Raw genomic sequence first — 114,389 nt, 5'->3', positions numbered from 1 at the left:
CAATTCTCACACCCGGCTTGCTCATATCAAGTGCTGCCAATTCGGCTTTCAAGACGGTGTTGTAAATATCCTTTTGTTGTTCAGACGCTTCTTGATAGATGAAGGTTCTTGTAATATCTGAACAATAGCCATCCACAATCACGCCAAGGTCAAATAAAACAAAATCACCTTTTTTCAAGGCTGCCTGTCCCGGATTTCCATGAGGTTCTCCTGATTTTTCTCCAAATAGTACCATGGTTGAAAAGGACATGCCCTGAATGCCTTTTTTCTTCAGTTCATATTCGATGACAGCAAGAACTTCGGTTTCCGTCACCCCTTCTTTTAGGGCATGAACCCCAATTTTAACGCCTTCGTCTGCCAATTGAGCAGCTTTTTTCAATGTTTCAATTTCAGCTTCGTCTTTAATTAGTCTTAGCTGATTGAGCACATCTTCTGCCCGGACGAATGTTTCTGCCCCAGTGACAGCTTGAAGCTGCTCTGCTCTTTGCAAAGGAATGGATTCTTTTTCAATCGCTAGGCGAGTCGCTTTTACTCCTCGTTTTTCTAGTGCCTTTTGTATGAAATCAAAGGGGTTTTCATGGTCTTCATATCCAATGAGATCTCCAGCCCATCCCGCATTTTTTGCTTGCTCAACTTCCATCTTAGGCAAAATGAAAAATGGATCTGCTTCCTGAAAAACAAACAGCCCCATCACTCTTTCATGCGGCTCTGTGAAGTATCCAGATAGATAGAATACATTCTCCTTTGTATGTATAAATGCACCTTGAATGTCTTTTTTCTTAAGCCAAGAAGACAAGTTTTTCATTCGATTCATCGTGATCCTCCTCACACGTTTGACTACTGATCTATTGTATCAGTTTTCACTATATTTCGCACAAAAGCGCACTGACCTAAAGCCAGTGCGCTTTTGTGATTTGCTTAAGAAGCACGAAGCAAACGAAGTCCGTTTAAAATAACCAAAATCGTACTGCCTTCATGCCCAATGACACCAAAAGGTAAATCAAGAACTTGTAAGAAATTCGCACAGATTAACAAACAAATAACAGTTAATGAAAAGATGATGTTTTGTTTAATGATTCGGTTCATCTTTCTTGAAAGACGGATCATCTTTGTCAGATTGTTTAAGTTATTTTTCATTAAAATGAGGTCTGCTGTTTCTAAAGCAACATCTGTACCTCCGCCCATTGCGACGCCAACATCTGCTGTGGCGAGTGCAGGTGCATCATTGATTCCATCTCCGACCATAATGATCGAATCACCTTGTTTTTTCAGTTGATTGACTTCATGTACCTTTTCATCTGGAAGACATTCAGCGACAACGGTTTGGATGCCTGCTTCCTCTGCAATCGCTTCAGCTGTTTTTTGCTGATCCCCTGTGAGCATGACGGTTTGGATGCCTAAATCATTCAGCTCCTGAATCATTTTTTTGGCTTCAGGTCTGATTTGATCTTTCAAACCGAGACAGCCGACAACTTCTTGATTTTTTTGAACATAGACAACTGTATATCCTTTGGATGAAAGAACATCACCATTCTCTTCAATGTCACGATCCATTGAAGCTTTTCCGGCAAAATCTTTCTTCCCAATCCGCCATGTGTCCTCATTTAATTGTGCTTCCACACCAAAACCTGATGTTTCTTCAATGGTTACGTGGTCTGCCCGCTCTGTATGATGCTCTTTTGCCATGTCAGAAATGGCTTTAGCTAATGGATGGTTTGACTGACTTTCAATTTGATAGAGCGCTTGATAAAAGGTCGATTCATCTTGCCCTTTTGCCAAAACCACTTTTTCAACAGCTGGTTTTCCACTTGTAATCGTACCCGTTTTATCAAATGCAATCATCGTACTTGTGCCCAGTTTTTCTAAAAAGACACTTCCTTTTACAAGCATACCGTTTCTTGCACCGTTTGAGATGAGTGAAAGAGCTGCTGGCATAATTGAGGCAACAAGTGCACAAGGCGAGGCAACCACCATAAACACCATCGCGCGGTAAAACGTTTCACTCATGCTCCAGCCAAGTACAAAATGAGGCAGGAACATTAAAATCGCTACAGTGATGAGCACACCTTTTACATATGCACCTTCAAATTTTTCAATAAACGCTTGGCTTGGCGATACACTTTCTTGTGCAGATTCCACCAGCTTAATGATTTTATGAAAAAGTGTTTCTTCATTATGTTTTGTTACTTCTACTGTTAACGAACCATTTAAATTCACTGTTCCTGCAAACACATCTTCCCCTTGCCCTTTTTCCTGAGGCACCGATTCACCCGTTAAGGCAGATTCGTCTACACTTGTTCTTCCGCTCATGATCACACCATCTGCTGCAATTCGTTCGCCCGCTTTGATTAAAATACGGTCGCCTGGCGTAAGTGAAGAAGCAGCGATTTGGATGGTGGTGCCATCTTCTTCAATTAAAGTGGCTTCATCTGGAGCGATACTCATTAAGGCCGTTAAGTCTTTTTTACTTTTATTTGACGTATACGTTTCTAGCGCACCGCTCAAAGAAAAAATAAAAATTAAAATGGCGCCCTCTGCCCAGTAGCCAATGATCGCTGAGCCTATCGCAGCAAATATCATTAAAAGTTCTACATTTAATGTCTTGGATGAAATGGTTTCTTCAATTCCTTCCTTTGCCTTTGCAAAACCACCAATAACAAAAGCAAGAATGAAAAGTGGAATACTCCACATCGTTTCGTCCTTTAGAAACCATCCAATCAAGATGAGAATCCCCGAAATGCCTGCTGCGATTAATTCTCCGTGCTGTGCCCATTTATGAAAGAGCGAGTTTGATCCCTTTTGATCTGTCGTTTGATAAAGTGCTGTATTCTCATTCATGATTACTTTCTCCTCTCTAATTGATAATGATTTTCACATTATCAATCGTTGCCCGTTCCGTTTATCATCTATATTTTCTGCTATTTCAAGCTTTTTATAGGTCTGTAACTCATTATAACAGGTTCTGACCAATTTTCAATTAATAATTATTATAATTTCTTCTTGATAATAATTATCATTATTAGCATCCGACATTTCTTCCTCTTTCTGAGCACATTTTATTCATCTGAAAGGTAATTGAACACAAAAAAGAACCAATGGATCGACCATTGGTTCTTTACAGAAAGCTTGTGTTCTACGAATTTGTCCACTCTTTGATTTGTTTTTTCGTCAGCGGACCTACATGGTTTTTGACCACTTCACCCTTTTCATTGATGAAAAAGGTCGTCGGGATCGTCATGATTTGGTATTTTTTCATCATTTCGCCGTGCTCATCGAGAACGATCGGAAATGTGAACTTTCTGTCTTTCACAAATTGGGAAACTGCATGCTTGCTTTGCTCAGCACCAAGTAAATTCACAGTCAGTATGTCTACATCACTTTGATTTTCTTTTACGATCTGTTCAAAAGCTGGTAGCTCCATTTTGCAGGACGGACACCACGTTGTCCAAAAATGCAGAATGGTCCGCTTCCCTTTCACCGGGATCACCTGCGTTTCACCTGTTAATGTAGGAGCTTCTATCCTCGGCGCCATGACAGGCTCTTTTGCTTCAGCCTCTATGTTCATCAGAAATAAAAGAAGGGTCATCATGAGAAGACTGGCGGTTAGATATTTACGATTCATCAGCATCTTCCTTCCTGATTTTCCTATAGCTTGCCCGCTAGCTGCACATGACATTCAAGCTTTTTTCAATGTAAGAAACATGGAGACGCCGAGTTCCTTGCAAATCGTCGCGTAATGCAAAGCAGTTAATAACAGCATCCCCGTGTTCATTCCTAAGATAACGCCCATCATATTTAAGGATTCGATGGATCCTAGAAAATACACCATAGAGAACGACACCACGTGCACCCATATATTATGTAGGAACACATCTTTAATAAGCCCCATACCAATTAAGCACGCTTGAAACGGCATCACGAACAAGTGGCATAAGAAGTATGGCCATAGCAGCTGCAAGTAGACGGCTGCTTGAGGTGAGTCAAAAAAGAGCTGCGTGAGCGGATAAGCGAAATAATACATGATCATCACAGCTGGCACCCCATAGCCAAACGTAATGAGAATCGCTTGTCTGACACGTTTTTTCACGAGATCATACTGCCCCAAGGCATAGGCTTCTGATACATTCGGAATCATCACAATCATAATGGAATGAGCAATAAACGCCGGAAAAAAACCGATCGACATCGCTACGCCAGCAAGCATTCCGTAATGATCAACAGCAAGCGTACCAGAAATGCCCGCTGCAACGAGGGCTCCTTTGATTAAAAACGGTTCAATCGCATTGGCAATGGCATGAAAGATACGCATACCTGTTGTCGGGATGGAGACTGCTAACAAACGTTTTCTGACGTCAATTCCTCTTAACTCAACCGATCTGACATTCACAGCATTTTTTGCCATGACGTATTGGGAATATAAATAGATAAAGACGACGAGATCACTTGCAACAATCACACCAATCGCGATAAGCACTGCTGTTTCAATATCAAACGAATACCAATGAAAAAACAAAAACAAACAGATAAGCTGGATCGTTTTTTTCAGCATATTGGCTAGAGCAATTCTGCCCATTTGTTGCTTGCCCATAAAATAGCCACGTGCAATGGAAGTAAATGCGATGATTGGAATGAGTGACAGAACCAAGCCCTTCATCAGCGGATGATACGATTGAAATACAGGAATGAAAGGCAGTACAATGGCTGCTATTGCCGTTGTTGTGCATGTCACCACAAGCGTCATTTTAAATGCATGGCGAAGCATACTTTTATGAAGCCGCTCATGCGATTCTGCAATGAATTTTGAAATGGAGACTGGCAGCTCTAAGCTGGCGATCACAAGCACAAGCATGATGATGGGAAGGATGCTCATATATAAACCCATTCCATGTTCTCCAAGCTCTCTCGCTAAAATCATATTGACTAAAAACTCGATACACTCAGCAATGAAAGCTGCGACAGATAGCAGAATGACCCCTTTTACAAATCGATTCATGTAGCCTCCCCTTGTCTAAAAGCAAATTCTTTTCACATTCTATGAGACAAGTCCTGAAAATATTTTAATAATTGAAGACAAAAAAACAGCGACTGATTGATCGCTGTTTTTCTTTACACTGCAAACACATGACGACCAATGCGTTCTACAATTTTACGAGAACGAATCCAGTTATCTGTCGCCGTTTTTGGATTATAAAAATAAATCGCCTTTGTTGTTCTGTCATCTTCTTTGACAACCTGCTTCACAGCTTTTACGGAATCCTGGTCTGCCTTATCATTGATACTTCCATTTGATACGGGCTGGAAGGCATTTCGCTGATAAATCACGCCTCTGACACTGTCAGGAAAAGAGCGGTGTTCTACGCGGTTTAAGACGACGCTTGCTACCGCTTTTTTCCCGGCGTAAGATTCACCTTTTGCTTCGGCATGTACCAACCGAGAAAGCAAGTCCATTTCTTCATTAGAATAGTGTGATTGATTTCTTGAGCTTGCTGGCTTTGCCGTTTCCTTTTGCTTCGGCTTCGGCTTCGGTTTTGATGCCTTTTCCTCTGTTGACGTGCTTAGCATTTTCACTTTAGGCTGATGTTTCTCCTCTGAAAACGCTGGGATCACGGTATGCTTTTCATCTTGATCTATATATGAAAGCTGATGCTTTACAGGTGCTTGTCCAAGTTTCTGACTTAATGTGCCTTCTTGCTCTTGTATATTGTCCATCTTGATCGCTGAGATGAGCATAAGGATGGCAAAAAGAGCTGTATGAATTTTGATCATTCGCCTCATTCCTCCTTTAATCAATGTAGGCCGTAAGATACTTGTCCACTCTAACAAGAGCTTCTTCTATTTTCACGCACAAAGATTTGCATGCCTGTCCAAATTCCGTCATTAAATGGCATGTCCTAGTTGAAATACGCATGAACTGGTAATGTAAGCGTTTAATATAGTCTCTTTTTAGCCTATAATCATCCTTATGCTCCTGATTATGGGTTATTACATTTTCTTTTCATATGTATCAAGCTGGTTTGAAGTGTGACAAAAGAACCAAAATAAAAAGCTTTTTCTCATGAATGAGAAAAAGCTTTAGCTTCTTGCTTCTTTAAGATATTCAAAAATAACATCTCCACCATGCTTGGCGATTCCGCGAAAATGTTTAAAATCATCTTGATTGACCAATACAGAACGAAATGTTAAAAAATCATCCTTTTGAATGGTCACTTGTTTTTCAGTTCCATTCCGTAATGATTCTAGTATTGTGTTGATGTGTTCTTCAGTCAAAAAAACCGCTCCTTTTCAGCCTTGATCAAATATTAAATATACCATTCGTTTTCAAAGCGTACAACGAAAACGAAAGAAAAACGTCTTTATCCTTTACATTGGTATGAAAATATTGCAAAATACTTTTTAATAGGGAATGAAATCTGTTTTTAAAGGAGAGGGATCGGTTGAAGATTGCAAAAATTGGGAATGTGATCGAATTTAGAAATGGTTTAACAGGTGTAGTTGAAAAAGTGAATGAAAACTCTGTTATTGTGGATGTCACCATTATGGACAACTATAGAGATTTAGAACTGGATTCACTAACAGTCGTTAATCATAAAAACTATAAAATCATCAAAGACTCCGTACATTAATTTGCAATCCTCAATTCAGACTACCGTTACATAAAGATATACACAGCAAAGCTGACTCGTGTGACAGCTCTGTTCTCTTTTGACAATCACATATGAAAAAGGCTGACAACCATATAAAGTGGCGTCAGTCTTTTTGCGCGTGAAAGGTTTGCATTTCCGCTTTTGTTTTGTACATGTCAACTTCTTCAGGTGTTATCACGCCTTTATCAATTAAAAGGGCGATCACTCCAAGTAATGTGGAGGCACTCCATTTATATCGTTCTTTGTTTTGATGTTCAAGCATCTGAAGCTCTTCCCTCAATTCCATCAGCAGCTTCTCTGTTTTGTCTTCTTTGTTTGCCAACACAAACGCCTCCATTTCCATTCGCTCGTTTCAATTTTATCTTAAAGTAAATATATCAAGAATAAAAGCATGATACACCTTTACAAACATACGTTCTGTCGTGTATACTATACATACGAGCTGGTAGCCCCCAGCCGTCCTAGCAAGTTCTATTCCTATTGGTATGAGAAGAGTGACATGACTCTTCTCTTTTTTTATGCGCCATCATGATCTATTCCATAAAAAAAGACATGTCATCCGCATGTCTTTTCTTATTTATTAGCGATTATCAATCGTTTCTGGATACATATCGTGATTCATCATACGATACGATGCCATCTCTTCATACTTTGTTCCAGGTTTTCCGTAGTTCGTATACGGATCAATTGAAATACCGCCTCTTGGTGTAAATTTGCCCCATACTTCGATATATCTTGGGTCCATTAATTCAATGAGGTCGTTCATGATAATATTCATACAATCCTCATGGAAGTCACCGTGGTTACGGAAGCTAAACAAATATAATTTTAATGATTTACTTTCGACCATGATTTCATTTGGGATGTAGCTGATATAAACGGTCGCAAAATCGGGCTGCCCTGTTTGCGGGCAAAGTGATGTGAATTCTGGGCAGTTGAACTTCACAAAATAATCTCTATTCGTATGTTTATTCGGGAACGTTTCAAGCACTTGTGGTGCATAGTCAAACAAGTAATTGGTCCCCTGATTTCCTAGTAAAGTGACACCTTCTAATTCTTCTGGTTTTCTTGTCGTCATTTTGTCTCTTCCTTTCTATACGCCTCGTTTATTTCCCCACAATAGCGTGTGCAGTTGTGGTAAGACTCTCACACGATTCAAATCAGGATCTTGCGCTACTTGATCTACAAGCGTTTCGTATTTTTTTAATAAGTGCGTTAATAGGTACGCATCATCAGCTGTCGTCGTATCATCATTTCCAACTTGCAAATAAAAAGGAAGTTCTGGGTATTTCGCATGGACATCCTTTGCATAGGCTAGATCAAGATCATCAAAGATGACGACCTTCAGGCTTGCATGATGCAATCTGTTTCCATTTTTCAATTCATCTATGATACGCGTAAGTTTCGTAAAATCTGTTTTCATATTTGAACTTGGTGGTTTTGGAGAAATAGTTAAATCATCTATCTTCAAAAACCAATCTTGATACATCGTTCCCTGCGTTTCAAGCGCCGTATCAATTCCTTCTTCATGCAATAAATCAATAAGTGATTCCATTTGTTTCAAAAGCGCAGGATTCCCACCTGAAATGGTGACATGAGAAAATGCCTTTCCACCTATTCTCTTCAGCTCTTTTACAATGTCCTCTGCCTGAAGCCACTGAATATCATGCTTAGCTGATCCATCCCATGTAAAAGATGAATCACACCAGCTGCAAGAGTAGTCACAGCCAGCCGTTCTGACAAACATGGTTTTTTGGCCAATAACCATTCCTTCTCCTTGAATGGTTGGACCAAAGATTTCTAAGACAGGAATCGCTTTAGTCATTGAGCTCAACTCGTTTCGGACGGTAAATGCAGTAGCTTGTTGATGTCTCTCTGACAAAAACTTGAACACATACTGGATTGTTCGCTAAAATCGTTAAATATGCGGCCACTTTATCATACACAGTCTTTGCGACAACCTCAGTGGTTGGCATCGCATATGGATCATTCGATGAGAATTCTTCATGGTCATTGAGCAGTGTATGGTCGTACTGTCCATGAATGAGTTTTTTTAGCGTGCTAAAATTCACAAGGAAACCTGAATCATCTAGATGATCTCCTGCAATTGTAATGTTAATTGTATACGTATGACCATGTACGCGGCTACAAGCGCCAGCATCTTCTCTCGGGATAAAATGGGCTGCCGATACATGCATATCTTTATTTAATTCAAACGAAAATGGATGATTCGTCTGTGGATAGATTTGAGAAAGCATTTAGTTCGCCTCCTTCATGTCCATATAAGTGTCATAGCCATTTTTCCGAAGCTTACATGCAGGACATTCCCCGCAGCCATCAGAAATGATGCCATTATAGCAAGTGAGCGTTTCATTTTTCACAAAATCTAGCGCATTCAGTTCATCAGCCAGCTTCCACGTTTCAGCTTTATTCAGCCACATGAGCGGCGTATGGATGACAAATGGTTTTTCCATTGCCAAATTCACCGTGACGTTACAAGATTTCACAAACTCATCTCGGCAATCTGGGTAGCCGCTAAAGTCTGTCTCGCACACACCCGTGATAATATGACGTGCTCCAATTTGATACGCAAGAATGGATGCAAAGGATAAGAAAACTAAGTTTCTCCCCGGAACAAATGTGGAAGGCAGTTCTCCTTCTTTTTCTTCAATATCAATGTCATCTCTTGTTAAGGCATTGGGTGCAAGCTGATTTAAAAGAGACATATCTAATAGATGATTTTTCACACCTAGCTTGTCAGCAATTCTTTTGGCGACATCAATTTCTTCTTGATGACGCTGATTATAATGAAAGGTTACCGTTTCAACCTCTTTAAATTGTTGAAGTGCCCATAGTAAACATGTCGTACTGTCCTGTCCCCCGCTAAAGACAACGACCGCTTTTTCATTTTTCATTTTTCCTTTTCCTCCTTTTGCAGACCCGTACCACCGCACAAAGCTGCATCTGAAAGGTTCATGAAAACCCCTATTTTCTCAAAAGAAAAGACACCTTTACATGTGTATGAGGTGTCCCAGCCATAAAAAATAAAAAATGCCACATCCAAGGATACGGCAAGTCCTTAGTTTTTTATAGAGGGTTTTGCTAGAACCTCTCCCGTTTTCACGGATTTTTGTTCAATTTTCACAGAGGATAGTGTACCACATAATTGGTGTACAAGCTATCCCTTCTTTACTTATCACCTGATGCAGGCACTTTTTTCAGAAAAAGGAAGAGGATAAAAAAGATACTGACATAGCCAAAAACAGGGTAAACCGTTGAAATGAGTGTGCCGTATCCAATTTTACTGATCACATAACAGCAAAGAAGAATAAAGGATATCGTATACGTACTGTTCAATCGGATATACGCCCTCACTTGCCTTTCGAGACCGTATAAATTCCCTATAACAGATGTAAAAACTTCACCGAAGATCACGAATAAATAGATGAGATGAATGGAGTTTGCGACTTGATACACCACTTGGGCCATCGGGATATCATAAGACTCCAGCATATCTAATGAAGAAAGGGATAAAAAGCAGGCGAGCAGAATGAGTGTCAGCATCAGTCCCCCAAGCACCGCTCCTTTTTTGATAACGGCTTCGGATGTCATTTCGTTTGCGACCGGCACTAATACGGCTTGAGACAGCGCTAAATTAAATGCACCATATGAAATCGCAGACAACATCCATTCGCCCTCTCCCATTTGCAGCCCCAGAACGTGGCTTTCACCGCTACTAAACACAAATGAGTCTAGAAACACAATCAGCGAAAAGAAAATCAGCATTGGAACGACAAGTACATTGACACCAAATAACCCTTTTGAACCCTTAAAAAGGACAATGACACTTAAAATAATCGTTAAAAAAATACCATATTCTTTTGAGATGCCAAGTTGTTCTTCAAAAATAGCGCCTGCTCCAGAAATCATCACTGACGTAACACCTAGTAGTATAAAAAACATGACGATGTTAATATATCGACTCGCAGCAGCTCCAAATAAAAACCGATTCATATCTTGATAAGATTCCGCTTCAATTCGTTTGGAAATCAGCATCATTTTTGCGCCAAGGCCGGTAAAAATAACACCGCTAATCAAAATCCCGATCAATCCAATCCAGCCAAAACGAACAAAAAATTCTACGATTTCTTTCCCTGTCGCAAACCCAGCTCCAACCACTGTTCCTACATATACAAAGGCAAGCTGAAAAGCGGATTCATTTGAACGTTTCATATGACCCCTCCGCACCCATCACTTTCGATTGTCTCTTTTTTATCCTATGAGACAAGTTCCTTGAAAAGAAGGACAAACCATGTTTAAATGCAAAAAAGGATTTTTCATTCAGCTATGAGCAAAACAGTTGAAAGTCAAAATAGGTCAGAGTATACTATAGTCAAAGATGGTCAAACAACAGACCATTTTATTTAACATTCATTGGTCAAATAAAGTCAAACTTTATTTTAAGGAGGTCATGGCTTATGCGTTGTCAACATTGTCAAGTAAATGAAGCAACGATTCGCCTGAATATGCAAGTAAATTCGTCCCGTAGCCAAATGGTTTTATGTGAAGACTGCTATACCTCTTTGATGGAACAGTCAAAAATGAAAATGGGTCCTAACCTTTTCGGAGGCGGTTCATTCTTCTCTGAGCAAGCAGGACATGCGACGAGCCAAGAGCGGCCTAAACAAAAAGGCTTACTCGATGAGCTTGGCCGGAACTTAACGGATGGCGCACATGCTGGTTTAATCGATCCTGTCATTGGCCGTGATGAAGAAGTCACAAGAGTCATTGAGATTTTAAATAGAAGAAATAAAAACAATCCTGTCCTCATTGGTGAACCTGGTGTTGGTAAAACGGCCATAGCCGAAGGACTAGCACTAAAAATTGCAAATGGAGATGTACCAAATAAATTAAAGAACAAACAAGTTTATTTATTAGATGTCTCTTCACTTGTGGCAAACACAGGTGTACGTGGTCAATTTGAGGAACGGATGAAGCAATTAATCAAAGAATTGCAAAGCCGTAAAAATATCATCTTATTCGTTGATGAAATTCATCTTCTTGTAGGCGCAGGCTCTGCCGAAGGGTCAATGGATGCCGGAAACATTTTGAAACCAGCTCTAGCTCGAGGGGAACTGCAGCTAGTAGGTGCGACAACATTAAAAGAGTATCGTCAAATTGAAAAAGATGCTGCCCTTGAACGCAGGTTCCAGCCCGTCATGGTTGATGAGCCAACACAGGATGAAGCATTCGAGATATTAAAAGGCATTCAAGATAAGTATGAAGCCTATCATGGCGTCACCTATTCTGACGAAGCCATTAAAGCGTGTGTTCAATTATCTTCGCGGTATATTCAAGACCGCCACTTGCCGGATAAAGCCATTGATTTAATGGATGAAGCAGGTTCAAAAGCGAATCTCTCCATTGATGCAGCAAGTGAAGATGAATTAACAAACCGTCTTGCGCAAATTGCCGCTGAAAAACAAGCTGCTTTAAATGAAGAACGATATGAAAAAGCAGCGAAGCTTCGAGACGAAGAAGAAGCGATTGAAGCGAGATTGCAAAACAAAACAAATGACAAAGAACATGTCGTCACAGCTGAGGACATTCAGTCGATTGTAGAACAAAAAACAGGTATCCCTGTCGGCAAACTGCAAGCAGACGAACAAACAAAAATGAAAGAAATTGATGTGCGCTTAAAAGCCCGCGTCATTGGTCAGGAACATGCCGTTGAAAAAGTGGCGAAAGCCGTAAAAAGAAGCAGAGCCGGCTTAAAATCAAAACACAGACCAACTGGCTCCTTCCTTTTCGTTGGACCAACAGGCGTCGGGAAAACCGAATTGTCTAAAACATTAGCGGAAGAATTATTTGGCTCAAAAGAAGCGATCATTCGTTTAGATATGAGTGAGTACATGGAGAAACACTCCGTGTCCAAAATCATCGGTTCTCCTCCTGGTTACGTTGGACATGATGAAGCCGGACAGCTCACGGAAAAGGTTCGCAGAAAACCATACAGCATCATTTTGCTTGATGAAATCGAAAAAGCGCACCCTGATGTCCAGCATATGTTCCTTCAAATCATGGAAGATGGCCGTCTAACAGACAGCCAAGGCAGAACCGTCAGCTTTAAAGACACAGTCATCATTATGACAAGTAACGCTGGCAGCACAGATAAAAAAGCGGTCAAAGTCGGGTTCCAGTCTGAACAAGAAGAAGCCATCGAAGAACAATCATTGATTGATTCACTGAGCGCTTATTTCAAACCGGAATTCTTGAACCGTTTTGACAGCATCATTCAGTTTGATTCATTAGATAAAGACGATTTAGTCAAAATTGTGGATCTTCTGCTCAAAGATTTGTCAGAGCAGTTAAAAGAACAAAATCTAACTGTTCACATCACAAACGAAGCGAAAGAAAAAATCGCCGAACTTGGTTATCATCCAGCATTTGGGGCTCGTCCGTTACGAAGAACGATTCAAGAGCATGTTGAAGATCAAATGACGGACATCTTGCTTGAAGAAGAAAAACTTACTGGATTTACAGTCGATGTTGAACATGACGAAATTGTTGTGAAAAAGAGCTAAGTACATCCTAAGGAGGATCTTCAGCTCCATCATGTGGCAGTGTCTAAATTCCATCTGAGCGCCGACGCTCCCCCGCCTCTTTTCCTTTACGATAAAAGAAAAAGAGGTGGATTACATGGATCACATGATCAATTGGAACTACGATTTGATCAAAATCATACATGAAGAAAAATTAAAAGAATTGCTCTTAGATGAAACAGCTCAAAAAAGATGAAGTTTCCAGATTGTTGACAAAGAGCTAAAATGAACTTTATTTTAGCCCTTTGTCTTCTTTTCAGCGTGATAGAAAACCTTTGCAGCCCTAGGAAGGACGAGTACTGGCGCGGAGCGAATGTCACATTCGTGAGCACCAACACGCAGGACTGACAAAGAATGCGAGGGTTTGTCTACACGCTGAAAACTCCCTTTTATATGAGGGAGTTTTCTTTTTTTACGGCTTCTAGAAAGCGCTTTCGTCAAAATTTCTTCACATAAAATGTCTTAATTTTATATTCTGACTAAAACCCTTCTAGAAGACACCGATATTAACTATAGAAAAAGATAGTTAAAGGATTTGGTGAGATAATGGACAAAACATCGTTAATTGGTATTATTTTAGCATTTATTGCACTGAGTGTCGGTATGGTTTTGAAAGGTGTGAGTCTAACCGCTCTTATCAACCCGGCGGCTATATTGATCATTGTGGTTGGGACAATTTCAGCTGTTGTCATTGCCTTCCCATCTAGTGAAATTAAGAAAACACCAAAATTATTCGGCAAAATTTTCAAAGATAGCAAGCTTCCAACGATACAAGAAATGATTCCTCTATTTTCAAACTGGGCACAAATTGCTCGTCGTGAAGGTCTTTTGGCATTAGAGGCAAATCTTGAGGAAGTCGATGACGATTTTCTAAAGAACGGCTTAAGCATGGCAGTTGACGGTCAAAGTGCTGAATTTATTCGCGACGTCTTAACAGAAGAAGTCGATGCCATGTCGGAGAGACATCAGTCAGGCGCATTAATCTTTACACAAGCTGGTACATACGCTCCGACTCTAGGGGTACTTGGTGCCGTTGTCGGACTTATTGCCGCACTTGCAAACATGGGAGACATTGAAGCACTTGGACATGCGATTAGTGCTGCCTTCGTCGCCACACTGCTAGGGATTTTTACAGGGTATGTGTTGTGGCATCCATTTGCCAACAAGCTGAAGCGTAAATCAAAGGAAGAAGTAAAGCTTCGTCTCATTATGATTGAAGGGATTCTTTCTGTCCTTGAAGGCCAGTCTCCAAAGGTCATTGAGCAAAAACTTCTGATGTACTTACCAGCAAAAGAACGTGCAAATCTTGTCATTGAAGAAGGAGAAAAACAGAATGGCTAGGAAACGTAAAAACCATGATCATGAAGACCATGTAGATGAGTCTTGGCTGATCCCTTACGCCGATCTTCTTACGCTTCTTCTCGCCCTCTTCATTGTGCTGTTTGCATCTAGCTCCATTGATGCGGCAAAATATGAACAGATGGCTAAATCGTTTAATGTTGTCTTTACTGGCGGCACTGGCGTAATGGACCAATCAAGCATGCAGAGCACCGAAGAAACAGAAAACAGTAATCAAACCAAAAAATCCGCAGAAGATGAAGAAGAAGCAAAAGCGAAAGCTCGTGACCAAGCGGTTTTAACAAAGGTTAAAAAGCAAGTAGATTCATTCATTGCGGATAAAAAACTTGGTTCGAAGCTTGAAACAAAGCTGACGGATGAAGGTCTGCTTATTACAATTGAAGACAGCATCTTCTTTGATTCTGGGCGAGCGGTGATCCGCTCGCAGGATGTTCCGTTAGCCAAAGAAATATCAAAGCTGCTCGTCATTAACCCCGCTCGTGATATCGTCATTAGCGGGCATACAGATAACGTTCCGATTCGGAATTCTGAATTTGAATCCAACTGGTATTTAAGCGCCATTCGTGCGGTCAACTTTTTAAATATTCTCCTTGAAAACAGCAACCTAGACCAAGAGAACTTTAGCACAAAAGGTTACGGTGAATTTAAACCGATTGCCTCTAACGATACCGCAGAAGGCAGAAGTAAAAACAGACGCGTCGAAGTTCTTATTTTGCCAATTGAGAAAAAAGCAAAATAAATAGGAAGCCAGCAGCTTCCTTTCAGATCATGACAAAGGGCTAAAATGATGTTTATTTTAGCCCTTTGTCTTTCTTATGAGCGCGATTGAAAGCGCTTGTCGTTTATCGGTGCGCAGGACTGACACCATATACGAGGATTAGTCTACATACTAAAAAGGAAGCCAGCGGCTTCCTTTTTTATGTGTTTATTCTTTATGATCATATAAATGCTTGGCACGCAGTCCTACATGTTTGAGCATATCGATGCAGGCATCCTTTTCCTCTTCACTAAGCACACTGATCATCTCGTGAATCTCTTTTGCATGATCTGGGAAGATGTCATCAAGCAAAGCTCTTCCCTGCTCCGTAATATGTGCAAATGTCACCCTGCGGTCTTCTGCACAAGCTTTCCGGCTAAGGAGTTCTTTTTTCTCCAATTTATCAACCACATACGTGATACTTCCGCTTGCGAGTAAGATCTTATCACCTATTTGCTGAAGCGGCTGATCACCTTTATGATACAGCAATTCTAATACAGCAAATTCAGTTGGATTCAGACCGTGCTTCACAATATGTTTGTTCATGTGGTGATTAATGGAGCGATAGGCACGTGATAGTACAATAAATAATTTCAAAGATTTCTCAACATTATGATTTTCCATTTTTTATCATCCTTTATGAAATGCAACCCACTAATGTGACATTAATAAACAATAAGTAAAATGTCAACATGTTGAACCATTTTTAGCATGAAAAAGAGACCAGAACGAATCACCTAATTTTTTAAAAATCTCACAAGTCATCGTAATAAAGATAGGTTCAATGCTATAATAAGTCTATTAGGTAATACGTTGGAGCGATGAATCATGAGTATACTGAAAGGGTTTTGGAAGAAGATCAAGCTTTACCTTATTTTGGTCGTGATTCCAACCCTCATCATTAGTTATTTTATCTACGAAAAAGAAACTGAGAAAATTGATGTAAAAAACAAACAAACCGCTACACTTATGTTAAATATTCACAAAAACCAGATGAATTATTTAATCAGTGAAACAGAAGCAAGATTAACTTCCCTTGCCATGGGATTTGACCAGCCGCTTGAAACGAAAAGAGTACAAAACATCCTAGAGAAAATCTATAAACAAGAACCTCGTTTTTCAGGCCTGTATCTCCTAGACCAAAAAGGAAATGTCACAGCCAGCACCACACCATTAAAGGAAAAAATCAACCTGTCATTTAGAGATTACTTTAAACGTATTCAAGTCACAAAACAGACCGTCATCACAGATAACTATGTGAGCCGCATTACTAAGCAGCGGATTCTCTCCATTTGTGTCCCTGTTTTGAATGAAAACGACGAAGTCACGGATGTGCTAGTCGCTGCGATTCAAATTGATTATTTAAGAAATATTATGAATGTATTAAACCCAGAGCTTCATTTTAAGATGCTGAATCAAAATGGAGACGTTGTGTTTACAAGTGGTCCACAGCCAGCATCTGAAAGTGATAGCACCGTGTCTACATATTTAGATGAAAACAGCTGGAAGCTGGAGGTTTTTCCGCAGCGTGCGACAACAAGTGAAGTCCTGTCTGTGATGCTGTTTCCTTTATCCAGTGCATTTATTCTCTTAAATATCTTATTCACACTCGTCCAATATATCATTTTAAGACGACAAACCCAGCAGGAACGCCACCAAAATGAAGCACAAAAACTTGAACTCATTGGAACACTTGCGGCAAGTACAGCTCATGAAATTCGCAATCCATTAACAGGCATTAGCGGATTTATTCAACTTTTGCAAAAGAAGTATCGTTCAGAAGAGGATCAGCTTTATTTTTCTGTCATCGAAGAAGAAATTAAACGGATTAACCAAATCGTCAGTGAGTTTCTTGTGCTAGGAAAACCAACGGCTGAAAAGTGGCAAAATAATTCTGTGAAAGAAATTGTCAGTGAGATCATGCCAATTGTATTTTCTGAGGCGAACCTTTATAATGTCGAGGTTGATTTGCAAATCAATACCATTCAAGATGTTGGCGTGTATTGCACGAAGGATCACATTAAACAAGTGGTATTGAATGTAGCGAAAAACTCGTTAGAAGCGATGCCAAATGGCGGTCATTTGAAGATTGTCATTGAGGCTGAAAAAGAACAGGTTATCATAAAAGTGAAAGATACAGGTGAAGGTATACCAGAAGAGATGCTGAAACATATCTTCCTCCCTTTTATTACGTCGAAGGAAAAAGGAACAGGTCTTGGGCTTGTTGTGTGTAAACGAATCATTTCGATGTATGGGGGGACAATCGATATCGAGAGCGAAGTGAATAAAGGAACAACCGTGATCATCATGCTCCCTTCTGCACACTAATAGCTGAAACATTCAGCCGGTTTTGCTAATGGCAAGACCGGTTTTTTGATGTCAATAAGAAGGCCGATTAACAGAAAGGAGACTCATTTGTGATACAAGATCATGAAAGGAAGCAACTGATTGTTGTTCATGAAAAAGAAGATACTGATACTCGTTCATCAGGTTGTCCAGTTCTTGACTATATTTAATTGTCGTCTCACCTGTATAGCCTTCTACTTGAGCAGCTTCTACCATTTGTCTTCTCTTTTCATCAATTGACATTAATAGCTGTTCTTTCCGTACATAAATATTCATGATCTCAGCTCCCGCTATGAATTCGTCTGTCTACGCTCTAAATGGATCCGACACCAAAATTATACTTTATTTGTAAATTAAATTAAATATGCTTATTTTATTTAATTTTTTACAGCCTAAAGACCTTTTACCCAATGAATTCTGGGGGTAAACTTCAAAATTGGACAGGACTGACACATTGATTAAACAGAATTTTATCCTATGCAGAAGACCAAAATCAACTATTTTCTCTCTCATTTTATGTCTATTTTCCTAAAAAAAAGCTGATCTTCCGCCTCATGCGAAATGATCAGCTCCCACTATTAAACCGTTTCTTCTTCGTAAATTGGCACCCAGCCCTCAGTTGTGACAAATATGCGAACGGCAACGACTTGACGATCTTCTTGAAGTGTAAAGTAGTGACGAATATTCGGAGGCACAGAAATTAAATCACCTGGATTCAGTCTCACATCAAAAAAGACACCATCTTTGCCTTGAATGGCAAAGATGCCATGACCGCTCACGATAAATCTGACTTCATCATCCGTATGATGATGCTCACGTTTAAAGTTTTGAAGCAGTTCATCCAGGTTAGGAGTCGCATCTGATAATGAAATCACATCCTGCGCTTTGTATCCTCTTCGCTCGGAAATACTCTTTATTTCCTCTTGAAACACAGTTAAAATTTCTTCCTTTTCATCATCTGTTAAATCGTACTTTTCTGATAACTGTTTTGGTAGTTTTTCAATATCCCAATGTTCATAAATGACCCCTTGCTGTTCTAAATACGCCCGGACCTCTTGTTCGTTCTCAAGTAACGTGTTCTCTTCATTATGAATATAAATGGTCGCCATGTGTGTTTCCTCCTTTTTATTTAACAAGCTGCTTTTGGTAAAGCGCTACTTTCAAATGATAGGTAAATAAAAATTCATAAGCCTCTAAGACTCGTTTGGCTTCAAATGCGGTTTTCCCCCAAACGGTGATGCCATGATTACGAATGAGTACAGCACCAGCATCGTCCGTCAGGTGCACTGCAAATTGCTCTGCAAGGTGCGGAATATGAGCTGGGTTTTCAATAATAGGAACAGCAACTTCTGCATCCTCTTCCCAATAACCAAGCGCTTTAATGATTTCGTTGCCTTTAAAACGAACTTCTCCTTTATCGCCATACAGCTCAGAAATGACATTGTTATCGATCGTGTGGACGTGAAGACAACATCCTGCTTTCGTCCGCTCATAAATGTATGTGTGAAGCAGTGTTTCAGCTGATGGCCTGAGCGGCTCATTCGGATGAACCGGCTGACCTGCTGCATCAACAAGAACAAAATCTTCATCGGTTTCTTTTCGTTTATCTTTGCCACTTGCCGTCACCAAAAACGTGATGGGATCATCCGACACTTTTATCGATAAATTGCCGCTCGTTCCGTAAAACCAGTCTCTTTGTGCCAATTCACGTTTGACGTCTGCTAGTTCCTTCCAGCGTTTACTCTTCTCGTCTGCCATTCCTTCACTTCCTTTATTTGATCAAATTGCGCTTTTAGATCAACAAATGTTTCATACTCTTTATGTACGAGCCCCAGCTCTTTACATTCGTTCAGTAAATAATCACGCGCAAACGTGAGATCCGCATGTTTCGCTGCCTCAATATCAGTCACTGAATCACCAATCATGATAATAAAATCATCTTCCTGCGTCAGCTCTCGAATAATGGAAGGCTTGCAGCAGCCACAGCCATTTTGGCATTCTGAATCACAAGCATGCGGCCATTCAATTTGAATATGGTCTTCTTTAAATGATGCATGGTTACAATAAATATTCTCTTGTTCGACAATCCCTTCAAGGATAGGGTAGACAAAAAAGTCCATACCGCCGCTGAGTACATAGAAAGGAATGTCTGCTTTTTTGACATCATCGACAAACTGTTCAAATCCTTCACGAATCTCTGTATCCTCTAAAATAAATGACCGAATGGCTTCTTTCTGATCACTCGTCAGTAACTGAAACATTTGCCCGACGCCTTCTTGGATCGTGATCTCTTTTGCTAGAACACCATCCTTCCATTTCGTCCATTCTTTTGGAGCAAACTGCTTCATGATGCGAATGATATTATCATTTTTCGTAATCGTGCCATCAAAATCACAACATACAATTGGTTTTTTCATTTATTCTGCTACCCTTCCCCAAAGATCAAGTGCTGCTTGTAAGTCTTGACAAGTTGATGCTTTTTCTTCGATAGACTCTTTTTTGACCACCGCATCAATGATCGAACGAAAGGCTTTCCCTCCTCCGATTGCTCCCCGCGGATGTCCGTGAATTCCCCCGCCTGCATTAATGACATGATCAAGTCCAAAATCTTTGATTAAGATCGGCACCATTCCCGGGTGAATGCCTGCTGAAGGGACAGGAAATGTTTGTTGAACTGTATCCTCTTTCACACATGCTTCGAAAATGCCAATGGCATCTTTTTTCGGAAGGGCGACTGATCCATAAGGAGAGGGAAAAAGACTTAAATCAGCGCCAGCATATCGATTTAATTTGCCTAAAAGAAGAGAATGCGAGAATCCATAGTCTGGAGAGGATGTCATTGCACCGCTCACTGCCGGATGTGCCATGATCGGCAATGGGATCTCTGGATCTTCAGCCAAGCTTTGCATGACATCAAGTCCATAGGCAAAAACGTTGAATAATAGCGCATCAGCCCCGAGTTCGGCTGCCTTTCTTGCTCGATCTTTCAAATCAAAAGTTCTACCAGTTAAATTAACAGCATAAAGCGTGCGATGTCCTGTCTCTTCATATGTTTCTTTTAATATCTTTTTTCCTTCCTTGATTCGATCTTCAAAAGGGGCTAATGGGCTTTCAAATAAAATCTCATCATCTTTGATGAAGTCTACTCCACCTAAAGCCTGTAAGCGGAGCTGTTCTTTTAAATCCTCCATATCACGGCCGATCACGCCTTTAAATATACTCATCAATAGCGGCCGATCAAACACGCCTACTTTCTTTCGTATCCCCTCAATGCCAAATACCGGTCCTGGCAGACAGCGTTTAAACCTTTCCGAAAATTCGATATCGACGAGCTTTACTTTCCCATCCAGTGAAAGCTTTCCAAAAATCGTCGTCAACACCGCTGGTATATCAGCTGAAAAGTTCGCCTCAGGATAAGCAATGGTCACCTCTGATTGATACAGACCACCATTTGCGGGAGACTGATCTTTTACGCTCACCACACGGCCTTTATGTTTTTTCAGCTGCTCCTTTTTGAGCTGAGGCAAGTCCGTCCATGACCCGACCGTTAACCCAAGTGCGATCTGCTCTGCTTTTCGGTCTATTTGTTCATCCTCTCGATGTGTTAGTACGTATGTTGCCAGTAGTTCACTCACTAGGAATCCCCTTTCGATTGCGTCCTGTATGTGGTCAATAAAAAAACCTCTTTAAGTGCTTGATCAGCGCGTTAAAGAGGTTTCGTCTCATTCATCCGAATCTTATCTCTCAGCGCTTGCTGCAAGAATTAGCACCGTGCTTCATGGAAGTCGGTTGCCGGGCTTCATTGGGCTAGTCCCTCTGCCTACTCTTGATAAGAATATTCAATTTTCTTAAATATTGCCTGAATTATCGCACCATTTTTTTACGTTGTCAATGGCTTTTTTTCAAATAACTGCAAGGCAGCGATACGATCAGCGGCTTCCTTTAGCCGCTCCTCGCTTGTTAAAAGACCGACTCTGACGTAGCCTTCACCGTGAGCACCAAAGCCATTCCCCGGTGCAACAACAACATGTGCTTTTTCTAATAATACATCAGAAAAAGTTTCAGATGTATACCCTTCAGGCACCTTTAACCAAGCAAAAAACGAGCCCTTTGGCGCACTGACGTCCCAGCCAATCTCTTTGCATGCAGCAATCCAAGTGTTTCGTCTTTTTTCGTACCGATCATTTTGTACTTGGACGCACGTTTGATCGCTTAAAAGTGCTTCTGCTGCTGCATCTTGAGTTGCTTTAAACAGTGACACAAACAGGTGATCCTGATAAAGCTCAATGGCTTCGATAACAGAGGCATTCCCTGCTGCAAAACCGACTCTCCATCCAGCCATATTATACGTTTTGGACAATGTATATATTTCAATACCTGTCTCTTTTGCTCCGTCTATTTGCAGGAAACTGAGGGGATTTTCGCCGTCAAATCCTATGCCACCATATGCAAAATCATGGACTACACACATATTATTTTCACTCGCAAACGCAACAGTATCTTCAAAAAATGTCCGGGTTGCAGTCGCACCAGTCGGATTATTTGGGTAATTTAAGTACATCAATTTTGCTTGATTCTTATCCTCTTCTGACAGTTGGTGGTAGTCAGGCAAAAAATCATTTTGTTCAAGAAGAGGCATTGTGACCATATGAGCTCCGGCAAGCACAGCGCCTGACCAGTAATCAGGATATCCTGGGTCTGGAACAAGCAGCGTATCACCTGGATTCAGTAAACATTGCGGCAATTCGACTAGTCCCGCTTTTCCTCCAAATAAGATGGCAATCTCTGTCTTTGGGTCAAGCGTGACGCCATATTCTCTTTCATAAAAAGCAGCTGCGGCCTTTTTTAGTTTCGCTGTCCCGCGGAATGAGGAGTATTGATGATTTTCAGGTTTTGCTACCGCTTCCTGCATCGCTTTCACAATATGTGGAGGAGTGGGCTGATCAGGATTTCCTTGACCTAAATTAATCACATCTGCCCCTTCCTGCATTTTTTTCTGCACTTTTTGAACAAGCGACGCAAAAAATTGTTTCGGTAAATGTTTCAATACATCTGATTGCTGGAATTCCATTTTTTCACCTTCTATTCAAGTTACGTGACAATACAATCACTGTAATGGATTGTTTTATGAATTGTAAAGCAATTTTGAAAAAAGATTGACATGTGAACTGCAGCTCTGATAATATCTAGAATTAAGAAATGCAAGCAGACATGAAACAATTACATATTGATTTCTCTTATCGAGAGTTGGGCGAGGGATTTGGCCTTTTGACCCCAACAGCAACCGACCGTTAATACCACTGTGAAGTGGGGCGCAGCAAGAACAGCGCCAAGACAATTTATTGTCTTATAGGGCACGGTGCTAATTCCATCAGACGTATGTGCTGAGAGATAAGAGAGGCTTCGAGCATACACGCCATCAAGCCTCTTTCTCTCAGGAGAAAGAGGCTTTTTTATATGATTTGGAGGGGAAGCAATTGGTTACACTTACGGCATCATATGAAGAATTAACAGAGAGTTCGGCAGTTGCACTTGCCATTAGACTTGGCTTGATTCGAGAGAGCAGTCATTTGACATGTACTGAAATTGGCGACGGAAATTTAAATTACGTCTTTCATATTTATGATCACAAACAAGCAAAAGGACTGATTATCAAGCAGGCCCTTCCTTACGCAAAAGTCGTTGGAGAAAGCTGGCCGCTGACATTAGACCGCGCAAGAATTGAAAGTGCAGCACTCATCAAGCAATCAGAGTATGCACCACATCTCGTACCAGCCGTCTATTATTCGGATACAGCTCTTGCAGTGACGGCAATGGAGGATCTATCACACCTTGAAATCGTCAGAAAAGGGCTAATTGCCGGAAAACAATACCCGTATTTATCAGATCATGTCGGAGAATTTTTAGGCAAAACACTATTTTACACGTCTGACTTTGCCACAAATCCTAAAATCAAAAAACAATTCGTGAAACAGTTTACGAATCCTGATCTTTGTGACATTACAGAAAAACTCGTCTTCACAGATCCTTTCTTTGACAGCGAAACGAATGACTTCGAAGAGGAATTAAGAGAAGAGGCACAAGCACTATGGGCTGATCTTGAACTGCAAGCAAAAGCAGCAGAATTGAAACGGATCTTCTTAACCTCTGCTGAAACACTGGTACATGGAGATCTTCATACAGGCAGTATTTTTGCAAACGAAGCGGAAACGAAAATCATTGATCCAGAGTTCGCTTTTTACGGTCCTTTCGGATTCGATATCGGTCACTTTATTGCCAATTTGTTCATCAATGCTTTATCTCATGAGAATGAGCAGGATCAGCAGCACCTTTTTGATCATGTCGTCAATGTGTGGGCAACATTCAAAGAAGTGTTCACAAAAGCATGGAAAGAAGACAGTATTGAAGCGTTTAGTGTATCGGACAGCTTTTTAGAAACAACCTTTGACCGTATTTTAAAAGAGGCCACCGGCTTTGCTGGCTGTGAGCTTGTTCGCCGAACCATCGGTCTTGCGCATGCGGCTGATCTCGATGCGATTCCATCACATTCTAGAAGGCTTCAGCAGAAAAAAGCAGCACTTACACTAGGAAAAACATTCATCAAACAATATCAAGCAGTGGAAACAGCGTCTGACCTCGTCGCATTATTCCAGCAAACTGTAAAGGAGTGACGAGTTTTGTCTAAAGAATTTGAAGTTCCCCGTTCCGTCGAATGGGAAGAAAACCGTATCAACATTTTGAATCAGCAAAAATTACCCGCTGAAACCGTGTTTGAGCATTTATATACAAAAGAAGATGTGTATGATGCCATTGTGACGCTAAAAGTGCGCGGAGCACCTGCTATTGGCATTACAGCGGCTTTTGGGCTTGCACTCAGTGCACAAGAGATTGATACAGAAGACATTGATATCTTTAAGCGAGAAGTCGCTCGCCTGAAAGAATATTTAAACAGTGCTCGTCCAACCGCTGTGAATCTTGCCTGGGCATTAGACCGGCTTTATCAGCGCATTGAGCGTGCTGCTTCGGTGAATGCAGCCAAAACTGATCTTGTCCATGAAGCCATTCAAATTCAAATCGAAGATGAAGAAACATGCCGGCAAATCGGTCAAAATGCTCTTCAGCTCTTTAAATCTGGTGATCGAATTATGACCATTTGCAACGCAGGCTCCATTGCCACAAGCCGGTACGGAACAGCGCTTGCACCCTTTTATTTAGCGAAAAAGAAAAACCTCGATCTTCACATTTACGCATGTGAAACACGTCCTGTCCTTCAAGGCGCTCGTCTGACGACATGGGAATTGATGCAGGGCGGCGTAGATGTGACGCTTATCACGGATAATATGGCAGCCCATACGATGAAAGAAAAACAAATTTCTGCCGTTATTGTTGGTGCAGATCGAATCGCTAGAAACGGTGATACAGCAAATAAAATTGGAACGTTAAGTCTGGCTATTTTAGCTAAACACTTTCAAATTCCATTTTTTGTGGCAGCGCCTCTTTCGACCTTTGATGTGTCAACTCAGGATGGGTCAGATATTCCGATTGAAGAACGCGACCCGCAGGAAGTAAAGGAATTAAACGGCATCCAAATTGCGCCTCCTGACGTGCAGGTATTTAACCCTGCCTTTGATGTCACTCCTCATCACCTCATTTCCGGAATCATTACAGAAAAAGGCATTATCACTTCCAACTATACAGAAGAGATTGATGCACTATTCACCGAAAGCGTGTCACTTTAATCAAACAAAAGCGCGGGGTTCTTATCATTTAAGAGCACCGCGCTTTTTTGTTTCGTTCGTTTTTGCTAATATTTCTTTTTTCTGTTCTTCTGTCAACACGTTCATTTTGACAAATAGTGATGTGACGGCGTACATTTTATCTTTTTTGCCCCATAACATGTTAGCAGCCTCCTTTTTCCCTAGACCAACTTTTTTAGCTTAATAAAAGGATATGTCGCTCGCTAAACATTTGGAACAGGTCAATTCATTTATTTTTGAACAAATGGGATGCCTTCTAATTCTAAAAGGATCGCTTTCATCCCTGTCTTCGTCCCTGCATAACCAGTCAGAGTCCTGTCTTTTCCAATGACCCGGTGACACGGGATAAAAATAGGCAATGCATTGCGTCTATTAGCTTGTCCAATGGCTCTGACAGCCTTTGGATTGCCGATCGCTTCTGCAATATCAGCATAGCTTTTTGATTCACCATACGGAATAGTAGAAAGTGCCTCCCACACTTGCTCCTGAAACGGAGAGCCTGCTTGCTTGAGCGGGAGATCGAACACTTTCCGATCGCCCTTAAAATACTCATCCAGCTGTTTTTTCGCTTCTTTTAATACAGGCGTGTCTTCTTGTTTAAAATGGTCTCTCTGTTCTTTGACCAAAAACGATTCATCATCAAACTTCACTTCAATGATGGCACCATCTTTCTCTAGTATGTATAATGCCCCGATTGGTGCGGTATAGACTGTATAATACACATTAAAGCTCCCCTTCTTGTTTCTGTTGCCGGAGTGGAAGCGTGAGATGGAACACTGTTCCGACCCCTTCTTCACTCTCTACTTCAATGGTTCCTTGATGCTCTTCAATAATTTTATAACTAACCATTAACCCAAGTCCAGTGCCTCTTTCTTTTGTTGTATAAAATGGTTCTCCGAGACGCTTTAGTTTATCCTCTGTCATTCCGCAGCCTTCATCACGAAGAGAAATCACAATGTGCTCCTCGCCCTTCCTTTGAATGCTCACATATACATTTCCTTTCTGAGGCATTACTTCAATCGCATTTTTTAAAATGTTAATAAAGACTTGCTTCAATTGATTTTGTTCACAGTAGATGAGCGGAATATCATCGAGCACATCTAAATGCATTTGTACATTGCCAAGATTGGCCTGTGCGTGAAGAAGGTCCATCGTGTCTTTGACAATTTGCACGACATTTTTTTCTTCATAGATGATGGCCTGCGGTTTCGCTAAAATCAAAAATTCTGTAATGATGGATTCGATTCTTTTTAGCTCTGATGTAATGACATTAAAATAGAGCGAATACTCCCCTTCAATGTTTCCTTTGAGCAACTGAATGAAGCCTTTTAAAGCCGTCATTGGATTTCTAATTTCATGAGCAATTCCAGCGGCAAGCTCTCCGACAACATGAAGCGTATCCGATTTTCTTACCCGCTCCTCTAATTCCTTGCGTTCAGTCACATCTCTAAAGATGGCCAAATTCATGTTATGAATAATATTTCGTTTAAAAGAAAACTCCAAAATACGTTGATCTGGATGGTTCAGCACAAATGGAACTTCATTGTCCATCTCATCTAATGACATCGCCTGAGCTGGCTGCGCCAAATTTTCAATTTGATATGGCGCAAGGATATGAAAAAGATTCATTTCCGTTAAGTGATCATCTTTGAGGCCAAGCAGTTCACTTGCGGAAGGATTCACATCAATAATCCGGTATTGATTATCGAAAAGAACAATGCCATCCATAGAGCCATTAAATACTTTACGGAATTTGAGCTCACTTTCTCGAAGCTCCTCTTCCATTCGCTTTCTGTCACTGACATTCCGTAAAATGGTTAAGTGCTGTCCTTCTAATACCGCATGCTTAGAGGTGAACTCAAGCTCTTTGAATTGGCCATTCGCCATTCTAAAGAGGAGTTCTTCTCTGATTTCAAGATTCCTGATATACCGTCTTCTTGTCGGCCGGTATCTGCGATCAGATTTGACTAGAAAATCCATGAGTTTCTTGCCAATCAGCTGCTGCATCGGTAATTCGAAAATTCGGCAGGCGGATTCATTTGCCCTGACAATCTCTCCATCATCCGCCCAAATGATGATGGCATCCATCGCATTTTCGAATATTTCTCTAAAACGTTCTTCACTTTTTAGCAGCTTTTCTTCCATTAATCTTTTTTCTGTAATATCACGCATGATGGACATGTAAAAACCACTCATCACATTGGATGTGATGGTCAGTTCGAATAATTTGTTCTGCCCAGATTGAAGGGTAACAGGAAGTTCTCCCTTTGCTTTCCCTGTTTCTTTCAATGAAGTTAAGAGCTGCTGGAGCGCTGGAAGGTTTTCTTCTTCAACAAATTCATTTAAGTAGCGGTCTGTTAAATCTGTTTTTTGAAGTTCAAAGCTCTGGCAAAAAGAGTGATTGGCGTCAATCATACAACCATCCTGATCAAAAATGACCATACCGTCAATCGCTCGATCAAATAAATCTTTAAACAGCTGCTCATTCATCGAACGTTCTCGCTCTAATATTTTCTTTGAAGAAATATCACGCATGACGACAATATATTGTTGATTCACCACGTCGTGCTCCGCCACAAATTCAATATATTTTGTCTCTCCATTTTCAAGTTGAATGGAGATCTCTCTTTTTAACGTTCCTTTTCGAAAAAAAATCTCAAGCGAGCAGTCAATTTTGTTTTTCGGGATGCCGTATAGGAAATCTAGAACGGATTTATTGAGGAGGTCTTCTTTCGGTGTTTGCACAAGCCTGCATGTCGCTTCATTGGCTTGGATAATGTTGAGGTGCTGATCAAATATAAAAATCGCATCTAACGTCTTATTTAACAGCATTTTGTGCTGTATCAATTCATTTCGCAAATATTCGTTCTCTTTTTCTAATTTTCTGATATTTTTCGCACCATCGAGCGTTTCAGTCATTCTCTTACACTCCTTTTCCAGCCTCATTCCTCTACAATATTTCTACAAGATTTTCATTGTTCCTTCATTCGACTCATAAAAAAAGAGAACTTTTTACACGAGGCTTGCTTCATTTGTTTCATTTGGATGACACGATTGTATAACGATTCTCTTTTCTTACGCTTCTTTTACAACCGTTCTACAATTTCACATCAAATAGCGAAATGAGCCAATTTGTATTTTAAAATGGGGCAAATGAGGGAACAGTGCACTTAGAACGTTTATGTTCGAAAAGAAGCAGGAAAGGTGATGTTATGACGTCAACGAGAGACAGTTATTTTGATAATGCAAAATTTCTTCTGATTTTTCTAGTTGTTTTTGGTCATTTGTTACGGTCATTCATACATGATAATGACTGGATACTCTACTTATATAAATTTATTTATACATTCCATATGCCCGCTTTTATATTGGTGTCTGGCTTCTTTGCCAAAGGTTTTAGAAAACCAGGTTTTATGAAAAAAGTCGCAGTTAAGCTGATCATCCCATATTTGATTTTTCAGGTCATCTATTCTGTGTATTATTATTTCTTACAGGATCAAAGCATCTCTAACTTAAATCCGATTGATCCGCAATGGTCTTTATGGTTTTTAATCAGTTTATTCTTTTGGAACTTACTACTCATTCCTTTTTCAAAACTGCCATTCCACTGGGCAATGATCGTCAGTTTATCGATGGCGTTACTTGTCGGTTACGTGGACAGCATTAGCGATACACTCAGCCTATCTCGTACGTTTGTCTTTTTGCCGATGTTTTTAGCTGGCTTTTATTTAAAAAAGCAGCACTTTGAATTTATCCGAACAAGCAAAGGGAAACTGACTGCACTTCTTGTACTGATGGCCGTGTTCATGTTTTGCTATTTTTATGAATTCGATTATTCCTTTTTATTTGGGTCACAATCGTACGCTTCTCTTGGAGATGAAGGACTCATTGCAGCGATGAAACGAATGGCATGGTATTTACTTGCATTTGCTGCTACCTTTAGTTTCTTTGCATTAGTCCCTACACGCCGGTTCTTCTTTACCAAATGGGGCACAAGAACATTATATGTCTATTTACTTCATGGCTTTGTGATTAAGCTTTTAAGAACGACTTGGTTTGATGATTGGGCTCTAAATACGGCAAGTGTATTGATTCTATTGCTGCTTACGGTCCTCTTAACCTTTACCCTATCTAGTACATTTGTTAAAACTGTTGCACAACCAGTCATCGAGCTCAAAATGACCAGCCTGATGCGAACCATTACTGGCAGACAAAACAGTTATATTAAATAGAAAAAACGATCTCTCAGGATCGTTTTTTTCTATTTATTTTTTGTTTTTCTGTTCAGTATGACATTCATCGTTTTTTTTAGGCTTCATTAAGGTATCAATCCATTTACTGCTGTTTATATCTCCCAGCTCGCTGCCAAATTCCTCTTGCAAGATATCGGGGTTCATCGGTTTTTTATGGTCTTTCATATCTTTACTTTTCACATGTTTTTTAGTCACGAGATGCTCCCCCTTGTTTACCTTGATGAGAATTTCGGTTCGCCTGGCGGTCTTCTGATTGCTCGTCAAATTGTGTTTGTCCTTGATCGTGTGCCATGCTTTCTGTAGGCGTCATATTATTCGTGAGTGCTTCATTTTTTGCTGTTTTTCTTTTCATTTGTCATCATTCCTTTTTAACATGTTTAGTTCTTCGCTCAATTGATCAAACAGCTCTTTCATTTGTTTGACTGTCACTGGTTTTTCCTCAGGCTTTAACTCATATCCAATTTGCCCATTCGCTTCTAGCGTTGCTTTTTTGAGACTGCTGATGTCTGTGATGCCCTGCTGCTTTAAGCGCATTTTGAATTGGTCCCTTGTCAGCCGCGTTTTTTTTAGCTTGTGATCAAGCATTTCTCCATCCTCTAAAATCACCACAGACTTCCCTGAAACCAATTTTTCAAAAAAATCAAATTGGATCGACAGCTTTTCCATAATCACAAGCGCCACAATAAAAATGGCGGCCGCATAAATGGTTTCAAGTAAATTATGCTCAATAAAGGGTTGGATAATAATCGATCCAATTGAAATCATGATGACTGTCTGTTGAACCGTTAATTGACTAATGGATTTAGGCCCTGCTATTCTCAGCAGCAAAGTACCAACGAGCAGCATTACAATTGCTTTCCATAACACATCCAGCACGTCTCTTTCACCTCTTACCTATAGATTGCGAACATCCTTTGTGATTTAGCCAGTTATATAATGGAAATAAAAAAACCAGCATTCAGTAGGAATGCTGGTCTGATTGTCGACAAAGAGTTAAAATGATCGTTATTTTAACTCTTTGTCTTCTTTTCAGCGTGATAGAAAACCTTTGCAGTCTAGGAAAGTCGAGCACCGGAGCAGAGCGAATTTGACATTCGTGAGCACCGGAGCACAGATTTGACAACGAATGCGAGGGTTTGTCTACACGCTGAAACCAGCATTCAGTAGGAATGCTGGTTAGCCGATGATCACACGCTCTTTCGGATAATGATAATTCGCTTCACTTTCCCGGCGGCCAATTAAATACAAGAAGCTTGGAATTCCAATCCGTCCTATAAACATGACGACCATAATAATACACTTACCAAATACGGACAAGTCAGACGTAATTCCGAGCGACAGTCCTGTTGTTCCGAATGCAGAACAAACTTCAAATAAAGTTTCAAGAAGTGTATGATGGTCTGATAAAGTTAACAGAAACGTAGCACCAAACACTAAAATAAAGGCCATCATCGTCACCATGAGGGATTTATTAATGTCCGCTTGATGAAGCTCTCTTTTAAAGATTTTAATGGACTTATTTCCTCTCGCAAAATGAAACAAAGCAAGTAAATTAAGGGCAAACGTGGTTGTCCGAATTCCGCCCCCTACCGAGCTTGGAGATGCCCCGATAAACATCAGCAAACATAAAAATAACAGTGTCGGCTCTGTCAATTGCGTAATATCTAATGTCGAAAGCCCGCCACTTCTAGTAGCTGTTGATTGAAACAAAGAATAAAACAAGATTTCATGCCAGCTCTTCCCTAGAAAAGTGAAGCGGGCTTCAAGTGCATAAATCCCAATTGCCCCAACGACAACAAGAAGGCCAAACGTGATCGTGGTAATTTTCGTAAACAATGAAAACGATGCATGTTTTCGGTCTTGATTGAATAAATAATCCTTTACTTCGACAAGTACCGGAAAGCCAATAGCGCCAAAAATGATGAGCAGCATCGTAATAAATTGGACGAAATAGTCATCTTTATAAGGAATTAACGAATTCCCAGTAATATCAAAGCCTCCATTGGTTGTGGCACTGATACTAGAGAAAAATCCGTGTAAAAAAGCGCCTTGCACATCGTAATACTTAAGAAAATACATACTTAAAATCAGACCGCCTACAAACTCAATCAGTAAGATTAAATATAAGACCTGCTTCATGAGTTTTACAATTCCTGATAAGTTGCTCTGGTTTTGGTCTGCCATAATTAATTTTCTTTCTTTAATGCCGATCCTTTTTCGCATAACCAGCCAGACGAATGTACCAAGTGTCATAATGCCGATACCACCGATTTGCAAAACAAATGCAAGGATCCACATCCCGGTCACACTAAATGTTTGTGACGTATCGACAACAGTCAAACCCGTGACACTGACAGCACTCACAGCTGTAAACAGCGCATCAATAAATGTCCATTTGACTCCTTCTTGGTGAGCCACTGGCAGACTGAGTAGTATGAACGACACGGTCACAGCAAGAAAATAATAAAGGGCAATCAGCTGAAAAGCCGACAGCCGGTCGATTAGTTTTTTCATTGGATTCATGGTTATTCCTTCTTTTATCTTTCTTTTCGAATACTATATCATTTTAATGAAAAGAGAGAAGATTTTAAAGGTATTTTGTGCTTTATTTACTTTTTCATCAAAAAGAAAAAGACATCCTTACGCAGAATGTCTTTTGATCTTTCTTATTTTGCTTCGAGTCTTCTAATTCTTTCGTTTAAATCAGGGTGTGTTGAGAAAAGAGAAGCTTTTCTTTTACCACTGATTTTCAGTGTAGCAACAGCTGTTTGATCATCATCTTTAATTCTTGATGTATACGCCTCTAGTGAACGGAGCGCATGAATCATTTTATCTTTTCCTGCAAGGTCCGCACCGCCGCGGTCTGCATGGAATTCGCGATGTCTAGAGTAAGCAAATACGACAAGGCTTCCTAAGATAGAGAAAATAATTTGGAAGACGATCACAGCGATAAAGTGAACAATCGGCACAAGCTCTTCACGTGGAACGAAACGGCTTGCGATCCATGCCGCAATTCTTGAAAGGAAGACAACAAACGTGTTGACGATTCCTTGAAGTAACGTCATTGTAACCATGTCACCGTTCGCTACGTGAGCGACTTCGTGAGCGATAACCCCTTCAACTGCTGCATCATCCATTTCATGAAGCAATCCAGTTGATACGGCAACAAGCGATCTTCTTTTAGAAGGACCTGTCGCAAATGCATTTACTTCAGATGATTGGTAAATACCGACCTCAGGCATTTTAGAAAGGCCTGCTGCTCTTGATAGTCTGTGAACGCGGTCAACAAGCTGCTGCTCATCATATGTTAATGAATCCTTTTCTGGATTTAACACACGCACACCCATCATCATTTTTGCCATCCAGCGAGACATCGCTAGTGACATAAACGAGCCTACAAAACCAACAACTGCACTGAATACAAGAAGATAAAGGATATTAAGTCTTCCGTCTGCTCCTATATAAGAACCAACACCAGTTGCTGCACTAATAACCGATAGGACAATACCAATCGTAGTGATAACAAGAATGTTCGTTAATATAAACAGAAATATTCTTTTACCCATACATAACCTCCGCTGTCATATTAAGTTCATTTGAACTTATTAATAAAATTATAAAAATAAACGTCTCAAATTGCAAGGAAAAAGGAATCGTTTTCTATGTTTATCATACTGGCTAAAACCTCGTCATTTCAATGATTACGCTACTTGCATCCGCAAACAAGTGAACAAATTGTGACGCACCGGTCCTATTTTAGTTTATTTTGCATTTTCATTAAAAAGAGATTATGATGTTGAATTAGATCAATAATCACGTTTTTGACGTACAAAATGAGGTGGAACATGGTGACTTTTAAATTAACGAGAATTGACATGACGAGACTTCTGTATTCTCTAAAAGGCGAGGGAGATCTGACTCCGCTTCAGCTTTTGAATTTATCTGTAAAAAGCGATAAGGAACATGAATATGATGAATTAAGAATCCCTTCGTTTTTTGAAAAACTCGAACGGCGGAAGCAAAAATCAGAGCACGGGCTTTCAACGAACGAAATCGTTGAGCTTGGCAACTTGTGTGAACTGACTTCTCTTAAATCGACAGCCATTCAAAACTGGATCAAGCGCGATATTAAAGATATGATCGGCCATCCAGAGCTTGGCAAGAAGTACTCCATTGATCAAGTCGTTATTTTATTAATTGTCCGGGATTTAAAATCAGTATTTGATTTTGATTCTATTCGTACGATCTTATCTGCCTTATTTAATACGATCACAGATCGAACGGATGATATTATCAGCCCCATCCGTTTTTATGAAGCATATGCGCACGTCCTTGATTTTATTTATCACCATACACATTTTCCATTAAAGGAAACAAATTTACGAGAAATGACAGAAGAGCAGACGGACAAACTCCACGAAGAGTTCACAGAATTGACGAAGCCGCAATGGCATTTGATTAAAGGCATTATCAGTTCTACCGTGTTCTCCGTTTTCACTTCTCACTTGCAAAGCACAGCGCAAGAAATGATGTTGAATACGCTTCAGCTGAAAAAGACTTAAAACTGAGCCCGAGGTGACCTTCATCACCTCGGCTTTTTTGTGCAGCAATTGCCAGCATAATTGCAGGCTGTTTTTTTCAAAATAAGAAGGCGCAACAAACATGAGGTGAAAGGAGGAATATGTGATGGCAAATCGAAATCAACTTCTTGTTCCTGGAGTAGAACAAGCTTTAGATCAATTTAAATACGAGATCGCTCAAGAATTTGGCGTGAATCTCGGTTCAGATACAGTCGCACGTTCAAACGGTTCTGTTGGCGGCGAGATGACAAAAAGACTCGTACAGCAGGCGCAATCTCAAATGGGCCATTCAACTAAATAAAGACATGGTGAAATACGCCGGATCTATTCTGGCGTTTTTTTACTGTTCATATGTAGGTTCATCCCGGTTTTCACGGTATGAGGGCGGTGTGTTTTTTCCTTTTTGTTTGACGTCATTTCTGTTACGTTCGCCGTACGGACGATTCTGAGCACTGTCGTTTTTTTTTACATGCTTTTCAGTATCACCACGTGATGTGCCGTTTGGATGTTTTTTTTCATTTGGATCAGTCGAGTGATTTTTTTTTTGCTCTTTGTCTTTTTCAAAAGAGCGATCCTTTTCTTCTTTTCCCTTTTTCTCTTTGTTGTCAAGATTAGGGCTTGTTTGGTGAGGCTTTTGAACAGCTCCTTGCTCTTCCCTCTCAACTTCCTTCTGCTCTTTGTCTTCGCCTTCAGGAGCTTCTTTATCAGGCTGCATCTCATCGCTATCGTCTGTCTTGATGTCTTCTTTTTTGTCTTCGTCTTTTTGATCTTCATCAGCATTTTTCGGCTCTTCTTCTTTGACAGCCTCGTCATCTGCTGGATCTTCATCTTCTTTTTTAACGTCCTCTTGTTCGTTGTCTTGCATTTCTTGATTTCTAATATAAGTTCCTGTTGAAATGCCTGCTTTTTGTGCCTTTTCTCTTGTTTCCAGGTCACCTTCCACAGTTTCCAGCTTATAATTGCGCTTTTGATATTCCCCCGAGATGGTGCTGATTTTACTTTTTACGTTTGTTTTGTATGTATGATCCTGCTTGTTTTCATAAACAGTTGAAATATAAATGCTTTTAGAGTGGTTCACGTATCCCTTTTTATCACAATCATCGATGATTTCCTGCACGACTTTGGTCATGTCGTTTTTTTCTAAATCTTTCATACTGGCCAGTACTTGCTTCGCATCTTTATTCAGCGGAGTGACACCGATCACTTGATAATTGTGATCGAGTTTCAGCTCAAAACTTGGGTTAATGTCAATCGTCATATATGCATATGCTTTTTGACTTGAGAAAGATGGCATCATAGTGAAGATCACGACAATAATTGCTGCAATTGATAGAATTCCTGCATTTAACGGACGTAAACGAAGCAGGTCAAAAAAACCGGCTCTTTTTCTTTCGAGACGTGATTCATTCGGAAACGTCACTTCTTGACCGATTTCATAGTCTTGCTGTTCATACTTTGTCCGCAGAAATTGTCCATCAGGGGTCAGCAGTGTGACATATTTTTTGTTTTTCTCTACTATAATGCCTCTTCTCATGAATTAAGCACCCCTTTAAGGTAATCTTTCAAATACACATAATCACCTGTCATAATGATCGCCATCGCAATAATATATTTTCTATTTCTCTCAATCGTTTTGCGGCTGACTTCCACTAGCTTTTCCAGCTGTTTGACTGGCAATTGTTTTTTCTGAAATAAAATGGTTCTCAGTTCATCGTGCTTCACGAGTGTATGGGCCACTTTAATGGCATTTTGTCTCGCATCCGCATGCTTTGGTGAATGCTCAAGCAGTTCTTGAAACGTAAGACCATATACTTTCAATCGTTCTTTAAAATGTTCAATCTCTTCTCTTCTATGTTCTTGTTCAATTAAACGCCTATATTCATTTGCAGAAAGCTCTGCTTCAATCATGCTTTGCGAGTACTCGCCATTCTCACTTTCTTGAAGGTCCATTTGAACCGTTGGCGCGTTTCTTGCTTCTTTTCGAATATAGTCGATTACTTTTCTTTTAATAATTAACTCCGCAAATGCAAGGAGTGAGTTGCCTTTTTCGGCAGAGTATTTTTCTATCGCTTCATTAAAGGCAATTAAGCCTACGCTAAATTCATCATCTTTTTCATCTATATATCGTTTACAAACGGATGAAACCGTCTTAGCGACAAATGGTTTGTATTGCTCTATTAATGCATTTTGCAGCTCGGTATCACCCTGTTGGATGTTGATTGCCGACTGCTCTAATGTTTGCTTTTTCTTTCCCTTTTTAAACAAAAGGCTAAGCAATGGTTTCACCTCAGTTCTCCCTATATTACTCATTTATGATAGCTAATTTATGAGGGAAGCGCAAAGGAAGAAATGAGGAATTCATTTCCTGTTACTCAATTGTGACATGTATTTCTCTATCTACTTTACAACGTTTCGTTTAAAAGCAAAGAAATAAGGGGGTATCCCCCCCTTTTTTGTAATATACGTGTTATGAAAATGAAATGATATTTCTTTCAAAAAACCTACTCTTCCAGCCGCATCTCTTGTTTTTCCTCGTTTTGCTGGCCGCCTTTTCTTGATGGACTTGATAAAAACCAACCAAATGCTGCAATTGCGAGAAGAACCGTCCAGAAAATGACTTTCCATAATGTTGAATGAATGAAATGAGAGGACACGATCCCAATGGCTGGATGAGAAAGTGTATAGAGCGTCAGCTTCACGCCAACCCATCCGACAATGACAAATGCTGCTGTTTCTAGGCTTGGTCTCGTTTTAAGCAGTTTCACAAATACAGTCGCCGCAAACCTCATGATCACTAGACCAATGATACCGCCCAATAGAATGACAATAAATTGACCGCCATCAAGCCCGCCAATTTGTGGAAGGTTTGTTGCTGGCAGAGTCACAGCTAATGCAACAGCTGCTAAAATAGAATCTACTGCAAATGCAATGTCAGCAAGCTCAACTTTCACGACGGTTGCCCAAAAGCCGCTTTGTTTCATGTTTGTGTCTGCTTCCTTTTTCTTAAATACGTGCGATTTTAAAATATGGTGAATCGAAATATATAGAAGATAAATTGCGCCAATGGCTTGAACTTGCCACACATCTACTAAAAACGAAATAAGAAAAAGAGAACCAAATCGCATGACAAATGCTCCCGCAAGTCCGTAAAACAATGCCTTTTTTCTTTGTTTTTCAGGAAGGTGTTTGACCATCACAGCCATAACCAGCGCATTATCAGCTGCTAAAATCCCTTCTAATCCAATCAATACGAGAAGAACCCACCCGTACTCTAAAATAATTGCTGCATCCATCATCATTCCTCCTTATTTTTTATCTATTGTCCCACAACAGACAAAGGCTTATGAATGCAAAAAAGACCTTTGCCTGTAATGGCAAAGGTCTTGCTAGACATGTGATATGTAAATAATCATGCCAACAAAGCCGATGGAATGAGGTTCCATGTAATGACGACTTTGTTTCCGGTAAAAACCGGACGCTACTCCCCTTTGGTGGGATTAAGAATATTTAGATTACTTATATCATAATCAACAGACCCCGGATTGTCAACAGGTGACTTTTTATCTCCACCCATTGATTAAGCCGTTGGTGTTTCTGTTTTTCTTTTTCTTCGTTTCAGCCACACGTAGAGAACAAACAATAAGAGCATACCAATTCCAATCGGCAATACATATGGTTCTAAAATGGTTCCAACCTCTTGCCAGTTCTCCCCAAGGACAAATCCTAGATACACATATACAAATGTAATTGGCGTAATCGCCAAAAACGTATACAGGCAAAAAACCCACACATTCATCTTCGCAATCCCACACGGAATGGAAATAAGGGTTCTGACCCCTGGAATAAACCGGCCGCTAAACGCAACAAATCCGCCATGCTTTTCAAAAAAGGCATCCGATTTATCAAGTGACTCAGGTTTCACAAAGAAATACTTCCCATATTTATTTAAAAAGGGTCTGCCTCCGTAACGCCCTAACCAGTACAAGGTCAAGGGGCCTGCCACACCGCCAATAGAACCGGCAGCCACAACACCGATGAAGGCCATGTCCCCTTTTGAAACCCAGTAACCTGCAAGAGGCAACACCACTTCAGCAGGAACAAATTCAATGCATAATGCAAGAAAGATGCCGAAGTACGACAAATTCTTAAAGGCATCAGCTAATGAAATAATAAAATCTTCGATGTTTATCAATCCCTTTCACACATAATCAGTTTGACAGGCTATGCTTGCAAATCGTACCGTGCCACCTATTAAACGAATAAAAAACCAAAAATGATTCACTTTTCTTCGTTTTTTTACATTAAATTTGATTTTACTATAAAAAATGTTCAAAAAAAATGCTGAATGCCCTTTTTAAGTAAAGGAAAAGTGAACACAGGCGCCACTTGATCCGATATATTAAGTATATGTCTGTTTTTAGATACAGGAGGTTTTCTTACATGACACATTTAACAGGAAGCTACAACGGATGGCTTGTCTTTCTGTCAGTCGCTGTCGCCGCTGTCGCCTCCTACTCAGCTCTTCAATTAGCCAGCCGGGTGATCCAGTCGAGCGGCGCAAAGAAAAGAGTATGGTTGATCATTGGTGCGATGATCATGGGGATGGGAATATGGTCAATGCATTTTATTGGCATGATGGCGTTTCATCTACGCTCTGGTATCACATATGAAACACCCTTACTCATTTTATCGATTTTGACCTCTTTTATCGGTTCTTTCATTGCTTTTTCAATATGTATTCAGCAGCAACTTTCCACAAGACGACTTTTGATTAGTTCGATCACGATGGGCTCAGCTATTTGCAGCATGCACTATCTCGGATTGGAATCAATGGCGAATGTCACCATCAGCTATGACCCTGTTCTCTTTTTTCTTTCGTTTTTTATTGGTGCGCTCGCTTCATTCTTTTCATTACACCTTTTTTTCCGGCTCCATCGCTCTGAGAAAAGGCGGGAGGATCAGCTGTTAAAAATAGCGGGTGCACTGATGATGGGCGGTGCTATTGCGGGCATGCATTACACTGGCATGGCGTCTTCGACGATGTTTTTTCATTCAGATGGTCAGGTCGCTGCGGGTGGTTCTCTTGAAATGTCACCATTCAGCCTGTCGATTTTCATCGGCCTGATGACACTTATCGTCCAATCACTCATGATTTTCGGCGCCTATATTGATCACCGGATTATGTCACAATCAGATCAGCTAAAAGAAAATGAACAGCGGTTCCAATCACTGATCAAACATAATATAGATGGTATTATCGTGTTATCTGTTGATCGAAAAGTGATATCTGCGAATGACCCAGGCAAACACATTTTGAAAATGTGCAATTCCTGGATTGGTGATGATGTGAGTCAATACGTCATGCCGACTGAGATGTGGGAAGACTTTATTTATCAATCAAAAAAAGCAATTACGCGTGAAGCAGAACTGAAAGCAGCAGATCGTTTTTATTATTATCATGTTACATACATACCCGTACACGTCAACCATACACTTGACAGCATTTATCTCGTTTTAAAGGATTTAACCCAGCAGAAGATTGCTGAAAAAGAAATTCATGTGATGGCACATTATGATGCACTAACTGAACTTCCGAACCGTCGTCACGGAATTAATCATTTAAATGATGTTTTATCCGCTCAAGAAGAGACAAAAACGTCAACGGCAGTTCTTTTTCTTGATTTAAATCGGTTTAAAATTATTAATGATGCCCTTGGTCATAACATAGGCGATCTGCTGTTGAAAGCCGCCGCAAACAGACTAACCAAATGTTTGCCTGACAATGGCTTTATTGCAAGAATTGGCGGGGATGAATTTTTAATGATCTTTCCTCACATGGAGCATAACACACATAAAATTGAACAGCTTTTGAAAAACATCATTCGCCAATTTGAACGTCCTTTTTTCATTCAAAACCATCAGCTCATTACATCCATTAGTATTGGAATCGCCATCTCTCCGCAAAACGGAAAGAATGGTATGGAATTGATGAGAAAAGCAGATATGGCCATGTATTTATCAAAGAAACATAAACAAAGCCGCTATGAATTCTTTACTGAATCTATGGAGAGATTGAGTGAGGACAGACTCAATCGCGAACTGGAGCTACGAGATGCCATTCAAAGAAAGCAGTTTGTGCTTCATTATCAGCCGCAAATCAGCGCCAAAACAAGACAGATGACAGGTGTTGAAGCCCTTTTAAGAATGAAAGCACCAGACGGTTCTCTAAAATCACCCGAGGCTTTCATTGAACTTGCTGAAGAATCCGGCCTGATCATCGATATTGGAAGGTGGGTCATTGACACGGCATGTCAGCAGGCAAAATTGTGGTATGACAAGCAATTGAAAATTCCTGTAGCGGTCAATTTATCTGCTAAGCAGTTTAACTCTGAAGACTTAATTGATTTGATTAAACTAACGCTAAAAAAATACGACCTTCAACCATCACTTCTTGAGCTTGAAGTGACAGAAAGCATGACAATGGACAACATCAAGCAGTCAAAACAGGTACTGACATCTCTAAAACAACTTGGCGTCCGTATTAGTATTGATGATTTTGGTACAGGCCACAGCTCTTTAAGCTATTTGAAGGATTTGCCGATTCACCGCCTGAAAATTGATAAATCATTTATCGAGGATATTTTGAGCGATTCAAAGTCTGAGCAAATCACAGGGGCTATTATTGCAATGGGGCACCAGCTATCTCTAGAAGTCATTGCTGAAGGTGTTGAAACTTTTGCACAAGCGCAACTTTTATCTGCGCAGGGCTGTGACGATCTACAAGGCTTTTATTATGCCAAGCCACTTCCAGCTAGTGATATTGAAAAATTTATCGCCTATCCTGCTCATCAGCTGGATACATAAAAAAGGTGCCAACCATGGCACCTTTCAGCGTGTAGACAAACCCTCGCATTCTTTGTCAGTCCTGCGTGCTGGTGCTCACGAATGACAAATTCGCTCCGCGCCAGTACTCGTCCTTCCTCGGACTGCAAAGGTTTTCTATCACGCTGGGCTGAAAAGAAGACAAAGGGCTAAAATCAAGTTCATTTTAGCCCTTTGTCAACAATCTAAAAGGTGCCAACCATGGCACCTTTTCGTTTTATCTAAATAACAAATGCTGACTGTGAATACCTGCTTTTTTCAGCAGACTAATTAATTGCTCCTGTTCTTCACGCGAAAGACCAGAAAACGCCCGCGCAATTCGAAGAGAATGGATTGGATAAATTTTATCCAGATAACTGCGCCCTTTATCCGTTAAATGGGCATAAACTGACCGTTTATCCTTTGGGTCCTGTTCTCTTTCAATGAAACCATTTCGTTCTAACTTGTCAATTACGTACGTCACATTCCCGCTGACAAGCAGGAGTCTTGAGCCAATTTGCTGAAGTTTTTGAGCACCTCTCGTATACAGTAATTCGAGAACGGCAAATTCAGTTGGATTGAATCCATGCTCCTTGCTGTCTCTAATACTGTGTTCGGAAACGCTTTTAAATGCCCTTGCAAAAACTTTGTAAAGCGTCATTGAACGTTCTACTTCTTCTTCATTAAACGATAGTCTCATCACATATCTACCTCTTATAATATTTTTTTAACTTCAAGGCTTTCTTGCGGTGCAGTTGGAGCCTTTCGTAAAAAATAGAAGTACGTTTTTGAAAACCCTTTCAACCACATAAGTGACTCCATTCGTGTTATGTATAAGATTTCGATATAAACTTTTAAAATCCTTCTTATTTTTCACAATCATCTCGAAAAAAAGCTTTTCCAGCAAACCATCAAGTTACGACAAATTTTAACATAATCTGTAAAGGCTCTATATTTCCTTACATTTGATTCGTCAAATTTCTACAAAATTCAATATTGCTATAATATTAAACACGCAAAAAAAGAACCCTTCATGTGACAGTGCACATGATAAGGGATGTTAAAGATAGCGATCGGTTTTGTTGAAAAAGAAATGATACTCTTTTTTTAAGTCACTAATTGTCATGTTCTTGGTCATATCAGGGCTATACACCCCAAGTGAGCAAAGCTGCTTCGTATAATAATGTCTTTCTTTCGCTAAAGCTTCTTTTAATATACGCCGCACGACATCTCCCCTCCTATCAATGGATATGGATCGGGTGCTTATGAGGACTTTTTATACAAATCATTTTGTACGGCTCTAAGAAGAGCATGTGCATTCTGACCCGCAGCCTGCATAAACTGCTCCAGCAGTTCATCCCTCTTCACATCTAATGCGATGATTTCTTTTGCCATACGGATGATCTGTGTTTTCTCCATCAAGTGCGCCTCCTCCTCATTTTTTCTTTTTATTATCATATGTTCACGTGACATGATTTGCACGTTATATGTTAATTTTCCTTCCATTGTTTTTCACTTTTTTCATTTTTGTGTTATATTATCTAACAAACGTTAGGTTTTTTTACTGACTTTTCGATATAATATGAAGAAAAGACTTGCAGGGGTGAGGATATGACGCAGGAAGATGTATCTTATAAAGATAAAAAAGTCATTTCAATCGGGATTGTCAGTGAATTAACAGGGCTTTCCGTCAGGCAAATCCGATATTATGAGGAACGGAAACTCATCTACCCCCAGCGCTCAACAAGAGGCACACGGAAATACTCTTTTTCTGATGTAGAACGTTTAATGGATATCGCCAATAAACGGGAAGATGGTGTGCAGACAGCGGAAATTTTAAAAGACATGAAGAAAAAAGAACAGGCATTAAAAAGCGGACAATATAAGAAAAAAATGCTGGAAGGTCAAATTAATGCACACTTCCGGTACAAAAATCGATGAACTAAATAAAAATCGCTTACTTGGCAAAATAGACTTAGCATCTGATCGACCTGAATATGAAACGATGAAAGCACGAACTTACCCAAAGACCGATTCTTGCAGAAGAGTCTATTTCAGACAACGAAAACCAATGAATCATTGAAACAGCAAAACGAGGCAGCAATTGCAGCCTCGTTATTAGCTAAAACAACCATTCAACTATTTATCACCTAAGATACTTGATCTTTAACGATTTAGTTTTTCAAATTTGTTCAGTAATCGAAACAGTTCGTTCATTGAGCACATTCCCCGTGTTTAGCGTCGTTTTGGGTTCAATTAAGAGCAAGTGAACTTCTTCTTCAGCAATTGGCTGATGTTCAACTCCTTTTGGAATCACAAGAAATTCTCCTTCATGAAGCGTTATTTCCCTATCCCTAAAACGGATGACTAGATTGCCTTTCCACACAAAGAACATTTCATCCTCATCATCATGGTGATGCCAAATGAATTCACCCTTAATTTTCACCATTTTCATGTATGAGTCGTTCAACTCTCCACTTATTCTAGGATTCCAATAATCATTTATTTGCGAAAATTTTTCTTCGATATTTACCTTTGAAATCAATCGATTCCCCTCCTTATTAAATGGAAACGTCTGTTTTAATTGCCACAGCTAAAAAATTCTCATTTTCTCCTCTCGATCAAATAAAAGGGACGCAATGAGCATCAACCTCTTCCATCATTCAGTTTACATACTTCATTGGATCACGTAAAATCAAAAAATAGCATATAGATCATCACAATTTGTGATGCAAAAAAGGAGAGTTAGTTTGGATATTAAATCTTTGGAAGTATTTAAAGCCGTTGCCATTGAACAAAGCATCACAAAAGCTGCTCAAAAATTAAATTATGTGCAGTCCAATGTCACCGCAAGAATCCAACGTCTTGAACAAGAGTTAGGTGTACCTCTTCTCTATCGATATCATAAGAAAATATCTTTAACGCCTGCAGGACGTGAACTGCTGCCCTATGTAAATAAATTACTATACGATTACGAAGAAGCGATAGAAGCAGTAAAGCTTTCCTCTACTCCGCGGGGATCTTTACACATTGGATCTATAGAGTCCACCGCATCTACAAGATTGCCCAGCATTTTCACAGAATATCACAAAAAATTTCCACAAGTAGAATTGAGCTTGTATATGGCACCTACAGTCGATCAAGTTAGCGCTATCCTCAACTACAAAGTAGACGGCGCCTTGGTAGATGGGCCAATTCTTCATCCAGAAATCATCGAGTATCCTGTATTGGAAGAATCCCTCGTTCTCATTACAAGCTACTCCACGGAGCAATTCCAGGTAGAATCTATTTTACATGAGCCGTTGCTCTCGTCATTCGCCCATTGTATTTATTTAGGACGATGGCAAAAGTGGCTAGAGAACAACGGCTATCCTCCTATGAAGGTCATGGAATATGGTACGTTAGAGGGCGTCCTTAAATGTGTTGAAAGCGGACTGGGAGTGACCGTATTACCAAAATCTATGGTTGAATCTCGGGGACAAGGCAAATTTACTTGTCATCCATTACCAGAACCACATCGAATCGTGCCCACTGTGTTGATCAGGCGACGTGATTCGTACATGACCAGTGCCCTGTCACAATTTATGGAGTTAATGGGCATCACGAATAAGTGATCTGAGACAGATCATTGTTTCATAAATAAGATCATGTGTGATAAAAAAAGAGGATAGATAGAGCGACATTCTTTCAGCTCTTCTATCCTTCTTATGCCTGACTGATCATAAAGCATATGAACGATTCTTTTTATTTAGATGAAGCGTCAGTTCCTTCAACAACCCCTACAAAGTCAATTCGTACGCCGCCTTTTTCAGGATCTTCTTTCACCCGAAAGGCAAGCGCCTTTTTTTCTCCAGTGTTTGCATCTTTATAATTTGCATGAAAGACGTGGATGCTGGCTTCTTCCATTTGAAAATCTTCATAAGAAAGCGTCTCAATTCCCCATTCCTTTTTCGATTTAAGAATGTCATTTGGGCTTGGGACTGCGCCTTCGACATAGACATTGTCCATTTTTCGTTTATTTCCTTCAGTTATCGCTTCAAGCATATGCTCTGATGCCACCAGTCTTCTGTCTTTCCCCTCGTCTTCTCTTGAACATGCACTTAGCAAAACAATGCACATGAAAATGAATAAAAACTTCTTCATTTTTCTCTCCCACCTTCTCCTTAAAATGTAAAGGATGGAAGCGCTATATGCAATCTTTATTCAAAAAAGACTGTAAAACGTTACATTTTACAGTCTTTTGACTACATCAGTGTATGAAGAAATGCTGTTGCAATTCCAAAATAGATGAGTAAGGATAAAATATCATTCAATGTTGTGATCAGTGGTCCAGATGCAATGGCTGGGTCCACATTTAATCTGTGTAAAATAATCGGCACGACCGTACCTGCCATTGTCCCAATAATCAGTGTTGCAAGAAGCGAGGAACCAACAACAAAACCTAAAATCATATTGCCCTGCCATACCATGGCAACGACCGTAATAATGATTGAACAAACAATCCCAATATAAATACTTGTTCTCAGCTCTCTGAAAATCAAGCGCATAATGGTTTTTTTCGTTAATTCTTCTTTTGACAATCCTCTAATGACAACCGCTAGAGACTGTGTCCCTGTATTCCCTGTCATACCTGCAATCATCGGCATGAAGAACGCTAAAGCAACGACTTGTTGCAAAGTATCTTCAAAATAATTCAAGATACTGCCTGAAATCAGCCCAATGAATAAGAGCAAAATAAGCCACGGAAGACGTCGGTATGCCGCCACAAATGCCGGTGTGTCGAACGTGATATCTTTACCAGAGGCAGCAAACTTTTCATAGTCTTCTCCTGCCTCTTGAATCACAACATCAATGATATCATCGACTGTCACAATTCCGACTAGGACATTGTTCTCTTCTACAACAGGGATGGCAAGGAAATCATATCGTTCAATGAGCTTTGCGATTTCTTCCTGGTCTTGAAAGGCACCAACGGCAATGACTCTTGTAAACATAAGATCCTGCACTTTTTCATCTGGCTCACCTAAAATAAGATCCCTGTATGAGAGTACCCCTACAAGCTGTTTTTGATCATTTATGACATATAAGTAGTTGATCGATTCGGCAATTTCAGCAAAGCTTTTCAGCTTCACCACGGCATCCTGAACCGTATAATGCTGCGGAATCCAAACGTACCGATTGGTCATGATCCGACCTGCTGTCTCAGCAGGATAATTCATGAGAAGCTGGACGGCCTTGGATTCCTCTGCTTCCATGTTAGATAAAAGCTGATCCTTCAGCTCATCCTCCATCTCATCAAACAAGTTGGCTAGATCATCGTTATCCATTTTGTTTGTGACGAAGGTGGCTTTGTCTTTCCCTACTTTTTCAAGAACAATCTCTTGATATTCCCGCTCCAGTTCACCCATCATTTCCGTCACGTCATCGACTGTTAAAAAGCTGAGAAAGCGGCCGCGGTGTTTTTCTGGAAGCTCCTTGAATAAGTAGGCCATATCATAAGGCTGAAGTTCTTCCATAATGTTTTTAAATTCTTTACGTTTTCCATCTCTTAGTAAAATAATGATGCGTAAAATGAGTTCATCGTACGTAATGTTCTGTATCATCGCTGTTACCTCCCCAAAATCAGGAGATACCCGAATCCCTTAGATTGTGCGGGGGTCAGGATCTCCTCTATCTGATGCGTCAATCTGATCTTTTGACATACTCTCTATGTGTCTCGAATCGGGATGATCCATCCCCACACCTCCTTTTCTCATAAAAAAGCACCTTCAACCGAATGAAGGCGCTTTGTAAGCATGACAAATAAACACTTGCTCCTTCAATCGTAGAGCTTTAGCACTGTATGGCATAGGATTAATCCAGCTGCATTAAAAATCACCTTATGTCGATGATTCCTGTTGACCCATTGGCGTCTTTGGACATTTTTGGGCAGCAGCGTATCTCCATACAGGAGCCTCACCTAACGAAGTCTCATATTGTTGACACACTGAGATTACAGAAAAAGCGCAATGATGTCAATAAGCAAGATGCCAAGTTTCCTGATGTATTCGCTTTCTTTTCAAAAAAAGAGCGATCGACAAGTTGACCATCGCCCTTTCATGTCTTTTATTCTTCTTCCGGCTGATTCATATCCTCTTGGGAGAGGAGATGAAAGGAATCATGCAAAAACAAAGCATATCCTTCTCCATCAGGATGGGGAACATATTCCGCACGATCCATCGTCTGTTCTTCTTCTTTTTTCTTCATCATATTCTCTCGCCTCCTTTCAAGTAGTTTGTCCCAATGAAAAAACCTTACACATAAAAGTGTAAGGTTCAGCATGTGCGTGCTGGTGCTCACGAATGTCAAATTCGCTCCGCGCCAGTACTCGTCCTTCCTAGGGCTGCAAAGGTTTTCTATCACGCTCAAAGGTTCATTTATGGCTTAATCGTCCCATTCTTGCTTGAGGATTTTGCCTGTTTTAGCGGAAATCTCAAAATCAACTTCTTCGCCGCTTGGTGTCGTAATTTCAATTTCATACAAGTACACACCATTTTCTTTATCTAATTCTGAATCTGTGACTGTTCCTTTTACTTTTGCAAGGGCAATTTGTTCAGCCTGTTTTTTGGTGATTTTTACATTTTGTTTCTTTTCTTTGACTGGATCATTGAGCGCTTTGCCTGTTTTGGCATCGACATATACTTTATATTCAAAGCCGCCTTTTTTAATCTCGACCTCATATACCCATTTTCCTTTTTTACGCTCAAGATCTACATCATCTACATAGCCTTTCACAACTTTTAATGCTGCTTTTTCAGCCTGTTTCTTTGAGACAAATGAAGATTTCTTTTGTACCACTTGTTCGGCATTTGCCGTTTGATTTGTATTTTGCGCTTGAAGGGTGAAACCACCTGCGACAAGTGCTCCTGTGAATGCTGTAGCTACTAGTACTTTTTTTATCATGTTTCATTCCTCCTCTGTTTGATTTCTCCTTTATCTTAAAAAAACAAGATGATAAAGGAAGGAAAGGAACATGAGAAAATCATGAGAAAATGATTAGTTTTCGTACGTAATGCCTTCAATATCTCCTGTATAAGCATTCACTAACACCTCTGCCTCTCTTCCATCCGGCAAATCGAGCTCTACCTCAAACACGAGCATTCCACTAAAAGTTTCAAGATCTGCATCATCCACTGTGCCGCCTACTTCTTTTACGGCAATCTGAATGGCTTCTTCTACCGTTATTTTTGTCAGCTTCTTTTCTTTAGAGGTTGGCTTTTTCTTTTCTGCTTCAATCACCTTGAACGTGTCTTTCTCAACATCCACTTGATACAGTTCTTTTTTTGATTGAATCGTAAAGATAAAGCGATCCGATTTTTCTTTCTTTTGAATCACGGTACCCTTCACTTTTTTCACTGCCACTTCTTCTGCTTGGAGTTCGGCATTTTTCTCAATTGGTTTTTGATAGCTCTTTAACTGTTTCATCTCTTTCATTTGACCGCTTGAGGAAGATGCAATGATTTGATAGATGCCATTTGAATTTTCAAGCGTCAATGTATAGTCCTGTTTATGGTTGATCAAATCAATATTTGTGATGTTTCCATTGTAGTCTTTTGCGATGATTTTTTTAATGTCTGCTTCGCTTAATATTTTTTTGTCAATGGTTTGAATCATGAGCATTGCAAAAGCCACAAGAATGAAAAGACATCCTGCGAGCGTAAGCAGCATTTTCAGTTTTCTAGACATGCAGCGCCTCCTTCCTATTTCCTATTTTATAAGGAGGAAATGAGAAATTGATGAGAAAAGACCTACTTATTTCTGAAAAAGAATGGTCATCACGGTTCCTTCACCGATACGGCTGTCTACCTTTAGCTCAGCCCCATGCTCTTCAGCAATTTGCTTCGCAATTGACAGGCCAAGTCCAGTACCACCCGTCTCACTGTTTCTCGCTTCATCCACACGGAAAAAGCGGTCAAAGATTTTCGGCAGATCCTCTTCTTTTATGCCAATTCCTTTGTCAACAACCGAAATAAACGGTTTCTCTCCTGCTCGTCCGCAGTTCACATCAACTGGCTCTGCACTATATTTAACCGCATTATCAATCAAGATGGTCAAAAGCTGTTTGATCTTCTCTTCGTCCCCTTCAGCAATAACAGGCTGATCTGTTTGTACATGAGTAAGGATGGTTCGATTGGTTGCCACTTCAAGTGTATGGCCAACTTGGCTGCACAAATGACCAAGATCAACCGGCTTCATGTCCAAGTAAAGCGGCTGGCCATTTTTCGCCAGTGTGAGTAGTTGATCTGTCAGCCTTTTCATTTTTTTTGCCTCATCATGAATGGCTTGAGAGGATTCTTCTACGACCTCTGGCCGACTTTGCCCCCAGCGTTTTAGTAAATTGCTGTAGCTCATGATGACGGTAATGGGTGTTTTCAATTCATGAGAAGCATCGTGCAAAAATTGCTGCTCTTTCTCATAATGTTTCTCAAGAATTTCGGCCATTTCATTAAAGGTTTGACCCATTTGATACAGTTCATCCTTTGAATCGCCTGTTAATTCAATTCGTTTAAATGCCTTTTCTCTCATACTTGCTTTCATCGTATTGGTCATTCGACTAATTGGGCGGACAATTTGTTTCGTTAAAATGTGGCCTGCAAAATAAGAAAGCACAATAAACAAAACGCCAGCAGCAATTAAAATCATTTTTAATAACGCCAAGTTCTCTTCTGTATTTTCAATTTCTTCATAAACTTGCAGCGACACAATGTCCCCATTTGTCCAAATGACAGGGATAGCCGCGAACGCAATCATATGCTTATTGTATTCTTGAATTTCTGCTGTCTGACCAGATTCGTATGTAAAAGGAAGTGAGCTAAACGTAGATTCCTTCGTGACGGTCAGCTTTGATTCACCTTTCTCTGTGACGACACGGATCATACCATTTTGAGGCAGATACGCTTTCAGAAGCTCTGAAGATGGAAGGCCCTCTTCTTCTGACTTCTTTAGTGCAATCGCAATATTTTCAGCTACTTCCGACAGTCTGGACATATCTTTTTGCGTCAAGGTCATCGAAAAAATAAAATAAATCGCTGTATGAAACAGCAGCACCATTAAAAACAAGGACAACGATGTATAAAGCTGGATCTTATTTTTTAATCTCATGCTTTATCCTTTCATCACATAACCCACACCTCTCACTGTGTGAATCAATTGTTTTTCAAACGGGTAATCGATTTTTTTCCTTAAATAGCGAATATAGACATCAACCACGTTCGTGTCACCAAAATAGTCAAAACCCCAAACAGCTGTTAAAAGCTGATCTCTTGTGAGCACTTGCTGTTGATGTTTCAATAAATGAACAAGCAGGTCATATTCTCTCGGTGTCAGCTCAAGCGTCTGACCGCCTCTTTGAATTTCTCTTGTTTTCTCATTCACCGTTAAATCTGCAATACTTAGCTCAATTTCCTTTTCCTCTTGCGCATTGTGATTGAACCTCAGCTGTGCACGAATTCGCGCTAATAATTCTTCTATGTCAAAGGGTTTTGTAATATAATCGTTTGCCCCAAGATCAAGACCGCTGACCTTATCGGGAACACTTCCTCTTGCGGTAATCAAAATGATCGGTGTTGCCGTATTTGTCTTTCGAACCCTTCTAAGCACTTCAAGTCCGCTTAATTCTGGAAGCATGACATCTAGAAGCACTAAATCAAAACTCTCCTCCTCGAGCGCCTGGAGCCCTTTCATCCCTGTATCTTGGACTGTGACCTCATATCCTTCATATTCAAGTTCTAATGACAGCACTCTTGCAATTTTCTTTTCATCTTCGACCACGAGTATCTTCCCTTTGTTCATCTCTATCTCTCCTATCTAAAAGGCAAGCTTGTCTTTCCATTATTATATGTTGCCTTTCTCCATTGGAACAGTCACAATCTTCATATCTTATTTTTCATGAATGAGGAATTGTTATGTAATATGGTTGATTTTTATTTTCAGCTGATCCTTTCACATTACACAAATCAACAAAAAAAGCCTCTTTTCTGAGGCTGGTTAGGCTGGTCCCTTACTTCTTTTTAGGTTGACTGACAAAAAGCTCATCTACAGTCGTATTCAAAACAGAGGCGATGTCAAAGGCTAATTGTAAAGTAGGGTCGTACTTATCGTTTTCAATGGCATTGATGGTTTGTCTCGAGACCTTACACCGTTTAGCAAGTTCTTCTTGGGATAATTTAATGGATTTCCTTAGTTCTCTTATATGATTTTGCAATTTAATCACCATATTTTTTTCTGTATATGAGTAATGTAACTAAATATATGACCGAAATCACAGTTAGGAACATGATGGGAGAAATCCCAAACCCCTTATCAGAATTGTTCCCCTGGGTCGTTAAAAATATAGACTTTGCGACTTCTAATAAAAGCATACCGATGACCACCATAAATGCATACGATTGAGCTTTTGAGTAGATAAATCTCTTTCTTTCATCACCCTTTTGAATCATAGGCGCGATAAAGATAAACAATCCGACCACTAATAAGATGACTGAATACACGACTTTTACAACATCCAACGGTTAGTCCCCTCCCAATCAAAATGTCAAATACTTTTTACATTTCAATCATATCATCCACTTAAAAAATGTCAAATACTTTTTACATTCTAAATTCTTTCGATCATTATAATGGAAAAACAATCATCCGCACATGGCATGTACCTTTTTCTTTTCTGTCATCATCTATCTTTTTATATGATTGCTTTTTCGCTCTGCCTTTTTTAGTTCTTTTCACCCATTTTCATCTATACAGGTGCAAGCTCACTATGCAGCATTTCCTTCTTTTTCATATGATACTAAGAGTTTTCCTCAAAAGGTGACTTCTTTCGGCAAGATATGAGGAGAACTGCACAATGAATAATTATTTGATTATTTGAAAAATTATTACAATTGACCCTTTCCGATCAAACATTTGTTTTATACAATAACATTACGCAACCTGAATCTACTTTGAAAACAAAATAAGGAGGGCTTTCTTATGAAAGGTGAAATTCGCTTAATTCCGTATGAAGTAAAAGCCAATGTGATGGAAGCGAAAGAGACGCCGGAAAGTATTCAGGAGATTAAAGCACCCGAACTTTGGTCAAGTGGCTTCAAAGGAAAAGGCATAACCATTGCTGTCCTTGATACAGGTTGCGACACGGAGCATCCCGATTTAAAAGATCAGATTATCGGAGGAAAAAACTTTACCGATGATGACAATGGAGATGCTGAGAATGTAAAAGACTACAACGGGCATGGTACCCATGTATCAGGAACGATTGCAGCAACGGATCAAAATGGCGGCATTTTAGGTGTTGCACCTGAAGCCAAGCTGTTGATCGTAAAAGTTCTTGGAGGGAAAAATGGCAGCGGGAAATACGAATGGATTATCAATGGCATTAACTATGCGGTTGAGCAGAAGGTTGATATCATTTCCATGTCTCTCGGTGGGCCAAGCAATGAACCAGCACTGCAAAAGGCCATCCAACATGCGGTAAGCAGCGGTGTGCTTGTTGTCTGCGCAGCAGGAAATGAAGGTGACGGAGACGAGCGTACTGAAGAGTTCTCCTACCCAGCTGCATACAATGAGGTCATTGCCGTCGGCTCTGTCTCTCTTGCAAGAGAATCCTCTGAATTCTCCAATGCGAATAAAGAAATCGACCTCGTCGCTCCAGGTGAAGACATTTTATCCACTCTCCCTAACCATAAATACGGAAGACTAACAGGCACTTCCATGGCTGCCCCTCATGTGAGCGGTGCACTCGCCATTATTAAAAATGCCGAAGAAGAAGCGTTCCAGCGTAAGCTGACAGAACCTGAGGTATATGCTCAGCTCGTACGGAGAACCCTTCCGCTAAAACAATCGAAAACCCTTGTAGGAAACGGGTTTTTATATTTAACTGCACCAGATGTGCTTCTTGAGAAAACATTGGAAGCAGAACTTTTGTCTCTATAGGTACATGTTAGGTCCTGAGAAAAGATAGAATTTTCTCAGGATTTTTTTAATTAAAATTATTCAAAATTTACTTTGACGAAATGAAGTGAACGTTATATAATCGAACACAATAAATTCATAGTTTGAGAGTCGGTAATTCGATCACACGTCGAATTTTAATTGGGAAGACCGGTGAAAATCCGGCGCGGTCCCGCCACTGTAAGTGAGGAGAGCTTTTCGTTAATAATCCACTGTCATGAGGATGGGAAGGATGAAAAGCTTGCAGATTCGCGAGCCAGGATACCAGCCGCTCTATCACATCAAACCCCCTACGGTTGATAGGAGATGTCGGAAAAGCGTTCGTCATTGATACTTACGCCTTCTTTCGCACACACATTTTGTCTTTTTAAACCAGACATTTGCCCTCATCAATCTTGATCATGAGTGTGAGTGTCTTTTTATATTTAGAGGAGGAATTGGAATTGACAATTGTTAAAACAAGTAATCTAGGTTTCCCGCGAATTGGTTTAAACAGAGAATGGAAAAAAGCACTTGAGTCTTATTGGAAAGGTCAAACTGACCGAGAAACCCTCTTAAGCACACTCGATGAACAATTTTTAGCCGCTATTAAAACTCAAATTGATCAACAAATTGACGTTGTTCCTTCTGGAGACTTTACCTTCTATGATCACGTGCTGGATACTGCCGTTATGTTCAATTGGATTCCAGAGCGCTTCCGCAGCTTGAAAGACCCGCTAGATACATACTTTGCGATAGCAAGAGGAACAAAAGATGCTGTCTCAAGTGAAATGACAAAATGGTTTAATACAAACTATCACTACATCGTTCCAGAATACGAAAAAAGCACAGAATTCAAACTCACACATAACAAACCGCTTGAAGCATACGAAAAGGTGAAAAAAGCGTTTGGTGTTGAAACAAAACCTGTCGTCCTTGGTCTTTATACATTTGTTTCTCTTTCTAAAGGCTATGAAGCCAATGAAGTGAAAGAGATTCAGCAGCGCCTAGTGCCGCTTTATACTCAGTTGTTAAAAGAGCTTGAAGAAGCCGGTGTAAAATGGGTTCAAATTGATGAGCCTGCTTTAGTCACAGCTTCAAGTGAAGACGTGAAAGCAGTAAAAGCCATCTATCAAACGATTAAAGAAGCTGTACCTGCCTTAAACGTTCTCCTTCAAACATACTTTGACTCAGTAGATGCCTATGAAGAGCTTGTCACGTATCCTGTTGAAGCCATCGGTCTTGATTTTGTCCATGATCAAGGACGAAACCTTGAACAAGTGAAAAAACACGGCTTCCCAAAAGATAAAATTTTAGCAGCCGGTATCATCGACGGCAGAAATATTTGGAGATCAGATCTAGGAGAAAGATTATCGTTTATTTCTGAAGTAATTGCTGACGTGCAGCCGAAAGAATTATGGCTACAGCCTTCAAGCAGCCTGCTACATGTACCAGTTGCAAAACATCCGAGCGAACAGCTTGAAGAAAAACTATTAAACGGACTTTCTTATGCCACTGAAAAGCTGGCTGAATTAACGCTATTAAAAGAAGGCTTATCAAAAGGAGCGGCTGCCATTGATGCAGACATCCATGCAGCAAATGAAGCACTTCTGACGTTAAAAGAATTCGCGAAAGGAACGAATGCGGACCTGACAGCAGAGCGCAACAGTCTTTCATCAAAAGATTTTAAACGTCCAGTTGCTTTTGAAGAACGACTACGCATTCAAAATGAATCTCTTGAACTGCCGCTTCTTCCAACCACAACAATCGGAAGCTTCCCTCAGTCAGCTGAGGTGCGCAGTGCTCGTCAAAAATGGCGCAAAAATGAGTGGACAGATGCAGAGTATGATGAATTTATTAAAAAAGAAACAAAAAGATGGATTGATATTCAAGAAGAGATTGGCCTAGATGTACTCGTTCATGGAGAATTTGAACGTACAGACATGGTTGAATACTTCGGTGAAAAACTCGCTGGATTTGCCTTTACAAAATTCGCTTGGGTTCAATCTTATGGATCACGCTGCGTGAAGCCGCCGATCATTTATGGAGATGTAGAATTTACAGAGCCAATGACAGTGAAAGAGACGGTTTACGCTCAAAGCTTAACAGAGAAAAAAGTCAAAGGAATGCTGACAGGGCCTGTCACGATCTTAAACTGGTCTTTCCCAAGAACAGATATCTCTCGTAAAGACATTGCCTTCCAAATCGCTTTTGCTTTACGTAAAGAGGTAGAAGCGTTAGAAGCAGCGGGTATTCAAGTGATTCAAGTGGATGAACCTGCGCTAAGAGAAGGTCTTCCTTTAAAAGAGAGTGATTGGGCAGCATACTTAAACTGGGCAGCAGAGTCATTCCGTCTATCGACATCGTCTGTTCAAAATGAAACGCAAATTCATACACATATGTGCTACAGCAATTTCGAGGATATTGTTGATACGATTGAAGACCTTGATGCAGACGTGATTACGATTGAACATTCACGCAGTCATGGCGGGTTCCTCGATTATTTAGAAAAACACCCGTATTTGAAAGGCCTTGGACTTGGGGTATATGACATCCACAGCCCGCGCGTTCCAGCTGTTGAAGAAATGAGTAAAATCATTGATGATGCACTGAACGTCTGTCCGACAGATCGCTTCTGGGTCAACCCTGACTGTGGACTGAAAACAAGACAAGAACCTGAAACCATTGCTGCTTTGAAAAACATGGTGACAGCTGCTGAAGTCGCTCGTAAAAAGCTAGCGCAGCACGCATAATGGACTTACTCTTCCCCTGCTGAACATTTGGCAGGGGTTTTTATGCGTAAATTGTCCTGTTCGATCTCCTCCTACAATGATTCCTTTTCTATCATGATTCGTTTATACTAGAGAAGTCAGTCGAACAAAGGGAGGAAGACAATGAATCACGAAGCTTTTTTACAACGCGCAATTGATCTTGCAGTAGAAGGAGTAAATAGTGGCACAGGCGGCCCTTTTGGAGCGGTCATTGTCAAAGACGGTCAGATTATTGCAGAGGGAAGCAACAATGTCACAACGAGTAATGATCCAACCGCACATGCAGAAGTGACAGCCATTCGAAAGGCGTGCCAAACACTACATACATACCAATTAGAAGACTGTATTTTGTATACAAGCTGTGAGCCTTGTCCAATGTGTCTTGGTGCTATCTATTGGGCTAGACCAAAGGCCGTATATTTTGCCGCTGGACACAAGGATGCAGCGACTTCTGGTTTTGATGACTCCTTTATTTATGAAGAAATCAACAAAGAATACGAATCAAGAAACATTCCATTTTACCAGCTGCCCCTTCAAAAAGCCCTTGCTCCATTTGAAGCATGGGACACATACGACAAAAAGAAAGAATATTAAAAAAAGACACCTGCTCCACAGCAGGTGTCAGTAGATTGTTGACAAAGGGCTAAATTTTAGCCCTTTTTTCTTTTCATTATTCCGCCACTTCAAGCTCTACTTCGATGTTTCCTCTTGTTGCTTTTGAATATGGACAGAATTCATGTGCAGCCTCAACAAGCTCTTTCGCTTTGTCATGGTCAAGCCCTTTAGCGGAAACAATCAGCTTCACGCCAAGTTTAAAACCGCCATCACTTTCATCTTTTAATAGACTGACATGTCCTTCTACTTCTGATTCAATTTCGACACCTTGCTTCTTGGCGACTTGTTCAAGCGCCCCTCCGAAGCAGGCCGCATAACCCGCTGCAAATAATTGCTCAGGATTCGTACCAGTTTCTCCATCTTTCTTTGCGTTTGGCATCACAATGTTGTGGTCAAGCACACCATCATCAGAACGAACATGTCCTGCTCTTCCGTGCTGTGCTTTTACTTTTGCAGTAAATAATGGTTTCATCTTGATCTCCTCCTTCTTCTACTTATACCTTTCACGTTCTATTCGTTGCTCAAACATTTATGGCACATTGAAGAATTTTTCATTTTTAGTCTGTATTTATTTTAAAAAGGAAGAAAATCTTATACAATGATAAGTATGACAAAAAATAGTTGGTGACAGATATGACAAATGAATTTGAACATATGAAGCTGGAAAATCAGCTTTGTTTCTTGTTATATGCAAGTTCAAGAGAAATGACGAAGCAGTATAAACCATTATTAGAAGAGTTAAATATCACATACCCGCAATATTTGGCACTGCTTTTGTTATGGGAGCATGGGACATTAAATGTGAAAACAATGGGAGAGCTTTTATATTTAGACTCCGGTACACTCACACCTATGCTAAAACGAATGGAACAAAATGGACTCATCATCCGCGAACGTTCGAAAGAGGATGAGCGTTCGGTCCAAATTCGTTTAACAGAATACGGAGAAGCTTTACAAGAGAAGGCCACTTCGATTCCATTTCAAATGCTGTCTGGAACAGGCAGATCAGAAGAAGAGCTGAAAACACTTCGCGCTTCTTTACATGAGCTTTTGCAAAAATTAACACAATCAAAAGGCTGAGGGAATATTCCCTCAGCCTTTTTTTGATGTTTATTATTGAGCGACAGCTACTAATTCTACTTCAATGTTTCCTTGCGTTGCTTTTGAGTATGGGCAAACGCCGTGTGCTTTATGAACAAGTTCATCAAGTGCAGATTGCTCAATGCCAGTTCCTTTTACTTCTAATTTGACACCTAGTTTGAAACCGCCGTCTGAACTGTCTTTGACTAAGCTTACATGTGCCGTTACTTCACTTTCAAAACGGATACGCTCTTGTCTTGCTACCATTTGAAGGGCTGAATCAAAACATGCAGAATAGCCCGCTGCGAATAATTGCTCTGGATTCGTTGCTTTCTCAAGCTTTTTCGCTCTTGGCGTTCCTGGCATTGCTACATCATGCTCTAGTACACCATCTGTTGAAACAACCTTACCTTCTCTTCCTCCTACAGCTGATACCGTTGCAGTAAATAAAACTTCTGACATGAATATAACCCTCTTTCGCTCTATTAATATTTTCTACAATTGAATTGTACACAATCTAAATTCAAGAGTCAATGAAAAACACTCACTTTCATCTTTCCTCCATTTTTTATTTTTATGAATGTACATCGCACGATGATGGAACCAATCAAGGCAATAAAAAAAAGCCCTTTAAAAAGGGCTTTTTAGATCGTGATATGCTGCGGATTCGGTTTTTCTAGCGTATGGTTTCTGTTATCGGGGTCGGCATTAGGTGATGTGATCCATAATGCCAAGATCGTGATGCTTGTACAGACGACTGCCCATTTTTTAAAATTCATATAAACAATCCCCTCTCTGAATATAGATACGAGCATGTTCCGCTTCCCCATAGAACATGGAAGATTTTTCATAATCCTCCATTTCATTATAATACTTTGCGGTGTCTAAAGCCAGCTCTTCTATATCTGGATATGCATAGGAAGATTCTAAAAAATGGAAAATTCGTTTAATATGCTCTGCATCTTGTCGTAAGTACAACGCTTCTAAAAAAATGGTCTTCTGAATATGAATGTCATCCTGCAGAGCTTCTGCTCGTTTCATACATTCTTCTCTGTAATATAATGCTTCATTGTTTTTACCTTGTTTGTATAAGATCTGAGCGGCTGTATAAAGAGGGTCTATCGATCGACGAAGATGATCAGATTGGTTTTGATCAAATAATGAGATGGATTCTTTCATTAAGTCGAGTGCGCGGTTCAAGTCTCCCATTCTGTAATAGCTGTTGCCCATATTAAACAAAGAAGAAGCAATAAAACGCACATTCTGAAAGTCTCTTGACCTTGCAAGTGCTCTTTCGAGATGTGGCAATGCCTTTTCATGCCTTCTCATATCATCATAATTACCGGCTACAATAAATTCACACTGAATGGTACGAAGCGCATATAGTTCGTGCTGAATATAGACATCCAGCGCTAGTTTGGCATGGTGCATCGAAATGTGTGTTTGTTTCATGTGATAATATATTTCTGACATTTTAAAATGAAATTCTGCACGTTCAATATCGTCGGATACAAAAGAAAGCTTGTGCTCTGCCTTTTGATAGGACGATATGGCAGCAATGTACTCTCTCCGGCCGAACTCATACATGCCTCTGAAGAAATGATAGTAATATTCAAGCATGCCTGTGACATGCGTTTGATGCTCATCTATTTCTTTCGAAAGCTCGGAAAAGTTGGCGCGAAGCTTTCCTTCCTTTAATGGCTTTAAATAATCGAGCATGACCTCATGCCTGAATTCCATTAAAGAAAAATAGAGAAGCAAATTCTGATCTTCTTCCATTGAATCAAGAGAGGTGCGAATTTCCTGCTTTAACTGTTCTGCTTGTTCTGAATCAAATCTGCGGATTAATTCATACCACTTGTTGATTTTCACTCCAATATCCGAAGAGGGAATGATTTTCGCCATACGTTGCCTTCTCCAATCTTCTCAAAATATAAAACATTACCATATTTTATCATACTTGACCGGAGAAATACAAAAATGAAAGGAAAAAGAGAGCCTTGTGCGATAAGACTCTCTTTTTGGAGTGGTTATTCTCTTATTTGTCCTTGACCACGAATGACAAATTTTTCAGAGGTTAAGGCTGGCAGACCCATTGGTCCTCTAGCATGCAATTTTTGTGTGCTAATGCCGATTTCCGCTCCGTAGCCAAATTCAAAGCCATCTGTAAACCGGGTAGATGCATTATGATACACAGCGGCTGCGTCAACGGCTGTTAAGAAAAGTGCCGCATGCTGCTCGTTTTCCGTAATGATCGCTTCAGAATGCTTAGAGCTATACATTTGAATATGCTGTATCGCCTCTTCCATGGTCTTGACGGTTTTAATACTGACAATCGGCGCTAAAAATTCCGTTTCAAAATCAGTGGCCTTAGCTAATGTGGCACTCGGTGCAAGTGCACATACTGCTTCATCGCCCCGTATCTCTACACCATGTGTCTGAAGTGCTTCAAAGAGCGAAGCGCCATGTTCTTTTGCCCATGTTTCATGAATGACAATGCTCTCAATGGCATTACAAACAGATGGTCTTTGTGTTTTCGCATTCAGAACAATTTGTTCAGCCATTTCTTTTTGGGCTGTTTCATCAATGTAAATATGACAATTCCCTGCACCCGTCTCAAGTACTGGAACAGTAGACTCTCTCACAACAAGATCAATTAAATGTTTCCCACCGCGTGGAATAAGGACATCTAGATAGTCATTTAAAGTGAACAGGGTTTTAGCTGTCTCACGGCCTGTATCTTCAATCAATTGTACACTGTCTACGGGAATATCCGTTGGTTGCAGCGCTTCGTGAATGACTTTCACAATCGCTTTATTACTATGAATGGCCGATGAACTTCCTCGAAGAATCACAGCATTTCCAGTTTTCAAGCAAAGAGTGGCCGCATCGACTGTCACGTTTGGTCTTGCTTCGTAAATCATCCCAACCGTTCCAAGAGGCACACGTACTTTTTCAATGAAAAGCCCGTTTTCTTTTTGAATGGTCTCTAATGTTTCACCAATTGGGTCTTTGAGCTGAATGAGTTGATGCGTAGCGTCTGCAATCGCTTCAATTCTCTCTTCTGTTAATGTAATTCTGTCGATCACAGATGGCGTGAACTCTTTGTCTATAGCCGCCTGAACATCTTTTTGGTTCTCGGCAATTAAATACGCTGAAGATGCTTTTAATGCTTTTGCAATAGCGTCTAATGCAGCATTCTTTTGTTCAGTTGTTTTTAATAGCAGCTGATCTTTGGCTGCGCTTGCCTTTTTTGCTTTTTCTAGAACTTCATTCATCGTTTTCCCTCCTCAGTTTTGTACGTGCTGAACCCAGTGATCTCGGTGAATGACTTCAGGTTTTTCATAAGAAAGCTCCTGACTTCGCATCCCTTTAATGCCAAGAAGCTCATCAGAATCATACAATGTTTGCCCTTTACCGACTAACCCGTTTGGACCAACAACTTCGACGACCTCTCCTTTAGAAAATTCACCAGCTACATCAATGACACCAGCTGGAAGAAGACTCCTTCCATTATGCAAAATCGCCGCCTCTGCCCCCGCATCAATCATGATCTTCCCAGAGACTGGTGAGTGGAATTGAATCCATTGGCGACGGTTATTGACTGATGATAAGTCTTGTTCACCAATATATGTGCCGTCCCCTTGACCAGCGAGAATGTGAAGAAGCTTGTCTTCCCCTGTACCTGTGCCAATGAAGACTTTAACGCCAAGGGAGAGAGCTGTTTGTGCAGCTGAAAGCTTAGATTTCATTCCGCCTGTTCCAACCTTTGAACCCGTACTCTTCGCATATGAGAACAATTCATCTGAAATGTGAGTCAGCACATCAAACCGCTTCGCATCAGGATTCTCACTTGGATTGGCATCATAAATTCCGTTGATATCTGTTAAAATGATCAATTGGTCTGCATGAATTAAGCCACTGACCAGTGCTGATAACATGTCATTATCACCAAAGGTAAGCTCCTCGATGGACACAGAATCATTTTCATTAATGATCGGTAAAATTTTTCTTTCGAGCAGTTCCATCATCGTTGCGTAAGCATTTCGATATCTTGTACGATCTGAAAAGTCATTACGTGTTAAAAGCATTTGTGCAGGCGTCATCTGAAACTGTGAAAATAGTTCTGTATATTTCTGCATTAACAAGCCTTGACCAACAGCAGCAGCAGCCTGCTTCCCTTTTAAGGTCACAGGTCTTGACGGATATCCTAAACTGCCAAATCCCGCCGCAACGGCACCTGACGAAATGAGAATGATTTCATGCCCTGCCTCTTTTAGCTTTGCGATGGCTTTGACATGATCCTGCATTTTTTGTTCATCAATGGCTCCCTTTTGCTCTGTTAATGAACTGCTACCAATTTTTATGACGATCCTTTGCTTTTTCATCATTGATTCCCTCCGCTATACCTTTCACCACATAAAAAATCCCTTTTTCTCCTTATGTAAAGGACGAAAAAGGGATTTTCCGTGGTACCACCTTCATTGAATAAGCACACGTCTGCTTATTCCACTCAACTCCTGTAACGCCAGGCATGCGCTTAGATTTTTCCTCTAAGGCTCAAAGGGTAGGTTCAGCAGCTGTCTGCGGCAAATGTTTCAGCATGTCATTTGCTCTCTTTTACACAGCAGGTCCTGCTTACTATTCCTTCTCAACGCTCGTTAATTTTTTTATATTATCACCAATTGCTTCAGAAAAGTCAAGCGGTCAATTAAACACAATCGTTTTATTCTCATGGACAATGATTCGATCTTCCAGATGCCATTTGACAGCTCGGGCAAGCACGCTGCGCTCAATCGTGCGGCCAATATTTTTTAATGCCTCTGTATCATCTCTATGATCTACCCGCTCAATATCCTGTTCAATGATTGGCCCTTCGTCTAAATCATTTGTCACGTAATGAGAAGTCGCACCAATCAGTTTAACCCCTCGCTCATATGCACGCTTGTAAGGGTTAGCCCCTATAAAAGCCGGCAGGAAGGAATGATGAATATTAATGATTTTGTTCGGGTGCTGTTCGATAAAGGCTGGCGTCAAAATTTGCATGTATCTAGCAAGCACAACCGCATCAATATCATATTCTTCTAATAAGGCAAGCTGTTGTTTTTCTGCATCTTGGCGAATGTCTTTATTTGCTTTCACGAAGTGGAATGGAATGCCGAGTGCTTCGACTGTATCCTTTGCCGTTTCATGATTGCTGATGACAACCGCTATTTCAGCCATTAAATTACCGCTTTGCCATTCCCATAAAAGTTCATGTAAACAATGAAGCTCTTTGGACACAAAGATTGCCAGCTTTTTTAGATCACTTGCACGCGACATGCTCCATGTCATGTGAAATGATTGCGCAATTGGCTCAAAACTGCTTTTCAATTGATCTAAGTTGGCAGAAATGTCTTTCCAATCAAATTCAATTCTTAAAAAGAACCGGCCGCTCTCATGATCTGTTGTGTATTGACTAGATTCAATGATGTTTGCTCCATGTTCAAATAAAAAAGTAGAAACAGCTGACACAATACCAGGCTGATCCGGGCAGCTGACTAAAAGCCTTCCTTTTTGCTCATGCTTTTGTCTGTGTAATTCAAGTTTCTCTGTAATCAATGTTCTCATGTCTTATGACCTCATTTACGTTTTTCATTCTAATGAAATATTATACTGGACTGGAAACAGAAAAAGCAATTAAGTGGCGTATTTTTTATTGAATATTCATTCAATTCTGCACCTGGCGTGATATAATATGAATAGACCTTTTATCACAAAAGGAGTGATGGAGATGAAAAGCATGACTTTGTTTGGTAAAGTGAGCTTTTGGCTCGGCATCGTATGTCTAATCACGGGCATTTATCTATTTATGACCGGAGAAAGACTCATTCCTTTACTTACATTTGGTGTATGTTTTCTGCTTGTGAGTCAACTTTACCGCAAAAATGAAAACGATTCCAATCATCATTCGATGTAGCAAAAAGGCTGGCACATGTTTGCCAGCCTTTTCTTATTCAATGATTTTCAACCCGACCGCTGCCGATAAAATCAGTGCGATAAAGAAAATACGTTTTGCGTCTTTCGACTCACCATAAAACAACATCCCAACAATCGCTCCTCCAGCTGCTCCGATTCCTGTCCAAATCGCATACGCCGTTCCCATCGGAATTGTATTCATCGCAAGAGACAGCATCAGAAAGGAAAGCGAAAATCCAGCTGCTATGAAGAAAATCCATTTGACATGGCGATCTTTCTGGAATTGATTCATCATGGTGACACAAAGCATTTCTAAGATGCCTGCCCCAATGAGTAAAAGCCAGCTCACGATTCAGCCTCCCCTTTCTTTTCACCTGTGGTCAATTTGAGTCCTAATACACCGCTTAAAAGCACCATGATCAAAAGTAATTTTACTAGCTGTACCGGCTCACCCATGACCATCCCTACTATGACCGTACCGGCTGTTCCAAGTCCGGTGAAAACGGCGTAAAGTGTGCCAACTGGAAGTACCGTCGTGGCTTTTAGGAGTAAATAAAAGCTGACGACAATACAAACGATGGTTGCGCTCCATTCCAATATAGAGCCAGCATATTTCAACCCCATTACCCAGCCGACTTCAAATACGGCTGCAATCAAAACATTTCCCCATTTCATTCGATCTCTTCCTTTCTTACCGATTCCAAGCAATAAAAAAAGCCCGGAAATCGATCGTTTGATCAAATCTCCCGGGCTTTTATCCCTCCGTGTCCATACGGTCTATTGTCTAGACCCTATGTGTTTTCTCTCGGTCCAGACTGCGCTGCCCGCACGGAACCCTAGAAAACCAATTCATGATAATCAGATCTAGCATACAGCCGATTCTGTATGAAAAAGTGTATCACACCCTGATATGCCGGTCTACCACTTTGCTTTTTCCCTTCAAATATACTTGTTCATTTTTCGAAAGAAAGTGGATGAAAGCGAAGTATACTAAATGTTAGAAAGAGGAACGACCACATCACTGATATAATAAAACAAGAGGTGGATCAAATGATGATGACCGACGAACAAAAACACGAATTTTATCAAGCACTTGTTGATAAAAATCCGCAATATGACGGCACGTTTTTTGCTGGTATTAAAACAACCGGCATCTTCTGCCATGCCACGTGCACTGCTAGAAAACCAAAATATGAGAACTGCGAGTTTTTCTTTACAGCAGAGGAGGCACTGCTTGCAGGGTATCGGCCGTGTAAGCGATGCACGCCTTTAACATATCCTAACAGCATTCCAGAAGAAGTCAAAACACTTGTATCAGCAGTTGAAGAGAGTCCTGAGAAACGGTGGAAAGAAGAAGATTTTCGCCAATTAGGGATTCACTCTGCAACAGCTCGGAGAAAATTCAAAGAAATCTATGGAATGACCTTTGTTCAATATGCTAGATCACGCCGAATGGGGCTAGCGTTTAAAGAGATTCTGAACGGAAAAAAAGTCATTGATCAGCAAGTCACCTTCGGTTATGAGTCTTCCAGTGCCTTCAATGATGCCTTTACGAAAATCATGGGAAATCCTCCCAAAAAGGCGCAAGTCAATATTTTGCATGCGAATTTTATTTCCACTCCGATTGGGCGGATGATGAGCATTTCAGATGCAACCCATGTGTATTTGCTTGAATTTATGGACAGACGAGGATTAGAAAGAGAAATTGAGAACATCAGAAAAAAACATCATGCCCGTATTTTAGTTGGAGAAACAAACGTCCATCAGCAATTAGCAAAGGAATTGGCCTTATATTTTGAAAAGAAACTCACGCAGTTTACTGTGCCACTTGCAATACATGGCACCCCTTTTCAGAAAAAGGTATGGGATCTTCTCTTACAGATTCCGTCAGGCGAAACGAGATCGTATCGAGATCTTGCCATCATGCTTGGCGATCCCCATTTGGTTCGGGCAGTTGGAAATGCAAATGGTGCCAATCAGTTGGCCATCATCATTCCTTGTCACCGAGTCATTCAAACAAACGGTGAACTTGGCGGATATGGCGGGGGAATCGAACGAAAGAAATATTTACTTCAGTTAGAACAAAAGAAAAAGCGGCTCTCCTTATGATTCAAGCGAGCCGCTTTTTCCGTCACGAGTAACACTGTAAACATCAATCATTTGATCCCATTTTGAAATGGTTTTTTCTTTTTTCATCCCCATTTTCATTGCGACCTTGACTGACGCTTCATTGTCAGGGCGAATTAAGCTGACCATTCGCCTCACCTTCATATCGTCAAAACCATACGCAAGACAGCCTTTTGCAGCCTCAACAGCATATCCTTTTCCCCATGCCGATCTCTTTAGCATATAGCCAATTTCAAGCTCTGTTTGTCCTTCGACATTTTGGAGAACAATTCCGCTTTGTCCAAGTGGTTCTTTCGTTTCTTTTTCTTCAATGATCCACAGGGATGTATGGTACGTGCGGTCATTCTTTTGATTCCAAGCAATCCACTCTTTTGTCTGCTTTTCATCCTTTAGTGAAGGATAATACTTCATGACCTCTTCATCTTGGAATAGCTTTTCATATAAAAAAGATGCATCGTGTTCATCCATTGTTCTCAGTCTGAGACGCTCTGTTTCGAGCACGATCCGTGTTTGATGTGTCATTTGTTATCCTCCTTGCTTACTTGCTAAAAATATCTCCGAACAACCCATTTGAATCTGGGGCAAAGTAATGGAACCCCGCACCCGTTAAACTAGCAGCTAATGCGGTCCACATGATTAAACTGACCGTCATCCACACAGTGACTTGTTTTCTTTTCGTACCGAAGCTCATACACATAAAAGCCGCTAAATGACTGCCAATGATAAAAGGACCGATAAGTGCCAAACCAGGGAGACCATACCGTTCCCAAACCTTTCTGGCTTTCAGCTGTTTTTTCTCTCCTTTTTCATCATGTTTCTCCTCTTTCCTCTTCAGCCACCACGCTTTAAATCGGTCCACGAAGACGATGAGTAGCAAGACGGTAAGAAAGTTGCCGACGAATCCAATAACTGCCGTTGTCACAGGATGCAGACCACTTAAAATCCCCAGCGGAACGACACCAACCACTTCAAAGAAAGGTAAAGCAGCCAATATAAAAACGAGTACATACCCCCATACAATATCCAATTACAGAACCCCTTTTCATTTTTGTCCTCTTCTCATTGTAAAGAAAAATGTGATCCCATATCTACATTTTTTTAGAAAAAGAAAAGCACATCGCAAGTGATGTGCTCCAGATTGTTGACAAAGGGCTAAAATGAACTTGATTTTAGCCCTTTGTCTTCTTTTCACCCTGATAGAAAACCTTTGCAGTCTAGGAAGGACGAGCACCGAAGCGCAGGACTGACAAAGAATGCGAGGGTTTGTCTACACGCTGAAGCACATCGCAAGTGATGTGCTCTATCTACATTAAATGTTCATTTTTCTTGTTTGTTTTCTGTAAAAAAGCGATTGTGAGCAAGACTAAAATCACAATGGATACCAGACTTGTGAAAAGAAGCATGAGAGGTGATGTCCATCCAAGCCATTCGAATAGGAGTTGCGGTCCAAAGAAGATCAACGGAATGAGCGACATCATATTCGCCTTTAATATAGCATTCAATAAGACAATACACAGCAGCAACAGAACAATGACGCCCCATCTTTGGCTCGAGGTCAGCACAAGTAAAGGAGTACCAAGTTTTTGGTCCAATAATTTCACTGTGATCAAGGCTGTCATCTGAAAAACACCTAATATCCAAAAGTAAAAGAATGCCCTCTTGCTTGTTTGAAAGGCAGAAGCTCTAAACATCACAATGGTCATGACCACATTGGCCACTATGATGAGCGGATAACCAATGAGTGCATACCAAGAATACGATAAACTTTGACTGATGGCATCTGCTAACATCATGTAAAAAAGAGATCCAATTAAAAAAGCACTGACAAACGGAACCCAGTCTTTATGATTTCTAGAGAGCTCTTTCGCTAGCTCGTCAGCAAAGCCCCGTGGATCTCCGCCAAATACATCTTCCCCTGTTTTCCCATCTTTCTCAGCTTCGACAGCGTGTGTCGTTAATTCATCCATCACTTCGTCGATCTCGTCCTGATTTTTCCCTTTTGATATGAGATAGAGTTGCAGCTCTAATAAGATGTGTCTCGTTTCTTTTGTTACCATCTTCTCACTTCCCTTTATGTAATAATCGCTCTACATTCCCTGACAGCTCATTCCATCGCATGGTAAAATCCGTCAGCGCTTCTTCACCTCTTTGTGTGAGCGTATAGTATTTCCTTTTCGGCCCACTCGCCGATGCTTTTGTGGACGTACTGACCAGCTGTTCTTTTTGCATGCGCAGCAAGATCGGATAAATACTGCCTTCACTAATTTGATCAAACCCATAGTGAGCAAGCTTCTTTGTCATTTCATAGCCATAAATTTCACCTTCAGAAATAATCGACAGCAGGCATCCCTCTAAAATTCCTTTTAGCATTTGTGTTGATTGTGTCATCATCGATCCTCCGCTTTCAGTACCTTGCATGACAAGATAGTTTGATCTTACCACACACTATCTTGCCATGCAAGATACCGACTCAAAAAAAAATCACCGCTTAAAGGGTGATTTTTACGCCCAAGGCTTATCCGTCCCAAGTGCGTCAGCCAAAGCTTTACTATGCTTCCGGCGGCTTTTTCTTTCCTCTGCCCGCTGCTTCGCTGTTTGATGAAGCATGATTTCTTCATCTGTTTCCGGCATGACTTGTGGAACTCGTTTTGGCTTCCCGTTTTCATCCAGCGAGACAAAGGTAAGAAATGAAGTTGCTGCGAGTCTGCGTTCTCCAGACATCAAGTTTTCCTTAATGACTTTGACGAATACTTCCATAGAAGATGTGCCGACCCATGTCACATAAGATTCTAAGCAGACGGACTCTTTCTGTCCAATCGGCTCTAAAAAATCAACTGAATCCATTGATGCGGTGACTGTTTCACTACGGCTGTGTCTTGCTGCCGAGATGGAAGCAATGTCATCTATATAACTCATTAATTTCCCGCCAAATAACGTTTGGTGGTTATTCGTATCGAGGGGGAATACCCTGCTGGTTTTCACAACTTTTGATTCCTTGCAGTATTTGAAATTTTCTTCACTCATCGTCATAGCTCCTTCTTGCTGTTTTCGTTGATGCGGAACGACTTTTATTAAACACTATTCTATTAGGTTTGTCTAAACTTTTTGCTTTAGTCTCTCATGAGAGATTTTCTTTCGGAAATGTTTCAACATTTACTAGAAGGAGGAATAATATAACTATCGATAAACAAGGAGGCCCTTTGATGGATTCTATGAAATCAGAGAAAGTGTATAAAACGCCGCAATGTATGAGTGAATATGATGATTTACAAGAAGTCCTCTTATGCAGTCCAATTTATATGGAAATTAAACAGATCATCAATGAAACCCAAAAGCATTTTGCAAGAGAAAATATTTCTCAAATCAAAGCCCTCACGCAGCATAAGCAATTCATCCAAACGCTGAAAAACCATCATGTCCGGCCTGTCCTTCTTCCTGCAAATGAACGATTCCCTGAACAAGTCTTCACTCGGGATATTGGATTTACAATTGGACAGACTTTATTTGTTTCAAACATGGCAGCCCCTGTCAGACAAGGAGAAGAACATTCCTTAAAAGAATGGGCACAGACAAAAGGATGGACAACCATCACGCTGGATGATGGAACGATTGAAGGCGGCGATGTGCTTGTAGACCAAACACGGGTATTTGTGGGGATCAGCAAAAGAACAAATCTAGCCGCCATCCAGCAACTCAAAAAAGAATTGCCGAATCACGACATCATTCCTATTCATCTTCCTTCTCACATTTTGCATCTTGATTGTGTGATGAATATTCTTACTCATCATGAGATCTTAATTTACCCTGAAGCTTTTACGGAAAAGGATCTTCATATGCTCAAAAAGCATTATGATCTCATTGAAATAAGTGAGCAAGAGCAGTTCACACTTGGACCAAATGTGTTGTCCATTGGTCAGAAAAAAGTCATCAGCTTACCAATCAACCAAGAAACAAATGCTGCATTAACAGCACGCGGCTACACCGTCATTGAAGTGGATTTTTCAGAAATCATTAAATCAGGCGGCTCTTTTAGATGCTGTACATTACCTATTAGGCGTTCATAAAAACCAAAAAGCCAGCTTGTTTTACTCGCTGGCTTTTTAAACGCTTGTCTTCTTCCCTCTATCTATTTCCTATCATATAAATGACAGGCCACTTCATGTCCTTCTTCGACTGCTTGTAATACTGGCTTTTTGTCCGCACATACATCCATTGCAGCAGGACATCTTGTCCGAAATACGCAGCCGCTTGGCGGATTCACTGGACTTGGAATTTCTCCCTTTAAAATAAACCGCTTGCGTTTATCTTCCACATCAGGATCTGGAATCGGGATAGCAGACAGCAATGCTTGTGTATATGGATGAAGCGGTGTTTTATATAAAGCATCACTGCTCGTCATCTCCACGAGATGTCCTAAGTACATGACACCAATTCGATCGCTGATATATTTGACCATCGATAAATCATGGGCAATAAATAAAAACGTCAATCCTTCTTCTTTTTGCAGTTTTTTCAGCAAATTCACGACCTGAGCTTGAACGGATACATCTAGTGCAGAAATCGGCTCATCTGCCACAATAAACTTTGGCGATAAGGCGAGTGCTCTAGCAATCCCTATTCTTTGCCTCTGTCCTCCGCTGAATTCGTGAGGATAGCGTGTAGCAAAATCATGACTTAGCCCCACCGCTTCAAGCAGTTCCTTCACACGCTCGAGCCTTTTTTTTTGACTGCCATACAATTGGTGGATCTCCATCGGTTCTAGCATAATATCTTTTACAGAGAGCCTAGGATTTAAAGAAGAATACGGATCTTGAAACACCATTTGAATTTGCCTATTGAAATCAAATGATTCTCGGTTCGATAAGTGATGGAGACTTTTCCCTTCATACAAAGCTTCACCTTCTGTCGGGTCATAAAGCCGCATGAGTACTTTTCCAAGTGTAGATTTACCGCAGCCTGACTCACCAACAAGACCAAAGGTTTCGCCTTGTTTCAGCTGAAAGGTGACACCATCTAATGCTTTTAACGTTCTTCCTTTCGATAGATGAAAATGCTTTTTTAAGTTGTTGACTTGCAGAAGTGGTTCACTTCCCATCACATCTCCCCCTCTCAGCTTTCAAATACCGCCTTGTTCCTGCCCATTCCTGTTCATATGAAGTACCAGCAAGAGTAAGAAGTTCAATCTGTCTGCCCGTTTTAGGCGAATGAAGCATCATGCCATCTCCAGCATACATCCCTACATGGCGAACAGCTCCTTTCCCATTGTCATTGGCAAAAAACATGAGATCACCTGGCGCCAAATGGTTTGATGCGACTGGGGTTCCTTGAACTGCTTGATCACTTGCGTCTCTCGGTAATAAACATCCACACGCTTTGTACATACTGTAAACAAAACCCGAACAGTCGTAGCCATAGCTGCTCATGCCGCCCCACAAATATGACAGTCCAATAAATTGTTTTCCTATGGCTAAGGCATCCTTACCGCTCATAGAAGAAGGTGATGAAGCACGGCGCACATCTTCTTTTTTGATTTCTCTTCTTCCTACTGGAGTCAGAACATCAAAGGAATCGCTCATTTCTTCAACAGGTGCTAGTTCTGTTAAAAAACTAACCTCCATATCCGGTGTTCCGTTTTGATATAAAACCGCTTTTTTCTGACAAACAATCAAGGGACTAGCAGGTGGTTCACTCTCTGATACTTCATTTAATTGCTCTACTGGTATATAACCTGGATAGCCTTGCGGGTGTTTCCGGCTTGCCTGCTGCGGGATGACAACTTTCATCCAGCCATCTGTCTCCTCCACCCCAATGACTCGTTCGCCAAGCAGTACTTGGGTTTGAATAAGGTTTTCTTCACATAAGGCCAATTTCTGTTCATATGTTTGCTGATCAATCCATTCTTTGATCTGGACGGAGCTTTGAAGAACGTGTCGATCCATTTCTCTCGGCGACTGCGGTGCTGTCCATATATTTGCGACTGGAACCTTTGATTCATATAACATCATAAGACCCCTTTCACTCTTTGAATGCCTAACCCATGATGCGGCGGAAAGAGAATATCTTTTCCTTGATAGATAATTCCTCCGTCTATTAAGTCCTCTTTGAGCATAAGCGGCGCATCAAAATCATAACGGGTAATATTCGGCTGGCTTGCAGCAAGATGAGCGGCTGCGGTAATCCCTAGTTTTGATTCGATCATACTGCCAACCATGCACTTGACGCCGTATGCTTCTGCTAAACTATTGATTTTCAGCGCTTTTTTGATACCGCCTGTTTTCATTAATTTTAAGTTGATGAGATCACAGCTTCTCGTTTCTAACACCTTGATGGCATCATGGAGGCTAAAAATACTTTCATCTGCCATAATCAATGTGTCTGTTGCTTCCGTCACCCGGCGCAGACCATCGATGTCTTCTTTAGGCACTGGCTGCTCGACTAGTTCAATATCGAATGCCTCCATTTTTCGAATGGCCACAACCGCTTCCTTCCATGTCCAGCCTTGGTTGGCGTCAAGCCTGATTTGAATATCCGGCCCGACTTTTTCTCGAATCCGTTTGATCCGCTGAATATCCGTCTCTATATCATCTTTTCCCACTTTGATCTTTAAGGTACGAAAGCCTTCAGCTGCATATTGCTTCGCATCCTCTGCCATTTCTAGCGGACGGTTGACACTGACCGTATAATCCGTTTCCAGCTGATCACGATAACCACCAAGATATTGATAAAGCGGCAGGCCAGCCTGCTTCGCTAAACCATCGTAAATCGCCATATCTATTGCAGCCTTTGCACTCGTGTTTCCTACAAGTACACGGTCGATCGCTGAAAAGATTTGTTCATATTGTGACAATGAGGCCCCAATCAAGATCGGCCTCATCACAGCGCAAATAGCATAGTCGATGCTTTCCAGTGTTTCACCTGTAATGACCGATGTCGGCACTGCCTCTCCATAGCTGACATCACCTTGATCATAGGTGATGATCACAATAAGAGATGCGGCGTCATACACCGTTCTTAATGCTGTTTTGAAAGGCTTCTTTAGCGGTACATTCTTTCTGCATGTGCGAACATCTACGATTTTCATTTGATCGCCTCTTTCGCTGCAACACCTGGGGAAATATGAAGTTTTTTCCCTGTAGCATCTAATGTTGCGTGCACGCCGATTGGAATGGCGAAGTTTGGAGATGAATGACCGATCCGAAAACCACCAAGTGCAGGTTTCTGTTGCGGAACAATATACGTCTCCCATAACTGATCGAGCGTTAACGACTGCTCTTTCTTTTTCGGCTCACATTGATGAAAATCACCAATGATAAATCCAGCCGCATCACGTAATTTTCCTGCAGAGGCTAGGTGCTGCATCATTCGATCGATTTTATATGGTTCTTCGTCAATATCTTCTATCAATAAAAGCTTCCCCTTTGTATCAATTTCAAAAGGTGTACCAAGTGTCGTGACAATAAGGGCAAGATTTCCTCCGGTGATTTCGCCTGAAGCCGTGCCATGATAAAAAGTGTGAAGAGGTGACAGGTGGTTCGTATACGAAATGGCTTTCGGAGTGAATAGCTGTAAAAAGGTATCCTTTGTATACGGATGAACCTCCTCAAGTCCCACATCAGAGGAGAGCATTGGACCATGAAAGGTCACAAGACCCGTCTGCTGCTGAATCGCTGTATGTAAAAACGTAATATCACTGTATCCCCAAAAAATTTTGGGGTTCCGGCGAATGAGGTCATAATCAATGGCTTCTGCAATTCTTCCTGTTCCGTATCCTCCGCAAGCACAAATCACTGCCTTCACGTCTGGATCTTGAAACATGTGATGAATATCTTCCACTCGTTCATGATCATGACCTGCTAAATAACCATACCGGGAGTCGATATACTTCCCCTTTTTCACCTTTAGCCCTAAGCTTTCTAAAAAAGAAATACCTCTTGCTAATTTCAGCTCATCAGGCGGGCTTGCTGGTGCAATGATTCCCACTGTATCTCCTGTTTGAAGTGCCACTGGCAGATGGTTCATGCCAATCCCCTCTTTCTCTTCGTTTCTTTCAATCTATGGGCATCTTCTTCATAACATGAACGAATAAAGGAACAGACGCTTTTTTCAAAGCGTCCCAGATTGTTGACAAAGGGTTAAAATGAACTTTATTTTAACCCTTTGTCTTCTTTTCAGCGTGATAGAAAACCTTTGCAGCCCTAGGAAGGACGAGCATCGGCGCGGAGCGAATTTGACATTCGTGAGCACCGAAGCGCAGGACTGACACCGAATGCGAGGGTTTGTCTACACGCTGAGACGCTTTTTTCAAAGCGTCCCGTTCTCTCATTTTTTCATTTACTCTCCATCTACCTGTGCCCATTTCAAATCAATGTAACCAACAGGATGACGGACAATGCCCTTTACGCCTTCTTTTTGTAAATAGACTTGGTTATAAAAATGAATGGGAATGATCGGTGCTTCTTCCATCAGAAGTGCCTCGGCATCATGCAACATACGATTTCTCTTTTGTTCACCTGCTTCTTGACTCGCCTTTTTGATCAGCTGATCATACGTATCGTTTGACCAACCTGTCCGGTTCATCGCATTTCCTGTTTGGAAGCTCTCTAAGAAATTGATTGGGTCTGCATAGTCAGCTAGAAATGAACTTTGCGAGAATTGGAATTTGAGTGCCTTTTGATCTTCTGCAAACACATTTGCTTCCATGTTCGCAAGCTTCACATCTACCCCTAGCGCTTCTTTTAATTGCTGCTGAATGGCTTCTGCTTTTTTCTTATTTTCAGGCTTTGTACTATATGTTAATGTGACGGGCGGCAGCTTTGAATAGTTTTCTTCTTTCAACCCTTTTTCTAATAGTTTTACAGCTTCACTCGTATCATGTTTGACAAGATCGCCGCCAGCTTCTCTGAAATCTTCACCCTTTGAATCTAAAATTCCTGGTGAAACGAAGGCACGTGCTGGCTTCTCTTCATTTTTCGTCACGTACTCTACAATATCCTGAGGATTGATCGCCATTTGAAAGGCTTTGCGAATGTTCTTATTTTGAAAAGGCTCCATGTTGACATTTAGGCGATAAAAAAACAGCCCTGCTTGATCTTCAATTTGCACATCTTTGCTTTTTAACAGGTCTTCACTTTGTTCTGCCGGAACGAAGGCCGTATCTAAATCTCCTGATTGATACATTTGGTAATCTGTGTTTCGGTCACTAATCATGAGCCATTTCACTTGATCTAGCTTGACCGTTTGTTTGTCCCAATACGTGTCACTTTTTTCCATTGTAAAGCTTTCATCATGCTTCCACTCTGTCAGCTTAAACGGTCCATTACCGACAAAGGTTTTCGCATCCTTGGCCCAGTTCGGGTCCTTCTCCGCTACCTTCTCATTCACCGGGAAAAAGGCAGGGTTTGCGGTCATATTTAAGAAAGATTTCTGCGGGTATGCTAGCTTGACCTCTAGCGTTTGATCATTAACAGCCTTGACTTTTACATCTTCTTTCTTCCCTTTTCCGCTGTTAAACGCTTCGCCCCCTTCAATCATATAAGCTAAGAATGCCGCAGAAGAGCCCGTCTTTGGATCTAGCAGCCGCTTCCACGCATATTCAAAGTCACTTGCTTTGACTGGATCACCATTTGACCACTTAATCCCATCCCTTAAATGGAACGTGTACGTTTTTCCGTCCTTTGAGATGTCCCATTTTTCCGCCATGGCAGCAGATGGTTCGTGCTTTTCATTCAGTCTCGTTAATCCTTCCATTAAGTTATTGAGCCCTTGCCAGGACACATTATTAAAACCAATGGGCGGATCAAATGATGTCGGTTCGTTTTCATTATTTAATGTTAAAACTTTCTCTTCGCCCTTGCTTGAAGATCCTTTGCCTGCTTGCTCATTGGCTGTACATCCTGCAAGCAGCATCACTGCGATAAAGCACATACTGAGAATCCAACCTGTTTTTCTCATGAAAAACTCCCCCTTTGTGTTGAAGATAAAACCGTTTGCTTCGCTCGTTCATCTTGAAGCCAGCAATGTACTGCATGTGTAGGTGAACGCTGCGTTTCATGCGGCATGATATGATCACACACTTTCATCGCAGACGGGCATCGATCGGTATATGGACATCCTTTTGGCGGGGCAAATAAATCAGGCGGGCTTCCTTCAATAGGAATGAGTTCATCTTTCATATCCAGCCTTGGAACGGATTGCAGTAGCCCTTTTGTATAGGGATGCTGCGGACTGTAAAAGATATCTCGCCTTGTCCCAACTTCAACGATTTTCCCCCCGTACATGACGGCCACTCGATCAGCGACTTGTGCTACGACCCCTAGGTCATGTGTGATTAAAATAATCGTCACGCCTGTTTTTTTCTGAATCTCCTTAAATAGTTCTAAAATCTGCGCCTGTATGGTGACATCTAGTGCAGTTGTCGGTTCATCTGCAATCAGCACCTTCGGCTCACAAATAAGAGCCATTGCAATCATGAGCCGCTGCCTCATGCCACCGCTGAATTGATGCGGATATTGCTTCAGTCTCTCTTTCGGCTGCGGTATCCCCACCAAGTCAAGCATACGAAGCGCCTCTTCTTTCACTTCTTTTTTTGTCAGCTTCTGATGCACTTTTGCAGCTTCCATCAGCTGATCCCCAATTGTTAGCGTCGGGTTGAGTGCCGTCATAGGATCTTGAAAAATCATGGAGATATCGACACCACGGATGCTGCGCATGTCTTTTTCAGATAATGACAGCAAGTTGCGATCACGAAACCAAATTTCCCCTTGATCGACTTGTGCGCTGTATGCAGGGAGAAGCCGCATGATACTTTGAGACGTCACACTTTTTCCGCAGCCTGATTCTCCTACAATGGCGAGGGTTTCTTTTTCATACACATCCACATTCACCCCGCGTACCGCTTGAACAGAACCGCCATATGTCCGAAAGCTAACATGCAGATCGATAATCCGAAGCATTTTTTTCATCACGCCATCACCTCTTCATCTTCGGATCAAGCGCATCTTGCAAGCCATCACCTAAATTATTAAAGCAAAACATCGTCAGCGAAATAAAAAATGCCGGAAAGAATAAACGCCACCAGTGGCCATTATCTGACAGCACTGTCGGCAAGGCGTCATTGGCCATCACACCCCAGCTTGCAAACGGGGCTTGAATCCCTAAACCGAGAAAACTTAAGAATGCTTCAGCAAAAATCGCTGTCGGTACAGTTAGCGTCATCTGGACAATAATCGGTCCCATCGTATTCGGCAGTAAATTTCTGCGGATGATGCGCAAGCTTTTTGCGCCAAAGGTTTTCGAGGCAAGGACATATTCTTGGCTTTTCAGCTGAAGGACTTGACCTCTCACGATTCTTGCCATCCCGATCCAGCCTGTGACAGTGAGCGCCACAATAATAGTGACAAGCCCAGGCCCCATCAGGACCATCAATAAAATGACGACGAGTAAATACGGCAGACCGTAAAGCACCTCGACGATCCGCATCATGACATGGTCATACTTCCCGCCTTTATAGCCTGCAATACCGCCATAGATGACACCGATTGCAAAATCAATGAGAGCGGCCATCACGCCCACAAATAATGAAATGCGTGCGCCGTACCAAGTACGTGTAAACACATCACGTCCAAGCTCATCTGTTCCAAACCAGTGAGCAGCTGACGGTGGCAAGTTTTGCATAGAAAGCCGCTGTTCTGTCACACTATTCGGCGCAAGAAGTGGACCTAATACAGCCATGAGGAAAAGAAAAATCAGCACCGATAAACTAAACATAGCGAGTTTATTTTGTTTTAACCGTCGCCAAGTATCTGCCCAATACGAAAGTGAGGGTCTTTTAATGGCATGGACTTCAGATGTCTTTTGTTCTTTAGGAGCAAACCATTCATCTGGCACTTCATGCGCTTGATTCGTTTGATCATGCTGAAGGTGTATGCTCATGCCTTTCCTCCTTTCTGATGCAGCTGGATCCTTGGATCAAGCAGACGATATGTCACATCTACAATGAAAAGAAGGGTAATTAAGATGATGCTGTAAAAAACAGTAGTTCCCATGATGACAGGATAGTCACGGTTGTTAATACTCTCGACAAAGTATTTTCCCATTCCAGGGATCGCAAAGATTTTTTCAATGACAAAGCTGCCTGTTAAAATACTTGCGACAAGTGTGCCAAGGATCGTGACAACAGGTAAAAGTGCATTCCGCAGGGCATGTTTAAACACAATTTTATAAGGGGAAAGTCCTTTCGCTTTTGCAGTTCGAATATAGTCCTGCGACAGCACTTCAATCATGCTCGATCTCGTTAACCGGGCAATGATCGCCATTGGACCTACCGCCAGTGCAATGGTAGGAAGCACCATATGCATTGGACTTGTCCACATCGCTGTAGGAAAGAGTTTTACATTCACAGCAAGCTGCTGAATTAATAAGGTAGCAAAGATAAAGTTGGGTATGGATATACCGAAAACAGCAATCGTCATGGCGATATAATCAATCAAGCCATTATGCCGGAGGGCAGCCATGATTCCGAGCAAGATGCCGGAGATGACAGCAATCAAAATAGAGATAAGACCAAGTTCTAATGAGACTGGAAAACCTCTCGCCAATAAATCATTGACACTTTCAGAAGGCTTTTTAATGGAAGGACCAAAATCAAAAGTAACGATGGATTTTAAATAGATCATATATTGAACATAGAGTGGCTCGTCTAAGTGATAGTAGCTTTCGAGGTTTCGCTGGACAGTTTCGTTTGTATTTCGTTCTTCATTGAAGGGCGATCCTGGGATGACCTTCATTAAAATAAACGTTAAAGTTGTGATGGTTAAAATCGTGGCAATCATGGCAATCAAACGCTTGAGCAAAAAGCTGGCCATCTGCTGTCTCCCCCTCGCTTAACAAAATGTTGTACGTGCGGCAAGCTCTGTCATGACAAGCATCGCTTGGTAGGCTTCTAATATATTCTCTGCTTGGTACGTCACCGTTGTTGTCCCTTCGATGATGGCCGTACCCGGCATTAAATTCGCCCATTCGGCTTGTCCATAATTGGCAAACTCGATTTTCAGCACTGGCTGCTCAGGAGGCGTGAGCGGCTTCATTTGATGAATTTGTTTCATGGCAGCTTCCACTTGCTGCGAGATGAGGGTGCTCACTTTCGCTGGTGTTAAGCATTTCACAGCAGATCTTGAAATGGTTTCTTTCACCGCCACTGTTTTCACGCCAGGCATTAACTTTTCAGCTTCAAGTGCTGCTTGATCGTCTCCGCATACAAGAATGACCGGAACACCATAATAGCCTGCGACATACGCATTAAAGCCCATTTCACCAATCGGATGATCATTTATGTAAAAATGTCTGACACCAAAAATCATACTGTGAGACATCACACCTTTCATTGATGCCCTTGCATGATAGCCTAAAAAAACAGCGGCATCATACGTTTGATCTAATCCTTGGACCATTGAATAAGGCTTTACATCACCTGATATGAGAGATGCTTCCTCATGCAAATCTTCAATCAACAGATTATTCATTTTAGAATGGCTATCATTCACTAAAATATCGGTCGCCCCATGTGTAAGAAGAGCTTCTACACAGGCGTTCACTTCACCTGTCATGATTTTTCTCCCGCGCTCATAATTGTGCTGGCGGCTATCAACAAATGTATGATCAGCTAGACCAGTAATTCCCTCCATATCGACTGATAAATAGAGCTTCATCCCCATCCCCCTTTAATTAAACTTAAAATTTGTGTATATTTTTCTAAATTTTCTAAAAAATTATATGAGAACTTGATTGATTTTTCAATACAATGTCTGAAAATAAGGAAATTAGACTCAGGTAATACAGGTCAAAAGCATTGATGATAAAGGATTTAATTTACAGAAAAAACACCACTAGCTATGTCTTTAGTGGTGTTTGTCTGCTTCATCGATTTGCGATTTTAGTTGCGCATATTTTTTCATCGTTTGTGTAAACAAGTCATCGAACATTTGCGGTGCCTGCTGCTGGATGACTGCAGCGCCTTCTCCTGTAATCCCGCCTTTTGTTGCGACCCTGTTCACCGTTTCAGCAAATGTCAGTCCGTGTTCAACAAGAACTTGTCCTGTACCGAGCAGCGCATATGTTAAAAATTCATAGGCTTCTTCTAAAGAAAGCTCACTATTCCGAACAGCGGCTCTCGCCATTTCTTCAAAGATTGCTGCAATAAAGCCCGGAGAAGAGCTTGTCAAATTACTCGCCGCATCAAAGCGGTCCTCTTCCACTTCCCTGACGATACTAAAAGCTGAAAGCAGGCGGTGGAGCCGTTCTTGCGCCTCCTGCCCAGCGGTTTCACCATGCGCCACAAGGGATACACCCGTCCCTACGGCTGATGTCAAAGTGGGAATGTATCTAGACACCGGCTGATTCGTATGTTGCATTAATTTGTCTAACGTGACAGCCGCTGCCACTGATACGATATGAAGAGATGTCTTTGCGAGGCTCAGTTGATCTAAGACATCAAGTACAGCAAGCGGTGGTACACAAACAAACACGACATCACATGATGCAGAGATGTCATCTAAAGAGCAAATGTTGACATGCTGGTTCTTCTCTTTCAGCTGTTGCAGACGCTCCGTTTCACTTCGTGTATGGATCATAAACTGACTGGCATGAAGTACTCCTTTATCCAGCCATTTTTGTACCATCATATCTGCCATGCTTCCATATCCAATGATTCCAATAGTCTCCACAGTTTAATCTCCTCTATTTTGCTTAGATTCACTACTTATTTTAACAATTTCCCACAATGTTTTCATTTTTATCCCACACTTTTTTCTTACGATAAAGTCAGTATCCACCACATACGGTCAAACATCTTGAACACATACATGTAAAAATCGATGAAAGAGAGTGATCTTAATGACACAACACAAAGATGAAAAACACACTTCTTATGAATTACAAACGATTGAACAGCCGAAAAAAACACAGAAGAAGCCAAGTGGCTGGCTGAAGCCATTTGTCAGCGGGATTGTGGGCGGTACGTTAGCGTTAGGTGTTTACGTTCTAACTCCATATGCTCAGCATTCAGAAAATCATTCAACTGATTCGTCAACGAAAACAGCCGCTGTATCGACAAATGATACAAGTACAAATTCGTCAAAAACAACAGCGTCACAAACATCCAATTCGACCAGCAGTATTTCCAGTATGGTCGAAAACGTATCACCAGCCATCGTCGGCATTACAAACTATCAAACACAAAGTCAAACAACCACAGATTTTGGTGATATGAACTCACCTTTTGATGGATCACAGCAAAATCAAAACAGCAGCAGTCAAGAGCAAGAAAGCGGTACCGGATCAGGGGTTATTTTCAAAAAATCGGGCAGTAAAGCCTATGTATTAACAAACAACCATGTGATTGAAGGAGCAAATAAATTAACAGTCTCCTTGCATAATGGCAAGACGGTGGAAGGAAAAGTGGTCGGTTCTGACCCGCTGACTGATCTTGCTGTCGTCGAAATTAGCAGCAACGGCGTTACAAAAGTCGCTGAACTTGGAGACTCCTCATCCCTTCGTGCAGGAGAAACCGTCATTGCAATCGGAAATCCGCTTGGTGAAGATTTATCAAGAACAGTGACACAAGGAATTGTCAGCGGTGTCGATCGAACAGTGTCTATGGATACATCAGCTGGCGAAAGCAGTATTAATGTCATTCAAACAGATGCCGCCATTAACCCCGGCAACAGCGGCGGGCCGCTTTTAACAACAGACGGAAAGGTTGTGGGGATCACCAGTATGAAAATTTCTGAAACAGGTGTGGAAGGTATCGGGTTTGCGCTCCCAATCAATGATGTCAAACCAATTGCAGAGCAGCTTCTCACAAAAGGAAAAATCGAACGACCTTATATCGGTATCAGCATGCTGGATCTCGAACAAGTACCAGATGCTTATCAGCAGGAAACGCTTGGACTGACAAGCAGTCAGCTGGATAAAGGCGTGTACGTAAAAGAAATCGCTGCTGGCTCACCTGCTGCCAAAGCTGGATTAAAGACAGAGGATGTCATCACCGCCATCAATGGTAAAAAAGTGACAACCGGCAGTGAATTACGTCACGAGCTTTACACGAATGCAAAAGTAGGAGATACCGTCAGCATCACACTCGTTCGTAATGGAACAGAAGAAACAAAACAAGTGACATTAACACAATCTGAATCAAAGCAAGTCAGCTCTTAACGAAAAAAGCAGCTCAATTTTTATGAGCTGCTTTTTTCATGTTCACTTGATTGGGACTAATCTTTGTTCAATTTCTGCTCGTTTGTGCTCTAAAAATGGTGGAAGTGCTAATTGATCACCAAGCTCATCCACGCTTTCATCCACTGTAAATCCCGGACCGTCTGTTGAGATTTCAAACAAAATGCCGTTTGGCTCTCTAAAATATAGGGCTTTAAAATAAAAACGTTCTACAACACCAGAGTTGGTGAAACCGGCTTTGGCTATTTTATCATGCCATTTTTCAAGCTCTTCTGCGTCCGCTACACGAAAGGCTACGTGATGAACACTCCCTCTGCCAGATCGCTCAGCAGGTCCTTCTGCTTTTTCAATGACATGAATCTCTGTTCCAGCTCCGCCCTGTCCTGATTCAAAAATCGTCACGATTTCCCCATCATTTGATTGTTCACGTGCTTTTTCTGTGAAACCAAGGATGCTCGTTAACACACTGATCGTTTTATCTGCTTCTGCGACTGTTAATTCTACTGGTCCCAAACCTCTGATCGCAAAATCAGCAGGAATCTCATCATGCACTGGCGGCTTCGCTCCATCTTGCACGCTTGGTTCTACAGTCAAAAACAGCTGCTGTCCTTCTGGATCTGTAAATTTCAAGGCAGGTCTGCCGCCTCTTAAAGAAGCTGTTTCTTTCTTTACACCTTTTTCTTCAAAGCGCTTTTCCCAAAAGGTGAGTGCCTCCTCTGAAGTGACAATCAAACCTGTGCGTGAGATCGCATTTGTTCCGTCCAGCCGGCGGGCGAGCATCGGTATTTCAAAAAACGTCAGCTCTGTACCAGGTGAGGCGACCTCATCTCCATAAAATAGATGATACATCGATGGATCATCTTGATTGACTGTTTTTTTCACCAGTTTTAAGCCAAGGATTTGGCGGTAGAAATCAACGTTTTTCTGAGCATTTGCTGTTAGTGCTGATACGTGGTGAATCCCATTTATTTTCATTGTGTTCACTCCTATTATAAAATATCTCGAATTCAAGATAATATCCTTATGAATAAAATAGGTCATTTTAGAAGAAAAGTCAACCATTCGGCTGCATCTTTATTGGATGTTCGGCTTTCACCTATTAAATTAACATTAAATCGAAAATATTATTATATTGTTCGTTTTTAAGATAACATTCATCCTAATATCTCCAATAAACGAACACTTTTAAATACAAATACGAAAATCAGAAAATTTTTTTAATTCTTGTTTTCCTAAAATCGTATTACAATGAACAAAATACATGTCACAGTAACGTACGAAAGTGATGCAGGAGGTCGTGTGTAATGAACAAAGAACAACCAGCGTTAAAACAAGACATCGGCTTATTTTTTGCCCTATCTCTTGTCATCGGAACAATTATTGGATCTGGCGTTTTTATGAAGCCTGGCAACGTCCTTTCTTATTCAGGAAGCTCAGGCATCGCCTTATTCGCATGGCTGTTAGGCGGGATCTTAACCCTTGCAGGCGGACTCACAGTCGCTGAAATTGGTACACAAATCCCGCGTACTGGCGGTTTATATGCCTATCTTGAAGAAGTATACGGTGAATTTTGGGGCTACTTATGTGGCTGGGTGCAAATTATTATTTACGGACCAGCGATTATTGGTGCTCTTGGTCTTTATTTTGGTTCATTATTAGCTAATTTATTTTCTCTTTCATCTATATGGGCTACAACCATTGGCATTATCACCGTTCTTTTTTTATGTGTGATCAACATCATGGGAACGAAATACGGTGGTTTTGTCCAAGGACTGACCACGATCGGAAAGCTTGTTCCAATTGCAGCAATTATTGTGTTTGGCTTATGGAAAGGAAATGAACATATTTTCACAGCCGTCAATGAGAGTATCGCTCAGATGAACTTCGGTGCAGCAATTTTGGCAACATTATTCGCCTATGATGGCTGGATTTTGCTTGCAGCGCTTGGTGGTGAAATGAAAAATCCAGAGAAACTGCTTCCTCGCGCGATGGCAGGAGGTATTTTAATTGTCACAGCATGTTATCTCTTTATTAACATCGCCCTTTTGCATGTGTTACCAGCTGATCAAATCGTTCAACTAGGTGAAAATGCCACAAGCACAGCTGCTACAATGCTCTTTGGTCCCATTGGCGGTAAAATTATTAGTATCGGAATCATCATTAGTATCTTTGGCTGTTTGAATGGAAAGGTTCTTTCGTTCCCGCGTGTCATTTTTGCAATGGCAGAACGAAAACAAATTCCGTTTGCCAAAGCCATTTCACGCATTCATCCTACTTTTCAAACACCTTGGATCGCTGTATTTGTACAGATTTTGATTGCCATTGTGTTTATGATCGTCAGTAATCCTGAGAAGCTGTCAGAGGTTTCGATTTTCATGATTTACATCTTCTATGTGATGGCCTTTTTCGCTGTCTTTAAGCTAAGAAAACAAAACAAGGGAATGAAGCGCACTTATAGCGTACCACTTTACCCGCTCACACCGATCATTGCGATTATCGGCTCTTTCTTTGTCTTAATCAGCACCATGATCACCGATTGGCAAAGCTGCCTGATCTCCATGCTGATCGGCATTGCCGGACTGCCGATTTATTACTACATGAAAAAAACACAAAATAAAGCAGAGCGCTAAGACAGCCTCTGCTTTATTTTTTATATTGCTTAATGACCTTATAAGATTCGTTTAAATATCTCATCAGCCGGTATGGCTTACTTAAAACCCGGATGGGGAGTCTTGAAATAAATCCATTCAGATTCGCCTTATACTCCTGCGTCATCCGCTTCGGCTTTGTCGCAATTTTTTCATATACTTCTTTGTAAAATTCCTTCATGATGTCGACTTGCACACTGATCTTCTGATGACACTCTGTACACTCAACGCTTTTCATCTGATCATTCACATAAACGATGCTGTGGAGGGTCTCTTCTTGGCACCGAGTACAGTGTAGGTTTGCTTCCATTTCGGTTTTCTTCAAGATACACAGCTCCTTTCTCGTTTGATGTAGCTCTTTTTATACAATACGATAGCTGTCAGCTGTTTATTGGACAGATGCTTCCTTTAAAATAGCTGCCGCAGTTAATTCGTCGGTGACGAGCACCTGAATAAAGCCGCCGTTTAAGGCCCCTAAAATACTTTCAGCTTTATGGGTTCCTTCCACAACTGCGATGACTTTTTTCACGTTCTTTAATTGTTCTAACGATAATCCAATCACCTTTTGGTTCAGCTCATCTTGGACTGGTTTCCCTTCACCATCAAAGAAACGAAAACCAATATCACCAACAGCCCCTGATTGTCTCAACCCAGACAAATCCTCTTCTTTTAAATAACCGACTGTTTTCAATGTAGAGCCTTTATGCGGATTTCCAATACCGATCAGGGCAATATCAACATTTCTGCCTTCTTCAAGCACAGCTTCTATGTCCTGCATCGCCATCAGCCGCTCTTTTAATTCTTCTGTTTCTAAAATCGCAGGTGCATATAAATAGGAACACGTACCATTCATCTTCTTTGCCAGCTCATATGCCAGCTGATTCGCGTGAATGTCGACTGCCTGCCTGCCCATTCCGCCCTCTAAAGGAATGACTTTGACATCGTTTCTTCGCTCAAATGGATATTCCTTCACGAGCTCGGCAAGTGTGGTTCCCCATGAAATACCGATTTTCTCAGCGCCTTTCATGTTTTTAGAAAGATAATAGGCGCCCGCTTGACCGACTGCCCGTTTGACCATCTCAGACATTGTCCCGACACTTGGGACAACGACAGCATCCGTTAATTGAAAAGTTGTTTCCAGCTGCTTTTCAAGTTCCACTGTATGAATACTTTCGTCTTTAATGTACACTTCAACGATTCCCACATCTTTTGCTTTTTGTAAGAGCTTTGAAATGACTGGTCTTGAGACATTGAGCTTTTTTGCAATCTCTTGCTGCGTCCACCCGTCTGTATAATAAAGATGAGCAACTTTGACGAGCTGTCGTCTTTCTTCCCAATTCAGCATGTGACATCATCCTTTTAATATACTATGATTACCAGTATACCAAACATTCGTTTCTAATTGGAACAATTGTTATGAAAATAAAAAAAGAGCGATTAACTCTCCGCTCTTTTTCCCTCGCTATATTTAGGCTGATACGTTCTCCCGCCATCTAATAAGAGTATCTGTCCGTGCAAATAGCTTCCCTCGTCACTTGCGAGAAATAAAGTGACTCCAGCAATATCTTCTGGTTTTCCTAATCTCCCGATAGGAATAAGTGATCGAAGCTGACTTTTCTCAAGCTCAGTCGGATAGAGCGTATCAAGCATCTGAGATTCAATGACGCGCGGTGCAATGACATTGATGCGGACATGATGGGAACCCAATTCCTTTACAAGCGAACGCATGAGACCAAATGCCCCGGCTTTTGACGCGTAATACTGGATGCCGCCGCCAGAGCCTGTTATCGCAGATCCTGATCCAATAATGACAACGCTGCCTTCTTTCCGCTCACATAGATAGGGTGCTAATGCTTTGATGCAATAGAAAAGACCATATAGATTCACAGCCAGTGTCTTTTTCCAAAGTGAAAAATCAACCTCTAAAAAAGGAAGGGATTTCGTCATTCCTGCTGAATAGACAAGATGCCCAATGCCACCCAACTCCCTTTCAGCTGCTGACGCCATTTGCTGAACACTTTCCCACGATGAAACGTCAGCTTGGAACGTCAGCAGCTGAGGATGCTGTTGTTTTAAAAGCGAAAGTCCTTGTTCATCTATATCTGACACAGCTACACGATGCCCTTCTTTTAAAAAACGCTGAGCAATTTCTTTGCCGATTCCTTGGGCGCCACCTACGATGAGAACTGGTTTTTGTTGATTAGCCAGCGCTCTCACCCCCATCAAGCATAATCGCTGCTCCATCTGTAAATGCACCGTACGATGTACTTAAGAAAACCGTCATATGAGCCACCGTCTCCTTGATTTGCTCTTTGTCAGGAAGCAAATGGAGAGGCGGCGGAAGTAGTGCCAATACCCGGATGCCTTTGTCTTTAAATTCGCGCGCTAATCCTTTTGTCATGGCATTCAACATACTATTAGATGTAGCATGTGAGATCCCGCCATCACCTGTTATGCTGCCTGATGAGGAAATATTAATGATGCAGCCCTGCTTCTGATCCACCATATGCCACACAGCGGCTTGACTGGAAAGAAAGACTGTATTTACGGATCTTTCCACTTCATCGACCCATATCTCAGGACTTACGTCATCAATCTCCTCATCTGCTTTTTGCTCGGCTTGATTGACTAAAATATCAAGCTTGCCGCATGTATCGATGACTTGCCTTAGCATAAGCGTAGCATCACGCGGTGTCTCAAGCGGATTGATGACAACAGTCGATTGGCCGCCTAATTTTTCAATGTCTTCGCTTATCGACTTTGCTTTTGATTCATCACGAAAAGCGTGTATGAAAACATGTGCACCTGCCTGGGCCAAAGCCAGGCAGATGGCTTCTCCAAATCCATCTGTGCTATCTGTCACAAGTGCCACTTTCTGATGAAGCTGGACGTGCACACGGATCTCCTCCCTATCCCTTGTTTGGCATTTATTTTCTCAGCTTACTCACAATATCAAGAGCTGCTTCATAAAAGCCTTCTGAGATGGTTGGATGCGGATGAATCATTTTGGCCATCTCTTCAGCTGTTCCTTCTAAATACATAAATGAAGAAGCCTCTGATATCATCTCCGTTACGTGCGGACCAACCATTGTAGCGCCAATGACTTCACCATATACGGTATCGTACACGAGTTTAATAAAACCGGTTTGAACACCTGCTGCCAACGCTTTTCCGCTTGCAGCTAAATCAAATCGCTCTGCCCGCACATTCAGCCCTTTCGCTTTCGCCTCTTTCTCAGTCAATCCCACACTCGCTACTTCTGGCAATGTATAAATACATCTAGGAACGATGTCGTGATTCATTCTTTCAGGCTCGCCGCATATATTGCTAACCGCAACGGCTGCCTCTGCCATCGCCGCATGAGCGAGCTGATAGCCGCCGGCTACATCTCCAATTGCATATACACCTTCAGCACTTGTCTTCATCTCGTCGTTCACTTTAATAAAAGGACCATCTAGCTGAAGCTCCAGCTGACTGACAGCAGAGACATTTGGTCTTCTTCCGACACAAACTAGCAGTCTTTCAGCCGTAAAGATGTGCGTCTCTCCTTTATCGTCTGTCGCATGAATCGCTTTGACTCCTTCGCTTTCTGTTACCTCTGTCACCGTCGTTTTCTTTGCGATATGGATGCCTTTTTTCTTCAATTCTTTTTCTAGTAATTTCGAAGCTTCTTCATCTTCCTGCGGAATAATCGACGGAGCGGCTTCTATAATGGTGACTTTTGATTGGAGACTCTGGAAGATGCATGCCAGCTCAAGACCAATTACACCCCCGCCAATAATGACGACAGATGCAGGAATATCTGGGATGTCAAAGATCGTATCACTTGTGTCAAATTGAATCTCTTTGAGCCCTGGAATAGGCGGAATAGCAGGTGATGAGCCAGTGGCAATGATCAGCTCTTTTGTTTCAATCGTTTCTGACCCATCTTGTTTTTCAATGTCAATGCGATTTTTTGTCACAGCTGTTCCTCTGCCGTTATATACATCAATCTTTCCTTGCTTTAATAAAAAGGCGATTCCACCCCTGAGTTTTTCGATGACATCATCTTTACGTTTTCTCATTTTATCGAAAGAAAGAACCATCTCACCTGTTTCGATTCCCCAGCTTTTTGCTTTCTCAATGGATTCAATGACTTCTGCATGTTTGAGCAGTGTCTTTGAAGGGATACAGCCTCGATTTAAACAAGTCCCCCCTAGAAAATCCTCTTCAATCAATGCAACCTTGTGTCCACGTTCAGCGGCTTGAAGGGCGGCAGTGTACCCGCCAGGCCCACCGCCAATGACTGTCAGATCATACGTTTTTGTCATCCGATTCATCTCCTACATTAGCAATTCAAATGGTTGTTCAAGCACTTTTTTAAGGTCTGTTAAAAAGGCTGCTGCTGGTGCACCATCTACCACTCGATGATCAAATGATAAGCTGACACCCATCATTGGCCGCACCTGAATTTCTCCATCGATCACTACAGGTTTTTCTTGAATGCGTCCAACACCTAAAATCGCCACTTCCGGCTGATTAATAATTGGGGTAAACGTGTCAATGGCATACATCCCTAAGTTACTAATGGTAAATGTAGACCCCTTCAACTGGTCTGGCAGCAGCTTTTGATCGCGTGCATTTCGACCAATTTCTTTTGCTTCTTTTGTGAGCTGTTTCAGCCCTTTTTGATTTGCATGAGAGATGACCGGAACCATTAAGCCGTCTTTCACAGCAACCGCAAGACCAATGTGCACATCCTCATGGAAATGGAGCTCATTTTGTTCAAACGTCATATTGATTTGCGGATGGCGCGTGAGGACACTGCTGACAGCATGGATGATGATTTCTGTAAACGACAATCTGTAGCCTGTCTCTTTTTCAATCGCTGGGAGCAGCTGTTTGCGCACTTCTTTTGCTTTTGTCATATCAATTTCACTTGTTAATGTGACGTGCGGCGCTGTAAAGGCACTTTGTGACATGCGATCTGCGATCACTTTTCTCATCCCGGCTAGTTTTTGTGTTCTCACTGGAGCAGCTTCTGCCTTTTGTGCGCCTGCTGCTTTCACGTCACTCTTCATGATTTTTCCGTGGACGCCAGAACCAGCAACATTCGCTAAGTCGATCCCTTCACGAGCAGCCACTTTTCCTGCAAGTGGTGATACGCGCTGGCCTTTCTCGTTCGTATGAAGGGCCGCTTCGACATCCCGTTTTTGAATTCTGCCTTTTGGTCCTGTACCAGATACTTCGTGAATGGCAACTTGGTGATCTTTTGCCGTTTTTCTCGCTGCAGGAGTTGCGCGTACTTTCTCACCCACCGCTGGTTCAGCTTCAGTCGAAACAGATGGTTCAGATGGTGATGACGTTCCGCTGTCTTCAGAAGATGCTTCATCTGACTGCGCTGGCGGCTCGCTCGGTACCTGCTCATTAGCCTCTCCGATATATCCAATGACAGCATTAACTGGAATCTGATCATCTGCTTCGTAATATTTCTTTAGAAAAACGCCATCATCATAGGCTTCAACCTCGATATTGATTTTGTCTGTCATAATCTCAAATAGAGGCTCACCGATTTCAACCGAATCTCCTTCTTCTTTAAACCATTGAAGCAAGGTACCGATCTCCATCGTACTGCTTAGCTTCGGCATAAATATCTCTTTTGGCATGATCTTCTCCCCTTTACTTAAGAGCGCACGAGCTCTTTTGCTGCTTCAATAATATCTGGCACTTGTGGAATGACTGCTTTTTCCAGCGTTGGGTTGTACGGTATTGGGACGGCAAGACCGCCAAGTCGTTTAATAGGTGCATCTAAATAGTCGAAGGCTTCACTTTCCGCTATCATACTGGCAATCTCTCCGCCGTAGCCGCCTCGTTTCACTGCCTCATGCACAACGATACATTTGCCTGTTTTTTTCACAGATTCAATAATGGTTTCTTCATCTAATGGGACGAGCGTTCTCGGATCAATGATCTCGACATCGATTCCTTCCGCTTCTAGTTCCTTCGCTGCTTCGAGCGCTTTGTGCACCATAATGGCTGTTGCGACAATTGTGACGTCCTTTCCGCTTCTCTTCACATCCGCTTTCCCTAAAGGAATCGAATACTGCTCTTCTGGTACTTCACCAATTGTTTTATATAAAAGCTTGTGTTCATAGAAAATGACAGGGTTGTCATCATCCATTGCTGCTTTTAAAAGTCCTTTTGCATCATAAGCTGTTGAAGGCTGAACCACCTTTAGTCCAGGAATATGAGCCATCCACGCTTCTAAGCTTTGGGAGTGCTGCGCTGCGGCACCTGTCCCAGAACCTGCTGGTGTTCTGACAACAAGCGGCACTTTCCCTTTTCCGCCAAACATGTAACGTGTTTTCGCTGCTTGGTTTACAAGCTGATCCATTGCAATTGTAATAAAGTCAGAGAATTGTAGTTCTAAAATCGGACGCATTCCTGTCAAAGCCGCTCCGACTGCGCCTCCTGCGATGGCAGCCTCTGAAATCGGCGTATTGCGGACGCGTTCTGGACCGAATTCCTCGATCATCCCGCGCGTGACACCAAATGCGCCACCGTATACGCCGATATCTTCACCTAAAATGAAGACATCTTGATTTTTTCTCATTTCCTGACTCATTGCTTCTCGAACGGCTTCTAAATATGAAATCTCTCTCACTGTCGTGTTTGTCACGTGATTCCCCTCCTAATTAGGCGTATACATCCTCTAATAGTGTGTCAATTGATGGTTCTTTACTATTTTTCGCAAATTCAACAGATGCCTCGATCTCTTGCTTCGCTTCTTCTTGTAAACGAGCAGCCTGCTCTTCTGTCAGAACATCTAGCTCCATTAAGAGTGACTTAAAGCGTTTAATTCCGTCTTTTTGTCTCCATTCTGTCTCTTCTTCACGTGTACGGTATTTTTTCGCATCACTCTTTGAGTGACCCTTCCAGCGATACGTTTTCATTTCAATGAGTGATGGCCCTTCTCCAGCTCTTGCACGGCTTACCGCTTCATCTACTGTATTCATGATCTCAACCATGTCATTTCCATCAACTGTTTTCCCTGGCATTCCGTAGCTTTCTGCTCTTGTTGAGATGTCTTCAATGTTGATCATTTCTTTCACAGGACCAGACATGCCGTATTGGTTGTTTTCACAAATAAACACAACAGGTAAATCCCAAATGGAAGCAAGATTCAGCGCTTCATGGAAGCTGCCTTCATTTGTGGCGCCGTCTCCGAAGAAACAAAGGACCACAAAGCCTTCCTTTTTCATCTTGGACGTGAGCGCCGCACCTGTTGCAAGTGGAATACCGCCGCCAACAATTCCATTTGCCCCAAGGTTTCCTTTTTCTAAATCGGCAATATGCATGGAACCGCCTTTTCCTTTGCAGTAACCTGTTTCACGTCCGAACAGTTCAGCCATCATTTTATTGACCTCTGCACCTTTTGCAATACAGTGACCATGTCCGCGGTGTGTACTGACAATCTTATCTTCATCCTTTAACACAGCAATAGATCCAACAGCCGATGCTTCCTGTCCAACACATAAATGGGTCGTTCCATGGATTAATCCTTTAGCAAAGAATTGATCGACCTTTTCATCAAAATATCTTACTAACCACATTTGTTTATATAAATCTGCTAATTTCTCATGACTAATCTGTTCAGGCAAAGTGATTTGTTTTTGCATTTCTTCTCTCCCCTTTACATTTGTTCTTATGTGTTACATTTGTAATTATCATACGTTTAACTCTCATTGAAGTCAAGCATTTCCGTTTATTTTTTAAGCGTTTTCATCTTTTTTCAGAAAAAAAGAGAAAGGCAAAGCCCTTTTCCAAAGACCTTCTCTTTCTCTCCATCTCGTACATTCTCATTCATCTGGATACATCATAATTTTGACGCTTTCACCTTCTGGATGCCTAGCGCATTCTATCGCCTGACGAAGCTGACTTAATGGATATCGATGCGTCACCATTTTTTCTGTATGAACGACCTTTGCTTTTAAGAGCTCCAGCGCTTCACGATAATGGTATGGATGCGACGAATAAGCTCCGACTACTTTCACTTCATCATGGAAAAAACGTTCTGCTGGAATGGAGACATCCCCTTTCGGAAAGTGAGCAAAGACCAAAATCGTTCCGCCTCTTGCGACAGCTTGAAATGCTTCTTTTAAAAGCGCACTGCTCCCCACAGAAATAATAACAAGGTCCGCTCCCTTTCCACCTGTTTCTTTCATGACGCGGTTTTCTACTGGCTCAGATGCTGGATGAAAGGCGACGTCCGCCCCAAGATTTCTTGCTTGAAGGAGCCTGTTCTCATTTACGTCTGTGATCATCACTTTTCCAGCCAAATAATATTTGGCAAGCTGTAATTGAATGCAGCCAATTTGCCCCGCTCCAAGAATCAACACCGAATCTCCAGGATGAACGGGCGCCCTTTCAAAGCCGTGAAGACAGCAGGCAACCGGTTCGACCATCGCTCCTTGTTCATATGAGACGTCATGTGGGAGTTTGCCCATTGTATGCTTCACATGTAAAGCAGGAACACGAATATATTCCGAAAAACCGCCCGGCTCTACATTTGTGGCTGCAAATTGCGGGCACATTGTATAAAATCCTCTTTGACAAAAGTCACAAGTAAAACAAGGGACATGATGCGCTACATACACCCTGTCTCCCGTTTGAACATGTGTGACGTGACGGCCTGTTTCGATAATGTCACCAGCGATTTCATGCCCTAGCACTGTGCCAGGAGGTACCGTCTCATGTGTCGCTTTATAAATATCCGTCCCGCATAACCCGCAGGCACGCATTTTTAATAATACTTCATCATCACCAATGGCTGGCCGCTTCCGCTCCTCGTAACGAATGTCCTCTGAAGAATAAAAGACAGCTGATTTCATTTAGCCGCATCCTCCTTTTCATCACATGTCGCAAGACTCTGCAAGGATTGAACGAGCTGCTTGTACTCACTCATCTCACTTGAAATCCAGTAGCGTCCGCCAAATATTCGCGCAGGTCCCACTCTGACATATACTTTCCCGATATGAGGATATGGTTTTAAAAACAATTTTCCTTTAATATCGGACACGACATATGTGTGCCACCTGCCAAAAGCACCTATTTTCAGCTCATCTTCACTAATCATGATATTCGTTGGCTGATTCAGGCCAGTGATGCTAGAAAGCATAAGGATAGGCAGCGTATAGACACCTAACACAGCTAATGGCTCAGGTCCTGCCGACATCAACGTATAAAGAGACCAGAGAAAAAACACACATATTAACAAGGCCGGAAGGAAAATAGAAAACATGGCAGACGTTCGGCTATAAGCATGCTGCTGCATGAGAGCTCCTCCTTTCAAATGACATGGAAGGAGCTTTCGCAGCTCCTCCACGCAACCATCGTTCACTTAATATGATCGATAATTTTTTCAATATCCTCTTCAATGCCAAATCCCGTTAAAAAAGACAACGTTTGAATCACAGGCGTTCCTTTTGTATCACTAACAGGCGTTGTCGTCACAATTAAATCAGCACCCTCCGCTTTCTGCGGAACCTCAGATGCCTTACACTGTTCAACGATGACATCGTATCCTTTTTCCTTTAATGTCTCTTCTACCTTTTTTGCTACAACCGTTGACGTAGCAACTGCCGTTCCACAAGATACTAATATTTTTTTTGCCATGAGAATCCCTCCAGCTCATTTATTGATCTTTCTGATCTAAGCCCATTTCTTTTGCATACTGCTTTTTAATATCATTTCGCACCCAGTACCAAAGAAGCGCATATGCCAGTGCACAGACAATCGCTGCAATGAAGTAAGGGTTGCTCGGATCAAGAAGTCTCACCATGATCCAAGGAATGACGTGTGAACCAAGATCAATACCAGAGATCATATTTGCCCCTTCTGGGAAGTCGAAACCAACTGCTTTCCCCATTGTTGTGGCGAGTGGTGCAAGGTTCGTTGCAATGAAGAAAACAATCATTAAAGTAAAAATACTGTTAATGAGGCCGCGAATAATATTCCCACGAGCGGCAGCTACTGCCCATACCACTGTAAATGGCAGAACCGATAAGTCTGCAAACGGCAGCATACCATTGTAGGGAAGAACGACAGCGAGCAAAATGGTGATTGGCACCATCAAAAGGGCTACAGCCATATTGGCTGGATGACCAATGACAATCGCTGTATCCAAACCAATATAGACATTTTTTCCAGGGAAACGCTTTTGAATATAAGAACGAGCACCCTCAGAGATTGGAATAAGTCCTTCCATTAATAAAGCAACCATTCTTGGCATTAACACAAGCACTGCAGCCATTTGAATTCCAAGGGTCATGACACCTTTTGCATCATAGCCACCAAGAAGACCAATAATGATACCAAGTATAAGACCCATCACAAGTGGTTCACCAAAGATGCCAAAACGTTTTTTCAAAGTTTCTGGATCCGCATGAATTTTGTTTAAACCAGGGATTTTATCAATCACGCGGTTTGACGCATACATGAGCGGAGCGAAGTTGACCGTTTCAGCATGAGCCATCGATACGCCTTTTAATCCGAAATGGTGTTCAATCGTCGGTGCCGTCCAATCGGCTAGTTTTAGTGTAATCGCAGAAACGATTAAACCAACGGCAAGAGCTAAGAACATATTATGATAAGCGTAGTAAGTAACAGAAGCAGCGAAAATCAAATGCCAGAAATTCCAAATATCCACATTCAATGTTTTCGTAAAGTTAACAGACAGCAAAATGACATTTAACAAGAGCACAAGAGGAATCATCAAAGGAGCAACAGGTGTACCAAATGAAATGGCGGCTCCAATCGGCCAGCCGACATCTAAAATATCAAGCTTTAATCCAAGAGAATTGACCATGGCTTTGGCTGCTGGTCCAAGACCGCTTACAAGTAAATTAATGACAAGATTGACCCCGACAAATCCAATTCCGATCGTAATACCTGCACGGAAGGATTTTTTAAATCCTTGCCTTAAAATCATACCGAATAACGTCATAATAATTGGGAGCATAATTGTTGGCCCTAAGTCTAAGATGAAATCGACGGCTTGCTTGATCATACATCCACCTCCTGATTTTAAATAAAGCGCTTACATTATGTCATGAATAGCTATTGGTTTAATTCTTTTTGAAGTACATCAACAGCTTCTTCATACGATGTCATGTGAGATAAACTTGTCATCACTTCTTCTTTTCTGAAAAGCGTCATCAGTTTCTCTAACATCACGAGCTGCTTACTAGGTTCAGAGATTGCCAGAACGAACACAATTTTGGCTTGAACTGTCTCATGAGGGCTTCCCATCTTATGAAAAATAACAGGTTCCTTTAATGTCGCTACACTGATCGCCGGTTTGTTTACATGTTCAGGATCTGTATGGGGAATGGCTACCCCAAAGGTCGCAAGAGGAAGACCGGTCGGATATGTTTTTTCTCTTTCAAGCACTGCTGGTAAAAAGCTCGATTTAATATAACCTCCAGTTTCTAACCTTTCTGCTAAATAGGCAGTCACCTCCTCACTTGAAGATGCTTCGTATTGCAGCTCAATCAGCTGTTGATCTAACTCAAACAAACTGTTCAAACAACCACCCCTTTCATTTGGTATAAATATGAACACATGTAACAAAAAGAATGAACATTTTAAAATAGAACCTTTTTTAAAGCGCTTACAAATAGATGTTTTATAAAATGTTCAGTACTGTTACCTTTGTAAAGATATTATAATATTCGAAATTATAAGTCAATGTTCCTAGGAAAATTTTTATAAAAAAAGATGCAGCTTTTTGCCGCATCTCTTTCATTACATCACATCAACTTCTTGTTAAATATGGCTTCCTATATCTAAAAATTCAGCTACAAAAAGGTTGTCTGTCTGCTCTGCCATTTCTTTTTTGGTGCCGATTTTTTCGATTCTGCCCTCATTCATCACCACAACACGATCAGCGATATCAAACGCTTCTTCTTGATCATGCGTCACAAAGATGGTCGTCATTTGAAATTCTTGATGAACTTTTTTCAGCCAATGTCTTAAGTCTTTTCTCACCTTTGAATCTAGTGCACCAAAAGGTTCATCTAAGAGAAGAGCTTTCGGTTTAACGGCTAGAGCACGTGCGAGTGCTACACGTTGCTTTTGTCCACCTGACAGCTGCTCTGGATAACGGTGTTCATACTGCGTTAATTGAACAACTTTCAGCAGCTCATGCACCCGCTCTTTGATGTCTTTTTTAGGCAGCCTTTCTCCTCTAGGTTTCATCTTCAATCCATAAGCCACATTATCAAATACCGTCATATTTCGAAAAAGCGCATATTGCTGAAAGACAAAACCAATTTGCCGTTTTCGCACTGGAATGTGAGTATAATCCTGTTCTCCAAATAAGATCTGCCCTGTATTCGCATCATCAAGCCCTGCAATAATTCTTAATAAAGTCGTCTTACCTGATCCAGATGGTCCTAATAAGGATATTAATTCCCCATTTCCGATCGTCAAATCCACGTTTTGCAAAACCTTCGTCTGCCCAAATTGCTTTGATATTTGTTTCGCTGTAATCCCCAAGGCTGATCCCTCCATTTATTTTGAACGCTTGCCAAGCCTGTGATCTCTCTGCTGAATGATCTGCTTGATGATTAATGTGATGACCGCAACAAACGCCATGAGAGAGGCCACGGCAAAAGCCGCTTGGAATTGATACTCGTTGTATAGAATTTCTATATGAAGCGGCATTGTATTTGTCATTCCGCGGATATGACCGGATACAACTGACACTGCACCAAATTCACCAATCGCCCTTGCCCCTGCTAAAATGGCGCCGTAAAAAAGGGCCCATTTTATATTTGGAAGTGTCACAAGGAAAAAGGTCTTCCACCCACTGGCACCAAGCGTAAGCGATGCTTCTTCCTCATGAATGCCTTCATTTTGCATAAACGGAATTAACTCTCTCGCAACAAAAGGAAATGTCACAAAGATGGTCGCAAGAATCATCCCCGGTACAGAGTAAATCACTTTCCATCCATTTGCTAAAAGCCACGGTCCTAAAAGTCCATTTGAACCAAATAAAAGTACAAATACAAGTCCTGCAATGACAGGTGACACCGCAAACGGAAGATCAATGACAGTTGTTAACAAACGTTTTCCCGGGAAATGAAATTTTGTGATGAGCCAAGCAGCACTGATCCCAAAAATCATTTGAAGCGGCAATGTGATCATCACAATGAAAACAGTCAATTTAATTGCCGCAAGCGTGTCTGGATGTGAGATGGCAAGAAGATAAGAACTCCATCCTTTCTCAAAAGCCTTTGAAAACACAGCAATCAACGGCATGAGTAAAAACAAAATCAAAAAAGCATACACCACACTAATCAACATACTCTTCACCGCTTTTGATTCCGTCACAGGACTCCTGTACTTGATGCGGTGCTCTTTAAGAAGCTCCCTTTCCAATCGTCTCACCTCACTTCCACTTGTTTTTTCCGCTCGACAAACCACTGCAATCCGTGAATCAATAACAAAATGACAAATGATAAGAGCAGCATGAAACAGGCAATGGCTGCGGCACCTTGATAATCATACTGCTCAAGCTTAGACATGATCATCAGTGGTGTAATCTCTGTTTTAAACGGAATATTTCCCGCTATAAACACAACGGAGCCATATTCACCGAGTGCTCTTGCAAATGCAAGAGAAAATCCAGTCATTACCGCTGGAAACAAGGCAGGCAGCAGTACATGAAAAAAGGTCTGTTTTCTTGTAGCACCAAGTATGGCTGCGGCCTCTTCCACTTCCTGCTCAAGCCCCTCAATGACCGGTTGAACCGTTCTTATGACAAATGGAATGCCAATAAAAATCAGTGCCAAGATAATCCCGAGCGGGGTGTATGCCACCTTCACATGCAAAAATTGCCCAATCCACCCATTCGGAGAATAAAGAGTCGTCAAAGCGATGCCAGCCACTGCCGTTGGAAGAGCAAACGGCAAATCGATGAGGGCATCCAGGATGTTCTTTCCTGGAAACGAGTACCGCGTGAGAACCCATGCGATCAGTACACCGAAACCTGCATTGATGAGTGCAGCTGCAAAAGAAGTCGTAACCGTAAGCTGCAGCGACTTTAGCACCCGCGCATCACTAAAGACATTCCAAATTCCTTCTGCTCCTAATGAAGCCGTCCAAATAAATACCATAGATAAAGGAATCACGACAATCGCACTGACATAAACAAGTGTCACTCCGAGACTCAGCCCGAATCCAGGCAATACACGTTTTCTTTTATTGGCGGCAGTATAGCCTTTCTTCATCACGTCGCCCCCTATTTTTGTCCGCTATATATTTGATCAAATAATCCGCCATCATCAAAAAATCTTTTCTGCGCCTTTCGCCATCCGCCAAATGCCTGATCAATGGTCACCATATCAATCTCTTTAAATTGATCTTTATATTTGTTTAGCACTTCTTGATTTCTTGGTCGATAATAATTTTTCGCCGCAATTTCCTGTCCTTTTTTAGAATACAAATAATCTAAATAAGCCTTTGCCACTTTCTCTGTTCCTTTTCGTTTCACATTTTGGTCGACAACGGCAACGGGCGGCTCTGCTAGAATACTAATGGAGGGACTGACAATCTCAAATTTGTCTTTGCCTAATTCATGCAGTGTCAAATAGGCTTCATTTTCCCAAGCAATTAACACGTCACCAAGACCGCGCTCGACAAAAGTTGTTGTGGCGCCACGAGCACCTGAATCGAGCACCTCGACATGTTCATATAACTTTTTCACAAAATCCTTCGTTTTTTCTTCATCCCCATGAAAGGTTTTATCTGCATATGCCCATGCGGCTAAATAATTCCATCTTGCACCGCCTGACGTTTTTGGATTTGGTGTGATGATAGATACACCTGGCTGAATCAAGTCATCCCAGTCTTTAATATTTTTGGGGTTTCCTTTCTTCACAAGAAACACAATCGTAGACGTATAAGGTGTGGACTGATTCGGAAATTCTTTTTGCCAATCCTTTGAAAGTAGCCCTCGATCTGCAATGGCATCAATGTCGTATCCAAGAGCAAGTGTAGCCACGTCTGCTTCGAGTCCATCAATAATCGATCTCCCCTGCTTACCTGACCCTCCATGAGACTGCTGTATTGTCACATCTTCACCGGTTTTTTCTTTCCAATAAGTCTGAAAGGCTTGATTGTATTCCTGATACAATTCACGGGTAGGATCGTATGACACATTCAACAGCTCAACCTTTCCCTTTTGATTTGAGGCTTCATTCGCATTTGAGCATGCAGCACTTGTGATGATGAAAAGTGTGATCGCAATAGACATCCATATCCATTTTTTCACGTTATCCGCTCCCTTTCACATTGAATAGTGACACCAACCTTGCCGTTTTCAGTTCTATACGCAAAAAAGGCCCTCAGCGATTGAAGTACAAAAAAGTCCTGTACGTCAATGCCAAGAGCCTTCGGTTGTCCGATCAGCTATGTATGATTGATGTTAGTCTATATATTATTCAAACTATTCACAGGTGTCAACTGTGTTTTTATTTTAATGAAAAAAAGAAACGCCTTCTTGATGAGGCGCTTCTTTTCCCGGGAAATGCTATTGATCTGCAGCTACCTTTAGATTGACACCAACAGCAGTTCCATTTCTCGTAGAATCAGCTACTCCAGTGAATGTCCCTGCTTTTCGATCAATCAGTAAAGCTTGCACATTCCCTATATCAATAGGTGAACTGCCAAACTGGTGACCCATATCATTTAACTTTGTTCTTACATCTAGAGGGACGCCTACTTCATAACGATACGAAGTTAAGCTGTTTGTGTAGATTCTTGGCTCTTCTACCGCATCCTGAAGCTCCATGTCATATTCAAGTAAATTGAGAATCGTCTGTGAAACAGAAGCAATGATCGTCGTTCCACCAGGAGATCCAACAGTCATGACAGGCTCTCCATCTTTAAAAATGATCGTCGGGGTCATACTTGATAATGGACGTTTATTTGGCTGGACTTCATTTGCACCGCCAGGTCGTGCATCAAAATCAGTTAGTTCATTATTTAAGAAAAATCCATACTCTGGAACAAGAATCCCTGTACCAAATAATTGTTCAATGGTAGTGGTGAATGACACAACATTTCCCCACTGATCTGCAACAGTAAAATGGGTCGTCTCACCAATGGTTTTATCTTCTGGCTGAGGAACAATTGGGGATGGATTTTTTTCATCCTCATATGCCCAAGGATCTCCTTCTTTCGGGCTGCGATTCATTTGATCTAATTGAATGAGAGAGGCTCTTTCTGAAATGTAATCATCGTCTAGTAGTCCTTTTAGTGGAACATCTACGAATTCGGGGTCGCCGGCATATGCGGCTCTGTCAGCATAGGAGAGGTGCATTGTTTCAGCAAGTAGCTGATATTTTTCGAATGATTTGGGGTCATACTGAGACAGGTTAAAATGGTCAAGTATTTTGAGAATTTGTAGCATAAACACCCCGCCTGAGCTTGGTGGAGGCATGCTTGCAAGCTGATATCCTTTATAGTCTCCCCAGATTGGCTTGTCAGTCTTGACTTCATAACGTTTGATATCTTTTGAAGTCATCGTCCCGCCAAAATCTTGAACTGTATTTGCAAGTGCCTTTGCTACTTTTCCTTCATAAAACGCTTTGCTTCCTTTTTTCGCAATGAGTTTAAATGTTTTTGCAAGACCTGGCTGGACAAGCAGATCTCCTTCTTCGAGCGGCTGATCATTCGGAAGAAAAATTGGCGCTGCGGCCGTTTTTTTCAATTTTCCTTGATGATCATCAATCGCTTTTGCCAAGACAGAATCAATTTCAAAACCATCTTCTGCAAGTTGAATGGAGGGCTCAATCAATTCCTTCATAGAACGAGTACCCCACTTATCTAATGCAGCTTCAAGACCTTTTACAGTCCCTGGAACACCTACCGCATTTCCATGTGTAGATCGCTCAGCAAACGGAATCACTTTTCCATCATCTGTTAAAAACATGTCAGGTGTTGCGCCCTGTGGTGCTCGCTCTCTGCTATTGATGATGGAAGTTTCCTTTGTCTTCCCATCATATACCATCATAAATCCGCCACCGCCAATTCCAGACATCATTGGCTCTGTTACGTTAAGTGCGTACTGAATGGCAACAGCAGCATCCACTGCGTTCCCACCTTTTTTCAATACGTCAGCACCAATCTCCGATGCAAGCGGATGTGCAGTAGCCACCATACCATCTTTGCCAACAGCTACTTTATTCCCATGAGTTTCGTTTGCAGTGACTTGGCTGACCGGCAGGAAAAACGAGAAAACAAACAGACATATGGACAAAACAGTTAGAGAAATGCGTTTCATGAACAACACCCCTTCCATATTCTTACTTTGACCTTACCGACTTCTTGACCAGAATACAATAGATTATTCTAAAATTTCAAAATTTTTCATTCTATCATCCTATATCTGCCGAACAAAACACATGTTTTCAAAACATATGACATGCACAGTTTGTAGTAATAAAGACATACGATTTCCAAGTTTGAAACTTCACGATATAATAAACTCATAACAAAGGGGGAAAAAGGATGAACCACAAAAGCACTTTATTTTGGGAATCTTATTGGGAGGAAAAATCAGAAAAAACTCCTGATCACGCCTCTGTTTCTGCTTGGGCATTTGGCGCAGATCCAGATCACTTGCTTGACCTTGTACAACAAGGGAAAAAAACAGCCACTTGTTCTGGATACCTTTTTTACGAAAAAGAACAAGAGCCTCTTCCAAAACCCGGTCAATATGCGGTCATTTTGGACAGCAGGGAGGAACCAAAAGCCATCATAGAGATCACACAAGTAGATATCATGCCAATGAATGAGGTTCCTGAATCATTTGCAAAAGCAGAAGGTGAAGGCGATCTTTCATATGACTATTGGTACAAAGAACATGAAGAATTTTTCACAGAAGCCCTTAAGCCGTACGGATTAACATTTAAGGAAGATATGCTTCTTGTTTGTGAGCGGTTTAAGCTTGTTTATTCAGCTTCTTAACTTTTAAGCGGTGCCAAAAATGGTCCGCTTTTTTGCTTTCTTTTCCCCTTTCTGAAAAAGGTGAGTTGAGATCACATCTTTAGGTCAGAATAAGATCAAATAGAAAAAGTGAAGAAATTTTCGACTACACCTGTTTTTTTTCGACAAAAGAATATATAATTATTTGATGTGTGCATTGTCTCATTTATACAATGGAGGGTTTTTACATGTTAAAAAGGAAAAAAGACAAGTTTTCCGTCTTGTTAACGGAAATTGCTAAAAATTTAGATGAAACTGCTGAGTATTTTGTTAGCTATAAAGTAACAAATCAAACCACTCTGAAAGAATTTTCTGACACATTGAAGGAATATGAGACAAAAGGTGATAATCATGTTCATACCATGATTAAAGAGCTGAACAAAGCCTTTATTACACCGATTGAACGTGAAGACATTCTTCAATTGACGAATAGCCTCGACGATGTTTTAGACGGCATTGAGCATTTTTCAGCAACTTTAGAAATTTATTCAATTACAAGCTCTGACGAACATATCGACAAATTCAGCCACTACATCAGAGAATGTGCGAAAGAAATTTTAACGACTATTGAATTACTGGCTGATAATCGCTTGAAAGATATTCATCCGCACGCAATCAAAATTAAAGAGATTGAGCATAATTGTGACAATCTTCACCGCAAATCACTAAAGAACTTGTTTGGAAAAGAAACGGATCCAATTAAGGTCATTCAATACAAAGAAATTTACGAAACACTTGAAGAAATCGCAGATTCCTGTCAAAGTGTTGCCAACAATCTAGAAACAATCATTATGAAGAATGCGTAACGGGGTTAGTTAAACATGGATACATTACTCATCCTTACCATACTTATTGTCATTTGTGCACTTGCTTTTGATTTCATTAACGGATTCCACGATACAGCAAATGCCATTGCCACTTCAGTTTCAACAAAAGCGTTAAAGCCTAGACATGCTATTATTATGGCAGCGTTCATGAACTTCTTAGGAGCAATGACATTTACAGGTGTGGCAAAGTCCATTACAAAAGACATCGCAGATCCTTTTACACTTCAAAACGGATCTGTCGTCATTTTGGCTGCTTTAATTGCAGCCATTACTTGGAACTTGCTTACTTGGTATTACGGGATTCCGAGTAGTTCTTCACATGCACTGATCGGATCAATTGCAGGAGCTGTTATTGCCTCTGCTGGTTTTGGCGCTTTAAACTATTCGGGATTCATTAAAATCATTCAAGCACTTTTGCTTTCACCTATCCTGGCTTTTGTTTTGGGATATATCGTGTATACCATTATCAAAATTATATTCCGAAACAACAATCTCGCAAAAACAAATAAACAATTCCGACGTGTTCAAATTTTAACGGCTGCACTGCAATCATATACCCACGGAACAAACGATGCGCAAAAAGCGATGGGAATTATTACGATGGCTTTAATTGCAGGTAATTTGCATACAACAGACGACATTCCTTTCTGGGTACAATTCTCTTGTGCGCTTGCAATGGGACTAGGTACGTCTATTGGCGGCTGGAAGATTATTAAAACAGTCGGCGGTAAAATCATGAAGATTCGTCCAGTAAACGGAGTATCTGCAGACTTAACGGGTGCAGCTATTATCTTCGGTGCAACATTTATTCACTTACCGGTTAGTACCACTCACGTGATCTCATCTTCTATTCTAGGTGTAGGATCTGCACATAGAGTAAAAGGAGTCAACTGGGGTACGGCAAAACGTATGCTTGTCACTTGGGTGATCACATTACCGATTTCGGGAACTCTAGGGGCACTTATATACTTTGTGTTAAATGCGATTCTCTAATATCAAAGACCTGTCTAACAGGTCTTTTCAGATAGTTGACAAAGGGCTAAAATGAACTTTATTTTAGCCCTTTGTCTTCTTTTCAGTGTGATAGAAAACCTTTGCAGTCTAGGAAGGACGAGTACTGGCACGGAGCGAATTTGTCATTCGTGAGTACCAGCGCGCAGGTCTGACAAAGAATGCGAGGGTTTGTCTACACGCTGAGACCTGTCTAACAGGTCTTTTTTTATTTGTTTGCATGCTCAAATGCTCTTTTTCTGCAAGCCATTTTTTCATGAAGCAGGGTTTCCAATCATATCCATAGAAATAAATAAGTATCCATCTGTCTATGGGAGAGAAGAACATGCTATTATTTTTTCAATTGACTGTTTGGTTATTGCTAGGTGCTCTTGCTGTATATGTATTTGCGGTATGGCGCTTTGAACAAAAAGTAAAAGAAAAGATGTTTGCGATTCGTAAAACGTGGTATTGGATTTATGTAGCGGGTGCTGTTGTGTACTGGACATATGACCCTGCTTCAATCTTCACCGATTGGATGCACTACCTGATTATTGCTGTTTTTTTCGCATTAACTGATGCCTTTATTTTCCTCAGCTCCTATATTAAAAAACTCGGTAATCATGAACTTGAAACCGACACCCATCAACTCCTAGAACAAAATAACGACCTGCTTCATTCTTACCTCAATAAACTAAAAACGTACCAATACCTATTGAAAAACGAACCGATCCATGTATATTATGGAAGTATAGAAGCTTATATAGAGGGAATTGAACGACTGATCTATTCTTTTGCAGAAAAAATGAATATTCAAGCAGTTCTTTGTCCTTATGATACGCAGGAGCAAAAAGATGACCTGCTGCGGACACTTGATCAGAGAGCGCTCATTCAAGCAAAGCTTGACAGGCAGGAAGTGTATTACGATGATTACGGCAAATTGGTTCTCATCCCGTTTTCAGTAGCGGATGCACACTTTGTGATTAAGCTGACCTCTGAGGATATTGTCACTGAATTCGACTATTTATTAATGACTTCACTTACAACGATTTATGACCTAATCTTGCCTGACGAAGAGGAAGGTGATGAAGATGGAACACGCACTTCAAGGGGATAATAACAATCGCAAGAAAAACCCATTTAAGATTTTAAAGAAAAAGCGCCATATTAGTATGGCTGATTACAAAGTAAGTCCCCATACGGAGCGTATTTTCAAAAAGAATGAACAGCTCCTAGATGAGTATAAAAATAAAAAAGCTTGATTACACTAAAGGACGCGGAACTTTATCCGCGTCCTACTTCCGTTTTCACATCTACTTGCATACAATAAAACCAACTGCTGCAACGATTGAGGTGCCAATATGAAAAAGAAACTTAAACAATTGAGGTATGTTCAGTTTGCTGAATTTAAGCCATCCCCTTATATCTGCCGATTACATGAAAAAAGTGAAGCCGTCATTCAAGCGGCCAAAAAGAAAGACTCACTGATTTAATAGTTGAAGCAACTTCACTTTTGTTTTAGGACCGTATACTCCATCACTTGTTAGACCATTCATCAGTTGAAATCGCGCGACGGCATTGGCTGTTTTTTCCCCATAAACGCCATCAATGCCCTTATCTGCAGCTGTTTTGTCAGGATAAAAATACACAGCAGCAAGCGCTTTTTGGACGAGACGTACATGCTCCCCTTTTGTCAGAGGTGATGTCACCTTTAACACCCCATCCGGCAGTTCATAACTGAGCTTTTCTTCTGCATGATAAATCTTGAGAACTTGTCCAACTCGAATCATGTTCGGGTCACTAATCTGATTCCATGTCTGTAAATCACTCACTGTGACACCATGGGCTTTGGCAATACTCGTTAGCGTATCCCCGCTTTTCACCACATATGTGATCACCGTTTCCGGATCACCTGCAGTCTCAATTCCTCTTTTAAATTCATCCCATGTAGCTAGCAGCAGACGTGGACATGTTTTTCCTGACCAATGCTGATGCGTCACCACATTTGCTAATGGAATGCCATGTTCTTTTAAAAGCTTTTGAATAAGCCACTGGGCATGTTTGACAGCTTGTTGAAAGTTTCCATCTTCGTTTTCACAAATTTCAATGCCAATCGATTTTCGGTTGCCATCTCCATGTCCATCCCCAGCATGCCACCCATTTTCATTTAAAGGGAGATGCTGAAAAATTTCTCTGTCATCCACTGTGAAGTGCCAGCTTACCTCTGTTGTTGAGCGTTTGACATATGCCGCATGACTTTTTGCGTCAGCTCCCTTAGATGTATTGGCTGTGTTATGCACAGTTACATAAAGCGGCGTCATAGCATATCCTGGCCGATTTCCGTTTCCAACTGGAATAAAATCTTGATAAATTTGTACCATGTTTTGCACTCCTTTTTGCTAAATTGATGTTTGATCTTGCTCATCAATCGGTGGCAAACGTAAGACAAATTTGTTTGTTTTCGTCATAAGACTATGGTAAAATTTGAATTCAATCGTCATTTTATCTTTATAAAAAAACAGAATAAAAACAGGAAAAACTTCCAATTTTCTTTGATTTTATGTTAAAATTGTTAAAAACAAGCCGATATAAAAAGTAAGCGATAGCTTTATTAGCCATTTAGTCCTATATGGACTTTTCTTTTACGGCAAAAATAGAACATACGTTTGTATGGAGGTTTTGACATGACTTATTTTTTAACCCATTTAGAAGAAGATATTAAACGGTTATACACTCAACTGCAAATAAGCGGTCCTGCCTATGTAGACATGCATAGGATCGCCGCTGAATTTCATGTATGGGTACACTACGAGGATACTGGCAGCATGATGATCAAACATCAAGGTCTTTACAGTATTATTTTAAACAGAGCCTTATCGTCAGAAGAACAGTGGCAGGATTTCGCCCACGAGCTTTGTCATGTGCTGAAGCATACAGGCAACCACTTTAACATGCACAAGCTCTTTCGAGAACTGCAAGAGTTTCAAGCAAAACAATTCATGTATCACTTTTGTGTTCCGACTTTTATGCTGCTGCAAATGACGCTCCCAAACCTTAGGCAGCAAGCCATTTTGCATATTGCTCAAACATTTCATGTCACTCGGGCTTTTGCTGAAAAACGGCTTGCTCTATTTGAACAGCGAAGAGCCGGCATTCAATTTCAAAAAGAATTTACTTCTTATTTAATGAGAGCCGGCAAGGTCGCAGAAAATGAAGCTGCGTATCAAACAAAAGCGTCAGCACACGTGACGTCAGAAGTTTATTCATAAAGGCTTAACACTTGTTTCAGTACATTTGTGTATTGATAAAATTGTTCGGTTTGTGTATCACGTCTACGGCTCCGCCTAAAGTCTTGAAAGAAAGCTCTTCTCTGAGCTTGGCTAATTTCAATTTGAACACTTTTTCCTGTGAGGCATTGATTATTAATATTTTGAGGATGTGTTCCAGCAAATTGATCCGATTCAGATAGAAGTAAGGCATGGAAGCCATTTTGTGTGAGACACTTCACTGTTTCAGCAGCTTTTTCCCTGTCAGTACCGCCAACTAAAGTTTGTAGGATGTCTGTTTCTCCATAGCCGTGGAGTGCAAACGTATAATGATGTGTATGCACTTGAGAAAGACAAATCGGCTCATCAAAACGTGTGCTCGTAATATGAAGAACATGATTGCCTTTCACTTTAAGGCCCTCGAATAAATACATAGAATAATCGGTTGCTACTTCATGGACCAGCTCGCTCACACCAGATTCAATTCCTCCCGCATGAGGTGACAGGACGAGAAGCTGATCCCCTTTCCGCTGATGAAGAATTTGATAGTCGATCCCTTTTCTTTCATGAGCGGAAAGCTCTTCATAATTTTGATACGTATCTATGATTTGATTCATTCCATCTGCCCCATTTCTCTATATGAGCATAAGTCTACTGATCGCAAATTCTTTTGTAAAGTGTTTTCGAATAACCAGTGTGATCTGAATGCATCCTTAAATTTTCCTTATCTTTACGGGCTAACTGTTGAATGTTGAGAAAAAATGACCGATAATTGAAATGAATAGAACTTTTGGACTATATGAATCTTTTTGTAATCTCTCTCATATATTAGAATATTGCGATCTACACCTGGAGGAATTCATGTTTAAAAAGAAAACCACCATCATCCTTGCCATCTTATGTCTTAGCTTCGCCGGAATTATTTACTGGAAATGCTTCTCTCTTCAAGGCGTGTCTCACGGCACATTCATCCGCTCGATATCATCACCTGATGGAACCTATACCATTAACACATATCGACATAGCGGAGGAAAGCTAAAAGAGAATGCGGTCAGAGCCGAAATTGAAAACAAACTCACCCATCATAAGAAAACAATCTACTGGAAGTACCCTGATAAAGATCCTCTGATCAAATGGGAAAATGCACAGCTCGTACAAATTGGACATGAGTTTTTAAATGTGGTCAAAGGTGAAACATACGATTATCGCTTTGATCAGAAAAATAGAAAATAACGTGCCAGCAAAAAAAACGAACCCTTTTTGGATTCGTTTTTTACGTTGACATCACCTTTTGCATAAATTCTTTCATTTCTTTACTAACCGTCGTCAACCTATCTACAATTTCACTAAACTCCGTCACTAATAAAGCTTGTTCTGAAGATGACCCTTTCATATGGCCCATACTCTCAAGTAATGTATGTATATTAGAGGAAATCCCTTGCAATGAGCTTTCTATGTTTTCTGTTGCACGTGAGGTTTCGCTTGAGAGCTTTTGAACCTCGCTCGCTACCACACTAAAACCCGCCCCCTCTTTTCCTGCCCTGGCCGCTTCAATTGAAGCATTCAATCCTAGCAAACTCGTTTGTTTAGAGATACCTTTGATCATTTTTGTAATATCTGAAGTTTTTTTCGAGCTTTCAAGTGTTTGCTGTGTTTGGAATGTCATTTCCTCACTTGTCGCAGAGAGCTCTTCTGAATGAGCCGCCACCACATGCACTTTTTCTTGAATACTTTGAATGATGTCGTTCAATGACTCCATATACGCCTCAAGCTCTATTTGATTTTTAAGCGGAAAACCTAAAGCGATTGCACCAATGACTTGTTGATTTTCATCGAAAATCGGCAATCCCATTGCATTTAAAGGCGTCCCATACACCGATTCAGGTACAAATGTACTTGATGTTTCGCCTCTAAGCGCATTTTTCATATTCTGATCATCTGGTTTAATGGGATCTCCTGTCCGTATTTGAAAATCCACATCTTTTGATGGCAAATACAGCAAGAATTTTTCTCGATCAATGACCCCCATCGTCACTTCATCTTTTAAAATCTTCATCATATAAGGTGCTGCTGTTACAATACTCTGTAGTATATCCATTCTCTCTACCCCCTTAATGTATTTATCGGTCATTCCTCTTAAATTTGATCATTATTTTTTAAAAATAATGATCATGATTGAAGTTTTTTTCATATTTACGAGTAAAAAGTATGCCAATTCCTTTCTATATTCAAAAAAACGAGAATTTGCTATACTTATAAAATCAACATATGATGAAATGGTCATGTAACCATTTTATATATTCACTGGAGGCGCATGTTGTGACACAACCCATGAAGTATGAGCGGGCGATCGTCATCGGAGGCGGAATAACGGGAATGCTCGCTGCAAAGGTTTTATCAAGTTTTTACCTTGAAGTATTGATTATTGAAAAGGACGAATTGCCCGACGCTCCTGAAAATCGTCTTGGCACGCCTCAAGCCTTTCATCCACATAGAATGCTGCCACTAGGCAAACAAATAGTGGAACGTCTATTTCCTGGTTATACAAAAGAATTACTCGAAATGGGCGGGTACAACACATGGCATCAGACATCTCGATTTTTGACAAAAGATGGCGAGTTAGTACTTACGGATACTGAAGAAACAGCTGTCACACGACGTGCCATGCTAGAGTGGGTGCTGATGCAAAGAATATTACGTGAGGAACGTGTTCAATTTTTAGAAAAACATGAAGCGATCGCTCTTTTTTTTGAAGAAGAAACGACTAAAGTGAGTGGATTACAGGTCAAAGATCGGAGAATAAAGCCTGGAATCATCAACAAGATGAGTGCGGACTTAGTCATTGATACGTCTGGAAGAATGTCTAAATTGCCAAAATGGCTGAAAAGCGCAGGGCGAACCTTGCCGCAGACAGATGAGCTAATCGTGTCTCTTGGCTATAGCACAAGATACTACCAAATACCACCTGAGGCACCGAATCTGGAACCAATGGTCATCGTTGGACAGCCAAAGAAGAAAATTCCAACAGGACTGTTTGAACGAGTAGATCATGATTTAGTAGCGGTTCTTCTCTCAGCAGCTGGCGATTCTCATTATCCAACAACAGACGCTGATCAGTTTGATGCAGAGACTGCTAGGCTGACCAATCCCTCGATAGCAGAAGCCATCACTCATTTAATTCCCTATACGAAACCAAAAGGATTTAGAGTTCCGGCTTGTGTCAGAAACCACTATGAACAAATGGAAGATTGGCCAAGCGGCTTATTGGTCATGGGTGATGCCTTATGCACATTAGATCCCATACATGGTCAGGGAATGACAAAGGCAGCTCTTGAGGCACAGACACTTGAGCGTATGCTCAAACAAGCACAAGAAAATGAGCTTATTTCTTTTGAACGGCATACCTTACAACAAATGCAGCACGCCAATGAGCTTGGCTGGTGGCTTTGTGCAATTGCGGATATGGCATGGGAAGGCGTCGAGTTAAAAGGAACCCCCATTCCCCATCTGACATTTGTACAAGAATTTTTCAATTATTATGTACAATATGCCGTTCAAACAAAACAAACTAAATACCTTGAGGCATATCATCGTATGCATTCATTCTTAATAGAACCAAGAAAAATTATCAACCTAGAGCAGCTGCAAGACATGATTCAAGCTGACTTCACTGGTGAGGTCGGCCACTGGTGGCATAGGTGGGATCAAAAGAATGATGAATTAAATCGAGCTTTCTTCTATGAAGCTGTTCCTGACTTTCAATTACATCTGTTGCTAAAATCAACATAAAAAAAGCCCCTCAACGGGGGCTTTTAATTAACGTAATAATTGAAGTACGTTTTGTGGCTGTTGGTTCGCTTGTGCAAGCATTGCTTGTGAAGCTTGAGAAAGAATGTTGTTCTTAGTGAACTCACTCATTTCTTTCGCCATGTCAACGTCGCGAATACGAGACTCAGCAGCTGTTAAGTTTTCAGCAGAAGCACCAAGGTTGTTGATTGTGTGCTCTAGACGGTTTTGGACCGCCCCAAGTGATGAACGTTGTTTAGATACAGCGCCGATTGCCGCATCGATTTTTTCAATTTCAGTATCAAAATTGAAGCCATCAACACTTACATCAATATCTTTAACTGTTAATGTTTCTGCATCCATTTTACCAATTTCAACAATAATATGTTGTTCCTTGTTCGCACCAATTTGGAATTGGAATCCGTCTGTAACATCTCCATTTAAAAGGTTCTTTCCGTTAAATGCTGTGCGGCTTGAGATACCATCAATCTCTTCAACAAGTGCTTTAATCTCATCTTGAATCGCCGTTAAATCCTCAGTCTGCTGTGTACCTACGTTACCCGCTTGAACTGTCAACTCACGCATACGTTGGAGAATCGCATGTGTTTCAGTTAATGCACCTTCAGCTGTTTGAATAAGAGAAATACCATCTTGTGCGTTTTTAGACGCCATTTCTAACCCCCGGATTTGTCCACGCATTTTTTCAGAAATCGCAAGACCTGCTGCGTCATCTCCTGCACGGTTGATACGAAGACCAGAAGAAAGCTTCTCCATGTTCTTTTGCCCTGCTCCATTATTTGCAGACAAACGGTTCAGTGTGTTAAGTGCTGCGATATTGTGGTTAATTCTCATATTAAATGACCTCCATGTGTTTGAACCAATTAGACATCCATGTCCAAAAGTTCTAAATTAGAATTTTTTTGTAAGCCTTACAATCCATTTATCGAACTTTAATGGAATATGTTTAACAAAAAAGGAATAAATAAGGAAAAAGTCTTATTCATTATGATTGTTTCGCTAGAGTATGTCAAATTTAAAGGTCATTTTTCATGATTTATCATAGGGATTTAAGAATCATAATTAAGGAGAAAAAACGAAGAAAAAACGGCATTAAAAAAAGCCCCATCAAGGGGCCTTTCATTAACGTAGTAATTGAAGTACGTTTTGTGGCTGTTGGTTCGCTTGTGCAAGCATAGCTTGAGACGCTTGAGAAAGAATGTTGTTCTTAGTGAACTCACTCATTTCTTTCGCCATGTCAACGTCACGGATACGAGACTCAGCAGCTGTTAAGTTTTCACCAGAAGCACCAAGGTTGTTGATTGTGTGCTCTAGACGGTTTTGGACTGCACCAAGTTTAGAACGTTGTGCAGAAACAGCTGTAATTGCTTCATCAATTCCATCAAGTTGATTATCAAAAGATGTAGTAGCAAAATCAGTTACATCAATAGCACTAATTGCTACAGTAGTTCCTAAATCAGCGGATTTCATGCTGTCAATTGTGATTCCTAAAGACTGACCTTTGTTAGCACCGATTTGGAAAGTAAATGTTCCTCCAGTACCATCTAATAACTTTTTACCATTAAATTGAGTACGGTCACCAATTCCATCGATTTCTTCGATAAGCGCATCCATTTCCTCTTTAATAGCAGTTAAATCTTCAGTTTGTTGAGTACCAGTGTTACCTGCTTGAACAGTTAGTTCACGCATACGTTGAAGGATTGCATGAGTTTCAGTTAATGCACCTTCAGCTGTTTGGATAAGAGAGATACCGTCTTGTGCGTTTTTAGATGCCATTTCTAATCCGCGGATTTGTCCACGCATTTTTTCAGAGATTGCAAGACCTGCTGCGTCATCTCCAGCACGGTTGATTTTAAGACCAGAAGAAAGTTTCTCCATGTTCTTTTGGCTCGCACCGTTGTTTGCAGACAAACGGTTTAATGTGTTAAGTGCTGCGATATTGTGGTTAATTCTCATTTCCTATTACCTCCATGTATGTGGGACCTGACAGACGTCCTTGTCTGAAAAAAGTCCTTTATTCTAGGGCTTATCAACCCTGACAATTCTATTATCGGACGTAGTTATAGGATGTTTAGCAGATTTTTAAAAAAATATCTTGTTTTTTTATGATGTTCATCCTAATTTTAACAATGATGTAAAATATAAAAAGCTGCTAATCTATTATCAGCAGCTTTCATTTTATCAATATTGCTTGATATCAAACATTAAGATGTTTTGGTACACCACATAATCTTTCTTACTTGTGAAAGGTCCTTTATTGTGTTCATCATTGATCTCATAAAAGTTCATTCCGATTCCAAAGCTTCTTTCTTTATACCAATTAAGAAAATCGTTGATTTCTTTCATTGAGAGCAGATAATCCTTTTGTAACCCATTGATCATGGTAATAGAAAGTATACCTTTCGCAGTTTCTTCGCCTGGTTTTGTTCCATCTTGGTCTTTCGGCTCTTCTGTTGTATCATCACCTGGCTTTGTTCCGTCCTGATCTTTCGGTTCTTCTGTTGTACCATCACCTGGCTTTGTTCCGTCCTGATCTTTCGGTTCTTCTGTTGTACCATCACCTGGCTTTGTTCCACCCTGATCTTTCGGTTCTTCTATTGTATCATCACCGGGTTTTGTTCCATCTTGGTCTTTCGGTTCTTCTGTCGTCCCATCATCTGACTTTGCTTCATCTTCAGTCATTTGTAAGTCTTTTAATGGGATAGAAATCACTGATCTGTAATCACTTTTTACAGAAAGATTATTCATAGAATACGAGTAGTCACGTCCGCCAATGACATATAATTGATCATCAACAATTGCTGTAACAGCCGATACTCTTCCTTCTGGCAATTCATATGCTGAATTTTTAAATTGGCCATCTTTTGGATTAAAAATCTGAACTTCATTTAATAATTTACTTGAACGGTCACCAGAAAGT

At 41.0% G+C, this 114,389-nt stretch carries 123 protein-coding genes, 1 pseudogene, 7 riboswitches and 1 other annotated feature (1 of these 132 cut by a window edge); of the genes and pseudogenes, 31 read left to right on the top strand and 93 right to left on the bottom strand.

Translation table 11 applies throughout. From position 1 onward, the window contains the following. From V7L95_RS13485 to V7L95_RS13460, 6 genes are all read right to left on the bottom strand, one after another. Positions 1–814, bottom strand: the 5' portion of a protein-coding gene (locus V7L95_RS13485; RefSeq protein ID WP_017359437.1) for a Xaa-Pro peptidase family protein. Its footprint begins 281 nt before the window's first position; 814 of the gene's 1,095 nt are visible here — the first part of the coding sequence; it begins with the start codon at positions 812–814; its stop codon lies beyond the left edge, outside the window. 104 nt (positions 815–918) lie between these two features. Next, entirely contained in the window at positions 919–2,838 is a 1,920-nt protein-coding gene (locus V7L95_RS13480; RefSeq protein WP_017359438.1) for a heavy metal translocating P-type ATPase, read from the bottom strand. Between the two features lie 295 nt (positions 2,839–3,133). Beyond that, positions 3,134–3,622, bottom strand: coding sequence for an endospore biogenesis thiol-disulfide oxidoreductase StoA (gene stoA / locus V7L95_RS13475; RefSeq protein WP_017359439.1), 489 nt, complete (start codon positions 3,620–3,622; stop codon positions 3,134–3,136). A gap of 54 nt (positions 3,623–3,676) precedes the next feature. Beyond that, positions 3,677–4,993, bottom strand: coding sequence for a polysaccharide biosynthesis protein (locus tag V7L95_RS13470; protein WP_017359440.1), 1,317 nt, complete (start codon positions 4,991–4,993; stop codon positions 3,677–3,679). Between the two features lie 113 nt (positions 4,994–5,106). Beyond that, a complete protein-coding gene (locus tag V7L95_RS13465) occupies positions 5,107–5,766 on the bottom strand; it encodes a cell wall hydrolase (RefSeq protein ID WP_340966825.1) in 660 nt (219 codons plus the stop codon). A gap of 306 nt (positions 5,767–6,072) precedes the next feature. Next, the gene (locus V7L95_RS13460; RefSeq protein WP_008348081.1) at positions 6,073–6,267 is read right to left on the bottom strand and encodes a hypothetical protein; all 195 of its coding nucleotides are present in this window, start codon (positions 6,265–6,267) and stop codon (positions 6,073–6,075) included. Positions 6,268–6,434: 167 nt separating this feature from the next. Here V7L95_RS13460 and V7L95_RS13455 point away from each other — a divergent pair, with 167 nt between their 5' ends. Continuing rightward, complete coding sequence (locus V7L95_RS13455; protein WP_003211747.1) at positions 6,435–6,623, top strand: DUF2187 family protein; 189 nt, start codon at positions 6,435–6,437, stop codon at positions 6,621–6,623. Positions 6,624–6,747: 124 nt separating this feature from the next. Here V7L95_RS13455 and V7L95_RS13450 read toward each other — a convergent pair whose 3' ends face one another. The 6 genes from V7L95_RS13450 to V7L95_RS13425 all read right to left on the bottom strand — a co-directional run bounded on the left by V7L95_RS13450 (position 6,748) and on the right by V7L95_RS13425 (position 10,877). Next, positions 6,748–6,966, bottom strand: a complete 219-nt coding sequence (locus V7L95_RS13450) for a hypothetical protein (RefSeq protein ID WP_017367128.1) — start codon at positions 6,964–6,966, stop codon at positions 6,748–6,750. Between the two features lie 258 nt (positions 6,967–7,224). Then, positions 7,225–7,722, bottom strand: a complete 498-nt coding sequence (gene queF / locus V7L95_RS13445; protein WP_003211403.1) for a preQ(1) synthase — start codon at positions 7,720–7,722, stop codon at positions 7,225–7,227. Between the two features lie 15 nt (positions 7,723–7,737). Next, positions 7,738–8,469, bottom strand: a complete 732-nt coding sequence (queE, locus tag V7L95_RS13440; protein ID WP_236810413.1) for a 7-carboxy-7-deazaguanine synthase QueE — start codon at positions 8,467–8,469, stop codon at positions 7,738–7,740. Continuing rightward, complete coding sequence (gene queD, locus V7L95_RS13435; protein ID WP_340966822.1) at positions 8,462–8,902, bottom strand: 6-carboxytetrahydropterin synthase QueD; 441 nt, start codon at positions 8,900–8,902, stop codon at positions 8,462–8,464. Before queD ends, queE begins: the two co-directional genes overlap by 8 nt. Next, a complete protein-coding gene (queC, locus tag V7L95_RS13430; RefSeq protein WP_008348090.1) occupies positions 8,903–9,559 on the bottom strand; it encodes a 7-cyano-7-deazaguanine synthase QueC in 657 nt (218 codons plus the stop codon). A gap of 158 nt (positions 9,560–9,717) precedes the next feature. Next, a riboswitch (PreQ1 riboswitch) is annotated at positions 9,718–9,762 on the bottom strand. A gap of 71 nt (positions 9,763–9,833) precedes the next feature. Next, positions 9,834–10,877 carry a hypothetical protein gene (locus V7L95_RS13425; RefSeq protein WP_265785922.1) on the bottom strand — a complete coding sequence of 348 codons (1,044 nt, stop codon included), beginning with the start codon at positions 10,875–10,877 and terminating at the stop codon, positions 9,834–9,836. A gap of 245 nt (positions 10,878–11,122) precedes the next feature. Here V7L95_RS13425 and V7L95_RS13420 point away from each other — a divergent pair, with 245 nt between their 5' ends. From V7L95_RS13420 to motB, 3 genes are all read left to right on the top strand, one after another. Next, positions 11,123–13,228, top strand: a complete 2,106-nt coding sequence (locus tag V7L95_RS13420; RefSeq protein WP_340966817.1) for an ATP-dependent Clp protease ATP-binding subunit — start codon at positions 11,123–11,125, stop codon at positions 13,226–13,228. Positions 13,229–13,792: 564 nt separating this feature from the next. Then, positions 13,793–14,587 (top strand): flagellar motor stator protein MotA, encoded by a 795-nt coding sequence (gene motA, locus V7L95_RS13415; RefSeq protein ID WP_008346088.1) that lies wholly within the window; start codon positions 13,793–13,795, stop codon positions 14,585–14,587. Continuing rightward, on the top strand, positions 14,580–15,344 hold the full coding sequence (gene motB / locus V7L95_RS13410; RefSeq protein ID WP_191218882.1) for a flagellar motor protein MotB: 765 nt from the start codon (positions 14,580–14,582) through the stop codon (positions 15,342–15,344). Before motA ends, motB begins: the two co-directional genes overlap by 8 nt. Before the next feature lie 186 nt (positions 15,345–15,530). On the opposite strand, the gene V7L95_RS13405 is transcribed toward motB, so the two are convergent. After that, positions 15,531–15,986 carry a MarR family transcriptional regulator gene (locus tag V7L95_RS13405; protein WP_003211701.1) on the bottom strand — a complete coding sequence of 152 codons (456 nt, stop codon included), beginning with the start codon at positions 15,984–15,986 and terminating at the stop codon, positions 15,531–15,533. A gap of 204 nt (positions 15,987–16,190) precedes the next feature. Here V7L95_RS13405 and V7L95_RS13400 point away from each other — a divergent pair, with 204 nt between their 5' ends. Next, a complete protein-coding gene (locus V7L95_RS13400) occupies positions 16,191–17,690 on the top strand; it encodes an ATP-binding protein (RefSeq protein ID WP_008346092.1) in 1,500 nt (499 codons plus the stop codon). A gap of 51 nt (positions 17,691–17,741) precedes the next feature. Here V7L95_RS13400 and V7L95_RS13395 read toward each other — a convergent pair whose 3' ends face one another. The 6 genes from V7L95_RS13395 to V7L95_RS13370 all read right to left on the bottom strand — a co-directional run bounded on the left by V7L95_RS13395 (position 17,742) and on the right by V7L95_RS13370 (position 22,779). Next, positions 17,742–17,984 (bottom strand): aspartyl-phosphate phosphatase Spo0E family protein, encoded by a 243-nt coding sequence (locus V7L95_RS13395; protein ID WP_008346101.1) that lies wholly within the window; start codon positions 17,982–17,984, stop codon positions 17,742–17,744. 302 nt (positions 17,985–18,286) lie between these two features. Next, positions 18,287–18,817, bottom strand: a complete 531-nt coding sequence (locus V7L95_RS13390; protein ID WP_008346104.1) for a cupin domain-containing protein — start codon at positions 18,815–18,817, stop codon at positions 18,287–18,289. Positions 18,818–18,833: 16 nt separating this feature from the next. Next, on the bottom strand, positions 18,834–19,466 hold the full coding sequence (locus tag V7L95_RS13385; RefSeq protein WP_224559799.1) for a methylthioribulose 1-phosphate dehydratase: 633 nt from the start codon (positions 19,464–19,466) through the stop codon (positions 18,834–18,836). Then, on the bottom strand, positions 19,430–20,125 hold the full coding sequence (locus V7L95_RS13380) for a 2-hydroxy-3-keto-5-methylthiopentenyl-1-phosphate phosphatase (RefSeq protein ID WP_017367123.1): 696 nt from the start codon (positions 20,123–20,125) through the stop codon (positions 19,430–19,432). Before V7L95_RS13380 ends, V7L95_RS13385 begins: the two co-directional genes overlap by 37 nt. Continuing rightward, on the bottom strand, positions 20,126–21,343 hold the full coding sequence (gene mtnW, locus V7L95_RS13375; protein ID WP_265785934.1) for a 2,3-diketo-5-methylthiopentyl-1-phosphate enolase: 1,218 nt from the start codon (positions 21,341–21,343) through the stop codon (positions 20,126–20,128). It abuts the gene before it with no gap. Positions 21,344–21,442: 99 nt separating this feature from the next. Beyond that, positions 21,443–21,544: riboswitch (SAM riboswitch) on the bottom strand. Between the two features lie 44 nt (positions 21,545–21,588). Then, positions 21,589–22,779, bottom strand: a complete 1,191-nt coding sequence (locus tag V7L95_RS13370; RefSeq protein ID WP_265785935.1) for a pyridoxal phosphate-dependent aminotransferase — start codon at positions 22,777–22,779, stop codon at positions 21,589–21,591. A gap of 163 nt (positions 22,780–22,942) precedes the next feature. Further along, positions 22,943–23,106: riboswitch (SAM riboswitch) on the top strand. Positions 23,107–23,185: 79 nt separating this feature from the next. Between V7L95_RS13370 and mtnK the strand changes: the two genes are divergently transcribed. Together mtnK and mtnA are read left to right on the top strand one after the other, a co-directional pair. Beyond that, positions 23,186–24,379: an S-methyl-5-thioribose kinase gene (gene mtnK / locus V7L95_RS13365; protein WP_076821820.1), complete on the top strand. Its 1,194-nt coding sequence runs from the start codon at positions 23,186–23,188 to the stop codon at positions 24,377–24,379. A 6-nt stretch (positions 24,380–24,385) separates the two neighbouring features. Continuing rightward, positions 24,386–25,447 (top strand): S-methyl-5-thioribose-1-phosphate isomerase, encoded by a 1,062-nt coding sequence (gene mtnA, locus V7L95_RS13360; protein ID WP_008346114.1) that lies wholly within the window; start codon positions 24,386–24,388, stop codon positions 25,445–25,447. 24 nt (positions 25,448–25,471) lie between these two features. On the opposite strand, the gene V7L95_RS13355 is transcribed toward mtnA, so the two are convergent. The 3 genes from V7L95_RS13355 to V7L95_RS13345 all read right to left on the bottom strand — a co-directional run bounded on the left by V7L95_RS13355 (position 25,472) and on the right by V7L95_RS13345 (position 28,384). After that, on the bottom strand, positions 25,472–25,606 hold the full coding sequence (locus V7L95_RS13355) for a hypothetical protein (RefSeq protein ID WP_008346115.1): 135 nt from the start codon (positions 25,604–25,606) through the stop codon (positions 25,472–25,474). Positions 25,607–25,695: 89 nt separating this feature from the next. Continuing rightward, on the bottom strand, positions 25,696–26,187 hold the full coding sequence (locus tag V7L95_RS13350; RefSeq protein ID WP_017359455.1) for a methylated-DNA--[protein]-cysteine S-methyltransferase: 492 nt from the start codon (positions 26,185–26,187) through the stop codon (positions 25,696–25,698). Between the two features lies 1 nt (position 26,188). Beyond that, positions 26,189–28,384 (bottom strand): PAS domain-containing sensor histidine kinase, encoded by a 2,196-nt coding sequence (locus tag V7L95_RS13345; RefSeq protein WP_074042073.1) that lies wholly within the window; start codon positions 28,382–28,384, stop codon positions 26,189–26,191. Between the two features lie 293 nt (positions 28,385–28,677). On the opposite strand from V7L95_RS13345, the gene V7L95_RS13340 reads away from it, so the two are divergent. Continuing rightward, complete coding sequence (locus V7L95_RS13340; RefSeq protein ID WP_007498757.1) at positions 28,678–29,697, top strand: acyltransferase family protein; 1,020 nt, start codon at positions 28,678–28,680, stop codon at positions 29,695–29,697. A 33-nt stretch (positions 29,698–29,730) separates the two neighbouring features. Here V7L95_RS13340 and V7L95_RS13335 read toward each other — a convergent pair whose 3' ends face one another. The 5 genes from V7L95_RS13335 to htpX form a co-directional block, all read right to left on the bottom strand. Continuing rightward, the gene (locus V7L95_RS13335; RefSeq protein ID WP_017359457.1) at positions 29,731–29,913 is read right to left on the bottom strand and encodes a hypothetical protein; all 183 of its coding nucleotides are present in this window, start codon (positions 29,911–29,913) and stop codon (positions 29,731–29,733) included. Continuing rightward, a complete protein-coding gene (locus V7L95_RS13330) occupies positions 29,906–30,070 on the bottom strand; it encodes a hypothetical protein (protein WP_008346124.1) in 165 nt (54 codons plus the stop codon). The genes V7L95_RS13335 and V7L95_RS13330 overlap by 8 nt, the downstream gene beginning before the upstream one ends. Next, on the bottom strand, positions 30,067–30,594 hold the full coding sequence (locus V7L95_RS13325) for a YetF domain-containing protein (RefSeq protein ID WP_017359458.1): 528 nt from the start codon (positions 30,592–30,594) through the stop codon (positions 30,067–30,069). The genes V7L95_RS13330 and V7L95_RS13325 overlap by 4 nt, the downstream gene beginning before the upstream one ends. 300 nt (positions 30,595–30,894) lie before the next feature. After that, entirely contained in the window at positions 30,895–32,241 is a 1,347-nt protein-coding gene (locus V7L95_RS13320; protein ID WP_007498761.1) for a TrkH family potassium uptake protein, read from the bottom strand. 143 nt (positions 32,242–32,384) lie between these two features. After that, a complete protein-coding gene (htpX, locus tag V7L95_RS13315; RefSeq protein WP_007498762.1) occupies positions 32,385–33,284 on the bottom strand; it encodes a protease HtpX in 900 nt (299 codons plus the stop codon). Positions 33,285–33,563: 279 nt separating this feature from the next. Between htpX and V7L95_RS13310 the strand changes: the two genes are divergently transcribed. After that, positions 33,564–34,280, top strand: a complete 717-nt coding sequence (locus V7L95_RS13310; protein WP_035700520.1) for a DUF1836 domain-containing protein — start codon at positions 33,564–33,566, stop codon at positions 34,278–34,280. Between the two features lie 124 nt (positions 34,281–34,404). After that, positions 34,405–34,599, top strand: coding sequence for an alpha/beta-type small acid-soluble spore protein (locus tag V7L95_RS13305; protein ID WP_008346135.1), 195 nt, complete (start codon positions 34,405–34,407; stop codon positions 34,597–34,599). A gap of 39 nt (positions 34,600–34,638) precedes the next feature. On the opposite strand, the gene V7L95_RS13300 is transcribed toward V7L95_RS13305, so the two are convergent. From V7L95_RS13300 to V7L95_RS13285, 4 genes are all read right to left on the bottom strand, one after another. Beyond that, positions 34,639–35,832: an anti-sigma factor domain-containing protein gene (locus V7L95_RS13300; protein ID WP_113766974.1), complete on the bottom strand. Its 1,194-nt coding sequence runs from the start codon at positions 35,830–35,832 to the stop codon at positions 34,639–34,641. Then, a complete protein-coding gene (gene sigI, locus V7L95_RS13295; RefSeq protein ID WP_008346139.1) occupies positions 35,829–36,584 on the bottom strand; it encodes an RNA polymerase sigma factor SigI in 756 nt (251 codons plus the stop codon). Before sigI ends, V7L95_RS13300 begins: the two co-directional genes overlap by 4 nt. 215 nt (positions 36,585–36,799) lie before the next feature. After that, positions 36,800–37,591, bottom strand: coding sequence for a TerC family protein (locus tag V7L95_RS13290; protein WP_046527615.1), 792 nt, complete (start codon positions 37,589–37,591; stop codon positions 36,800–36,802). 96 nt (positions 37,592–37,687) lie between these two features. After that, positions 37,688–37,797, bottom strand: a riboswitch (yybP-ykoY riboswitch). A 78-nt stretch (positions 37,798–37,875) separates the two neighbouring features. Beyond that, positions 37,876–38,490: a DedA family protein gene (locus V7L95_RS13285; RefSeq protein WP_007498772.1), complete on the bottom strand. Its 615-nt coding sequence runs from the start codon at positions 38,488–38,490 to the stop codon at positions 37,876–37,878. A 248-nt stretch (positions 38,491–38,738) separates the two neighbouring features. Here V7L95_RS13285 and V7L95_RS13280 point away from each other — a divergent pair, with 248 nt between their 5' ends. Beyond that, the gene (locus tag V7L95_RS13280) at positions 38,739–41,162 is read left to right on the top strand and encodes an EAL domain-containing protein (protein ID WP_017367109.1); all 2,424 of its coding nucleotides are present in this window, start codon (positions 38,739–38,741) and stop codon (positions 41,160–41,162) included. A 235-nt stretch (positions 41,163–41,397) separates the two neighbouring features. Here the strand turns inward: V7L95_RS13280 and V7L95_RS13275 are convergent, their stop codons facing one another. The 3 genes from V7L95_RS13275 to V7L95_RS13265 form a co-directional block, all read right to left on the bottom strand. Then, positions 41,398–41,862, bottom strand: coding sequence for a MarR family transcriptional regulator (locus tag V7L95_RS13275; RefSeq protein WP_088004396.1), 465 nt, complete (start codon positions 41,860–41,862; stop codon positions 41,398–41,400). A 357-nt stretch (positions 41,863–42,219) separates the two neighbouring features. Next, positions 42,220–42,384: a hypothetical protein gene (locus V7L95_RS13270; RefSeq protein WP_008346148.1), complete on the bottom strand. Its 165-nt coding sequence runs from the start codon at positions 42,382–42,384 to the stop codon at positions 42,220–42,222. Between the two features lie 38 nt (positions 42,385–42,422). Next, complete coding sequence (locus tag V7L95_RS13265) at positions 42,423–42,578, bottom strand: hypothetical protein (RefSeq protein ID WP_008346151.1); 156 nt, start codon at positions 42,576–42,578, stop codon at positions 42,423–42,425. 192 nt (positions 42,579–42,770) lie between these two features. Between V7L95_RS13265 and V7L95_RS13260 the strand changes: the two genes are divergently transcribed. After that, complete coding sequence (locus V7L95_RS13260; protein ID WP_007498778.1) at positions 42,771–43,100, top strand: MerR family transcriptional regulator; 330 nt, start codon at positions 42,771–42,773, stop codon at positions 43,098–43,100. Between the two features lie 241 nt (positions 43,101–43,341). On the opposite strand, the gene V7L95_RS13255 is transcribed toward V7L95_RS13260, so the two are convergent. Continuing rightward, entirely contained in the window at positions 43,342–43,704 is a 363-nt protein-coding gene (locus V7L95_RS13255; RefSeq protein WP_340966782.1) for a cupin domain-containing protein, read from the bottom strand. 205 nt (positions 43,705–43,909) lie between these two features. On the opposite strand from V7L95_RS13255, the gene V7L95_RS13250 reads away from it, so the two are divergent. After that, positions 43,910–44,773, top strand: coding sequence for a LysR family transcriptional regulator (locus V7L95_RS13250; protein ID WP_019743439.1), 864 nt, complete (start codon positions 43,910–43,912; stop codon positions 44,771–44,773). Positions 44,774–44,903: 130 nt separating this feature from the next. On the opposite strand, the gene V7L95_RS13245 is transcribed toward V7L95_RS13250, so the two are convergent. The 9 genes from V7L95_RS13245 to V7L95_RS13205 all read right to left on the bottom strand — a co-directional run bounded on the left by V7L95_RS13245 (position 44,904) and on the right by V7L95_RS13205 (position 51,706). Then, entirely contained in the window at positions 44,904–45,302 is a 399-nt protein-coding gene (locus V7L95_RS13245) for a hypothetical protein (protein WP_017367106.1), read from the bottom strand. 101 nt (positions 45,303–45,403) lie between these two features. Further along, a complete protein-coding gene (gene mgtE, locus V7L95_RS13240; protein ID WP_007498785.1) occupies positions 45,404–46,762 on the bottom strand; it encodes a magnesium transporter in 1,359 nt (452 codons plus the stop codon). Positions 46,763–46,969: 207 nt separating this feature from the next. Next, positions 46,970–47,133, bottom strand: a riboswitch (M-box (ykoK) riboswitch). 131 nt (positions 47,134–47,264) lie between these two features. Further along, on the bottom strand, positions 47,265–47,408 hold the full coding sequence (locus V7L95_RS13235; RefSeq protein ID WP_008346168.1) for a hypothetical protein: 144 nt from the start codon (positions 47,406–47,408) through the stop codon (positions 47,265–47,267). 174 nt (positions 47,409–47,582) lie between these two features. Further along, on the bottom strand, positions 47,583–48,101 hold the full coding sequence (locus V7L95_RS13230) for a PepSY domain-containing protein (protein WP_008346169.1): 519 nt from the start codon (positions 48,099–48,101) through the stop codon (positions 47,583–47,585). Positions 48,102–48,194: 93 nt separating this feature from the next. Next, positions 48,195–48,884 (bottom strand): PepSY domain-containing protein, encoded by a 690-nt coding sequence (locus V7L95_RS13225; RefSeq protein WP_340966776.1) that lies wholly within the window; start codon positions 48,882–48,884, stop codon positions 48,195–48,197. Between the two features lie 66 nt (positions 48,885–48,950). Next, positions 48,951–50,300, bottom strand: coding sequence for an ATP-binding protein (locus tag V7L95_RS13220; protein ID WP_008346174.1), 1,350 nt, complete (start codon positions 50,298–50,300; stop codon positions 48,951–48,953). A 3-nt stretch (positions 50,301–50,303) separates the two neighbouring features. Further along, a complete protein-coding gene (locus tag V7L95_RS13215) occupies positions 50,304–50,990 on the bottom strand; it encodes a response regulator transcription factor (RefSeq protein WP_008346176.1) in 687 nt (228 codons plus the stop codon). A gap of 208 nt (positions 50,991–51,198) precedes the next feature. Continuing rightward, entirely contained in the window at positions 51,199–51,414 is a 216-nt protein-coding gene (locus V7L95_RS13210; protein ID WP_169476040.1) for a helix-turn-helix transcriptional regulator, read from the bottom strand. Further along, positions 51,404–51,706, bottom strand: coding sequence for a hypothetical protein (locus V7L95_RS13205; protein WP_008346180.1), 303 nt, complete (start codon positions 51,704–51,706; stop codon positions 51,404–51,406). Before V7L95_RS13205 ends, V7L95_RS13210 begins: the two co-directional genes overlap by 11 nt. Positions 51,707–52,166: 460 nt before the next feature. Between V7L95_RS13205 and V7L95_RS13200 the strand changes: the two genes are divergently transcribed. From V7L95_RS13200 to V7L95_RS13190, 3 genes are all read left to right on the top strand, one after another. Next, complete coding sequence (locus tag V7L95_RS13200; protein WP_050827199.1) at positions 52,167–53,126, top strand: S8 family peptidase; 960 nt, start codon at positions 52,167–52,169, stop codon at positions 53,124–53,126. 113 nt (positions 53,127–53,239) lie between these two features. Further along, positions 53,240–53,432: riboswitch (cobalamin riboswitch) on the top strand. A 155-nt stretch (positions 53,433–53,587) separates the two neighbouring features. Beyond that, positions 53,588–55,876 (top strand): 5-methyltetrahydropteroyltriglutamate--homocysteine S-methyltransferase, encoded by a 2,289-nt coding sequence (metE, locus tag V7L95_RS13195; protein WP_076821825.1) that lies wholly within the window; start codon positions 53,588–53,590, stop codon positions 55,874–55,876. A gap of 141 nt (positions 55,877–56,017) precedes the next feature. Next, entirely contained in the window at positions 56,018–56,488 is a 471-nt protein-coding gene (locus V7L95_RS13190; protein ID WP_135226801.1) for a nucleoside deaminase, read from the top strand. 76 nt (positions 56,489–56,564) lie between these two features. Here V7L95_RS13190 and V7L95_RS13185 read toward each other — a convergent pair whose 3' ends face one another. Further along, a complete protein-coding gene (locus tag V7L95_RS13185) occupies positions 56,565–56,981 on the bottom strand; it encodes an organic hydroperoxide resistance protein (RefSeq protein ID WP_046343356.1) in 417 nt (138 codons plus the stop codon). A 161-nt stretch (positions 56,982–57,142) separates the two neighbouring features. Here V7L95_RS13185 and V7L95_RS13180 point away from each other — a divergent pair, with 161 nt between their 5' ends. Beyond that, positions 57,143–57,589 carry a MarR family transcriptional regulator gene (locus V7L95_RS13180; RefSeq protein WP_008346188.1) on the top strand — a complete coding sequence of 149 codons (447 nt, stop codon included), beginning with the start codon at positions 57,143–57,145 and terminating at the stop codon, positions 57,587–57,589. Positions 57,590–57,622: 33 nt separating this feature from the next. On the opposite strand, the gene V7L95_RS13175 is transcribed toward V7L95_RS13180, so the two are convergent. From V7L95_RS13175 to purU, 6 genes are all read right to left on the bottom strand, one after another. After that, entirely contained in the window at positions 57,623–58,051 is a 429-nt protein-coding gene (locus V7L95_RS13175) for an organic hydroperoxide resistance protein (RefSeq protein ID WP_017367099.1), read from the bottom strand. Between the two features lie 182 nt (positions 58,052–58,233). Beyond that, positions 58,234–58,368 carry a hypothetical protein gene (locus V7L95_RS13170; protein ID WP_008346190.1) on the bottom strand — a complete coding sequence of 45 codons (135 nt, stop codon included), beginning with the start codon at positions 58,366–58,368 and terminating at the stop codon, positions 58,234–58,236. Then, on the bottom strand, positions 58,358–59,494 hold the full coding sequence (locus tag V7L95_RS13165; RefSeq protein ID WP_008346192.1) for a tetratricopeptide repeat protein: 1,137 nt from the start codon (positions 59,492–59,494) through the stop codon (positions 58,358–58,360). The genes V7L95_RS13170 and V7L95_RS13165 overlap by 11 nt, the downstream gene beginning before the upstream one ends. A gap of 125 nt (positions 59,495–59,619) precedes the next feature. Then, positions 59,620–60,867 carry a glutamate-5-semialdehyde dehydrogenase gene (locus V7L95_RS13160; RefSeq protein ID WP_017359123.1) on the bottom strand — a complete coding sequence of 416 codons (1,248 nt, stop codon included), beginning with the start codon at positions 60,865–60,867 and terminating at the stop codon, positions 59,620–59,622. A 12-nt stretch (positions 60,868–60,879) separates the two neighbouring features. Beyond that, positions 60,880–61,977, bottom strand: a complete 1,098-nt coding sequence (proB, locus tag V7L95_RS13155) for a glutamate 5-kinase (RefSeq protein ID WP_025207224.1) — start codon at positions 61,975–61,977, stop codon at positions 60,880–60,882. A gap of 56 nt (positions 61,978–62,033) precedes the next feature. Further along, positions 62,034–62,253 (bottom strand) — a binding site (T-box leader). 43 nt (positions 62,254–62,296) lie between these two features. Then, positions 62,297–63,199 (bottom strand): formyltetrahydrofolate deformylase, encoded by a 903-nt coding sequence (purU, locus tag V7L95_RS13150; RefSeq protein WP_138825629.1) that lies wholly within the window; start codon positions 63,197–63,199, stop codon positions 62,297–62,299. A 163-nt stretch (positions 63,200–63,362) separates the two neighbouring features. On the opposite strand from purU, the gene V7L95_RS13145 reads away from it, so the two are divergent. Then, the gene (locus tag V7L95_RS13145) at positions 63,363–63,548 is read left to right on the top strand and encodes a hypothetical protein (RefSeq protein WP_024719622.1); all 186 of its coding nucleotides are present in this window, start codon (positions 63,363–63,365) and stop codon (positions 63,546–63,548) included. Between the two features lie 33 nt (positions 63,549–63,581). On the opposite strand, the gene V7L95_RS13140 is transcribed toward V7L95_RS13145, so the two are convergent. After that, the gene (locus tag V7L95_RS13140) at positions 63,582–63,896 is read right to left on the bottom strand and encodes a multidrug efflux SMR transporter (protein ID WP_017367096.1); all 315 of its coding nucleotides are present in this window, start codon (positions 63,894–63,896) and stop codon (positions 63,582–63,584) included. Then, positions 63,893–64,222 (bottom strand): multidrug efflux SMR transporter, encoded by a 330-nt coding sequence (locus V7L95_RS13135; protein WP_024719620.1) that lies wholly within the window; start codon positions 64,220–64,222, stop codon positions 63,893–63,895. Before V7L95_RS13135 ends, V7L95_RS13140 begins: the two co-directional genes overlap by 4 nt. Before the next feature lie 66 nt (positions 64,223–64,288). Beyond that, positions 64,289–64,398, bottom strand: a riboswitch (guanidine-I (ykkC/yxkD leader). A 199-nt stretch (positions 64,399–64,597) separates the two neighbouring features. On the opposite strand from V7L95_RS13135, the gene V7L95_RS13130 reads away from it, so the two are divergent. Beyond that, positions 64,598–65,656, top strand: coding sequence for a trifunctional transcriptional activator/DNA repair protein Ada/methylated-DNA--[protein]-cysteine S-methyltransferase (locus V7L95_RS13130; RefSeq protein WP_048002073.1), 1,059 nt, complete (start codon positions 64,598–64,600; stop codon positions 65,654–65,656). Here V7L95_RS13130 and V7L95_RS13125 read toward each other — a convergent pair. The 5 genes from V7L95_RS13125 to V7L95_RS13105 form a co-directional block, all read right to left on the bottom strand. Then, the gene (locus V7L95_RS13125) at positions 65,651–66,196 is read right to left on the bottom strand and encodes a GNAT family N-acetyltransferase (protein ID WP_048002074.1); all 546 of its coding nucleotides are present in this window, start codon (positions 66,194–66,196) and stop codon (positions 65,651–65,653) included. The genes V7L95_RS13130 and V7L95_RS13125 overlap by 6 nt on opposite strands. Before the next feature lie 16 nt (positions 66,197–66,212). Then, positions 66,213–66,701 carry a small multi-drug export protein gene (locus tag V7L95_RS13120; protein WP_007498817.1) on the bottom strand — a complete coding sequence of 163 codons (489 nt, stop codon included), beginning with the start codon at positions 66,699–66,701 and terminating at the stop codon, positions 66,213–66,215. Positions 66,702–66,978: 277 nt separating this feature from the next. After that, complete coding sequence (locus V7L95_RS13115) at positions 66,979–67,731, bottom strand: NADH dehydrogenase (RefSeq protein WP_050827194.1); 753 nt, start codon at positions 67,729–67,731, stop codon at positions 66,979–66,981. Positions 67,732–67,735: 4 nt separating this feature from the next. Beyond that, entirely contained in the window at positions 67,736–68,062 is a 327-nt protein-coding gene (locus tag V7L95_RS13110) for a PadR family transcriptional regulator (protein WP_019743451.1), read from the bottom strand. A gap of 114 nt (positions 68,063–68,176) precedes the next feature. Further along, positions 68,177–68,698: an acyl-CoA thioesterase gene (locus V7L95_RS13105; RefSeq protein ID WP_048001636.1), complete on the bottom strand. Its 522-nt coding sequence runs from the start codon at positions 68,696–68,698 to the stop codon at positions 68,177–68,179. A 179-nt stretch (positions 68,699–68,877) separates the two neighbouring features. Here V7L95_RS13105 and V7L95_RS13100 point away from each other — a divergent pair, with 179 nt between their 5' ends. Beyond that, the gene (locus V7L95_RS13100) at positions 68,878–69,738 is read left to right on the top strand and encodes a dimethylarginine dimethylaminohydrolase family protein (RefSeq protein WP_079920510.1); all 861 of its coding nucleotides are present in this window, start codon (positions 68,878–68,880) and stop codon (positions 69,736–69,738) included. A gap of 62 nt (positions 69,739–69,800) precedes the next feature. Here V7L95_RS13100 and V7L95_RS13095 read toward each other — a convergent pair whose 3' ends face one another. The 10 genes from V7L95_RS13095 to proG all read right to left on the bottom strand — a co-directional run bounded on the left by V7L95_RS13095 (position 69,801) and on the right by proG (position 80,394). Continuing rightward, positions 69,801–70,769, bottom strand: a complete 969-nt coding sequence (locus tag V7L95_RS13095) for an oligopeptide/dipeptide ABC transporter ATP-binding protein (RefSeq protein ID WP_008346217.1) — start codon at positions 70,767–70,769, stop codon at positions 69,801–69,803. After that, positions 70,759–71,676 carry an NlpC/P60 family protein gene (locus tag V7L95_RS13090; RefSeq protein ID WP_340966744.1) on the bottom strand — a complete coding sequence of 306 codons (918 nt, stop codon included), beginning with the start codon at positions 71,674–71,676 and terminating at the stop codon, positions 70,759–70,761. Before V7L95_RS13090 ends, V7L95_RS13095 begins: the two co-directional genes overlap by 11 nt. Next, positions 71,676–72,755, bottom strand: a complete 1,080-nt coding sequence (locus V7L95_RS13085) for a dipeptide epimerase (protein ID WP_144625958.1) — start codon at positions 72,753–72,755, stop codon at positions 71,676–71,678. Before V7L95_RS13085 ends, V7L95_RS13090 begins: the two co-directional genes overlap by 1 nt. Continuing rightward, positions 72,752–73,693 carry an LD-carboxypeptidase gene (locus V7L95_RS13080; protein ID WP_060832268.1) on the bottom strand — a complete coding sequence of 314 codons (942 nt, stop codon included), beginning with the start codon at positions 73,691–73,693 and terminating at the stop codon, positions 72,752–72,754. Before V7L95_RS13080 ends, V7L95_RS13085 begins: the two co-directional genes overlap by 4 nt. Before the next feature lie 312 nt (positions 73,694–74,005). Next, positions 74,006–75,625, bottom strand: a complete 1,620-nt coding sequence (locus tag V7L95_RS13075) for a peptide ABC transporter substrate-binding protein (protein ID WP_025207217.1) — start codon at positions 75,623–75,625, stop codon at positions 74,006–74,008. Further along, positions 75,622–76,635, bottom strand: coding sequence for an ABC transporter ATP-binding protein (locus tag V7L95_RS13070; RefSeq protein WP_007498841.1), 1,014 nt, complete (start codon positions 76,633–76,635; stop codon positions 75,622–75,624). The genes V7L95_RS13075 and V7L95_RS13070 overlap by 4 nt, the downstream gene beginning before the upstream one ends. Before the next feature lie 7 nt (positions 76,636–76,642). Further along, entirely contained in the window at positions 76,643–77,605 is a 963-nt protein-coding gene (locus V7L95_RS13065; RefSeq protein ID WP_017359137.1) for an ABC transporter permease, read from the bottom strand. Next, the gene (locus V7L95_RS13060; protein ID WP_008346233.1) at positions 77,602–78,537 is read right to left on the bottom strand and encodes an ABC transporter permease; all 936 of its coding nucleotides are present in this window, start codon (positions 78,535–78,537) and stop codon (positions 77,602–77,604) included. Before V7L95_RS13060 ends, V7L95_RS13065 begins: the two co-directional genes overlap by 4 nt. A gap of 18 nt (positions 78,538–78,555) precedes the next feature. Then, entirely contained in the window at positions 78,556–79,380 is an 825-nt protein-coding gene (locus V7L95_RS13055; protein WP_025207215.1) for a M55 family metallopeptidase, read from the bottom strand. 189 nt (positions 79,381–79,569) lie between these two features. Continuing rightward, positions 79,570–80,394 (bottom strand): pyrroline-5-carboxylate reductase ProG, encoded by an 825-nt coding sequence (gene proG / locus V7L95_RS13050; RefSeq protein ID WP_025207214.1) that lies wholly within the window; start codon positions 80,392–80,394, stop codon positions 79,570–79,572. A 169-nt stretch (positions 80,395–80,563) separates the two neighbouring features. Between proG and V7L95_RS13045 the strand changes: the two genes are divergently transcribed. Beyond that, positions 80,564–81,883 (top strand): trypsin-like peptidase domain-containing protein, encoded by a 1,320-nt coding sequence (locus V7L95_RS13045; protein ID WP_025207213.1) that lies wholly within the window; start codon positions 80,564–80,566, stop codon positions 81,881–81,883. Positions 81,884–81,925: 42 nt separating this feature from the next. On the opposite strand, the gene V7L95_RS13040 is transcribed toward V7L95_RS13045, so the two are convergent. Continuing rightward, positions 81,926–82,876, bottom strand: coding sequence for a ring-cleaving dioxygenase (locus tag V7L95_RS13040; RefSeq protein ID WP_025207212.1), 951 nt, complete (start codon positions 82,874–82,876; stop codon positions 81,926–81,928). A 329-nt stretch (positions 82,877–83,205) separates the two neighbouring features. On the opposite strand from V7L95_RS13040, the gene V7L95_RS13035 reads away from it, so the two are divergent. Beyond that, entirely contained in the window at positions 83,206–84,531 is a 1,326-nt protein-coding gene (locus V7L95_RS13035) for an amino acid permease (RefSeq protein WP_035392321.1), read from the top strand. Between the two features lie 13 nt (positions 84,532–84,544). On the opposite strand, the gene V7L95_RS13030 is transcribed toward V7L95_RS13035, so the two are convergent. From V7L95_RS13030 to ggt, 18 genes are all read right to left on the bottom strand, one after another. Beyond that, complete coding sequence (locus V7L95_RS13030; protein ID WP_008358910.1) at positions 84,545–84,874, bottom strand: hypothetical protein; 330 nt, start codon at positions 84,872–84,874, stop codon at positions 84,545–84,547. Positions 84,875–84,937: 63 nt separating this feature from the next. Further along, entirely contained in the window at positions 84,938–85,894 is a 957-nt protein-coding gene (locus tag V7L95_RS13025) for a sugar-binding transcriptional regulator (RefSeq protein ID WP_017359143.1), read from the bottom strand. 92 nt (positions 85,895–85,986) lie between these two features. Next, a complete protein-coding gene (locus V7L95_RS13020; protein ID WP_024719604.1) occupies positions 85,987–86,772 on the bottom strand; it encodes an SDR family oxidoreductase in 786 nt (261 codons plus the stop codon). Further along, complete coding sequence (locus V7L95_RS13015; RefSeq protein WP_024719603.1) at positions 86,750–87,445, bottom strand: SDR family NAD(P)-dependent oxidoreductase; 696 nt, start codon at positions 87,443–87,445, stop codon at positions 86,750–86,752. Before V7L95_RS13015 ends, V7L95_RS13020 begins: the two co-directional genes overlap by 23 nt. A 31-nt stretch (positions 87,446–87,476) precedes the next feature. After that, the gene (gene lpdA, locus V7L95_RS13010) at positions 87,477–88,859 is read right to left on the bottom strand and encodes a dihydrolipoyl dehydrogenase (RefSeq protein ID WP_079920519.1); all 1,383 of its coding nucleotides are present in this window, start codon (positions 88,857–88,859) and stop codon (positions 87,477–87,479) included. 12 nt (positions 88,860–88,871) lie between these two features. Next, positions 88,872–90,194 (bottom strand): dihydrolipoamide acetyltransferase family protein, encoded by a 1,323-nt coding sequence (locus tag V7L95_RS13005; RefSeq protein ID WP_108611577.1) that lies wholly within the window; start codon positions 90,192–90,194, stop codon positions 88,872–88,874. Between the two features lie 17 nt (positions 90,195–90,211). Continuing rightward, entirely contained in the window at positions 90,212–91,192 is a 981-nt protein-coding gene (locus V7L95_RS13000; protein ID WP_026050078.1) for an alpha-ketoacid dehydrogenase subunit beta, read from the bottom strand. Between the two features lie 31 nt (positions 91,193–91,223). Further along, a complete protein-coding gene (gene pdhA, locus V7L95_RS12995; RefSeq protein ID WP_008346257.1) occupies positions 91,224–92,207 on the bottom strand; it encodes a pyruvate dehydrogenase (acetyl-transferring) E1 component subunit alpha in 984 nt (327 codons plus the stop codon). Between the two features lie 180 nt (positions 92,208–92,387). Further along, positions 92,388–93,419: an alcohol dehydrogenase catalytic domain-containing protein gene (locus V7L95_RS12990; RefSeq protein WP_056704882.1), complete on the bottom strand. Its 1,032-nt coding sequence runs from the start codon at positions 93,417–93,419 to the stop codon at positions 92,388–92,390. Then, complete coding sequence (locus V7L95_RS12985) at positions 93,416–93,862, bottom strand: hypothetical protein (protein WP_056704883.1); 447 nt, start codon at positions 93,860–93,862, stop codon at positions 93,416–93,418. The genes V7L95_RS12990 and V7L95_RS12985 overlap by 4 nt, the downstream gene beginning before the upstream one ends. Positions 93,863–93,924: 62 nt before the next feature. Then, positions 93,925–94,203, bottom strand: a complete 279-nt coding sequence (locus V7L95_RS12980; protein ID WP_008346262.1) for a PTS sugar transporter subunit IIB — start codon at positions 94,201–94,203, stop codon at positions 93,925–93,927. Between the two features lie 19 nt (positions 94,204–94,222). Further along, positions 94,223–95,596: a PTS transporter subunit IIC gene (locus V7L95_RS12975; RefSeq protein WP_007498866.1), complete on the bottom strand. Its 1,374-nt coding sequence runs from the start codon at positions 95,594–95,596 to the stop codon at positions 94,223–94,225. Between the two features lie 50 nt (positions 95,597–95,646). Beyond that, on the bottom strand, positions 95,647–96,114 hold the full coding sequence (locus V7L95_RS12970) for a PTS sugar transporter subunit IIA (protein WP_008346265.1): 468 nt from the start codon (positions 96,112–96,114) through the stop codon (positions 95,647–95,649). A gap of 240 nt (positions 96,115–96,354) precedes the next feature. Next, entirely contained in the window at positions 96,355–97,086 is a 732-nt protein-coding gene (gene cysA, locus V7L95_RS12965; RefSeq protein ID WP_340966717.1) for a sulfate ABC transporter ATP-binding protein, read from the bottom strand. Positions 97,087–97,101: 15 nt separating this feature from the next. Then, entirely contained in the window at positions 97,102–97,971 is an 870-nt protein-coding gene (gene cysW, locus V7L95_RS12960; protein WP_017359152.1) for a sulfate ABC transporter permease subunit CysW, read from the bottom strand. 5 nt (positions 97,972–97,976) lie between these two features. Continuing rightward, entirely contained in the window at positions 97,977–98,822 is an 846-nt protein-coding gene (cysT, locus tag V7L95_RS12955) for a sulfate ABC transporter permease subunit CysT (RefSeq protein ID WP_017359153.1), read from the bottom strand. Positions 98,823–98,833: 11 nt separating this feature from the next. Continuing rightward, positions 98,834–99,847, bottom strand: coding sequence for a sulfate ABC transporter substrate-binding protein (locus V7L95_RS12950; protein ID WP_076822030.1), 1,014 nt, complete (start codon positions 99,845–99,847; stop codon positions 98,834–98,836). A gap of 276 nt (positions 99,848–100,123) precedes the next feature. After that, complete coding sequence (gene ggt / locus V7L95_RS12945; RefSeq protein WP_017359155.1) at positions 100,124–101,878, bottom strand: gamma-glutamyltransferase; 1,755 nt, start codon at positions 101,876–101,878, stop codon at positions 100,124–100,126. Between the two features lie 227 nt (positions 101,879–102,105). Here ggt and V7L95_RS12940 point away from each other — a divergent pair, with 227 nt between their 5' ends. From V7L95_RS12940 to V7L95_RS12915, 6 genes are all read left to right on the top strand, one after another. Then, positions 102,106–102,564: an ASCH domain-containing protein gene (locus tag V7L95_RS12940; protein WP_035392337.1), complete on the top strand. Its 459-nt coding sequence runs from the start codon at positions 102,106–102,108 to the stop codon at positions 102,562–102,564. A 206-nt stretch (positions 102,565–102,770) separates the two neighbouring features. Then, entirely contained in the window at positions 102,771–103,388 is a 618-nt protein-coding gene (locus V7L95_RS12935; RefSeq protein WP_017359157.1) for a DUF47 domain-containing protein, read from the top strand. A 15-nt stretch (positions 103,389–103,403) separates the two neighbouring features. Then, positions 103,404–104,402, top strand: coding sequence for an inorganic phosphate transporter (locus tag V7L95_RS12930; RefSeq protein ID WP_017359158.1), 999 nt, complete (start codon positions 103,404–103,406; stop codon positions 104,400–104,402). Positions 104,403–104,745: 343 nt separating this feature from the next. After that, the gene (locus V7L95_RS12925) at positions 104,746–105,516 is read left to right on the top strand and encodes a type II toxin-antitoxin system SpoIISA family toxin (RefSeq protein WP_048001649.1); all 771 of its coding nucleotides are present in this window, start codon (positions 104,746–104,748) and stop codon (positions 105,514–105,516) included. Beyond that, positions 105,485–105,661, top strand: a complete 177-nt coding sequence (locus tag V7L95_RS12920; protein ID WP_008346289.1) for a type II toxin-antitoxin system SpoIISB family antitoxin — start codon at positions 105,485–105,487, stop codon at positions 105,659–105,661. The genes V7L95_RS12925 and V7L95_RS12920 overlap by 32 nt, the downstream gene beginning before the upstream one ends. Positions 105,662–105,760: 99 nt before the next feature. After that, a complete protein-coding gene (locus V7L95_RS12915) occupies positions 105,761–105,892 on the top strand; it encodes a hypothetical protein (protein ID WP_255201815.1) in 132 nt (43 codons plus the stop codon). Here the strand turns inward: V7L95_RS12915 and V7L95_RS12910 are convergent. After that, positions 105,881–106,780 carry an N-acetylmuramoyl-L-alanine amidase gene (locus V7L95_RS12910; RefSeq protein ID WP_035700416.1) on the bottom strand — a complete coding sequence of 300 codons (900 nt, stop codon included), beginning with the start codon at positions 106,778–106,780 and terminating at the stop codon, positions 105,881–105,883. The genes V7L95_RS12915 and V7L95_RS12910 overlap by 12 nt on opposite strands. A 303-nt stretch (positions 106,781–107,083) precedes the next feature. Between V7L95_RS12910 and V7L95_RS12905 the strand changes: the two genes are divergently transcribed. Continuing rightward, positions 107,084–107,668 (top strand): ImmA/IrrE family metallo-endopeptidase, encoded by a 585-nt coding sequence (locus V7L95_RS12905; protein ID WP_008346294.1) that lies wholly within the window; start codon positions 107,084–107,086, stop codon positions 107,666–107,668. Here V7L95_RS12905 and V7L95_RS12900 read toward each other — a convergent pair. After that, complete coding sequence (locus V7L95_RS12900; RefSeq protein ID WP_081114903.1) at positions 107,659–108,282, bottom strand: poly-gamma-glutamate hydrolase family protein; 624 nt, start codon at positions 108,280–108,282, stop codon at positions 107,659–107,661. The genes V7L95_RS12905 and V7L95_RS12900 overlap by 10 nt on opposite strands. Before the next feature lie 244 nt (positions 108,283–108,526). Here V7L95_RS12900 and V7L95_RS12895 point away from each other — a divergent pair, with 244 nt between their 5' ends. Continuing rightward, positions 108,527–108,898 (top strand): DUF5412 domain-containing protein, encoded by a 372-nt coding sequence (locus V7L95_RS12895; RefSeq protein ID WP_017359605.1) that lies wholly within the window; start codon positions 108,527–108,529, stop codon positions 108,896–108,898. A 40-nt stretch (positions 108,899–108,938) separates the two neighbouring features. On the opposite strand, the gene V7L95_RS12890 is transcribed toward V7L95_RS12895, so the two are convergent. Next, entirely contained in the window at positions 108,939–109,763 is an 825-nt protein-coding gene (locus tag V7L95_RS12890) for a methyl-accepting chemotaxis protein (protein ID WP_019743472.1), read from the bottom strand. Between the two features lie 221 nt (positions 109,764–109,984). On the opposite strand from V7L95_RS12890, the gene V7L95_RS12885 reads away from it, so the two are divergent. Further along, positions 109,985–111,454, top strand: a complete 1,470-nt coding sequence (locus V7L95_RS12885; RefSeq protein ID WP_074042085.1) for an FAD-dependent monooxygenase — start codon at positions 109,985–109,987, stop codon at positions 111,452–111,454. A 27-nt stretch (positions 111,455–111,481) separates the two neighbouring features. On the opposite strand, the gene hag (V7L95_RS12880) is transcribed toward V7L95_RS12885, so the two are convergent. The 3 genes and pseudogenes from hag (V7L95_RS12880) to V7L95_RS12870 form a co-directional block, all read right to left on the bottom strand. Continuing rightward, positions 111,482–112,303 (bottom strand): flagellin Hag, encoded by an 822-nt coding sequence (gene hag / locus V7L95_RS12880; protein WP_008346306.1) that lies wholly within the window; start codon positions 112,301–112,303, stop codon positions 111,482–111,484. Positions 112,304–112,591: 288 nt separating this feature from the next. After that, positions 112,592–113,425 (bottom strand): flagellin Hag, encoded by an 834-nt coding sequence (gene hag / locus V7L95_RS12875; RefSeq protein ID WP_039168771.1) that lies wholly within the window; start codon positions 113,423–113,425, stop codon positions 112,592–112,594. 225 nt (positions 113,426–113,650) lie between these two features. Then, positions 113,651–114,389: pseudogene (locus V7L95_RS12870) on the bottom strand (hypothetical protein); the annotation flags it as partial.

This window comes from Bacillus sp. PPSBB_11 (assembly GCF_038023285.1).
GTDB lineage: Bacteria > Bacillota > Bacilli > Bacillales > Bacillaceae > Bacillus > Bacillus altitudinis.
The sequence above is the reverse complement of the archived record's forward strand: the minus strand, read 5'-3'. Positions and strand labels throughout refer to the sequence as shown.

What these genes read in the sequence shown, in the direction of transcription:
- V7L95_RS13480 (WP_017359438.1), bottom strand. Translation starts at nt 2,838, where the DNA reads ATGAATGAGAATACAGCACTTTATCAAACGACAGATCAAAAGGGATCA.
- stoA (WP_017359439.1), bottom strand. Translation starts at nt 3,622, where the DNA reads ATGAATCGTAAATATCTAACCGCCAGTCTTCTCATGATGACCCTTCTT.
- V7L95_RS13470 (WP_017359440.1), bottom strand. Translation starts at nt 4,993, where the DNA reads ATGAATCGATTTGTAAAAGGGGTCATTCTGCTATCTGTCGCAGCTTTC.
- V7L95_RS13465 (WP_340966825.1), bottom strand. Translation starts at nt 5,766, where the DNA reads ATGATCAAAATTCATACAGCTCTTTTTGCCATCCTTATGCTCATCTCA.
- queF (WP_003211403.1), bottom strand. Translation starts at nt 7,722, where the DNA reads ATGACGACAAGAAAACCAGAAGAATTAGAAGGTGTCACTTTACTAGGA.
- queE (WP_236810413.1), bottom strand. Translation starts at nt 8,469, where the DNA reads ATGACTAAAGCGATTCCTGTCTTAGAAATCTTTGGTCCAACCATTCAA.
- queD (WP_340966822.1), bottom strand. Translation starts at nt 8,902, where the DNA reads ATGCTTTCTCAAATCTATCCACAGACGAATCATCCATTTTCGTTTGAA.
- queC (WP_008348090.1), bottom strand. Translation starts at nt 9,559, where the DNA reads ATGAAAAATGAAAAAGCGGTCGTTGTCTTTAGCGGGGGACAGGACAGT.
- V7L95_RS13425 (WP_265785922.1), bottom strand. Translation starts at nt 10,877, where the DNA reads ATGAAACGTTCAAATGAATCCGCTTTTCAGCTTGCCTTTGTATATGTA.
- V7L95_RS13420 (WP_340966817.1), top strand. Translation starts at nt 11,123, where the DNA reads ATGCGTTGTCAACATTGTCAAGTAAATGAAGCAACGATTCGCCTGAAT.
- motA (WP_008346088.1), top strand. Translation starts at nt 13,793, where the DNA reads ATGGACAAAACATCGTTAATTGGTATTATTTTAGCATTTATTGCACTG.
- motB (WP_191218882.1), top strand. Translation starts at nt 14,580, where the DNA reads ATGGCTAGGAAACGTAAAAACCATGATCATGAAGACCATGTAGATGAG.
- V7L95_RS13405 (WP_003211701.1), bottom strand. Translation starts at nt 15,986, where the DNA reads ATGGAAAATCATAATGTTGAGAAATCTTTGAAATTATTTATTGTACTA.
- V7L95_RS13400 (WP_008346092.1), top strand. Translation starts at nt 16,191, where the DNA reads ATGAGTATACTGAAAGGGTTTTGGAAGAAGATCAAGCTTTACCTTATT.
- V7L95_RS13395 (WP_008346101.1), bottom strand. Translation starts at nt 17,984, where the DNA reads ATGAATATTTATGTACGGAAAGAACAGCTATTAATGTCAATTGATGAA.
- V7L95_RS13390 (WP_008346104.1), bottom strand. Translation starts at nt 18,817, where the DNA reads ATGGCGACCATTTATATTCATAATGAAGAGAACACGTTACTTGAGAAC.
- V7L95_RS13385 (WP_224559799.1), bottom strand. Translation starts at nt 19,466, where the DNA reads ATGGCAGACGAGAAGAGTAAACGCTGGAAGGAACTAGCAGACGTCAAA.
- V7L95_RS13380 (WP_017367123.1), bottom strand. Translation starts at nt 20,125, where the DNA reads ATGAAAAAACCAATTGTATGTTGTGATTTTGATGGCACGATTACGAAA.
- V7L95_RS13370 (WP_265785935.1), bottom strand. Translation starts at nt 22,779, where the DNA reads ATGGAATTCCAGCAATCAGATGTATTGAAACATTTACCGAAACAATTT.
- V7L95_RS13355 (WP_008346115.1), bottom strand. Translation starts at nt 25,606, where the DNA reads ATGTTATGGGGCAAAAAAGATAAAATGTACGCCGTCACATCACTATTT.
- V7L95_RS13345 (WP_074042073.1), bottom strand. Translation starts at nt 28,384, where the DNA reads ATGACTGAAACGCTCGATGGTGCGAAAAATATCAGAAAATTAGAAAAA.
- V7L95_RS13340 (WP_007498757.1), top strand. Translation starts at nt 28,678, where the DNA reads ATGACGTCAACGAGAGACAGTTATTTTGATAATGCAAAATTTCTTCTG.
- V7L95_RS13330 (WP_008346124.1), bottom strand. Translation starts at nt 30,070, where the DNA reads ATGAAAAGAAAAACAGCAAAAAATGAAGCACTCACGAATAATATGACG.
- V7L95_RS13320 (WP_007498761.1), bottom strand. Translation starts at nt 32,241, where the DNA reads ATGAATCCAATGAAAAAACTAATCGACCGGCTGTCGGCTTTTCAGCTG.
- htpX (WP_007498762.1), bottom strand. Translation starts at nt 33,284, where the DNA reads ATGGGTAAAAGAATATTTCTGTTTATATTAACGAACATTCTTGTTATC.
- V7L95_RS13310 (WP_035700520.1), top strand. Translation starts at nt 33,564, where the DNA reads ATGGTGACTTTTAAATTAACGAGAATTGACATGACGAGACTTCTGTAT.
- V7L95_RS13305 (WP_008346135.1), top strand. Translation starts at nt 34,405, where the DNA reads ATGGCAAATCGAAATCAACTTCTTGTTCCTGGAGTAGAACAAGCTTTA.
- V7L95_RS13300 (WP_113766974.1), bottom strand. Translation starts at nt 35,832, where the DNA reads ATGAGAAGAGGCATTATAGTAGAGAAAAACAAAAAATATGTCACACTG.
- V7L95_RS13290 (WP_046527615.1), bottom strand. Translation starts at nt 37,591, where the DNA reads ATGGATGCAGCAATTATTTTAGAGTACGGGTGGGTTCTTCTCGTATTG.
- V7L95_RS13280 (WP_017367109.1), top strand. Translation starts at nt 38,739, where the DNA reads ATGACACATTTAACAGGAAGCTACAACGGATGGCTTGTCTTTCTGTCA.
- V7L95_RS13265 (WP_008346151.1), bottom strand. Translation starts at nt 42,578, where the DNA reads ATGGAGAAAACACAGATCATCCGTATGGCAAAAGAAATCATCGCATTA.
- V7L95_RS13260 (WP_007498778.1), top strand. Translation starts at nt 42,771, where the DNA reads ATGACGCAGGAAGATGTATCTTATAAAGATAAAAAAGTCATTTCAATC.
- V7L95_RS13245 (WP_017367106.1), bottom strand. Translation starts at nt 45,302, where the DNA reads ATGAAGAAGTTTTTATTCATTTTCATGTGCATTGTTTTGCTAAGTGCA.
- mgtE (WP_007498785.1), bottom strand. Translation starts at nt 46,762, where the DNA reads ATGATACAGAACATTACGTACGATGAACTCATTTTACGCATCATTATT.
- V7L95_RS13235 (WP_008346168.1), bottom strand. Translation starts at nt 47,408, where the DNA reads ATGATGAAGAAAAAAGAAGAAGAACAGACGATGGATCGTGCGGAATAT.
- V7L95_RS13230 (WP_008346169.1), bottom strand. Translation starts at nt 48,101, where the DNA reads ATGATAAAAAAAGTACTAGTAGCTACAGCATTCACAGGAGCACTTGTC.
- V7L95_RS13225 (WP_340966776.1), bottom strand. Translation starts at nt 48,884, where the DNA reads ATGTCTAGAAAACTGAAAATGCTGCTTACGCTCGCAGGATGTCTTTTC.
- V7L95_RS13220 (WP_008346174.1), bottom strand. Translation starts at nt 50,300, where the DNA reads ATGAGATTAAAAAATAAGATCCAGCTTTATACATCGTTGTCCTTGTTT.
- V7L95_RS13215 (WP_008346176.1), bottom strand. Translation starts at nt 50,990, where the DNA reads ATGAACAAAGGGAAGATACTCGTGGTCGAAGATGAAAAGAAAATTGCA.
- V7L95_RS13210 (WP_169476040.1), bottom strand. Translation starts at nt 51,414, where the DNA reads ATGGTGATTAAATTGCAAAATCATATAAGAGAACTAAGGAAATCCATT.
- V7L95_RS13200 (WP_050827199.1), top strand. Translation starts at nt 52,167, where the DNA reads ATGAAAGGTGAAATTCGCTTAATTCCGTATGAAGTAAAAGCCAATGTG.
- V7L95_RS13190 (WP_135226801.1), top strand. Translation starts at nt 56,018, where the DNA reads ATGAATCACGAAGCTTTTTTACAACGCGCAATTGATCTTGCAGTAGAA.
- V7L95_RS13185 (WP_046343356.1), bottom strand. Translation starts at nt 56,981, where the DNA reads ATGAAACCATTATTTACTGCAAAAGTAAAAGCACAGCACGGAAGAGCA.
- V7L95_RS13180 (WP_008346188.1), top strand. Translation starts at nt 57,143, where the DNA reads ATGACAAATGAATTTGAACATATGAAGCTGGAAAATCAGCTTTGTTTC.
- V7L95_RS13175 (WP_017367099.1), bottom strand. Translation starts at nt 58,051, where the DNA reads ATGTCAGAAGTTTTATTTACTGCAACGGTATCAGCTGTAGGAGGAAGA.
- V7L95_RS13170 (WP_008346190.1), bottom strand. Translation starts at nt 58,368, where the DNA reads ATGAATTTTAAAAAATGGGCAGTCGTCTGTACAAGCATCACGATCTTG.
- V7L95_RS13165 (WP_008346192.1), bottom strand. Translation starts at nt 59,494, where the DNA reads ATGGCGAAAATCATTCCCTCTTCGGATATTGGAGTGAAAATCAACAAG.
- V7L95_RS13160 (WP_017359123.1), bottom strand. Translation starts at nt 60,867, where the DNA reads ATGAATGAAGTTCTAGAAAAAGCAAAAAAGGCAAGCGCAGCCAAAGAT.
- proB (WP_025207224.1), bottom strand. Translation starts at nt 61,977, where the DNA reads ATGAAAAAGCAAAGGATCGTCATAAAAATTGGTAGCAGTTCATTAACA.
- purU (WP_138825629.1), bottom strand. Translation starts at nt 63,199, where the DNA reads ATGAGAACATTGATTACAGAGAAACTTGAATTACACAGACAAAAGCAT.
- V7L95_RS13145 (WP_024719622.1), top strand. Translation starts at nt 63,363, where the DNA reads ATGAAAAGCATGACTTTGTTTGGTAAAGTGAGCTTTTGGCTCGGCATC.
- V7L95_RS13135 (WP_024719620.1), bottom strand. Translation starts at nt 64,222, where the DNA reads ATGAAATGGGGAAATGTTTTGATTGCAGCCGTATTTGAAGTCGGCTGG.
- V7L95_RS13130 (WP_048002073.1), top strand. Translation starts at nt 64,598, where the DNA reads ATGATGATGACCGACGAACAAAAACACGAATTTTATCAAGCACTTGTT.
- V7L95_RS13125 (WP_048002074.1), bottom strand. Translation starts at nt 66,196, where the DNA reads ATGACACATCAAACACGGATCGTGCTCGAAACAGAGCGTCTCAGACTG.
- V7L95_RS13115 (WP_050827194.1), bottom strand. Translation starts at nt 67,731, where the DNA reads ATGGTAACAAAAGAAACGAGACACATCTTATTAGAGCTGCAACTCTAT.
- V7L95_RS13110 (WP_019743451.1), bottom strand. Translation starts at nt 68,062, where the DNA reads ATGACACAATCAACACAAATGCTAAAAGGAATTTTAGAGGGATGCCTG.
- V7L95_RS13105 (WP_048001636.1), bottom strand. Translation starts at nt 68,698, where the DNA reads ATGAGTGAAGAAAATTTCAAATACTGCAAGGAATCAAAAGTTGTGAAA.
- V7L95_RS13100 (WP_079920510.1), top strand. Translation starts at nt 68,878, where the DNA reads ATGGATTCTATGAAATCAGAGAAAGTGTATAAAACGCCGCAATGTATG.
- V7L95_RS13095 (WP_008346217.1), bottom strand. Translation starts at nt 70,769, where the DNA reads ATGGGAAGTGAACCACTTCTGCAAGTCAACAACTTAAAAAAGCATTTT.
- V7L95_RS13090 (WP_340966744.1), bottom strand. Translation starts at nt 71,676, where the DNA reads ATGTTATATGAATCAAAGGTTCCAGTCGCAAATATATGGACAGCACCG.
- V7L95_RS13085 (WP_144625958.1), bottom strand. Translation starts at nt 72,755, where the DNA reads ATGAAAATCGTAGATGTTCGCACATGCAGAAAGAATGTACCGCTAAAG.
- V7L95_RS13080 (WP_060832268.1), bottom strand. Translation starts at nt 73,693, where the DNA reads ATGAACCATCTGCCAGTGGCACTTCAAACAGGAGATACAGTGGGAATC.
- V7L95_RS13075 (WP_025207217.1), bottom strand. Translation starts at nt 75,625, where the DNA reads ATGAGAAAAACAGGTTGGATTCTCAGTATGTGCTTTATCGCAGTGATG.
- V7L95_RS13070 (WP_007498841.1), bottom strand. Translation starts at nt 76,635, where the DNA reads ATGAAAAAAATGCTTCGGATTATCGATCTGCATGTTAGCTTTCGGACA.
- V7L95_RS13065 (WP_017359137.1), bottom strand. Translation starts at nt 77,605, where the DNA reads ATGAGCATACACCTTCAGCATGATCAAACGAATCAAGCGCATGAAGTG.
- V7L95_RS13060 (WP_008346233.1), bottom strand. Translation starts at nt 78,537, where the DNA reads ATGGCCAGCTTTTTGCTCAAGCGTTTGATTGCCATGATTGCCACGATT.
- V7L95_RS13055 (WP_025207215.1), bottom strand. Translation starts at nt 79,380, where the DNA reads ATGAAGCTCTATTTATCAGTCGATATGGAGGGAATTACTGGTCTAGCT.
- V7L95_RS13045 (WP_025207213.1), top strand. Translation starts at nt 80,564, where the DNA reads ATGACACAACACAAAGATGAAAAACACACTTCTTATGAATTACAAACG.
- V7L95_RS13040 (WP_025207212.1), bottom strand. Translation starts at nt 82,876, where the DNA reads ATGAAAATAAATGGGATTCACCACGTATCAGCACTAACAGCAAATGCT.
- V7L95_RS13035 (WP_035392321.1), top strand. Translation starts at nt 83,206, where the DNA reads ATGAACAAAGAACAACCAGCGTTAAAACAAGACATCGGCTTATTTTTT.
- V7L95_RS13025 (WP_017359143.1), bottom strand. Translation starts at nt 85,894, where the DNA reads ATGCTGAATTGGGAAGAAAGACGACAGCTCGTCAAAGTTGCTCATCTT.
- V7L95_RS13020 (WP_024719604.1), bottom strand. Translation starts at nt 86,772, where the DNA reads ATGGGGGTGAGAGCGCTGGCTAATCAACAAAAACCAGTTCTCATCGTA.
- lpdA (WP_079920519.1), bottom strand. Translation starts at nt 88,859, where the DNA reads ATGACAAAAACGTATGATCTGACAGTCATTGGCGGTGGGCCTGGCGGG.
- V7L95_RS13005 (WP_108611577.1), bottom strand. Translation starts at nt 90,194, where the DNA reads ATGCCAAAAGAGATATTTATGCCGAAGCTAAGCAGTACGATGGAGATC.
- pdhA (WP_008346257.1), bottom strand. Translation starts at nt 92,207, where the DNA reads ATGCAAAAACAAATCACTTTGCCTGAACAGATTAGTCATGAGAAATTA.
- V7L95_RS12990 (WP_056704882.1), bottom strand. Translation starts at nt 93,419, where the DNA reads ATGAAATCAGCTGTCTTTTATTCTTCAGAGGACATTCGTTACGAGGAG.
- V7L95_RS12985 (WP_056704883.1), bottom strand. Translation starts at nt 93,862, where the DNA reads ATGCAGCAGCATGCTTATAGCCGAACGTCTGCCATGTTTTCTATTTTC.
- V7L95_RS12980 (WP_008346262.1), bottom strand. Translation starts at nt 94,203, where the DNA reads ATGGCAAAAAAAATATTAGTATCTTGTGGAACGGCAGTTGCTACGTCA.
- V7L95_RS12975 (WP_007498866.1), bottom strand. Translation starts at nt 95,596, where the DNA reads ATGATCAAGCAAGCCGTCGATTTCATCTTAGACTTAGGGCCAACAATT.
- cysT (WP_017359153.1), bottom strand. Translation starts at nt 98,822, where the DNA reads ATGAAGAAAGGCTATACTGCCGCCAATAAAAGAAAACGTGTATTGCCT.
- V7L95_RS12950 (WP_076822030.1), bottom strand. Translation starts at nt 99,847, where the DNA reads ATGTCTATTGCGATCACACTTTTCATCATCACAAGTGCTGCATGCTCA.
- ggt (WP_017359155.1), bottom strand. Translation starts at nt 101,878, where the DNA reads ATGAAACGCATTTCTCTAACTGTTTTGTCCATATGTCTGTTTGTTTTC.
- V7L95_RS12940 (WP_035392337.1), top strand. Translation starts at nt 102,106, where the DNA reads ATGAACCACAAAAGCACTTTATTTTGGGAATCTTATTGGGAGGAAAAA.
- V7L95_RS12935 (WP_017359157.1), top strand. Translation starts at nt 102,771, where the DNA reads ATGTTAAAAAGGAAAAAAGACAAGTTTTCCGTCTTGTTAACGGAAATT.
- V7L95_RS12930 (WP_017359158.1), top strand. Translation starts at nt 103,404, where the DNA reads ATGGATACATTACTCATCCTTACCATACTTATTGTCATTTGTGCACTT.
- V7L95_RS12925 (WP_048001649.1), top strand. Translation starts at nt 104,746, where the DNA reads ATGCTATTATTTTTTCAATTGACTGTTTGGTTATTGCTAGGTGCTCTT.
- V7L95_RS12920 (WP_008346289.1), top strand. Translation starts at nt 105,485, where the DNA reads ATGAAGATGGAACACGCACTTCAAGGGGATAATAACAATCGCAAGAAA.
- V7L95_RS12915 (WP_255201815.1), top strand. Translation starts at nt 105,761, where the DNA reads ATGAAAAAGAAACTTAAACAATTGAGGTATGTTCAGTTTGCTGAATTT.
- V7L95_RS12910 (WP_035700416.1), bottom strand. Translation starts at nt 106,780, where the DNA reads ATGGTACAAATTTATCAAGATTTTATTCCAGTTGGAAACGGAAATCGG.
- V7L95_RS12905 (WP_008346294.1), top strand. Translation starts at nt 107,084, where the DNA reads ATGACTTATTTTTTAACCCATTTAGAAGAAGATATTAAACGGTTATAC.
- V7L95_RS12900 (WP_081114903.1), bottom strand. Translation starts at nt 108,282, where the DNA reads ATGAATCAAATCATAGATACGTATCAAAATTATGAAGAGCTTTCCGCT.
- V7L95_RS12895 (WP_017359605.1), top strand. Translation starts at nt 108,527, where the DNA reads ATGTTTAAAAAGAAAACCACCATCATCCTTGCCATCTTATGTCTTAGC.
- V7L95_RS12890 (WP_019743472.1), bottom strand. Translation starts at nt 109,763, where the DNA reads ATGGATATACTACAGAGTATTGTAACAGCAGCACCTTATATGATGAAG.
- hag (WP_008346306.1), bottom strand. Translation starts at nt 112,303, where the DNA reads ATGAGAATTAACCACAATATCGCAGCACTTAACACACTGAACCGTTTG.
- hag (WP_039168771.1), bottom strand. Translation starts at nt 113,425, where the DNA reads ATGAGAATTAACCACAATATCGCAGCACTTAACACATTAAACCGTTTG.